The sequence below is a fragment of the Peribacillus sp. FW305-BF15 genome (genome assembly GCF_058783805.1).
The window spans coordinates 1-115,343 of the sequence record NZ_JBYSYV010000012.1; the positions used below are offsets into that span (position 1 = coordinate 1).

100 protein-coding genes and 1 pseudogene (1 of these 101 running past the window's edge) are annotated in these 115,343 nt (G+C 39.4%); 17 read left to right on the forward strand and 84 right to left on the reverse strand.

What is annotated here, in order from left to right:
* Positions 1 to 244: 244 nt before the first annotated feature.
* Positions 245 to 697: a YueI family protein gene (locus AC3WLU_RS14290; RefSeq protein WP_492597451.1), complete on the reverse strand. Its 453-nt coding sequence runs from the start codon at positions 695 to 697 to the stop codon at positions 245 to 247.
* Between the two features lie 225 nt (positions 698 to 922).
* Here AC3WLU_RS14290 and AC3WLU_RS14295 point away from each other — a divergent pair, with 225 nt between their 5' ends.
* Complete coding sequence (locus AC3WLU_RS14295) at positions 923 to 1,666, forward strand: L,D-transpeptidase family protein (RefSeq protein ID WP_239858214.1); 744 nt, start codon at positions 923 to 925, stop codon at positions 1,664 to 1,666.
* 622 nt (positions 1,667 to 2,288) lie between these two features.
* On the opposite strand, the gene AC3WLU_RS14300 is transcribed toward AC3WLU_RS14295, so the two are convergent.
* The 10 genes from AC3WLU_RS14300 to AC3WLU_RS14345 form a co-directional block, all read right to left on the reverse strand.
* Complete coding sequence (locus AC3WLU_RS14300; protein WP_255256757.1) at positions 2,289 to 2,417, reverse strand: hypothetical protein; 129 nt, start codon at positions 2,415 to 2,417, stop codon at positions 2,289 to 2,291.
* Positions 2,418 to 2,519: 102 nt separating this feature from the next.
* Positions 2,520 to 2,969, reverse strand: coding sequence for a nucleoside 2-deoxyribosyltransferase (locus AC3WLU_RS14305; RefSeq protein WP_492597497.1), 450 nt, complete (start codon positions 2,967 to 2,969; stop codon positions 2,520 to 2,522).
* 296 nt (positions 2,970 to 3,265) lie between these two features.
* Positions 3,266 to 3,586 (reverse strand): hypothetical protein, encoded by a 321-nt coding sequence (locus tag AC3WLU_RS14310; protein ID WP_053535156.1) that lies wholly within the window; start codon positions 3,584 to 3,586, stop codon positions 3,266 to 3,268.
* Positions 3,587 to 3,696: 110 nt separating this feature from the next.
* Positions 3,697 to 3,978 carry a DUF4190 domain-containing protein gene (locus tag AC3WLU_RS14315; RefSeq protein WP_492597452.1) on the reverse strand — a complete coding sequence of 94 codons (282 nt, stop codon included), beginning with the start codon at positions 3,976 to 3,978 and terminating at the stop codon, positions 3,697 to 3,699.
* Between the two features lie 441 nt (positions 3,979 to 4,419).
* Positions 4,420 to 5,070 (reverse strand): amino acid ABC transporter permease, encoded by a 651-nt coding sequence (locus AC3WLU_RS14320; protein ID WP_492597453.1) that lies wholly within the window; start codon positions 5,068 to 5,070, stop codon positions 4,420 to 4,422.
* A 14-nt stretch (positions 5,071 to 5,084) separates the two neighbouring features.
* Complete coding sequence (locus AC3WLU_RS14325; RefSeq protein WP_057277535.1) at positions 5,085 to 5,723, reverse strand: amino acid ABC transporter permease; 639 nt, start codon at positions 5,721 to 5,723, stop codon at positions 5,085 to 5,087.
* A gap of 107 nt (positions 5,724 to 5,830) precedes the next feature.
* On the reverse strand, positions 5,831 to 6,658 hold the full coding sequence (locus AC3WLU_RS14330; protein WP_427601407.1) for a transporter substrate-binding domain-containing protein: 828 nt from the start codon (positions 6,656 to 6,658) through the stop codon (positions 5,831 to 5,833).
* 22 nt (positions 6,659 to 6,680) lie between these two features.
* Entirely contained in the window at positions 6,681 to 7,409 is a 729-nt protein-coding gene (locus AC3WLU_RS14335; protein WP_057277533.1) for an amino acid ABC transporter ATP-binding protein, read from the reverse strand.
* 436 nt (positions 7,410 to 7,845) lie between these two features.
* Positions 7,846 to 8,256, reverse strand: coding sequence for a hypothetical protein (locus AC3WLU_RS14340; protein ID WP_492597454.1), 411 nt, complete (start codon positions 8,254 to 8,256; stop codon positions 7,846 to 7,848).
* A gap of 266 nt (positions 8,257 to 8,522) precedes the next feature.
* Positions 8,523 to 9,425: an AEC family transporter gene (locus AC3WLU_RS14345; protein ID WP_492597455.1), complete on the reverse strand. Its 903-nt coding sequence runs from the start codon at positions 9,423 to 9,425 to the stop codon at positions 8,523 to 8,525.
* 247 nt (positions 9,426 to 9,672) lie between these two features.
* On the opposite strand from AC3WLU_RS14345, the gene AC3WLU_RS14350 reads away from it, so the two are divergent.
* The 3 genes from AC3WLU_RS14350 to AC3WLU_RS14360 all read left to right on the forward strand — a co-directional run bounded on the left by AC3WLU_RS14350 (position 9,673) and on the right by AC3WLU_RS14360 (position 13,116).
* Positions 9,673 to 10,125, forward strand: a complete 453-nt coding sequence (locus AC3WLU_RS14350; protein WP_057277922.1) for a nucleoside deaminase — start codon at positions 9,673 to 9,675, stop codon at positions 10,123 to 10,125.
* A 24-nt stretch (positions 10,126 to 10,149) separates the two neighbouring features.
* Positions 10,150 to 11,913 (forward strand): adenine deaminase, encoded by a 1,764-nt coding sequence (gene ade, locus AC3WLU_RS14355; RefSeq protein ID WP_492597456.1) that lies wholly within the window; start codon positions 10,150 to 10,152, stop codon positions 11,911 to 11,913.
* A 144-nt stretch (positions 11,914 to 12,057) separates the two neighbouring features.
* The gene (locus tag AC3WLU_RS14360; protein ID WP_492597457.1) at positions 12,058 to 13,116 is read left to right on the forward strand and encodes a lactonase family protein; all 1,059 of its coding nucleotides are present in this window, start codon (positions 12,058 to 12,060) and stop codon (positions 13,114 to 13,116) included.
* A gap of 62 nt (positions 13,117 to 13,178) precedes the next feature.
* On the opposite strand, the gene AC3WLU_RS14365 is transcribed toward AC3WLU_RS14360, so the two are convergent.
* The 5 genes from AC3WLU_RS14365 to AC3WLU_RS14385 form a co-directional block, all read right to left on the reverse strand.
* Positions 13,179 to 13,976 (reverse strand): endonuclease I family protein, encoded by a 798-nt coding sequence (locus AC3WLU_RS14365; RefSeq protein ID WP_492597458.1) that lies wholly within the window; start codon positions 13,974 to 13,976, stop codon positions 13,179 to 13,181.
* Between the two features lie 94 nt (positions 13,977 to 14,070).
* Positions 14,071 to 14,685, reverse strand: a complete 615-nt coding sequence (locus AC3WLU_RS14370; protein ID WP_034307027.1) for an NUDIX hydrolase — start codon at positions 14,683 to 14,685, stop codon at positions 14,071 to 14,073.
* A 287-nt stretch (positions 14,686 to 14,972) separates the two neighbouring features.
* A complete protein-coding gene (locus tag AC3WLU_RS14375) occupies positions 14,973 to 16,313 on the reverse strand; it encodes an aspartate aminotransferase family protein (protein ID WP_063576123.1) in 1,341 nt (446 codons plus the stop codon).
* 71 nt (positions 16,314 to 16,384) lie between these two features.
* The gene (locus tag AC3WLU_RS14380) at positions 16,385 to 17,842 is read right to left on the reverse strand and encodes a CoA-acylating methylmalonate-semialdehyde dehydrogenase (RefSeq protein ID WP_413005041.1); all 1,458 of its coding nucleotides are present in this window, start codon (positions 17,840 to 17,842) and stop codon (positions 16,385 to 16,387) included.
* Between the two features lie 214 nt (positions 17,843 to 18,056).
* The gene (locus AC3WLU_RS14385; RefSeq protein ID WP_492597459.1) at positions 18,057 to 18,605 is read right to left on the reverse strand and encodes a GNAT family N-acetyltransferase; all 549 of its coding nucleotides are present in this window, start codon (positions 18,603 to 18,605) and stop codon (positions 18,057 to 18,059) included.
* Between the two features lie 120 nt (positions 18,606 to 18,725).
* On the opposite strand from AC3WLU_RS14385, the gene AC3WLU_RS14390 reads away from it, so the two are divergent.
* Both AC3WLU_RS14390 and AC3WLU_RS14395 read left to right on the forward strand, forming a co-directional pair.
* Positions 18,726 to 19,682, forward strand: coding sequence for a D-2-hydroxyacid dehydrogenase (locus AC3WLU_RS14390; RefSeq protein ID WP_427524780.1), 957 nt, complete (start codon positions 18,726 to 18,728; stop codon positions 19,680 to 19,682).
* Between the two features lie 184 nt (positions 19,683 to 19,866).
* Positions 19,867 to 20,067, forward strand: a complete 201-nt coding sequence (locus AC3WLU_RS14395) for a cold-shock protein (RefSeq protein ID WP_029714163.1) — start codon at positions 19,867 to 19,869, stop codon at positions 20,065 to 20,067.
* A gap of 222 nt (positions 20,068 to 20,289) precedes the next feature.
* Here AC3WLU_RS14395 and AC3WLU_RS14400 read toward each other — a convergent pair whose 3' ends face one another.
* The 9 genes from AC3WLU_RS14400 to AC3WLU_RS14440 all read right to left on the reverse strand — a co-directional run bounded on the left by AC3WLU_RS14400 (position 20,290) and on the right by AC3WLU_RS14440 (position 29,582).
* Positions 20,290 to 21,144 (reverse strand): crotonase/enoyl-CoA hydratase family protein, encoded by an 855-nt coding sequence (locus tag AC3WLU_RS14400; RefSeq protein WP_197281826.1) that lies wholly within the window; start codon positions 21,142 to 21,144, stop codon positions 20,290 to 20,292.
* Positions 21,145 to 21,349: 205 nt separating this feature from the next.
* Entirely contained in the window at positions 21,350 to 22,342 is a 993-nt protein-coding gene (locus AC3WLU_RS14405; protein WP_048679436.1) for an ABC transporter ATP-binding protein, read from the reverse strand.
* 13 nt (positions 22,343 to 22,355) lie between these two features.
* Positions 22,356 to 23,369 carry an ABC transporter ATP-binding protein gene (locus AC3WLU_RS14410; RefSeq protein WP_057277523.1) on the reverse strand — a complete coding sequence of 338 codons (1,014 nt, stop codon included), beginning with the start codon at positions 23,367 to 23,369 and terminating at the stop codon, positions 22,356 to 22,358.
* A 49-nt stretch (positions 23,370 to 23,418) separates the two neighbouring features.
* Positions 23,419 to 24,348, reverse strand: a complete 930-nt coding sequence (locus AC3WLU_RS14415; protein WP_057277522.1) for an ABC transporter permease — start codon at positions 24,346 to 24,348, stop codon at positions 23,419 to 23,421.
* Complete coding sequence (locus AC3WLU_RS14420) at positions 24,348 to 25,277, reverse strand: ABC transporter permease (RefSeq protein WP_034311122.1); 930 nt, start codon at positions 25,275 to 25,277, stop codon at positions 24,348 to 24,350. The genes AC3WLU_RS14415 and AC3WLU_RS14420 overlap by 1 nt, the downstream gene beginning before the upstream one ends.
* Before the next feature lie 133 nt (positions 25,278 to 25,410).
* The gene (locus tag AC3WLU_RS14425; RefSeq protein ID WP_413005037.1) at positions 25,411 to 27,045 is read right to left on the reverse strand and encodes a peptide ABC transporter substrate-binding protein; all 1,635 of its coding nucleotides are present in this window, start codon (positions 27,043 to 27,045) and stop codon (positions 25,411 to 25,413) included.
* Between the two features lie 685 nt (positions 27,046 to 27,730).
* On the reverse strand, positions 27,731 to 28,165 hold the full coding sequence (locus AC3WLU_RS14430; RefSeq protein ID WP_098865135.1) for a DMT family transporter: 435 nt from the start codon (positions 28,163 to 28,165) through the stop codon (positions 27,731 to 27,733).
* Positions 28,166 to 28,320: 155 nt separating this feature from the next.
* Positions 28,321 to 28,899 carry a GNAT family N-acetyltransferase gene (locus tag AC3WLU_RS14435; protein ID WP_057277520.1) on the reverse strand — a complete coding sequence of 193 codons (579 nt, stop codon included), beginning with the start codon at positions 28,897 to 28,899 and terminating at the stop codon, positions 28,321 to 28,323.
* Between the two features lie 218 nt (positions 28,900 to 29,117).
* A complete protein-coding gene (locus tag AC3WLU_RS14440; RefSeq protein WP_413005051.1) occupies positions 29,118 to 29,582 on the reverse strand; it encodes an FAD-dependent oxidoreductase in 465 nt (154 codons plus the stop codon).
* A 675-nt stretch (positions 29,583 to 30,257) separates the two neighbouring features.
* Between AC3WLU_RS14440 and AC3WLU_RS14445 the strand changes: the two genes are divergently transcribed.
* The 3 genes from AC3WLU_RS14445 (at position 30,258) to AC3WLU_RS14455 (ending at position 33,128) form a co-directional block, all read left to right on the forward strand.
* Entirely contained in the window at positions 30,258 to 30,887 is a 630-nt protein-coding gene (locus AC3WLU_RS14445; protein ID WP_098865132.1) for a CAP domain-containing protein, read from the forward strand.
* 590 nt (positions 30,888 to 31,477) lie between these two features.
* Complete coding sequence (locus AC3WLU_RS14450) at positions 31,478 to 32,359, forward strand: helix-turn-helix domain-containing protein (protein ID WP_492597460.1); 882 nt, start codon at positions 31,478 to 31,480, stop codon at positions 32,357 to 32,359.
* Positions 32,360 to 32,528: 169 nt separating this feature from the next.
* Positions 32,529 to 33,128 carry an exonuclease domain-containing protein gene (locus tag AC3WLU_RS14455; RefSeq protein ID WP_413003429.1) on the forward strand — a complete coding sequence of 200 codons (600 nt, stop codon included), beginning with the start codon at positions 32,529 to 32,531 and terminating at the stop codon, positions 33,126 to 33,128.
* Positions 33,129 to 33,668: 540 nt separating this feature from the next.
* Here the strand turns inward: AC3WLU_RS14455 and AC3WLU_RS14460 are convergent.
* From AC3WLU_RS14460 to AC3WLU_RS14495, 8 genes are all read right to left on the reverse strand, one after another.
* Positions 33,669 to 36,065 carry a YhgE/Pip family protein gene (locus AC3WLU_RS14460; RefSeq protein ID WP_492597461.1) on the reverse strand — a complete coding sequence of 799 codons (2,397 nt, stop codon included), beginning with the start codon at positions 36,063 to 36,065 and terminating at the stop codon, positions 33,669 to 33,671.
* Positions 36,066 to 36,473: 408 nt separating this feature from the next.
* Positions 36,474 to 37,472 (reverse strand): NAD(P)H-dependent flavin oxidoreductase, encoded by a 999-nt coding sequence (locus AC3WLU_RS14465; RefSeq protein WP_413003425.1) that lies wholly within the window; start codon positions 37,470 to 37,472, stop codon positions 36,474 to 36,476.
* 172 nt (positions 37,473 to 37,644) lie between these two features.
* Positions 37,645 to 38,388 (reverse strand): Cof-type HAD-IIB family hydrolase, encoded by a 744-nt coding sequence (locus tag AC3WLU_RS14470; protein ID WP_413003423.1) that lies wholly within the window; start codon positions 38,386 to 38,388, stop codon positions 37,645 to 37,647.
* Positions 38,389 to 38,554: 166 nt separating this feature from the next.
* Positions 38,555 to 39,550 (reverse strand): cation diffusion facilitator family transporter, encoded by a 996-nt coding sequence (locus AC3WLU_RS14475; protein ID WP_063576112.1) that lies wholly within the window; start codon positions 39,548 to 39,550, stop codon positions 38,555 to 38,557.
* 244 nt (positions 39,551 to 39,794) lie between these two features.
* Positions 39,795 to 40,547, reverse strand: a complete 753-nt coding sequence (locus AC3WLU_RS14480; RefSeq protein ID WP_283928596.1) for a hypothetical protein — start codon at positions 40,545 to 40,547, stop codon at positions 39,795 to 39,797.
* Positions 40,548 to 41,055: 508 nt separating this feature from the next.
* Positions 41,056 to 42,474: an amino acid permease gene (locus tag AC3WLU_RS14485; RefSeq protein ID WP_141489663.1), complete on the reverse strand. Its 1,419-nt coding sequence runs from the start codon at positions 42,472 to 42,474 to the stop codon at positions 41,056 to 41,058.
* An 802-nt stretch (positions 42,475 to 43,276) separates the two neighbouring features.
* Entirely contained in the window at positions 43,277 to 44,422 is a 1,146-nt protein-coding gene (locus AC3WLU_RS14490; RefSeq protein WP_369316683.1) for a histidine kinase N-terminal domain-containing protein, read from the reverse strand.
* Positions 44,423 to 44,664: 242 nt separating this feature from the next.
* Positions 44,665 to 46,497, reverse strand: a complete 1,833-nt coding sequence (locus tag AC3WLU_RS14495; protein ID WP_278089719.1) for a sigma-54-dependent Fis family transcriptional regulator — start codon at positions 46,495 to 46,497, stop codon at positions 44,665 to 44,667.
* Between the two features lie 502 nt (positions 46,498 to 46,999).
* Between AC3WLU_RS14495 and AC3WLU_RS14500 the strand changes: the two genes are divergently transcribed.
* A complete protein-coding gene (locus AC3WLU_RS14500; protein ID WP_278089720.1) occupies positions 47,000 to 48,481 on the forward strand; it encodes an aldehyde dehydrogenase family protein in 1,482 nt (493 codons plus the stop codon).
* 189 nt (positions 48,482 to 48,670) lie between these two features.
* On the opposite strand, the gene AC3WLU_RS14505 is transcribed toward AC3WLU_RS14500, so the two are convergent.
* The 4 genes from AC3WLU_RS14505 to AC3WLU_RS14520 form a co-directional block, all read right to left on the reverse strand.
* Positions 48,671 to 49,375, reverse strand: a complete 705-nt coding sequence (locus AC3WLU_RS14505; RefSeq protein ID WP_057277507.1) for a TerC family protein — start codon at positions 49,373 to 49,375, stop codon at positions 48,671 to 48,673.
* 323 nt (positions 49,376 to 49,698) lie between these two features.
* A complete protein-coding gene (locus AC3WLU_RS14510; protein ID WP_278089721.1) occupies positions 49,699 to 51,186 on the reverse strand; it encodes a tagaturonate reductase in 1,488 nt (495 codons plus the stop codon).
* A gap of 62 nt (positions 51,187 to 51,248) precedes the next feature.
* Positions 51,249 to 52,262, reverse strand: a complete 1,014-nt coding sequence (locus AC3WLU_RS14515) for a zinc-binding alcohol dehydrogenase family protein (protein WP_063576106.1) — start codon at positions 52,260 to 52,262, stop codon at positions 51,249 to 51,251.
* A gap of 44 nt (positions 52,263 to 52,306) precedes the next feature.
* Positions 52,307 to 53,812: a UxaA family hydrolase gene (locus AC3WLU_RS14520; RefSeq protein WP_145505445.1), complete on the reverse strand. Its 1,506-nt coding sequence runs from the start codon at positions 53,810 to 53,812 to the stop codon at positions 52,307 to 52,309.
* A 198-nt stretch (positions 53,813 to 54,010) separates the two neighbouring features.
* Between AC3WLU_RS14520 and AC3WLU_RS14525 the strand changes: the two genes are divergently transcribed.
* Complete coding sequence (locus tag AC3WLU_RS14525; RefSeq protein WP_098864371.1) at positions 54,011 to 54,880, forward strand: AraC family transcriptional regulator; 870 nt, start codon at positions 54,011 to 54,013, stop codon at positions 54,878 to 54,880.
* 69 nt (positions 54,881 to 54,949) lie between these two features.
* Here the strand turns inward: AC3WLU_RS14525 and AC3WLU_RS14530 are convergent, their stop codons facing one another.
* The 8 genes from AC3WLU_RS14530 to AC3WLU_RS14565 form a co-directional block, all read right to left on the reverse strand.
* Positions 54,950 to 56,191 (reverse strand): MFS transporter, encoded by a 1,242-nt coding sequence (locus tag AC3WLU_RS14530; protein ID WP_063576103.1) that lies wholly within the window; start codon positions 56,189 to 56,191, stop codon positions 54,950 to 54,952.
* Between the two features lie 159 nt (positions 56,192 to 56,350).
* Positions 56,351 to 57,352, reverse strand: a complete 1,002-nt coding sequence (locus AC3WLU_RS14535; RefSeq protein ID WP_492597462.1) for a LacI family DNA-binding transcriptional regulator — start codon at positions 57,350 to 57,352, stop codon at positions 56,351 to 56,353.
* Between the two features lie 159 nt (positions 57,353 to 57,511).
* Positions 57,512 to 58,348, reverse strand: a complete 837-nt coding sequence (locus tag AC3WLU_RS14540) for an SDR family oxidoreductase (protein ID WP_187049461.1) — start codon at positions 58,346 to 58,348, stop codon at positions 57,512 to 57,514.
* Complete coding sequence (gene uxuA, locus AC3WLU_RS14545) at positions 58,345 to 59,421, reverse strand: mannonate dehydratase (RefSeq protein WP_054395679.1); 1,077 nt, start codon at positions 59,419 to 59,421, stop codon at positions 58,345 to 58,347. Before uxuA ends, AC3WLU_RS14540 begins: the two co-directional genes overlap by 4 nt.
* A 12-nt stretch (positions 59,422 to 59,433) precedes the next feature.
* Positions 59,434 to 60,054: a bifunctional 2-keto-4-hydroxyglutarate aldolase/2-keto-3-deoxy-6-phosphogluconate aldolase gene (locus AC3WLU_RS14550; RefSeq protein ID WP_034307107.1), complete on the reverse strand. Its 621-nt coding sequence runs from the start codon at positions 60,052 to 60,054 to the stop codon at positions 59,434 to 59,436.
* A 15-nt stretch (positions 60,055 to 60,069) separates the two neighbouring features.
* Positions 60,070 to 61,089 (reverse strand): zinc-binding alcohol dehydrogenase family protein, encoded by a 1,020-nt coding sequence (locus tag AC3WLU_RS14555; protein ID WP_063576100.1) that lies wholly within the window; start codon positions 61,087 to 61,089, stop codon positions 60,070 to 60,072.
* 9 nt (positions 61,090 to 61,098) lie between these two features.
* Entirely contained in the window at positions 61,099 to 62,109 is a 1,011-nt protein-coding gene (allD, locus tag AC3WLU_RS14560; RefSeq protein ID WP_063576099.1) for an ureidoglycolate dehydrogenase, read from the reverse strand.
* 26 nt (positions 62,110 to 62,135) lie between these two features.
* Entirely contained in the window at positions 62,136 to 63,092 is a 957-nt protein-coding gene (locus AC3WLU_RS14565) for a sugar kinase (RefSeq protein ID WP_187049463.1), read from the reverse strand.
* Between the two features lie 384 nt (positions 63,093 to 63,476).
* On the opposite strand from AC3WLU_RS14565, the gene AC3WLU_RS14570 reads away from it, so the two are divergent.
* Entirely contained in the window at positions 63,477 to 64,394 is a 918-nt protein-coding gene (locus AC3WLU_RS14570; protein ID WP_413003402.1) for a DMT family transporter, read from the forward strand.
* Between the two features lie 345 nt (positions 64,395 to 64,739).
* On the opposite strand, the gene AC3WLU_RS14575 is transcribed toward AC3WLU_RS14570, so the two are convergent.
* The 23 genes from AC3WLU_RS14575 to AC3WLU_RS14685 form a co-directional block, all read right to left on the reverse strand.
* Complete coding sequence (locus AC3WLU_RS14575) at positions 64,740 to 65,378, reverse strand: DUF4833 domain-containing protein (RefSeq protein WP_063576096.1); 639 nt, start codon at positions 65,376 to 65,378, stop codon at positions 64,740 to 64,742.
* Positions 65,375 to 65,851: a nickel pincer cofactor biosynthesis protein LarC2 gene (gene larC2 / locus AC3WLU_RS14580; RefSeq protein WP_098864364.1), complete on the reverse strand. Its 477-nt coding sequence runs from the start codon at positions 65,849 to 65,851 to the stop codon at positions 65,375 to 65,377. The genes AC3WLU_RS14575 and larC2 overlap by 4 nt, the downstream gene beginning before the upstream one ends.
* On the reverse strand, positions 65,848 to 66,732 hold the full coding sequence (larC, locus tag AC3WLU_RS14585) for a nickel pincer cofactor biosynthesis protein LarC (protein ID WP_413003398.1): 885 nt from the start codon (positions 66,730 to 66,732) through the stop codon (positions 65,848 to 65,850). The genes larC2 and larC overlap by 4 nt, the downstream gene beginning before the upstream one ends.
* Positions 66,713 to 67,483 (reverse strand): nickel pincer cofactor biosynthesis protein LarB, encoded by a 771-nt coding sequence (gene larB / locus AC3WLU_RS14590; protein WP_048679713.1) that lies wholly within the window; start codon positions 67,481 to 67,483, stop codon positions 66,713 to 66,715. Before larB ends, larC begins: the two co-directional genes overlap by 20 nt.
* Entirely contained in the window at positions 67,480 to 68,295 is an 816-nt protein-coding gene (gene larE, locus AC3WLU_RS14595; RefSeq protein ID WP_187049466.1) for an ATP-dependent sacrificial sulfur transferase LarE, read from the reverse strand. The genes larB and larE overlap by 4 nt, the downstream gene beginning before the upstream one ends.
* 161 nt (positions 68,296 to 68,456) lie before the next feature.
* Complete coding sequence (locus tag AC3WLU_RS14600; RefSeq protein WP_098185453.1) at positions 68,457 to 69,089, reverse strand: bifunctional 4-hydroxy-2-oxoglutarate aldolase/2-dehydro-3-deoxy-phosphogluconate aldolase; 633 nt, start codon at positions 69,087 to 69,089, stop codon at positions 68,457 to 68,459.
* 13 nt (positions 69,090 to 69,102) lie between these two features.
* Positions 69,103 to 70,059, reverse strand: coding sequence for a sugar kinase (locus AC3WLU_RS14605; RefSeq protein ID WP_187049467.1), 957 nt, complete (start codon positions 70,057 to 70,059; stop codon positions 69,103 to 69,105).
* Positions 70,060 to 70,080: 21 nt separating this feature from the next.
* Complete coding sequence (locus tag AC3WLU_RS14610) at positions 70,081 to 70,944, reverse strand: fumarylacetoacetate hydrolase family protein (RefSeq protein WP_106027372.1); 864 nt, start codon at positions 70,942 to 70,944, stop codon at positions 70,081 to 70,083.
* Positions 70,945 to 70,958: 14 nt separating this feature from the next.
* Entirely contained in the window at positions 70,959 to 71,918 is a 960-nt protein-coding gene (locus AC3WLU_RS14615) for a C-terminal binding protein (protein ID WP_413003394.1), read from the reverse strand.
* 34 nt (positions 71,919 to 71,952) lie between these two features.
* Positions 71,953 to 72,900 (reverse strand): U32 family peptidase, encoded by a 948-nt coding sequence (locus tag AC3WLU_RS14620; RefSeq protein ID WP_268565280.1) that lies wholly within the window; start codon positions 72,898 to 72,900, stop codon positions 71,953 to 71,955.
* Positions 72,897 to 73,808 carry a dihydrodipicolinate synthase family protein gene (locus AC3WLU_RS14625; RefSeq protein WP_098185421.1) on the reverse strand — a complete coding sequence of 304 codons (912 nt, stop codon included), beginning with the start codon at positions 73,806 to 73,808 and terminating at the stop codon, positions 72,897 to 72,899. Before AC3WLU_RS14625 ends, AC3WLU_RS14620 begins: the two co-directional genes overlap by 4 nt.
* A gap of 17 nt (positions 73,809 to 73,825) precedes the next feature.
* Positions 73,826 to 74,974 (reverse strand): galactonate dehydratase, encoded by a 1,149-nt coding sequence (gene dgoD / locus AC3WLU_RS14630; protein WP_413003390.1) that lies wholly within the window; start codon positions 74,972 to 74,974, stop codon positions 73,826 to 73,828.
* A gap of 67 nt (positions 74,975 to 75,041) precedes the next feature.
* On the reverse strand, positions 75,042 to 76,511 hold the full coding sequence (gucD, locus tag AC3WLU_RS14635) for an alpha-ketoglutaric semialdehyde dehydrogenase GucD (RefSeq protein WP_492597463.1): 1,470 nt from the start codon (positions 76,509 to 76,511) through the stop codon (positions 75,042 to 75,044).
* A gap of 24 nt (positions 76,512 to 76,535) precedes the next feature.
* Positions 76,536 to 77,693 carry a UxaA family hydrolase gene (locus AC3WLU_RS14640; protein ID WP_063592552.1) on the reverse strand — a complete coding sequence of 386 codons (1,158 nt, stop codon included), beginning with the start codon at positions 77,691 to 77,693 and terminating at the stop codon, positions 76,536 to 76,538.
* A 4-nt stretch (positions 77,694 to 77,697) separates the two neighbouring features.
* The gene (locus AC3WLU_RS14645) at positions 77,698 to 77,997 is read right to left on the reverse strand and encodes a UxaA family hydrolase (protein ID WP_063576084.1); all 300 of its coding nucleotides are present in this window, start codon (positions 77,995 to 77,997) and stop codon (positions 77,698 to 77,700) included.
* An 11-nt stretch (positions 77,998 to 78,008) separates the two neighbouring features.
* Entirely contained in the window at positions 78,009 to 78,896 is an 888-nt protein-coding gene (locus tag AC3WLU_RS14650) for a fumarylacetoacetate hydrolase family protein (protein ID WP_034307150.1), read from the reverse strand.
* Positions 78,897 to 78,927: 31 nt separating this feature from the next.
* The gene (locus tag AC3WLU_RS14655; RefSeq protein ID WP_063593711.1) at positions 78,928 to 79,695 is read right to left on the reverse strand and encodes an IclR family transcriptional regulator; all 768 of its coding nucleotides are present in this window, start codon (positions 79,693 to 79,695) and stop codon (positions 78,928 to 78,930) included.
* Positions 79,696 to 79,756: 61 nt separating this feature from the next.
* Positions 79,757 to 81,961 (reverse strand): dihydroxy-acid dehydratase domain-containing protein, encoded by a 2,205-nt coding sequence (locus AC3WLU_RS14660; RefSeq protein WP_413003385.1) that lies wholly within the window; start codon positions 81,959 to 81,961, stop codon positions 79,757 to 79,759.
* 64 nt (positions 81,962 to 82,025) lie between these two features.
* Entirely contained in the window at positions 82,026 to 83,276 is a 1,251-nt protein-coding gene (locus tag AC3WLU_RS14665) for a nickel pincer cofactor-dependent isomerase, group 22 (RefSeq protein ID WP_187049475.1), read from the reverse strand.
* A gap of 24 nt (positions 83,277 to 83,300) precedes the next feature.
* On the reverse strand, positions 83,301 to 84,347 hold the full coding sequence (locus AC3WLU_RS14670; RefSeq protein WP_400449381.1) for a TRAP transporter substrate-binding protein: 1,047 nt from the start codon (positions 84,345 to 84,347) through the stop codon (positions 83,301 to 83,303).
* A gap of 60 nt (positions 84,348 to 84,407) precedes the next feature.
* Complete coding sequence (locus AC3WLU_RS14675) at positions 84,408 to 85,685, reverse strand: TRAP transporter large permease (protein ID WP_063576079.1); 1,278 nt, start codon at positions 85,683 to 85,685, stop codon at positions 84,408 to 84,410.
* On the reverse strand, positions 85,682 to 86,254 hold the full coding sequence (locus AC3WLU_RS14680) for a TRAP transporter small permease (RefSeq protein WP_034307155.1): 573 nt from the start codon (positions 86,252 to 86,254) through the stop codon (positions 85,682 to 85,684). Before AC3WLU_RS14680 ends, AC3WLU_RS14675 begins: the two co-directional genes overlap by 4 nt.
* Before the next feature lie 34 nt (positions 86,255 to 86,288).
* The gene (locus AC3WLU_RS14685; protein ID WP_413003382.1) at positions 86,289 to 87,317 is read right to left on the reverse strand and encodes a TRAP transporter substrate-binding protein; all 1,029 of its coding nucleotides are present in this window, start codon (positions 87,315 to 87,317) and stop codon (positions 86,289 to 86,291) included.
* Positions 87,318 to 87,900: 583 nt separating this feature from the next.
* Between AC3WLU_RS14685 and AC3WLU_RS14690 the strand changes: the two genes are divergently transcribed.
* Complete coding sequence (locus AC3WLU_RS14690; protein ID WP_492597464.1) at positions 87,901 to 89,637, forward strand: methyl-accepting chemotaxis protein; 1,737 nt, start codon at positions 87,901 to 87,903, stop codon at positions 89,635 to 89,637.
* 76 nt (positions 89,638 to 89,713) lie between these two features.
* Here AC3WLU_RS14690 and AC3WLU_RS14695 read toward each other — a convergent pair whose 3' ends face one another.
* The 10 genes from AC3WLU_RS14695 to AC3WLU_RS14740 form a co-directional block, all read right to left on the reverse strand.
* Positions 89,714 to 90,676 (reverse strand): DUF4822 domain-containing protein, encoded by a 963-nt coding sequence (locus AC3WLU_RS14695; RefSeq protein WP_278089495.1) that lies wholly within the window; start codon positions 90,674 to 90,676, stop codon positions 89,714 to 89,716.
* A gap of 83 nt (positions 90,677 to 90,759) precedes the next feature.
* Positions 90,760 to 91,461, reverse strand: a complete 702-nt coding sequence (locus AC3WLU_RS14700; RefSeq protein WP_492597465.1) for an ankyrin repeat domain-containing protein — start codon at positions 91,459 to 91,461, stop codon at positions 90,760 to 90,762.
* Positions 91,462 to 91,732: 271 nt separating this feature from the next.
* The gene (locus tag AC3WLU_RS14705; RefSeq protein WP_400449385.1) at positions 91,733 to 92,419 is read right to left on the reverse strand and encodes a response regulator transcription factor; all 687 of its coding nucleotides are present in this window, start codon (positions 92,417 to 92,419) and stop codon (positions 91,733 to 91,735) included.
* Positions 92,416 to 93,864 carry a sensor histidine kinase gene (locus AC3WLU_RS14710; protein WP_440439183.1) on the reverse strand — a complete coding sequence of 483 codons (1,449 nt, stop codon included), beginning with the start codon at positions 93,862 to 93,864 and terminating at the stop codon, positions 92,416 to 92,418. Before AC3WLU_RS14710 ends, AC3WLU_RS14705 begins: the two co-directional genes overlap by 4 nt.
* Before the next feature lie 759 nt (positions 93,865 to 94,623).
* On the reverse strand, positions 94,624 to 96,882 hold the full coding sequence (locus AC3WLU_RS14715) for a metallophosphoesterase (protein WP_492597466.1): 2,259 nt from the start codon (positions 96,880 to 96,882) through the stop codon (positions 94,624 to 94,626).
* Positions 96,883 to 97,414: 532 nt separating this feature from the next.
* Positions 97,415 to 97,849 (reverse strand): hypothetical protein, encoded by a 435-nt coding sequence (locus tag AC3WLU_RS14720; RefSeq protein ID WP_492597467.1) that lies wholly within the window; start codon positions 97,847 to 97,849, stop codon positions 97,415 to 97,417.
* A gap of 165 nt (positions 97,850 to 98,014) precedes the next feature.
* Positions 98,015 to 98,575 (reverse strand): HPP family protein, encoded by a 561-nt coding sequence (locus AC3WLU_RS14725; RefSeq protein ID WP_492597468.1) that lies wholly within the window; start codon positions 98,573 to 98,575, stop codon positions 98,015 to 98,017.
* 194 nt (positions 98,576 to 98,769) lie between these two features.
* A complete protein-coding gene (locus tag AC3WLU_RS14730) occupies positions 98,770 to 99,294 on the reverse strand; it encodes a GNAT family N-acetyltransferase (protein WP_239858253.1) in 525 nt (174 codons plus the stop codon).
* Between the two features lie 143 nt (positions 99,295 to 99,437).
* Entirely contained in the window at positions 99,438 to 100,424 is a 987-nt protein-coding gene (locus AC3WLU_RS14735) for an NAD(P)-dependent alcohol dehydrogenase (protein WP_492597469.1), read from the reverse strand.
* A 791-nt stretch (positions 100,425 to 101,215) separates the two neighbouring features.
* Entirely contained in the window at positions 101,216 to 101,554 is a 339-nt protein-coding gene (locus AC3WLU_RS14740) for a DUF1360 domain-containing protein (protein ID WP_476109298.1), read from the reverse strand.
* Positions 101,555 to 101,773: 219 nt separating this feature from the next.
* On the opposite strand from AC3WLU_RS14740, the gene AC3WLU_RS14745 reads away from it, so the two are divergent.
* Together AC3WLU_RS14745 and AC3WLU_RS14750 are read left to right on the forward strand one after the other, a co-directional pair.
* Positions 101,774 to 102,892 (forward strand): BMQ_0737 family morphogenetic spore coat protein, encoded by a 1,119-nt coding sequence (locus AC3WLU_RS14745; protein WP_492597470.1) that lies wholly within the window; start codon positions 101,774 to 101,776, stop codon positions 102,890 to 102,892.
* A gap of 314 nt (positions 102,893 to 103,206) precedes the next feature.
* On the forward strand, positions 103,207 to 103,641 hold the full coding sequence (locus AC3WLU_RS14750) for a M67 family metallopeptidase (protein WP_492597471.1): 435 nt from the start codon (positions 103,207 to 103,209) through the stop codon (positions 103,639 to 103,641).
* Between the two features lie 112 nt (positions 103,642 to 103,753).
* Here AC3WLU_RS14750 and AC3WLU_RS14755 read toward each other — a convergent pair whose 3' ends face one another.
* Positions 103,754 to 104,482, reverse strand: a complete 729-nt coding sequence (locus tag AC3WLU_RS14755) for a GT-D fold domain-containing protein (RefSeq protein WP_492597472.1) — start codon at positions 104,480 to 104,482, stop codon at positions 103,754 to 103,756.
* Between the two features lie 43 nt (positions 104,483 to 104,525).
* On the reverse strand, positions 104,526 to 105,767 hold the full coding sequence (locus tag AC3WLU_RS14760) for a hypothetical protein (RefSeq protein ID WP_492597473.1): 1,242 nt from the start codon (positions 105,765 to 105,767) through the stop codon (positions 104,526 to 104,528).
* Positions 105,768 to 106,412: 645 nt separating this feature from the next.
* Between AC3WLU_RS14760 and AC3WLU_RS14765 the strand changes: the two genes are divergently transcribed.
* Both AC3WLU_RS14765 and AC3WLU_RS14770 read left to right on the forward strand, forming a co-directional pair.
* Positions 106,413 to 111,080 (forward strand): hypothetical protein, encoded by a 4,668-nt coding sequence (locus AC3WLU_RS14765; protein ID WP_492597474.1) that lies wholly within the window; start codon positions 106,413 to 106,415, stop codon positions 111,078 to 111,080.
* A gap of 173 nt (positions 111,081 to 111,253) precedes the next feature.
* Positions 111,254 to 112,132 (forward strand): glycosyltransferase family 2 protein, encoded by an 879-nt coding sequence (locus AC3WLU_RS14770; protein WP_492597475.1) that lies wholly within the window; start codon positions 111,254 to 111,256, stop codon positions 112,130 to 112,132.
* Between the two features lie 753 nt (positions 112,133 to 112,885).
* On the opposite strand, the pseudogene AC3WLU_RS14775 reads toward AC3WLU_RS14770, so the two are convergent.
* The 4 genes and pseudogenes from AC3WLU_RS14775 to AC3WLU_RS14790 form a co-directional block, all read right to left on the reverse strand.
* Positions 112,886 to 113,458, reverse strand: a pseudogene (locus AC3WLU_RS14775) (hypothetical protein).
* Positions 113,459 to 113,470: 12 nt separating this feature from the next.
* On the reverse strand, positions 113,471 to 114,061 hold the full coding sequence (locus AC3WLU_RS14780) for a hypothetical protein (RefSeq protein ID WP_492597498.1): 591 nt from the start codon (positions 114,059 to 114,061) through the stop codon (positions 113,471 to 113,473).
* Positions 114,062 to 114,108: 47 nt separating this feature from the next.
* Positions 114,109 to 114,723: an adenylyl-sulfate kinase gene (cysC, locus tag AC3WLU_RS14785; RefSeq protein ID WP_492597476.1), complete on the reverse strand. Its 615-nt coding sequence runs from the start codon at positions 114,721 to 114,723 to the stop codon at positions 114,109 to 114,111.
* A gap of 23 nt (positions 114,724 to 114,746) precedes the next feature.
* Positions 114,747 to 115,343, reverse strand: partial view of a sulfite exporter TauE/SafE family protein gene (locus tag AC3WLU_RS14790; protein ID WP_063576057.1) — the 3' portion only. Its footprint extends 270 nt past the window's final position; the window shows 597 of its 867 coding nt (coding positions 271-867); its start codon lies off the right edge, out of view; its stop codon occupies positions 114,747 to 114,749.

Sequence of the window (115,343 nt, forward strand, 5' to 3'; positions counted from 1 at the left end):
TGTTCGGCAGAAAAATTAGCCATAAAAAACACCCCGTAAATGTTAGTTTGGTGTCTAACATTTACGGGGCAGTTCAACTCTTAAGAAAGAGAATTTGCCTACAGTTTTTTCTTTCAAAAAAAGTTCCAGTTTATTTCATAAAACCATAAAAAACCATTATGGAAAACCTATTCTTACTATCATGGTTCGAATAGTCCATCCCCTCCTTTTTTTTGTAGACAAACTAAAAACGTTGATAGTTGCATCAACGTTTTTTTAATAATTTTTTAACACAGCGTTTAAAAAAGGCTGTGAAGCTTTTCTTTTTGATGACTTGCTGGGTATGAATTTGCTTCTGTATATAAATTTCTTCTTTGTTTATGGCGTTACTTTCCGCTAACACCAGACCCAAATCGGAGTTATGATCTTTGTTTAGGACGATTTTGTAAGGAATATCATGACTCATTGCCAATTTAATATATTTTCCTAGATATTGATAGTCCATCTGACCATTTAAAAACAAATTTGAACGGGGATACTGCTTCATCATTTGCTCTATCTCCGGGTATACATTCGTTTCAAAGACTTGGCTTCTTTTTAAGACGATGACTACGCGTTCCCGTAATGTGCCCAGAAATCCCCTTCGTTCACCAGCCTTGATTTCTTTTGGACCATGGATGCCTTGTTCTAGATAGTCCTCCACCTTTAGGCGTGACAATTCTTTCCCACCTCCGCTTTCCCTTCAATAATGTATGTAATATGGCCAAAAATAGTGCCCATCATTCTTTTGATATGCATAAAAGTGAAATTGGATCTAAGTTTGACTTTTCCCATAGTTAATTAGTCTACCCTTTTTTTAATAAATTGTCACTTTAGCCTCACTTCATGCATAGGATAGTATATGTGTAAATGTAGGTTGCTTAAATGAGGGACGGGGAAAAACATGAAAAAATTAATTGTATTTGTATTGATTTTCGCCTTTAGTTTTTTGGGGTTCAGTAATACTTCAGGTGCGGCAGCAAGACAACTGATTATCATCAATAAAGCCAATAATCAGCTTGCCTATTACGAAAATGATAAATTGGTGAGGGTATTCATCGTGGCGACAGGTAAGAAAGCCTCCTACACTCCTGAAGGAAAGTTTAAAGTAGTGACAAAGATTGTGAATCGTCCCTATTATAAAGGCAACATTAGAGGCGGAGACCCAAAAAACCCTCTAGGTAAAAGATGGCTGGGGATCAATGCAAGGAATACACCAGGAAATACGTACGCAATACACGGCAATAATGATTCTTCAACAATCGGGAAATATATAAGTGCCGGTTGTATCCGTATGTATAACAATGATGTACAATGGCTTTACGATAGGGTGAGAATGAGCACTGTAGTCTTGATTGCCAGTTCGAATAAATCATTTGCCAACATAGCTGCCACAAATGGATTCAAAGTGAGCGGATCTGTGAGCCTGCCGGTAAATACAAACGCTACCCTAAAGAAAGGAAGCAGTGGCCCCCAGGTTATCGAACTGCAAAAAAGATTAACTAAACTTGGATACAGCACTAAAGGAGTAGATGGGTCATTTGGAAAAAACACCGAAACGGCCGTAAAGAAATTCCAAAAGTCCAAAAAACTTACTTCTGATGGAATCGTCGGACCAAAAACAAAAAAAGCACTAGGACTTAAATAATTTTCTCAATGATATCCACTGATTAGAGGATATCTTTTTTATATTTTAACTGTACAACCTATACATTATTACCCATATCGTCTTTAATTTTCCACCATCAGATATTGACTTTATGTTATAATTTATACATCAACGCTAATCATAATCGCACTGTCATTATATACAAGGAGGTAATACAAATGTACGATGAAATTCTAGTGAATTCCATTAAAGCAATTTTTGTTATCGGCACCATTTCAATGTTTGTGATTTTAGGATTCGTAAAAGGACGCAGGTTTTAACTTTATCCAATCGTTAAAATATCTCCCACCTGCCTGGTTTCTTGTATTATTTTCATACAGGTAATCAGGCTATTTTCTCTTTAAAAAAGGCTCTTTTCGTAAAGATTGTTGTTTTTAAAACGAAACTATTTAAGTTGATTGGAGCGGAAGTGCGAGACTCCTGCGGGAGCAGCGGGACAGGTGAGACCCCACAGGCGTTTACGCCGAGGAGGCTCACCGCCCGCCCCGCGGAAAGCGAGCATCTGGAGGGGAAATCAACCACAACTCACTACCTGGTAAATAGCAACAAAGTATGTGAAAACAGCCTAAAAAAAGCATATCCTCTATGGGCATGCTTTTCTTTACCAATTCCAATTATCCGTATTATCTAAAAGTTGATCGATGTCAAATGTATCAAGATGGAATGGAACTGACTCTTCTGCTATCGCTTCAGTGGCTAACAATAATTGGTCGATATCAATAATGGCCAAAACAGTCCTCTCCCTTTTTTAATGGTCTTTACCCTCATTTTTAATACTTTAAACAATTCGTTCAAAAGAAATTTTATTAGAGGGTCATTTTACATTTGACATTTATTTAAGAGGCAGTGAATCTTTTTCAGATCCTTCCGGAGAAAGCGTATGTATCAATTTAACCAGCTTATAAAAGGTCCCGCTGCAGATTGTTACCTCGGGCAGATTATGAAATATTGATTTTTTATTAATATGATAATTTTCTTTCTCAGGAGAATACACAATTATTTTCTTATTTAAAGATAAAGCATAGCCAAGCTCATATAGATTACCTTTTCCTGCCGTTAGGAAGATCAGCATGAAATCGGCTTCCTCTATCCCCTTTTTTTCATATTCTCCAATGTCGTCCGTTATTTGGTTTTTCTCATCATTCGCAATTAAATTCTTGTCATTCACACAAGTAAATCCTTTTGAAGTCAATTTCTTGATCAATGATTTTACTTGCTTCAAATTTTTTTCGTCTGATGCTATATAGTATTTCACACATACACCTCCAAAATATATAACTATTGATACTTTTTACCTATGTTACCTATACTATACATATTCGTTATAAAGAACGCAATATCCTTTCCCCAAAAATAAAAAATAATTAAATGGGGATTTTTTTAGCGAAACTAAAAACCATCATTCCTTTTACAGGTAATGATGGTTTTTTATATTTTATGAGTGCCACTATTATCCCCATCGACTTCAGCTTACTAAAAAAATAATAAAATAATATAATATGTACTGGTCTGACATTCCGGGTTACAAATTCAAGTAATCCAAAATAAAAACCTTGTCCTTTAACCGGCAAGGTTTTTTTATTTTTCATATGTGATATTTTCTATTTCAATTCTGAAGGGTGCAGCCTCGCATATATTAATTCCCCGATCCAGATTCACCTTTTCCATTTCGCTTGCATCCGGGATTGTTTTTTTATCGTGTATAAAATGTTCGACCATGGATTCCAACAGTTCTTGAGCACAAGCTAAGGCATCTAACCGATTCCTCCCGCTAACGGAAGAAATAATTCCTTCTCGCCTAAAATCCGGGAAACAAACTTGAACGGAAAAAGAGTCGATAATCAACGGGTGCTTTTCATAATAGAATACGGCTGGGTACTCAAAGATTTGAATGGTCAAAATATCATCCCTTCATACAATATTTAGATAATTATAATAATTATAACATGAATTTCCATTTTATATAGGTTTAAATTACTTTTCTTTGTTTGTCAAGTTAATACTTACATTCAATAGGTTGATATATCCGTATTGACTACGAAATAAAAAAACACCATGAAAATCAAAATCATGAGAACATTCAAGATTATTCCAATAATGCTGCACACTTTTCCAGCTGTCACTAAACCATTTCCAGATTCACCGGTAAGGTTCATTTCTTGTTTACTTTTCGATGCAAATATTAACCCTAAAATACCTAAAATGATGCCGATGATTGGAATAAACAGGGATAATACCCCCATGATCAATGATACAATCGGTTTGCTATTGCTTCTTTTAATTTCCGACATATTTTCCACCTTCTTTCTTCCTTTATATATACGGTTATTAAAAGCAAAAGATTCATTTTTTGTGTACTCATTCATCAATATTATTCCATTTGATTAAGTAGTCCGCTCCCTTTCCGCCGACTGTCTGCCAAGTCTCCTCGGCACAAGCGCCTGTGGGGTCTCGGCTAGCCAGTTATTCGGTTGAAGTATCATATATCTCTTCAATCCATTAAGGATTACAGTATAAAACCATGAAGGATAACCTAGTCTTAAACTCGGTTCGAATGAGTCCAGCCTACGGTTTCTTCTTAAAATATTATTCCAGTCGATTTCAGAAGTCCGCTCCTTTTCCGCCGACTGTATGGATCTTGGAGTATAAACAAGTTTTAAAATAAGGTTGAGGGTGAGACACTTCCGAATCTCCTAGACAAATAGAAAACGACTCATTTCTGAGCCGTTTTTTTAGGTGCGTTTCAATTCAAGTCTCTGGGCTATCAAAGAAAGGCTATAGTTAACTATGAAATACATGAGAGCTACCATGATCAAAATCGGTATTAAATACTTTTGACTTTGTCCATATATGATTTGACCATGATGGGTCAGTTCCGGCAAAGAGATGACAACCGCTAAAGAGGTATCCTTTAATAAAGAAATGAATTGGCTGACAATGGGAGGAACCATGCGGCGCAGCGCTTGGGGCAGAATAATATGTATCAATGCCTGTGTATAGCTCAAACCTGATGAACGGGCAGCTTCCATTTGGCCTTTATCAATGGATTTCAGTCCACTTCGAATGACTTCAGAAAGCATGGCTGACTCAAAAATTGTCAAGGCAACGATGGCTGCTGGAATGATTTCCAGTTTAATCCGTATCTCCGGCAAAGCAAAATACGTAAAAAATATGATTAATAACAGAGGTAAATTACGTACCGTTTCTACAATCAAAGCTAGTATTTGTGATAACACCGGCACTTTTGCGTATCGGATTATACCTACAAGCCCTCCAATAATGAAACTTAGAATAATGGATATAAAAGCTACCTGGAGCGTTACCCAAAATCCTTCTAATAAAAACTTAAGATTATCTGGTGTATAGGCACCTGCAAAATCCATATCTTATACCTCCCTCAATTACTCTTAGCCAGACGTTTTTCCAAATAACCAACGCCAAAGCTTAAAGGAATGGTAAGAATTAAATAAAAAGCTGCAACGAAAATGTACACATCAAACACGACAAATGTCCTTGAAGAAATCAAATCCCCGTGGTACATAAGATCGAGTCCTGCAACGACAGCCAAAATGGAAGAATTCTTTACTAAATTGATAAATTGGTTCCCTAAAGGAGGAATGACGATTTTAACGGCCTGCGGCAGTATGACGAGCCTCATGGCCTGCCCATATGTCAGACCTGATGAACGGGCAGCTTCCATTTGACCCTTAGGCACGGAGAGTATGCCTGCCCGAATTGCCTCAGCTATGAAAGATGAAGTGTAAATGGTCAAGGCTAATGTCCCTGCATATAGACCGCTTAGTTTAAGACCAAGAAAGAAGAAAAAGGTAATGATCAATAACGGTATGTTCCGAATGAACTCGACATAGGCGGTACCCAGCCAGTTTAGTGGCTTTATTGGCGCAATCCGCATGATGGCAATTAACACACCAAGAATCAAACTCGATACCAACGCGACCAAACTCGACATGATCGTATTTTTAAAGCCTAATAAATACATATCCAGATTCTCTGTTAAAATGGAGAAATCAAGCACGGCATACAACTCCTTTAACTAGTAAGGATGAGCAAAACGCTCATCCTCACAGACAAATGTTCAAATGTTATTCAAGGTCAGCTGCCCATATACATTTCCTAAAATGTTTAGTGTTTAATCCATTTATCATGGATTTCGTCGTACTTGCCTGAATCTTTAAGTGACTTAAGGGCTTTATTCAACTCTTCCACAAATTCAGAATTCCCTTTTTTTACGGCAATTCCATATGGCTCTTCGGTAAATGTACCGCCAACAAGCTCATAGCTTGGATCTTCATCTGCCATTCCATAAAGGATGGAATCATCCGTTGTCAATGCATCCCCTTGTCCGGATTTAAGTGCAGCGAACGCTTCGGAATAGTTTTCAAATTCCAGCACTTGTGCTTCAGGAGCTTTTTCACGGATATTTATGGAAGAAGTAGAGCCCTTGACAGCCAATACCTTTTTCCCTTTCAAACTATCAATACCCTTGATATCGCTGCCCTTTTTGACTAACAAAGATTGTCCCGCGTCGAAGTAAACATCAGTGAAGTCAACTTCTTTTTTACGATCTTCCGTGATTGTCATAGTTGCTACAATTGCGTCGATATCACCATTATTCAATAAGGCCATCCTAGTTTTAGAAGTCACTTCTTTAAATTCAACTTTATTCTCATCACCAAGGATTTCTGCTGCAAGAGCTTTGGCAATATCAATATCAAAGCCTTCTACCTCTCCAGTACTAGGATTCTTCAAACCGAATAGCCTTGTATCATTTTTCACCCCAAAAACGATCTTATCCTTTTCCTTCACTTGTGCTAGAACATCTTTTTCTTTGCCTTTACCTCCACCCTCTTCAGCTTTGTCGGTATCATTCCCCCCGCCGCAACCAGCTAATAAAATGACTGCCAGTAATGATAGCAAAGATAATTTTAACCATTTCTTTTTCTTCAACATGTAATTCACCCCTGTTTTTTATTTAATGATTTAATATACGGCTAAGGAATAAACGAGCCCTCTCTTCACGAGGATTGGCGTAAAACTCAGCCGGAGTTGCCTCTTCTAAAACCCTGCCTTCGTCCATGAATACGATTCGATCCGCCACTTCACGGGCAAATCCCATTTCGTGCGTAACAACCACCATCGTCATTCCTTCATGGGCAAGTGCTTTCATAACATCCAGTACCTCGCCAATCATTTCCGGATCCAAGGCTGAGGTAGGTTCATCAAAAAGCATGATTTCCGGTCCCATTGCCAAACCTCTGGCAATCGCTACCCGTTGCTGCTGTCCACCTGAAAGCTGGGAAGGAAATGAATTTGCTTTATCTCCAATCCCCACTTTGTCCAAATACTTCAGTGCAATCTTTTTTGCTTCCTCTTCGGATTGTCCCAAGACCTTCCTGGGAGCAAGCATGATATTCTCGAGCACGGTTTTATGGGGATACAAGTGAAAATGCTGGAAAACCATACCGATATTCCGACGGAGTTTGTTAATGTCCGTCTTTTTATCCGCTACATTCAAACCATTTATTGAAAGGGATCCTTCCGAAATGGTCTCTAGACGATTAATGCATCGAAGCAGTGTACTTTTTCCTGATCCGGAAGGTCCGATGACCACTACCACTTCCCCTTTCTTGATTGTTAAATTAATTTCTTTCAATACATGGAAATCGCCATAATACTTATTCACTCGGTCAAAAACTATCATAATTAGCACCCCGCCCATAATCAATCTTCGAAACTGAATATTTATAATAATCAGAATTATAAAAACGTACTATAACATTCTCTTAACTCGATTCATATCTTATGTATAATCCTTTCTTCCAATATTATTTCCCAATATTTCGATAGTGTTAGGGAAGCGACCATTTTTATTGTTATTTTAAACTAGTAATTTAAATAATATATTCAATATTCACACTTTTTATTATATATAATATTTCTTAAAATTACCATATAAACTTTAAATTGTTAAAAACGTTATCATATTTCATGATATTATTGCTATATTCCATATAAATGTTAAATTTTAACTTATTTCCCCTTGGAAAAATTCCCGCTTTTTATAAAAATCATTTATTTCCCGAAAGCTGAATACGCTTTTAATAATATAAAAAGACAGCATTTGCTGTCTTTTCGTATTATTCCATTATCGCATCTTCAAATGGTGCTGAATACAAACCCCTTGGCGCCAGCATATCCGTATCCGATTCATGAATTTCCCCATTGTGGGTATATGGACCTGCTGGAAAAAAATCAAACAAATCACTTTCCTTATGTATGATCAAGAAATAATCGTATAAATCATCCATAAGTTCCTGATGTTCATCTATTTTCATGATTTCACCACATTCATCAATTTCAAAGTTTTCATTAATCGCATCTTGAAGTTCCTCATTATTTGAATACGCGATATAAAAATCGACATCTCCGCACTCCATGCAGAGCAAGAGTTTTTCTTCCAGTGCTTCTTCAAAGGTTTTCAGGACGATTTCCTTTAGTATGGCATCAATCTTTCCAGGATTAATCAATTTAATTTTAGTCTGGAACACAAAACCCCTCCAATCAAATACTGGCATTAAAATACCAAACGCCAGTTTAATAAGCTACTCTTTAATATTAAAATGAAATTGTTGAAATCATTTTTTCATCAACACCTAAATAAAGGCCATAAGTTCATGTACCGCAATGGGTACCCAGCCCAAGATTTGGTCATCAAGGGCAATGCCTATAATTAGGCCGGATCTCGTTTATTGGATAGGAAACGTCCGATTCGTGTTTAAAATAAGTTTGCCCACATAATTAGAATCATAATCTTCTATAATACAAAGAAAAAGATGATGGGAAGCGTAATCAGGCTTAAAGATGTACTGATGAATGTAGCACTTGAAACGAATTCAGGCTCCGTATTGAATTGGAGCGCATACATTGTAGTGTTGGCCGCCGTTGGCATGGCAGCTACGATGATCATGATATGCCTGACCATTTCACCCACTGGCAAGGCAAGTGCTAACAGGAAGGCAATTGCTGGTGAAACGGCAAGTTTAAGGAGTAGCGAAACTGATAGCTTTCGATAGGCAATTTTTTTCAGGGAAATGTTGGCCAGCTGCATTCCCAGTGTAATCATGATTGTCGGGATCGCTGCGTTTGCAACAAGATTAATAGCTTCCATAACCGAATTGCTTAAAGGTATGTTCACGAACTGAAAGGCTGTTCCTGCAATAGCTCCATATACAATTGGCATTCGACATACCGCTTTAATTGCTGTATGAACTCCGTTTCCTTCAGGACTGCCCTTTGCTGCAAAATAAATGCCGATCGTGCACATCACTAACTGCTGTCCCACCATAAGGATGATTGCATAATCGAGTCCTGCGGCTCCGAATAACAGGAAAATGACGGGTGTACCGTAATTCCCGTTATTCATGAATGCCGATGCCAATATCATGCCGCTTGTTTCAGTGACTGTATAATTGCGAAAAAAAGATATAATGTAGACTACCAGTATGAGAGAAAGACAAAGTACTATCGTGAATAAGAACAGGTAAAAATAATTAATCGTAAATTCTGCGGAATAAAAAGTCCGGAACACGAGAAAAGGTGACATTAAATATAATGCCATCGTGGAAATCGATTTTGTATCAAGATTAAACTTTTTCTGACCAATGAAACCTAAAACAAATATACCGAATATCGGTAATAGAACTCCCAAAAAACCCATGCATATCACCTTCATAATTCTAATGATTTTCTTCTAACAATATCAGTTTTATAATTATTTGTAAAAATTCTTTTAAATCCTTTCGATTGCACGTCATAAATTGATTTTTCTTTATTTTCAGAAAACGATATTCTGTTTCCCCAGACATATGGTATATTGTTTATTATATTTACGTTAAAAAACGTAACATTAACACTTTTTGGTTATTAATATATGAAGGGGTGTTTTTTTAGTGGATGTAAAATTCATGGAAATGGCTGTTCGGCTTGCAAATGAAAATGTACTGGCTAAGAACGGAGGTCCTTTTGGTGCTATAATCGTAAAAGATGGCAAAGTCGTGGGCAGAGGATGTAATAATGTGACAACGGCCAACGATCCAACTGCTCACGCCGAGGTACAGGCGATTCGTGATGCATGCAGGAATCTCGACAGCTTCCAGCTTACAGATTGTGAAATTTACACTAGCTGCGAGCCATGCCCCATGTGCATCGGTGCTATTTATTGGGCACGTCCAAAAGCCATTTATTACGCATGCACTAAAGAAGACGCTGCAGTTATTGGCTTTGATGATCACTTTATCTATCAAGAACTTGCCCTGCCAATGGAAAACCGCACAATTAAAATGAAACAATTGTCTTTTAATGACCACGATTTACCATTCCGAACATGGGAAACCAATACGGAAAAAGTGAAATATTAACTGGTTTTTATGGCCAAAGGGGTTATGAATATGAAAAAAAACTTGCTTAAAAGGAGAATTGACGTTGCATCAGGAAGAACACCTGCAGATTGCGTCATTAAGAACGGGCAAATCATAGATGTATTCAATGGTGATATCTATACTGGCGACATTGCGATCGCCGATGGTTATTTTGCTGGAATTGGGCATTATGAGGGTACTTCGGAAATCGATGCTTCAGGAAAATTCGTATGCCCTTCCTTCATTGATGGCCATGTTCATATAGAATCATCAATGGTCAGGCCTTATGAACTTGCAAAAATCCTCCTTTTACATGGTGTGACCTGCATCGTTGCAGATCCTCATGAAATTGCCAATGTTTCTGGCAAAAAGGGCATGGAATATATGATTGAACAATCCGATCAACTTCCTTTTGATTTTTACTTCATGATGCCCTCTTGTGTACCTGCTACGGAGTTTGAACATTCTGGTGCTGTCTTAAGAAGTGAAGATTTAATTTCCTTTTATCAAAACCCGAGAGTGCTTGGTTTAGCCGAAGTAATGAATTTCCCTGCCGTTTCACATACAGATGAAGATATGCTGCAAAAAATATACGATGCAAACAGACTGGGCAAAAGCATCGATGGTCATGCAGCTGGATTATCCCAACAACAGCTCGATGTTTATCTAAGTGCAGGCATTAAAACAGATCATGAATGCACTACAGCGGAAGAGGCAAAAGAAAGACTGCGTAAAGGAATGTATCTTATGATCAGGGAAGGCACCGTCGCCAAAGACTTAATTAACCTGATTCCAGTTATTAATGAGAAGAACTCCCGCCGTTGTTTATTCGTCACCGATGACCGGCACCTAGATGATATAGTTTCTGAAGGAAGTATCGATCACAACGTTCGACTTTCCATAGAAACAGGTGTCCCGCCAATTACCGCCATTCAAATGGCGACCATTAATGCAGCAGAATGCTTTGGATTAAAGGAACATGGTGCAATTGCACCTGGATACAAGGCAGACTTCCTACTACTGGATGATCTTGATTCAGTCATCCTCCATTCGGTCTTCAAAGATGGAAAGCTTATGGTACAAAATAATCGATTGCTTAACTATCCAGCTGATGAGAAACAGGTTTTTACCGACGGGTTGAAGCACTCTGTTCAATTTCATGAAATAACCGGAGATGATTTCGCGATACCTTTTAAAAATGAGTTCGCTAATATTATTGAGATAACTCCAAACAGCTTGATTACAAAGCATTCGATTGAACCGGTCACACTTAATCATGATGGTCTATTTCAGTTCTCCGAACATGTTGATCATCTAAAACTTGCTGTTATTGAACGGCATCATATGACCAAACAAGTGGGCCTGGGAATCGTCAAAGGGCTCGGGTTGAAATCAGGAGCCATTGCCACGACAGTAGCCCATGATTCACATAATTTGATCATTGCCGGAACGAATGACCAGGATATGCTTCTGGCAGCTAAGGAAATCAAAAAAATTCAGGGTGGATTGACTGTAATCCAAAATGGGGAAATACTAGCTTCCCTTCCCCTTCCAATAGCTGGATTGATGAGTGAATGCAATTATATGGATGTGGTCCATTCATTGAAGCACATCGATGAAGCCTTATTGAAACTCGGTGCTAACAGGCATTTCAACCCTTTTCTTACACTTGCCTTCTTGGCGCTACCAGTCATCCCTGAAATCAAACTGACGGATCAGGGTTTATTTTCCGTTTCTGAGTTTAGGCATATACCCATCGAAGCTTCAAAGCCAGTCGATTTAAATTAACCCGCTAGGCGGGTTTTTTTCATATCTCCCAAAAAAATTCTAAAAGAAAAAGGTTCCGACTCAACATAAAATGGGAAAAGGATATATGCGCATCATCTATGTTAAAATAAAAATAAACACAATTCTTTCTTGGAGGAGATAAATATGGCAAAACATAATCAACAGAACATCATTGGATACATAGGCACTTACACAAAAGGAAACAGCGAAGGTATTTACCGATTTACTTTAGATACAGCAGAAGGAAAGCTCAGTACACCGGTACTTGCAGCAGAATTGACCGATCCGACTTATGTCGCCATCAGCCATGACAAAAAGAATCTCTACGCCATTTTAAAAGAAGCGGGCAGCGGTGGAGTTTCAGCCTATTCGATTAATGAAGATTCAGGTGAGCTTACCTTCTTAGGCAAACAACTTACACCAAATGGCTCTTCCTGCCATATAAGTGTCGACAGCAAGAAACAGGTTTTGGTCACTTCCAGTTATGGAGAAGGCGTGATTGAATCATATCCGCTTAATGACGATGCGACACCTTTGCCTGTATCATCAACTGTTCAACATGAAGGGCATGGACCGAATGAAGAACGTCAGGAAAAAGCACACACTCACTTCGCTGGTTTCACGCCGGATGAAAGGTTCATTGCTGTTGTCGACCTCGGAATAGATAAAGTAATAACCTATAAAATACATAATGGGGTTTTGGAAGAAGTAAACAGCTTATCTGTTGCTCCCGGCAGCGGACCACGGCATCTGACCTTCCACCCAAACGGTAAATTTGCGTATGTCATGGCAGAACTTGTACCAGAAGTGATTGTTTTGAGCTTCGATAGTCAAACCGGTAGTTTTTCTGAATTGCAAACGGTACGGACCGTCCCTGAAGATTTCAAGGAAAATAACCAAGGAAGCGCCATTCATATTTCTGATGACGGGCGATTCATATATGCCGCAAACCGCGGACATGATAGTATTGCCGTTTACGAAATCAATGAAGAAACAGGCAAACTGGCATTCGTGCAGCTGGTTTCCACCGAAGGACATTGGCCGCGTGATTTTTCATTGGACCCTAGCGGAAAATTTCTGATCGCTTCTAATGAACAATCAGGAAACTTGACACTATATGCCCGGAATGAACATGACGGAAAATTAACATTATTGCAAAAGGATGTTCAAGTTCCCTTCCCTGTTTGCGTAAAATTCTTATAATCCATAATAAAAGAGGATTGAAGCTTTCACTGCAGCTTCAATCCTCTTTTTTATGCCCTACTTTAATCCCAATTCTCTGCCATTTCGGGAAAATCTATATACGGGTTACGATTACCCTGCATTTCATGTATAGCGAGGTTTCTATGTTTTTCATAAGTGCTGACGGGAAAAAGCCGATGCCATTCCAAAAGCAGTGCCAGGTCGATATTGCCGCTATCGATGATTCCCTCATATCTGAGTAAAAAATACAAAGTTGCCCTCGCCACGATCCCTTTTCCGTATTCGGGCTCGAATTTACTTTCGTCTGATTTCCCGCAACCCGCTTTTATACCGGAAGCCGATCTTTCAGGGATATAATCCTCAAAATCATGATATGGATAGTTACTCCGGCTGCTATTACACGTTGGTTCACAGGCAAACAGATGATGCAAATCCCCCCTCATCGGTTCTTTTTTATCGAACCATGATTGAGGTACTACATGTTCACAATTAACGAGAATATTCTCCGAATTTGTTGATTCAATACCTCTTGACAATACTTCCAGTATACGGATATCTTCCTCAATCACTTGTGCAGGATCCATGCCTTTACCGGAATACAGACTTTTCAGCTGGCCATTTTCCTGTAAGTCCACCCATGGGTAAACATGACGATGCGGTGAGTAGTTCAGCTGGTTTTTATGGGTTGCCACAAGTAGGTCCTTCAATCCTTCCCGGTCCAAGGAACCATCTTTGTAGTATGCTAGCTTAAGTTCCTTATCTTTGGTTTCATCATAGTATTCGCGGTTTTCATTGAAGTTGACTAGTGCAGCCATTGCCATTTCCCGTTCTTTTTCAAGTACTTCAAAACTATACTTCATCCACTCATCCCCCCGCTTCTATTAAAAACCTAACTTTTACCCTAATTAAAGCTTAATAGAAATAGACCGAAAAAAAAAGGTGCTTTAGAAGGGTCTAACGAAGAATTTCAATAAAATGGGTAAGGATTTTCGCTGTCATTCCCCATATTACCCGACCATTATATAAGTAAAAATACTCTTCCATCTGTTTTGGCTGCCATTTATAATTCTCCCCGCCAACGACTAAATCATGGGGGAAGTTTGCATGCGGTTCCACTTTATATTCCACATGATAAATTTCTGGCGGTTTTTCCATGAAAAAGGAAAGCGGGACCGTAAAAATGGTTTCTACCTCAGCTGGATTAGGTATTATCCGTTGATGGTTACGAACAAATCCTGCATAAGGATAGACAATCATCCCGAATGGAGATACCAAATAATCGATCGGAAAGACGTTTTCGATATCTTCTTTTCGCAAATTAAGCTCCTCATATGTTTCCCTTAGGGCAGCAGCCTGTTCATCTTGATCCAGCTTGTCTATTTTCCCGCCCGGAAAACATATATCCCCCGGCTGCCTCCTCAGTTTGTGCGAACGCTCTTCGAAAAGAACATGAATTCCATCTTCTTTCTCTATAAGCGGTACCAATACAGCATACTTTGAAAAATTCCCACTCCCTAAAATTTCAGGGATATGTAATGTTAATTTTTTTGTTATATCTTCATTATTCATGTCCCTCACCTCTTCTGCCGGATAATATAGATATTCTATCACTACTCCTTATCATTCCATTTTCGAACATCCGCTATAACTAAGCAAGGAAAACGATTCCAAAATATCGCCTATAATTTCTATTAGATTCCTTTACCTCTTATTCTTCTTTGATCATAGACAAAAGCACCGTTCAAAGTTCCGAACGGCGCTAAAACTGACGTATCAGCCTCATTTTAAAAGCAAGTTATGTGTATCAACAGGCACATGCGTGAAATTGTTGAATATTCAGTTTCTTCATTTTATTTTCATAATTCAGCTAACGTTCGCTTTACCGTCGCTATGATGAATGCGAAATCCTCTTCAGTTATACTAAGCGGGGGAGCAAGAGTCAGGATATTATTGAAACCTGCTACTGTATCGCCATTTTTCCCTATGATCAGCCCCTTTTCTTTGCATGAAGCAATGACTTTATTGATTTTGGAAAGTTCGATCGGCTGTTTTGTCAGTTTATCTTCCACTAGTTCGATGCCTACCAACAAACCTTTCCCGCGTACATCCCCAACATTGGGATGAGATTTGATTTCTTCAAACTCTTGCAGAAAGCGTAGCCCTAACTCCTTGGACCGTTCAATTAGTTTTTCATTTTCATATATTTCAATATTCTTCAAAGCGACAGCACAGGCAGCAGGATTGCCGCCAAATGTATTTACATGCCGAAAGCGGTCATAAACGTCTGAGCCAATATACGCTTCATAAATTTCACGTTTGACGGCTGTAGCTGATAATGGCAAATAAGCGCTCGTGATTCCTTTAGCCATTGTTATGATGTCTGGTTTTACATCATAGTTCATAAATCCGAATTTCTTACCAGTTCGGCCAAACCCGCAAATGACCTCATCCGAAATGAGAAGGACACCATTTTTCTCACAAATTTCTTTGACACGTTTCATATAGCCATCGGGCGGCATCAAAATTCCGCCCCCGGTGATGATTGGTTCCATGATGACCGCAGCCACCGTTTCGCTCAGCTCCCATGTAATGGTATTTTCAATTTCCGCTGCACTTTTTTCACCGCTTTCATCCTCTGGATTTCGGTAAGAATCTGGCGGTGATACATGAAGAAACCCTGGGGCGAGAGGTTCGTATTTATATTTTCGCTGTGCCTGCCCGGTAGCTGACAGGGCTCCCATTGAATTGCCATGATAGCCGCGATAACGCGAAATGAATTTATAGCGTCCATGTTCACCCTTTTGCTGATGATACTGCCGCGCAATTTTAAAGGCCGCCTCATTGGCTTCTGAACCGCTGTTAGAGAAGAAAATCACATAATCCCCACCAAGCCATTCATTTAATTTCTCCGCTAGCTTAATAGCCGGGATGTGGCTATTCGTTAAAGGGGCATATGGAAGTTCCTTCAGCTGCTCGTAAGCTGCTTCAGCCAGTTCCGTGCGGCCATAACCGACGTTGACACACCATAAACCAGACATCCCATCCAGGAAGCGATTCCCATCAACATCCGTAATCCATGCTCCTTGCCCGTTTTTAATTACCATTGCACCAGGGGTGGGTTCAGCCCCTTTCATATGATGCCACACATATTTACCATCCATCGCTTTAAGATCCTGACCCTGTTTTTCAACCTGCATAAGCTACACTCCTCCTAAAATAATGTATAAAGGAAGGCCGACCACAAATTGCGCCGACCCCCTTTTTCCTATCAGTATCTTGCCGTTAACATTTTCTTTCTCGTGTAAAATTCCACGCCGTCTTTCCCATTGGCATGAAGGTCCCCATAAAACGAACTTTTATATCCGGAAAATGGAAAGAATGCCATTGGCGCGGGTACCCCAAGGTTAATGCCAAGCATCCCTGCATCAATTTCTTCGCGAAATTCCCGGATGGCTTTTGCACTATCCGTATAGAGGCAGGCACCATTGGCAAATTCGGATTGATTGGTCAATTCAATTGCTTCTTCAAGAGTATTAACTCGTACTATGGATAAGACAGGAGCAAAAATTTCATCACTCCATATTTTCATGTTTGTTTTTACATGATCAAATAATGTCGGTCCAACGTAATAGCCTTTTTCCTGATCGCCTTCATTCCTGCCATCACGAAGGAGGACAGCTCCTTCTTTTTCCCCGATTTCAATATATTGTTCTGTTCTTTTTTTATGAGTATCACGGATTACAGGTCCCAGGAAAACGTCCTTATCCATTCCATTTCCAATCTTGATGTTATCCGCTGCAGCCTTTAATTTCCCAACGAGCGTATCTCCCACTTCTCCCACCGCAACAACCACTGACGCAGCCATGCAGCGCTCGCCTGCAGATCCGAAAGCTGCATTCGTTATGTTCGTTACGGCATTATCCAAATCTGCATCAGGCATGACGATCGAATGATTTTTCGCACCCGATAAAGCCTGGACACGTTTTTTATAGGCAGCTGCCGTTTTGTATACATACTCTGCGACAGGCTGGGATCCCACAAATGATACCGCTTTAATGTCTTCATGTTCCAAAATCCCATTCACGACATCGTGGGCACCATGGACAATATTGACAACACCATCCGGAACACCGGCTTCTGTCAATAATTCCACGAGACGGTTGGCCAAAAGCGGTGTCCGTTCTGAAGGTTTTAAGATAAACGTATTTCCACAAGCTATTGCCAGCGGGAACATCCAACATGGCACCATCATCGGGAAATTAAACGGCGTAATCCCGGCAACGACACCCATTGGATAACGATACATGCCAGATTCAATGCCTGGGGAAATATCAGGAAGCTGACTTCCCATCATCAAGGTAGGGGCACCTGCTGCGAACTCCACGCATTCAATCCCGCGCTGAACCTCACCATATGCTTCTGTATAGCTTTTTCCGTTTTCCATAGTGACCAGCTTTGCAAGCTCATCCCAGTGTTCAATCAGTAATTGCTGGTAACGGAATAAGAAGCGAGCTCTTTTTGGAACGGCGACCTTTTTCCATTCTTTATACGCCTTTTTAGCAACCTCCACCGCTTGGTTTACATCTTCCTTTGTTGAAAGGGGTACGATTGCCAATGCTTCTCCTGTTGCCGGGTTAGGCACTTGTTCATGTTTCGAAGTTGTGGAATCAACCCATTTGCCACCGATATAATTTTTCAAGGTTTCTACTTCATTGATAACTGTCATTAAATAAACCCTCCATTTCAACACGATTTCATAGTTTCATTATATTTTTCTAAACGACTTTTTACATTAGACGTTTTGTATAGTTTTTGATTCAATATTTGCACATATTGTTTGTTTCTGGCTTTCCACCATAATCAACAACAGAAATTCACGATTTCGCAAACGATGTATATTTTTCTTATACTTTCCCTTTAATCAGCTGACTACGCGGCCATCATTTTATAATGGAATATAGCTTTAGATCTTGATGCTTCCCCTTGACGAACATTCCTTTTCTGATGATTCCCTCAAAAGACATACCAGCCTTTTGCATGACTCGCTCTGAAACTGAATTTTCAACGAAGCACCTTGCTTGTATTCGAACTAGGTTCATATTTTCGAAGCCAAAGGCGATTATCTTTTGGGCTGCCTCCGTCATCAAGCCACTCCCCCAATATTCTGGTGCAAGCACATACCCTATTTCCGCACGATGATGGTCAACCTGCCATGAAACAAAATCAATGGTACCTATCAGCTTACCGCTTTCCTTGTGTTCTATGCCCCATGGAGCGATTTTCTTACCCTCATAATTTTGAAGGATAAATCGGATAAAATCTTTTGTATCACTTAGGGAACGATGGGCTTCCCAGGTGACGTAACGGGAAACTTCATTGTTGGATGCATAAGCGAACATGTCTTCGGCATCATTCATGGTGACTTTCCTCATGATCAATCGTTTTGATTCCAGGGCAGGCAGCTGTCCATATATCTCTTTCACGTTCATGATTACACCCCATTCCATTGATTATTAGTATTATAGCAAGATTGGTAAGCAATCGCCTTCCCAATTGAAATATTATCGAAATTTACGTATAATTCAGAAAAAATATCCTGGAGGATAATTATGTCAAAAAGAAAACTCATAATAAGCCAAAATTTGAATGAAATCTTATTACAGAAGATCCAAGAATTGATTCCCGAGTGGACTGTTATCACCGGGAGATCCCCGGAAAAATGGAGAGATCATATTGCCGATGCAGAAGTCATCGCAGGCTGGAAAGCGGAAATGTCTGTATCGATTGCTGCAAGCGATGTTAAATGGATCCAGACATGGAGTGCAGGAGTGAATGCTTTACCCCTGGACAATTTAGAACAAAAGAATGTTCAGATTACAACTGCAAACGGCGTTCATGCGTATCCCATTTCAGAGACAATTTTCGCGTTAATGCTTGCCTTAACAAGAAAAGTAGATACATATATTAAGCAACAGCAGACAAGGACCTGGCATCACGCACATATGAAGCAGGAAATTCATGAAAAGACCATCGGAATCATCGGTGTCGGGAAAATCGGAAAGGAAACCGCAAAAATTGCCAAGGCTTTTGGCATGACCGTATTAGGGATGCGCCATTCCGGTAAATCAGAAGAATTCGTAGATGAGATGTTCACACAAAAACAATTGATTGATCTTCTTCCTAGGTGTGATTATATTGTCGTGACATTACCATTGACCCCAGAAACAAGGAATATGTTCGGTAAAAACGAATTCAAGTTAATGAAGCGCTCCGCATTTTTCATTAATATAGGAAGGGGAAACCTGGTCATTCAAAACGAATTGATTCAAGCGCTTAAGGACAAAGATATTGCAGGTGCTGGTCTTGATGTGTTTGAAACGGAGCCACTACCTGAGAAAAGCCCTTTATGGGAGTTGAACAACGTAATCATCACGCCGCACACATCCGGAAATACGGAATTTTACGACCAAAGGCTAATTCAGGATATTTTCATGCCGAATTTAAAGGACTATCTAAATGGTAAAACACCTTCAACAAATTTACTTGATTACAAAAAAGGGTATTAAGAATTGTTCATTTTCTGTATACATTAATAATCTTTCCTTGTTAGCTTGCAGATTCCGACATTATCTGTTATATTTAAAAAGAATTATTTTTGTTCGGGAAGATTGATAAGTGAAAAACTTTTCGTCTAATGATTGAGCAAGGGTAGTAACACAATGTGTGGATTCACACTAGGAGGCAACAACAATGGAACAAGGTAAAGTAAAATGGTTTAACGCAGAAAAAGGATTTGGCTTCATCGAACGCGAAAACGGAGACGATGTATTCGTACATTTCTCAGCTATCCAAAGCGAAGGATTCAAATCATTAGACGAAGGTCAAGAAGTTACTTTTGAAGTTGAGCAAGGTCAACGTGGACCCCAAGCTACTAACGTTCAAAAAGCATAATTTTAAATACAATATATAACGGACCCTACTTGTAGGGTCTGTTTTTTTTTGATCAAAAAAACAATCATAAAAAAACCCTATTCACAGGGAATAGGGAACATGAAACAAGTTTAGTAAATGGTAAACCTAGTATAACACACTAAGAAAAGAAACCCTAATTTATCCGAAAAGTAAAAATTATCAAGCACTTCCGAAGCCCTCGATATCGACCTTACCATTCATTCATTTCTTATCCGCTTCATATGTTCGATCCGTTCCCCACGGATAAAACGGAGGCATATCCGTGCTGCTTTTCATTTTGAAATCGGCTTTCCTTTTTTCGAGAAAAGCTTCAATTCCTTCTAGTGCATCAGCTTGTTTTCCGGTCCAATGAATCATTTTCGATTCTATTTTGTGTGATTCAACAGGATGGTTCGCACCGAGCATGGACCACATTAACTGCCTGGATAGCGTCACAGAGACGGAAGATGTATTTTCCGCAATGTCTGTCGCAATCTCCATTGCTGCAGACATCAATTCTTCTGGCTCGACGATCTTGTTTACCAGCCTTCCCTCATATGCTTCACTGGCCGTAATCATCCTGCCGGTAAAAATCCATTCGGAAGCTTTGCCCATTCCGACAAGTCTAGGCAAGAACCAGCCGCTGCATGCCTCCATCGTTATCCCCCGCCTTGCAAATACAAAACCCATCTTTGCATCTGTTGAAGCAATTCTAATGTCCATGGGCAAAGTCATTGTTATCCCGATCCCGACTGCCGCTCCATTAATGGCTGCTATCATAGGTTTCTTCATCTCAAAAATCCGTAATGACAACATTCCTCCTGCATCGCGATATTCAACCAAAGGAGTGTGATCCATAAACGTTTCTGCACCTTTTTCCAAATCCATTCCAGCACAAAAAGCATCCCCAGCGCCAGTTAATATGACGGCTCTTACGTCATCATTTTCATCCGCTTCATTAAAAGCGCGAATCATCTCCTCACACATCTTTTCATTGAAAGCATTCATTCTCTCTGGACGATTAAGAGTAACAATCATGACACGATCGACGATCTCACTAGTTATCGTGGAATACAATAACAGTCCCTCCTTCTCTCACAAATTGAAACATTCAACAGAATTTTATATTTACATATAATTACATTTTATATGTTTTAATTTCAGATTCCTAGTTTTTTATTTTGACATGCTGATAAATAATTTGATAATCGTTTCTATTCTAAAAATATTTTACATAAATGTGTAAAAAAAGACCAGTCGCAAATGCAACTGGTTTTTTTGTTTACCAATATAAATGACAAGCAACGAAATGCCCTGGTTTTTGTTCTTTCCATTCAGGTACAGCACTGGAGCATATCTCCATCGCCTTAGGGCAGCGCGTCCGAAATACACAGCCGCTCGGCGGATTGATCGGACTTGGTACATCACCTTTAAGGACGATCCTTTCCCGTTTAATAGTCGGGTCTGGTATCGGCACTGCGGATAGCAAGGCCTGTGTGTATGGGTGTAGCGGATCTTTCGTTAAAGAATCACTATCCGAAAGTTCCATCATTCTTCCAAGGTACATGACTAAAATGCGATCTGAAATATACTTGACCATCGATAAATCATGCGCGATGAATAAATAAGTCAATCCCATTTCTTTTTGCAGTTCTTTTAATAAGTTAACCACTTGGGCCTGTATCGAAACATCCAAGGCAGAGATTGGTTCATCACAAACGATGAATTTAGGATTTAATGCCAATGCCCTTGCAATTCCAATACGCTGGCGCTGACCACCACTGAATTCATGCGGAAAACGAGTGATATGTTCCGGACTTAAACCAACCAGCTTTAATAGGTCTTCCACCCGTTTTCTTCGCTCTTTACCTTTTGATATCCCATGAATGGCAAGTGGTTCCCCAATCAATTCCTCCACCTTCATCCTTGGGTTCAAGGATGCGTAAGGATCTTGGAAAATCATTTGTATTTCACGGCGGATATGTGACATTTCCCCAGGTTTGTAATCGAAAATATTTTTCCCCTGAAAAAGAACTTCTCCATCTGTCGGTTCATATAATCGAGTGATTGTACGACCTGCAGTCGACTTACCGCAACCGCTTTCCCCAACAAGACCGACAGTTTCCCCTGGATAGATTTTGAGATCCAAACCATCTACCGCTTTCAGCGATTGAGAACCGATAGGAAAATGCTTCTTCAGATTCTTTATTTCAACAAGAGGAGAATTTTCGTTGTATGTCTTTTCTTTTACGGCCTTATTTTTCAGTGAAACCATTGGTTCTCCTCCTTTATACGTTAGTCGGTGCTTGTACCTGTGCTGCCTTGGCCATCGGGTGGTGCAGCCAGCATGCGGCTGTCTGACCTTCTTCCACTACTTCAAGCTCCGGATCATGGTCTTTGCACACTTTCATTGCTGATTCACATCTTGGGTAAAATGGGCATCCTTTTGGCGGATCCAATAAATCAGGTGGTGATCCGATAATCGGAACCAACGGAGCCGTTTTTTCCATATCCAGCCTCGGCACCGTTTTAAGCAAACCTCTTGTATAAGGATGCTGCGGGTTTGAAAATATTGCCTCTACCGTACCCGTCTCCACAACCTTGCCTGCATACATGACGACTACCCGTTCACAAGTTTCCGCAACCACACCTAAATCATGAGTGATTAAAATGATGGAAGTATCCATTCTTCGTTGGATATCTTTCATCAGTTCCAAAATTTGCGCTTGTATCGTTACATCCAATGCAGTTGTAGGTTCATCGGCAATCAGTAATTTCGGTTCACAAGCAAGGGCCATCGCTATCATTGCCCTTTGGCGCATACCACCTGAAAACTCATGCGGATATTGCTGCATCCTTTTTTCCGGCTGTGGAATACCTACTAGTTTCAGTGTTTCCAACGCCCGTTCGTATGCATCATTTCGGGACATATTTTTATTATGCTTTAAAATGCCTTCCATGATCTGGCTGCCGATTTTTGTCGTTGGATTGAGCGAAGTCATCGGATCCTGGAAAATCATGCTGATTTCATTCCCGCGAATCTTCTGCATTTCCTTTTCACTCATTTTAAGAAGGTCTTTACCGCCAAAGTTTATCGACCCTTTTCCATACTCTGCCGGGGGTGTTTCCAATAATCTCATGATAGATTTCGCTGTAACACTTTTGCCGCATCCGGACTCCCCAACAATTGCAACGGCTTCCCCTTTTTTCACGCCAAAGTTCACACCGCGAACCGCTTGCACTTTACCTGCATAAGTATGGAAAGTGATTTGTAAATCGTTGACTTCTAATAGGTTCTCCATCATCGTCCCTCCTATTCTAGTAATATCAAATCATTATGTTAGGACTCATTTATTTCCGTAGTTTTGGATCTAAGGCATCCTGCAATCCGTCACCAGCCACATTGAACGCGAACATCGTTAAGGAAATCAATATTGCCGGGATTAACAGTTGATAGAAATTCCCTACCAGAATGCTTCCCAGTGCATCACTTGTCAATGTTCCCCAGCTTGCCTGAGGTGCCGGAACTCCCAGTCCCAAAAAGCTAAGTGTAGCTTCGGCAAAAATGGCAGTAGGTACAGTCAACGTTAAATTGACAAGGATCGGTCCCATTGTATTTGGAATCATGTGTTTTCTTAAAGTCCAGCTCGTATTGGCTCCAGAGATTGTAGCAGCATGGATATATTCATTCTCTTTCAGTTGTAAAACCTGGCCCCGTACCAGTCGCGCCATCGGAATCCACCCCGTAATCGACATCGCAATGATGATCGGCAGAATACCAGGTTTTAATACGACCATCATTAAGATAACCATCAATAGGTATGGAATCGCATAGATCACCTCAGCGAAACGCATCATGATATTATCCGTGCGTCCACCGCGAATGGCAGAAATCCCGCCATAAAGGACACCAATTAAAAAGTCGATAAGCGCTGCCATCAATCCAATGAACAAGGATATCCTTGCACCGTACCAAGCTCGCGTAAATAGATCCCTTCCTGATGAATCCGTTCCAAACCAATGCTCGCTATTTGGGCTAAGATTCTTTTTATCGAAATCTTGTCCATAATAAGTATATCCGTTAATGTACGGACCAAAAATCGCCATCAAGACCAAGAGGATTATAAGAATAAACCCCGTCATCGCCAGCTTATTTTCTTTAAATCGACGCCAGACGTCAGACCAATATGAAACTGTAGGTCTTGCTATTTTTTCCGCTTCCTTAAAGTTGCCGTCGGCGGGTTGGAACATATCTTCGGTTAAATGCACTTTATCTGCCATTATTTCTTCTCCCCCGTCACTTTAATTCTAGGATCAATCAACGTATAGGCTATATCAACGATGAATATCAATAAAATAAGCACCGCACTATACACAATTGTGGAACCAAGAATCACCGGGTAGTCCCTGTTGGATATTCCCTTTACGAACATATCTCCCATGCCAGGAATACCAAAAATTCGTTCAATGATGAAGCTTCCTGTCACGATATTAGCCGTAAGGATGCCCAGAACCGTGATAATCGGCAATAACGCATTCCGAATCGCATGTTTGATTATGACACCGCTCCGTTTCAATCCTTTGGCTTTTGCTGTCAAAATGTAATCCTGCCCCATTACTTCAAGCATGCTTGTCCGCATCAGTCTCGCGATGAAAGCAAGCGGCATCATGGAAAGGGCAATGGATGGTAAAATGGTATGCTGCCATGTCGCCCATGTAGCAACAGGGAATATATTCCACTTAATTGCAAAATAATTGATTAAAATAGTCGCCAGGATAAAGTTAGGAACGGAAATCCCTACGATGGCAATGATCATTGATAAATAGTCGGGCCATTTATTTCTTTTCAGTGATGCCACGACACCCAAAATGAGGCCAAAGAAGATGGCAATCACCAAGGCTTGTGCCCCTAAGTGCAAGGACACCGGAAACCCCTTCAAAATGTAATCATTCACGGAAATGGATGAGGATTTCAATGAAGGACCAAAATCAAATTGAACGACTTCCAATAAATAATTCCCATATTGGGTCAACAACGGCTTGTCCAATCCATAGTGGACTTGAAGGTTTTCATAAACAGCAGGAGGCATGGCTCCTTCTTTTGCAAATGGATTTCCCGGAATCGTATGCATTATGATGAACGTTAATGTAATAACAGCCCATAAAGTAATAATCGCCCATTTAAAACGGTTTAATGTATATCTCAACATGGTAATCACCCCAATCATCGATTTTCTAAGAAGTTGAAAACGGAAATGAATGCATGAAATATTCAAATTCGCAATTGAAAAATGGGGTATGTCCTTAATCGGACATACCTCCCATTTCACTATTATCCTTCTATTATTTTTTATCCGCGTAAATAAAGTTCGGATAAGCGTTAATTGGAGCATAAACTCCAGTAACATTCGATTTAACCATATATGGTTTAGTATAGAAGTAAACCGGAAGGATCGGCATTTCGTCAATCATGACTTTCTCTGCTTTATGCAAAGCATCCATGCGTTCTTTTGGATCCATTGTAGATTTTGCTTCTTTTAATAAATTATCATATTCTTTGTTTGACCAACCTGCATCATTATAGGCGCCGTCCGTTTCCCAAAGCATGAATGTCATCGGGTCAACATAGTCTCCAACCCATCCTGCACGGGAAATTTCAAAGTCACCAGCTTTTTCACGGTCAAGCTTAACTTGGAATTCCGCATTTTCAAGTGTCACTTCAACACCCAGGTTATCACGCCACATTCCTTGAACCGCTTCAGCAATTTTCTTGTGTGAATCTAAAGTGTTATACAAAATTGAAAACTCAGGTAATTCTTTCATGCCTTCTTCAGCAAGTCCTTCTTTTAACAATTTCTTAGCTTCTTTAACATCTTCCTTAAATAGGTTACCTGTATTTTCCTGGAAATCTCCAGATGCATCAGGAATACCCGGAGGGACTACGCCGAAAGCAGGCTTTTGTCCGCCTTGAGCAACATTTTCGGTGATTTTTTGACGCTCGATAGCCATCGAAAGCGCTTTCCTTACTTTAGCATTATTGAAAGGTTTCACTTCTGTATTAAAGTTGTAATAGTAAACGGCAAGTTCTTTGCCCATTTTGAATTCTTTATCATCAGAATTGACCATTTGACCTTGAATATCCACTGGCAGTGGATAAGCGAGGTCCAATTCGCCACTCTGATACATTTGCCATGCAGTATTTTCATCTTCAATTAGAGCAAAGTTAACCGCATCCAATTTGATTTTATCTTTATCGTAGTAATTTTCATTCTTTTCGATTTTCAGGCTTTCTTTATGTTTCCACTCCGTTAATTTGAACGGACCGTTTGAAACGTGTGTTTTTGCATCCAGAGCCCATTTTGGATTTTCTTCCTGTACCTTTTTATCGATTGGATAGAAAGTATAGAAAGAAGTCAAGTCAAGGAAATATGGTGTAGGCTGTTCCAAAGTAACGACTAATGTATGATCGTCTGTCGCTTTAACGCCTACGTCCTCTTCCTTCCCTTTCTTACTGTTGTATGCTTCCCCGCCTTTAAGATAATAAAGTTGGTAAGCATAATCAGCAGCTGTTTCCGGTTTCAAAGCATATTTCCAAGCATATTCGAAGTCATTGGCTGTAAGCGGATCTCCATTTGACCATTTCAAACCATCTTTCAATTTGAATGTCCAAGTTAATCCATCTTCACTGATTTCCCATGATTCAGCAGAACCAGGTACGATTTTGCCCTCTTCTGTTTTCTTTGTGAGTCCCTCAAACGTATGTTCAAGGATCCATGATTCATGAGTACCTTGCGCATTGGCAGGGTGAAGCGAACCAGGTTCACTTGAGTTGTTTACGTTTAATACTTTTGATCCGGATGAGTCACCCGAGCCGCCTTCTTTTTCATTCGAAGTTTCCTTCGAACCGCCGTTGCATGCCGCAAGCATAAGCATGATGGCCATAAGAAGAGCAAGCACTGAAAATTTAGACTTTTTCAAAAAATATTCCCCCTCATCTTTAATCTTTCTTAGAATATTCCCATTTAAGAGATTATCCTTCTAACACCTATTAATCTTCCGTATAGTACATATAATGATTGCGAGGAAAAGTAGAAGCATTCATTGCAGGAATTCACCAAAAACAATTAGCGAACCGTTTGCATAAATCTTAATTTCTACCTAAAAAAAGCAATTAATGCAGTTTACTAGGTATAAAATCACCTTTTTTTCACCTCGCCAAGGATACTATACCTCGAATTAAAGATGTTGAATTTTAAGTATATTACGAATAAACCAAAAAATCAATAAACCGGTGAGTACTTTTTCACAATATAGTAATTAATTGCTAATCAATTCGATCTAGATACTAGGTAAATAGAAATGATCACCTAAAAGGACTTCCGACTTCCAGGTGTTTTTACAAACCCCTCTAAATCAGTATTCATATAGGTTCTCTTGTCTATTTATTTCTCAATATTCTAATAATTCATATCAGATTGATTACTAAGACAACTTTCCTAGCAAACTATCCCCTCTCAAATAATATATTTTAGCAGAATAATGCATTACTTGATTAAAATATTTAGTTTTCTTTAATCAATCTCCAAATAATAGGCATTAACTATAGGGGAATAGAAATATTCCCCTATATGTACCCGTCGTTTCAATGAAAAGTGCCCCTTCTTCATTTATGATTAAACAAATATAATGACACGAAAAGTAAACAAATTCCTGCCACCTTTTTCGCATCCAATGGGATGCGTACGCCTCCGAATAAACCGAAATGGTCAATGACTGCCCCAATAATTATCTGGCCTGCTATAACCCCGACCAATGCCGGTGCCACTCCAATCCGAGGCACTACCAATACGATCACAATGACATAAATAGCCCCTAACAGCCCGCCTGTTAATTGCCATTTGGGTACAGACGCGATGGCAGAAATATTTCCATTTCCCGCAAACAAAACAATAAATAATAAAGCGAGAGTCCCGATTCCAAACGAAATGAAGGAAGCTTCAATGACCCCCACTTTTTTTCCTAATCCACCATTGATTTGTCCTTGTATGGCAATGGTGATTCCGCCCAGGACCGCAAGCAACGGAAATAATATCTTCACAATGATTTTGCTCCTTTTTATGTCCATCCGGACTGATTAATGAATTCGCATACCATTTTAACATGAAAAATATGTATATTGTCCTTTACTGATATAAAATCATCTGCAAATAAAAAAACTGGCACTTTGGGCCAGCTGCAATCTTCTATACCAAACTAAAATCTATATGATTCCTGAACACTTTGTTGCCTTAACTGGCAATACTCCGTACTCAACAAGGAAAATACCAGGGCATCATGGTACTGGTCACGAAGAAATAGATAACTTCTGAGGCTGCCTTCCTCTTTGAATCCAAATTTCTTCAGAAGGTTTCTGGATGCAATATTATCCTTGAAAGTTAAAGCGGCGATTCTGTTTAGTCTCAATTCCTCAAAGCAATAGCGCAATACTACGTTGACAGCTTCAGACGTAAAGTGTTTCCTCCAATATTCAGGATGGATTTCATATCCTATTTCGGTGCGTTTGTTGGCTAGGCTCAATTGATGCAGGCCAACAGTACCGATGAACTTGCCTGAATCCTTTAGAATGACCCCCCACCGCATCCCTCGTTTGTTTATATAAGCACTTTTAAACGAGTCGATTAAGCGGCGGGCATCTTCTACTAGAGTTAAACTTTCTATCCCATCATATTTGGTCACTTCATCTTTAGAGAGGATTTCAAACAGACTCTCGGCATGATGGTGACCTATTTCGATTAAATGCAGTCTTTCTGTTTCCAATTCCTTAAACCACATCGAAGAATCCCTCCCGTATATTCAGCTGTCTACTTAATTCTATTCAAGATGAAGAGATACCTGTCTTAATGGACAATACTTTTTGAAAAATGCCTTAATCCCTGATTATTTTGGGAACGGTTGACACTGTAAACCGTCACATTCCCGCCATAACCCAATAAGAAGTAGAATTAGGATGGTCAGGATACATTCCTATTGTCGGTAAACCATCATGGATCTCACAAAGCTCCCCAATAATAATCAGCCCAGATCCGATTCTCTAATTCTGGAAACAGATTGACAAGCTGCTTTATTAATTTATCTCTATTGTTCAAAATCATTGGAACCCTTTTATTCAGATAACCGGTCGATTCATCAAGACCACCAATGTTAATTCGATTGCCAGGAGTTTTTCTTGCATACAAATAAGGCCGTGCCGTTTCCCAAATCATCATATTATCATGCCATTGAACTTGACCGGCTATTTGATTTGTTGCTATGGCATATGAACTGAGAACCACTGCATTTTTATCCTTAACTTCTTTTTGGGCTTCATAACCAGTTGCGAAGATGACCGTCTGTGCATGTACCGTATGACCCGTTTCGATAAATAACTGGGTTTGATTCTCTTTTAGTATCTTTCCATTGATTTTTGTTTTTGCATAGACACGTACGCCTTTCGAAAACGAAAATTTCCGGTTAATCTCTTTTTCAGTATAATATTCAACAGGGAAATTTCGGGTTTTAAGATTCCTATATTCTCTTTAAGCTTAGAAACATCCATGGGGTTGGATGCATAGTACAAGCTTTTTCTACTCATTTGAAAACTGTAAAAGTCCAGTGTTCGCAACCGTACTTCCTTCACTAGCATCCCTTTTATCGATCAGGAAAAAAATCAGACCAGTCTCTGTCAAAAAATAGGCACAGTGTGCATAAACCGCTTCCTTCTATACAAACATCACATGGAAGGTCTTCCTCCAACATGGGATATTTTCTCGCTTCAAATGTATCTTTGCAAAACACTTTCCCTGCCTTTAAATCCATACAAGCTCCACCCTTGGGATAATTAATTAGTTTCAACCTTTTTAGTTCCATATAACTATATCGTTTTGATGTACTTGTTATTTCCCTGAAAAACATGGCCTGCAAACGTAAAATGATTCTTTTTTTCCAGAAATTCAGCATTCCAATTTATCAAATAGACCTATGATTTTCATTTACCATATAATCTGCCAAGTTATATGGACCCTTATTATGTATATTCTTATACTATCCTTTTTCCTAGTCCTATAAAGAATGAGAATGAGCTAATTTTACACAAAACTATTTTTATAGGATACTATATTACCAATCCAGATATTCTACTAGGAGGAATTAAAATGAAGAAAATCATCCTTTTATCAGCACTGTCACTATCACTTCTATCTCCAAAAGTTGCTTTGGGAGCGAATACATACGAGGTGGCAGAAGGAGATACCTTAACGAAAATCGCTTCTGAATATGATGTCAGCATTGACGAATTACTTAAATCGAACTCTGCTATAAACGATGCAAATCAAATTCGAATCGGACAAATCATAAATCTTCCCGAATCATCCATTACCACGGTTAATCGCAAAGAAAGTCAATCAGTTGAACAGCAGGTCCTTAGTTTAGTTAATGAAGAACGGGCAAAATCGGGCCTCCCTTCACTTAAAATGGATACAGCCATTTCCAACGTAGCCATTCTAAAATCTGAGGATATGCGTGATAATAATTATTTCAATCATACAAGCCCCAGTTATGGATCGCCTTTCGATATGATGAAATCCTTTGGGATCAGTTACGAGTATGCAGGGGAAAATATCGCAGCAGGTCAACCTAGTGCGGATGCTGTCATGAAATCATGGATGAACAGCCCCGGACATAAGGCGAATATCCTTAACAAGAACTATACGCACATTGGAATCGGGCATGTAACTGGAGGGAAATACGCCCACTATTGGACCCAACAATTCATTGGAAATTAAAAGCTTCAGAGGCGGCAGATTGCCGCCTCTAAGTTTGTCGACACAACTCTCCCCCGGACCATGATTATATAAGGAAACTTGGTTATCCTTCATGTATTTTTACCTATTTGGAATGAAACCCCATTAGATTGAAGAAATTTGCGACACTCCTGCCGAAAAACTGGCTAGCCGAGACCCCACAGACGCTTGCGTCGAGCAGGCTTGGCAGACAGTCGGCGGAAAAGAAGTGGATTTCTGAAATCAACTGCAACTTTTTTCAAATAAAAAACTGTAGACTAGCTCGATTTTCATCGAATTTGTCTACAGTCTGAGAGGCGGCGATTGCCGCCTCTTTTTATTTATTCTTATATTCCAAGTCTAATGATTGCTATTATCAATGATTATATACCTTTCTCACTTTATATCGAAAAGACGTAATTTCAGTTTGATCGCTTCAATAAGAAAACATTCTTCGTTATTTTTTAGTTGGTTGGATACCCAAGGAATACACGTAAAGTAGTTATACCATACTATCTTTCAATTATCTTACTGATAAAAATTAAATTATGTTAAAATAGAATTCTAGACATAGGTACAAAGGGGCAATTGTAATGAAAATAGAGGTTGGCTCTGTTATCAACGAATTACGAATAAAACAAAATCTTACAAGAGAAGAACTGACTAAGGATATATGTGAACCTAATGCCCTGACAGATTATGAAAGAAGCATCACTTCTCCAACCATTGATGAATTGGCACTTTTTGCGGATAAACTTAGAGTTGACCTGCCGTATTTCTTCACTACCAAAAATGAACCGATCTATAATTACATAGAAACCATTAAACTTTTGATTAACAAATACAAACGCACACGTAATTATGAAGCAATTTATGAAATCATTCAAAAAGAAATGGCAACTGCACCGGAAAAATCGATATCATTTTATCAATTCTTAAAATGGCATGAAGGTATCTCTTTTTTTTATTTGTACAATGACAAACAAAAGGCTATTGAATTATTGAATGAAGCTATGCAGATTACCATGGGTAAACGGGTCATTCTTCATCAACAGGAGATAGAAGTTTTAAATAGTATCGGGATCATCCATTTTAAAACGAAGAATTATGAAGAGGCCATCATCATCTTCAATGATGCACTGGAATTTATCGAGAATATTCCCCATGTGAACCAAGAAGGTACCATTATCGTGAAGATCATTCATGGATTAGCTCAAACATTGACTGAACTTCATTATTATCAAGAATCATTAAATTATACTCTTAAAGGGATCAACATTTGTAATTCGATAGAATCATTATATTTATATGCGGAACTCCATCTTTTAACTGGTAAGAATCTGGTTCATCTGCAACAACCTGAAGAAGGACTGCACTATATAAAGCAATCCAAAAACATTTTCAGTCTTCAAAAAAACGAAGAATTCGTACAAATTGCCGAACATGAAATGGAAAACATTTTGCACTGCATATGAACATGGATAAAAAAGATAGAGATTGCTTAAAAATCTCTATCTTTTTTTAGTATCGTTAGTTCACCCTTACCTTCAATATTTCAAATCCTTTAAAACGATCATAATGCTTTCAATAGCCATTCTATGTCAGCTATAATAGAAGAATGTAACCCAACTGGAGGAAAAAAAATTGACTAATAGATTAGGTTTAGTACTGGATGTAGAAACTACTGGTTTACGTCCCTCTTCAGATGAAATTATCGAACTTGCCCTTATACTCTTTACATACAGCAGTGAAACAGGGGAAATCATTAATCTTATTGATCAAGAATCATTTTTAAGGGAGCCTCTCTCCTATGGAGCAAGAAGGAATTATGATCAAGCATACAGAATTCATGGAATTCCATACAGCTCCGTAGTAGGAAAGAGTTTTCATGACGAAAAAATTAAAACCTTCATTGACCGTACCGATTCGATTTTCGCACACAATGCTTCTTTCGATAGAAGTTTTCTCTACCAAATGTATCCGGAAATCAATGATCAAAAGTGGTACTGTACGATGCGTAATGTACCTTGGAAGCAATATGGATTTGAGAATAGTAAACTCTTAACATTACTGCAGGCACATAATATCACCAACTTTCAAACACATAGGGCCATGGACGATATATCTTACCTAATGGAGCTTATGAGAAAACCAGGTCCTTCTGGCCATCCTTATTTGAAGGATGTCATTGCAAAAAATCCAATGAAGAAATATGCACCTGCCACTCAAAAGACAAGGGTATAACAGCTGTTTAAATACTTTTCACTCTTGTACAGGTTGCGCCATAGTTTTGTCACTATAATCGCTTTTTGACATCTTTCCCTTTCCTTGTGAGCAGGAAGCGCTTGGCACATATATTCAGGTTATTAATAAAAAACAGCGACTCATGACGGGTAGCTGTTTCAGTTTGTAGACAAAGGGTTTCGGAATTAAAAAATTCAGAACCCCATTTGAAATATGTTTAGAAAGCATCCTCATCACCTCAATTTTTATAATTATATTTTAAAACAATATAGACTTTAGGCAAAAGGGTACTATCTAAAAGTTAAAACAAAGTTGATTGGAGCGGAGGGTGCGAGACTCCTGCGGGAAAAGCGCGTCTAGGGGAGACCCCGCAGGCGCAAAGGCACGCCGAGGAGGCTCCCGGACCGCCCGCGGAAAGCGAGTGCCCGAAGCGGAAATCAACGTCTAAATTGTAACACCCATAAAAAAAGACAAACCCGATTTCCATCGAGTTTGTCTACAGTCTGAAACAGCGACCTAGACGGATCGCTGTTTTTTTGATCATTGTACAGTTGCTTCTTCCCGATTTTCATTCAATGTGCCGTTCATTTTCTTATACTGAAAAATAAAGTAAAGAAGTGATAAGATTAATGCCGTAACGAGGAATATCGCCAATATGGCAAGATTGTGCCACATGAAGCTATAATCTCCTGTTGAGATGACAGCACGAAAAGCATTAATGGAATAAGTCATCGGCAGGAACGGTGTGAATCCTTGCAAGAAGCCAGGTACTAATTCATTGGGGAATGTTCCGCCACTGCTGGTCAGTTGGAGAATCAAAATCAATAATGCTATGAACCGGCCTGGATTGTCAAAGGCTGAACCCAGGAACTGGATGATTGCCATGAAAGTGCAGCTAGCAAGAATGCTTACTGCAAAAAACAACGGCAGGCTCGTAACATTGATTCCAAGACCTAAAATTAAAATCGAGTCCACCAATATGGCTTGACAGATTCCGATGAGTGCCATGACACTGTATTTACTAATAAACCAGCTAAATCCACTCGCAGGTATAACAGCAGGATCTCTTAGCGGGAAAATGATCGTCAGAACGATAGCCCCGATAAATAAACTTAATGAAATTAAATACGGTGCAAAACTGGTGCCATAGTTCGGTACATTATTAATTGGTAATTTATCTACTTTAACTGGCCTTGCAAACATGTCATAAACTTCTTCATTGGATTTGATTTTGCCTGCCTCATTTGCCCCGTCATTCAATTCGTCATGTAATTCTGCAGATCCATCTGAAAGTTTGGCGATACCATCTTGTAACTTAATGGCTCCATTCGCCAGTTCTCCCATTCCGCTAGTTAGGCTGTTTGAACCCTCCTTCAATCTATCCGTTCCTGTAACCAGGCCTTCCGAACCTTCGGAAAGCTGTGAGGTTCCACTTGATAATTGCTTGGAGCCATCTTCAAGCTGATCAAGCCCGCTTACCAAGTTATTGCTGCCATCAGTTAATTGTCCAAGTCCACTCTGCGCTGAATCTATACTTTCGCCAAATGTTGTCAAACCAGACACCAATTGACCTTGGCCATTTTTCAGTTCATTCGCCCCATTGGCAAGTTTATCCTGAGCTTGCTTCAATTGCGTGAAACCGCCGCTTAATGCACTAGTGCCTTCACTTAACTGATTGGCTCCATCACTAAGGCTATTTGAGCCTTTAGCAATTTCGGTTGCACTGGCCGATAGTTTTCCCACTCCTTCAGATACTCCTTTACTACCTTCACTGATGCGTGTTAGAGAAGAAATCACTCCCTCCAAACGCGCTTTCTCTGCAGGATCATCCGTAGCTTCAGATTGTTGTTCCAATCCGGAAATAACCTCATCCAAACCTGCCGAAACTTCAGATGCCCCCGCTTTTGCTTCGTTCGATGCTGCGCTCCATTCAGACAATGAACCTGAAAGCTGGGCGGCACCAGCCGCTACACCATTTGCTCCCTCAGTTAAAGCGGGCAGCTTTTCATCTATTTGATTGAAGCCCTCTAATGACTGTTGCAATCCAGAAGCCAATTCACCAGTTCCCGCTTCAGATTTCTTGGCCCCTTGCAAAAGCTCGGATTGACCATCTTTCATTTGCCCAACACCAGAGCTGAACTGTTGTAACCCTTGATTAAGTTCCTTTGATCCTGCAGCTGCCGAACCGACCCCATTCGAAAAGGTCAATGATTTTTCAGCTAATTTTTCCAGGTTTTCATGGATTTCTACAGAACCTGAATGAAGGGAGTCAATTCCTTCATCCACTTTTTTGGAACCTTCTTTTGCTGAGATAATCCCTTCACCAAGTTCACTGGAGCCGTTTTTCACTGTATCTGTTCCGTCTTTCAATTCTCCAGCTCCATCACTGGCACTTTTGAGTCCGTCAGCCACTTCGTTCAAATTATCGAACATTGACTCCGCATAGGTTTTCGTAACCGCTGACGAAACCTCCCCTTTGATTCTCTCCGAAGCTGCATCACCTATTTTAGTGGATATATAATTAAACCCTTCATTGGACGTATAAATTAAATCAAGTTTTTTCGGATTGTCCTCCTGCAAAGTCGTTGCATTCTTCGAAAAGTTTTTCGGAATTTCTATTTTCATGTAATAATCTTGATTTTCCAGGCCTTCATTGGCTTCTTTTTGACTGACGAAATGCCAATCGAAATCCTTCTTTTCCTTTAACTCCTTGACTAAATCTTTTCCTATTGTAAGTTCCGTTTCATTGAACTCCGCACCCTCATCCAAATTGACAATGGCTACAGGCAATTGGTCCACCTTACCATATGGATCCCAAAATGCCCAAAGGAATGTGCCGCTATATAATAAAGGAATCAGTATGATCCCTATTATGGAAATGAGTATCATAGGATGTTTTAGTATGGCTAAAAATTCACCCTTTAAAGATTTTAACACGCCTACCAAGCCCTCCTATACGACGAATATGCCGTTTATTTAATCTATCTCGGTGAAAACGCATGAAAGAATGTTAAATTAAGTCATATGCTTCTGCAATGTAAATTTAACATTCTTCATTTTCACCTAAATATATATTACTTTTTAAACAACCAATAATATATGACTATATTGTCCATTTGGTCATTATCACGAAAATAATATAACATTTATCCATCTTTTTATCAATATTTTTTCACAGCGATACATCCTATATTTACTGCTTTTATCTTTAAATCCATTTAGATTGCCTTTTAAGCTGAAAATACTTTATTATGAATTAGCTCTGATATTACATGGCAAAAAAGGGTACCCATAATGGATACCCTTTTTTGCCATGTAAGCACAATTAAATAAAGCGCTTTCATATCATTTCGATATAATTCCTTTTAATTTTTCCGCCTGCCCGGTCAATTTCTTCAAGGACTCCTGATATTCTTTTTCTAATTGTCTTATGATGCCTGCAGCGGTATCTATTTTTTTAATCGCCCCCACACCATGACCCGCTGACCAAATATCACGCCACGCTTTAGATTCAGACGATTTGGACATGCTGTCAAAATCGACTTTTTCTTTTTTGGCTAATTGTTCTGGGTCCAAGCCTTCCTTCCTGATGCTCGGTTTAAGCATATTACAATTAACGCCTGAAAATGCATCGGTCAAGATGATGTCATCATGGTCAGAATCGACAAGCATTTCACGATATTCATCATTTGCCCTGCTCTCTTTCGCCACGATAAAACGTGTACCCATATATGCAAGATCCGCTCCTGCCGCCTGAGCTGCCAAGATACTGTGACCAGTACTGATCGATCCGGCGAGCAAAATGATTCCATCCCAGAATGTCCTTACGCTGTCCACGAAAGCAAAGCTATTTATCTCACCAGCATGACCGCCTGCTCCCGCAGCAACCAAGATCAATCCGTCCACACCAGACTCCGAAGCTTTTTTTGCAAAATCCACAGAGCTGACATCCGAAAAGACCAACCCGCCATAGCTATGTACGACATCCACCACATGTTTTGGTGAACCTAATGATGTAATGACGATGGGAGGCTGATGCTTTTTGACCAATTCCAACTCTTCTTCAAGCCGGCTATATGTACGGTGAACAACCATATTCATTGCCCATGGAGCGATCTTTGAGCTTGGTTCTTTATCCTTTGCTGCAATCAATGTATCGTTTATGTCACCCATCCATTGATCCAGTACCTCTATCGGCCGCGCATTCGGTGCTGGAAAAGAGCCGATCACCCCATTCAAACAGCATTCTTTCACTAACTCAGGACCGGATATTAAAAACATAGGTGCTGAGATAACTGGTAAAGTTAATTGATTCCACCACTGTTCAGGCAAACTACTTGTCATCCTTAAACCTCCCATTATTAATATATTACCAAAATATAACACTACAAGATTATCATACTTCTAAAAGACACAATTTTCAAGAAATTAATTCAGCAGCTAAAGTTTAATTGTCATGCAGCACCATTTTAATAAAAAAACTGTATATGGAATACGCCCCATATACAGTGTCGATTCAATTTGAAAGCACCCATTTCCGAATGGCCTTAGCTACACCATCTTCTTCGTTTGTCGCTGTAATCCAATCTGCTTTTTCTTTCACAATTTCTTGGGCATTTCCCATTGCCACGCCCACTTTTGCTTCAGAAATCATCGCAAGGTCATTAAGGCTGTCACCCACTGCCATTACATTTTCCATACTAATGTCGAGCAGTGAACATACGAGCTTTATCGCTTTCGCTTTATTGACGCCCATGGCATTCACTTCAATATTCGTTGGGCTTGAATTGCTTATTTCAAAGGTTCCTTTTGATGCCAGTTCATCCATGATGATTTGGCGGATGCTTGCATCATTTGTATCAAAACCGAATTTAAGCCATTGCGAATCATGGATTTTCTCAGGCATTTCAGCCCTGTAAATATTATCGCAGCTAATGGCCCAAAAATGTGTACCATGTTTTTGGCTTAATTCCCACATCCATTGTATGGATTCACTATCGACGATATTCCTTTCCACCAGTTTTCCTTGGTTATCGTAAATTTCGCTTCCGTTTACTGTAATGAGGTATGATTGAAGTTCCATTGACTTTGCAAAATCACTGCACGTCGCATAGGATCTTCCTGTGCTCAATACCACAAAAACCCCTTCATTTTCGGCTTCTTTTATCGCTCTCCGGTTTTCTTCAGATATCTCTCCAACCTTATTGAGAAGTGTTCCATCCATATCAAGTGCAACTAGCTTAATATTTTGTTTCTCCATTCTTATTCACCCTTCCATAATCCTTCATTATGTAACTAAGTCCATGATAGCTTATAATGCATACCCAAGGAAAGTACGTGATGAATTGAACAGCATTATCATTAGTGTTTTGATTTATAATCACACAATAATCCTGATCATGACATTTTGTATTCTGCCATTATTTCTACTCGCTGTCTTTTTTGATTTCATTCAATTCTTTTTTTATCTGACCTTCCCATTTTGGGATACCATCATTTTCATCAAATTCTATAATGACGTCCGTTACCCCTCTTTCCTTTAATATTTGATTAAACAGACGATCTTTAATGTCGTCCGCCTGTGCGATTGAAATATGGGGATCCAGTTCAACTTCAAGTTCAACATGAAAATCTTCCCCTTCTTTTATTACGGCCAGTTTCTGTATATCCCTTACGTCTAGATCATCCATGACCATCGCACCAATTTTTTGCCGCATTTCAATATCGGCTTCCCCAAGAGCACCAGCAGCATTGTCAAGAAAAACCCTTCCAACCACATAGAACATACCAAGACCGATCATAACGGAAGCAACTCCTTCCGCTTGGATAAAAGGCGTGAAGTTTGCTAATAATATGGCAATTATCGCAAGGACGCCGCCACCTGTCGCTACCATATCTTCCATAAATACTAATTTCGTCGCTGGTTTTGCCCTTTTTAAACCAGAAAAGCTCTTGAATATGACGGCTGCCCCTTTAGCTTCGATTCCAGTCTCATGGACCACTTCTTTCATCGCTTTAAATAATACATATGATTCCAACACAACCGCTAACGAAAGGACTGACAAGTTAATAAGGATACCAGTTGATTCTGAAGGGTGTAAAATGTGATGGAACCCTTCTTTAATCGTTTCATAAGACATGATCCCGACAACCAATACTGCCCCTAGTAATACAAGGTTAACCAAACGTCCAAAACCATCAGGGAATCGATCAGTTGGTGACTTTTTACTTAGTGCAGAACCAATGAAGACGAAAAACTGATTCGCAGCATCGCCCAAAGTATGTAAAGTTTCAGCAAACATAGCGACATTTCCTGTCATGAAATAGGCAATCCCCTTTAGCACTGCGATGATACTATTCACACAGGCAGCAATGAACGCCGATTTATTACCTTGTTTCAATAATCGAAATAATTCTTTCATATGAAAATCCCCCCTTATTTTTTTTATGAATGCATGATTATAATGTATTATCCCCAACACTGGAAAATATGAAACCACAAACGCAAAACCAATACGATTGGAGAAAGGTTATAAGTTGTATCTCCCACAAACGAATATATTCCAGTGGTGGACGCATCTATTCTAATAAGTTCATGTTGAATACGGCAAATAAAAAAAGGAGTAAGCGGCGGCTTACTCCATATCATCCAATAACTTCGAGTGTTTATCCTTCTTTTTTCACTAACTTGGATGGATTATTTACTTTATAGCGTATTTCTTTATTGTATTTTTTGTCGACCACTTTTCCATCAAATTCGATTGCGTCTCCTTCTTCGAGCTCAGCTTTTTTTAATGTCTTGCTATATCCACACCAAGCATCGCCAATAGTCAATTCAGGCTCCGTTGTCACTTTGACATTCTCCAAGAGTATGACTTCATCTTCTTCACCAGTGAAATGGTTCATTTTTGCCGTGAACTCCTTGACAGTCGCGGTGAAATGCACTTTTTCCCCAGGCAAGTCCAATTTAGGTTTTGCTGTCGTCTTTTTAGTTTTGGTTTTTGCCTTTTTTAGTTCTGCACTTGGCTGATCGGCGTTTTCCGTAATTGGTGCTTCATCCACCTGCTCAGTTTCACTTGAAACTGCGGCTGTTTCGGAAACCGGGCCACTCAACAGTTCTTTTCCGAAACTGGAGCTTTGCATTTCCTTTAAATAGGAAGGGTTAATACAGCTAAGCTTACCATTTTCAAATTGGACGACTATAGTGTCAAGTCCGTTGCCATATTGTTCATAACCTGCCAATTTGACTTTTGCTTGAAAACTTCCGCTTTTATATAATAGTTCTCTTTTAACCGAACGGGCAGTGAATAATTTCCATTCCAATCCTTTAGCGATATAGTCCGTATCATCTAAAAAAGGGATATACTCTCCTTTTGGTGCAATATAATGAATCAAACCTTCAGCTGGAGTTTCAGCCACAGTCACCACTCCTAATCTTTTCTATAGATTATATTCTAGCAAAGGATTTCAAAGTTGCAAATGAATGAGTATCATAATTGTACAGAGGGGGTGGCTGTCAAGGTTACGATTATATATAAACGCCCCCATGCAATGAATGCAATCATTTTTGGAACCAAAAATAAAGCTGCCCACTTAGGGCAGCCCAGGCTGTAGACAAACTCGATGTAAATCGAGTTTGTCTATTTTTATGGCTTGTACAATTTGGACGTTGATTGGAACGTAGGCCACTCGCTTTCCGCGGGCGGTCGGCCCTCGGCTTTCGCCTACGGGGTCTCACGTTCAAAGTGTACAACCCCCGTAAAAAAGTAAAAACATGAAGGATAACTTAGTCTTCTTTTAAAATCATAGTTTGGGTAGAGACTATTTCGAAACCCCTATAGTCGACAAGGAGCCGCCCACTAAAGGCAGTCTTTTATTAGAATAGTCAATCTTTTTTCTCTATAATCGGACAAAGCGACTACATTCCTCACCCTTCCTTAACGTGGATATTTTTTAGTTTTCCTTCTTGTTCAGCAGCAATTACGTTTTTCTTATGATAAAACAGAAAGTATGACCCAATAACTAGAATCGTGAGAAGGGTTGTAAGAAAGAATTGCAATCTCATGGAATCAATAAACGCCTGAGCAACGAATATAATAAATAAAACGGCAATGGTCGCATAGGTTAAATAAGGGAATAGCCACATTTTCACTTTGAGTGTCCCGGGATTTTCTTTTTCCGTCTTTTTCCGTAAATATAGATGAGAAAAGGCGATAAAGATATACATGATCATCGTGACCCCTCCCGAGCTGTTTGCGAGAAAAGCAAACAATTTATCAGGGGAAACAAATTTAAATGTCGTGAACACATAAGCAAAGAAAACACTTGCCATTAACGCCCAAATCGGGATTCCCCGCTTATTCACTCGGGAAAGGATTTTCGGTGCATCACCTTTTTTTGATAAAGAATATAACATACGAGAGCTAGTATATAGGCCTGAATTCAAAACAGAAAGCAATGAAGTGAAGATTACGATATTCATGATTTGACCCGCTGCCGGCAGGCCTGCCATGTCAAATACGCTGGCATAGGGGGTTTTCAGTAAATCTTCAGCACCTTGGGGGATTACGAGAACCAACACGGTCACTGAACCAACAAAGAAAAGAAGAAGACGCCATACGACACTGTTTATGGCTCTAATAATGTTTTTTTCAGGGTTTTCAGACTCTCCTGCAGCAATGGCAGCTACCTCACTTCCCGATAAAGAGAAAGTGATGAATATCACACTAAGAAGGACAGGCAGAAAACCTTTTGGTAAAAATCCTTCCGCTCCAGTTATGTTTGAAAGGCCTGGTGAATCAAATCCCGGAACCAATCCAAAAATCATGGCGGCACCAAGGAAGAGGAATATTACAATGGCAGCCACTTTCATGAAAGCTAACCAGTATTCAAATTCCCCATAAGCTTTGACTGAATAGATATTCGTAATCGTCATTAATATAGGGAAAGATAGACTGGCAGCCCATATAGGTATACCAGGAAACCAATCATGAATCATAGTTCCCAATAACGTAGTTTCAATAGCAATGATGATAACCCAGTTGAACCAGTATAACCAGCCGATCGTGTATCCGGCCCAAGGACCGAATGCTTGATGTGCATATGTTGAGAAGGATCCGCTATCAGGATTTACAACAGCCATTTCACCCAGCATACGCATTATAAGCACGATCATCAATCCTGCGATTATATACGATAAAATCGCACCAGGACCAGCTGAATCAATTATGGTTCCGCTTCCGATAAATAACCCTGCCCCAATTACCCCGCCAATAGAAATCATTGTGACATGCCTGGTCTTGAGACCATGTTTCAATTCATTTGTTTGAAGTGCCACTATTGTCACCATCCTTAAAAACTGTCAATTTAACGTTTTGTACGCAGTAAACCACTGCTCATGGGTACCCTAGTAGAAATCTTTCATTCAAAAAAACAATGTTAACAGTCCTTTACCCGTTTCATCATTCGTTTTCATGAGGCCAAATTCACAATCGTTATATGTATATTGAACAGCGTATATTCTATTAACCGGTAATGCATTTCTATTTATACTATCTCTTTACTACCATCAGCCCCTCAATGAATTACACGGAACGTACAATGGTACTTGTTGATATTTCACTTTCGCTTTTTGTTGAGTGAAGTTCTTTTTTTTAAAATAACCAGCTCTTATTCTTTCTTTCCTCTATCTTCTTTTTTTATAAAAGCACCCTCTCTCATTAAAATTTCATACCTATATAAAATAAAAGCAATATCCATGCCAAAAAAAGGATAGTTATTCAATTAGGGTTTAACGCTGTTATGGATTAAAAACGATTCATTATTGCATCATAATTGCATTTTTTGATTCATATATTAATTATTGACCCTTTTTGATTCACAATTGAATTAAAAATGACCATTTAACTGATTTCATTTTAGATTTCGACACCTTTACATACCGAAAAATAACAGAGATAAAAAGAAGATGCCAAAAACCAAATTATGATTTTGCATCTTCCAAATATATTTATTTTCTTGAGAATGATTTTATGTAATACCGGCAGATCCGAAACAGCCTTTCCCATTAATCAAAAATCTGTACATGCTTCGAAAAATATCGATATGTATACTATTTTATTTTATGAAAAGGCACTATATGATATGTATTATACCCTTTGAAGCTCATTCTGGATTTTAGGGAAATGGATGCTGAATGTGGTTAAATTTTCATTGGAGACACAATTCATATATCCATCATTACTTTCAATGATTTTTTTACATACGTATAACCCAATTCCCGTTCCTAACTCTTTCGTCGTGACAAAGGGTTCAAAAATAGATTCAATCAATTCACTTGCAATGGCCGGTCCATTATTTGAAATTCTAATTATTCTCTCATTCGCCTCGATTAAAGAGTTTATCCTCAAAATTCTTGGATGTTCCTTATCCTTTAAGGCATCAATCGAATTTATAAAAAGATTCAAGAACACTTGTTTTAACCCATCCTTGCTCGCTGTCATGACGAAGTTTGGATAAATATCTATTTCCACATTAACACTGGCATCCACAATATTTGCATAAGTCAGTTCTTGAATTTCTTCAATTAGCTTTAACACTGAAATTTCCTCTCTTTGTTCCTCATTAAAATCTGATTTAGAGGTATGGAGGAATTGGGTTATCCTGAAATTCAGCTGATTTAACTCATAATCAATGATATCCAAATACTTCAAATCCGGATTCTCCCTCTTCAGTAATTTATTGAACCCCATGATAGCTGTAAGAGGATTTCGGAATTCATGTACAAAGCTTGATGATATCTGGCCCAATACCGCTAATTTATCTTTGTGGTTTTCACTTATATAAGACTTTTTTTCCTCAATCACTTCATTTGTAAGATTCGTATATCTCGTTACTGCATGGTAGCTGAACGTATCAAAGTGCAAGTTGATGTCATTAATGAATTTCTGCATATAATTAATCGGGATATTTGCCCCAAAAAGATTTCTGATTATGATATTTCTCCCCAAATTGATATTATATAGAAAATCCCCAATGTTGATATTCGCTTCAAGACGTTCTTTTGCAACCTGGTAAGCCAATTTAATCAGCAAATCTTCAGATAGTACTTCCTTGAAAGTTTGGATCACCAGTGAGTACATTCCATAACCATTTTCTTTAATCTTTTCTTTGTAGGGATCTATTTCATTGATCTTAATAGTCTCGTTCCATTCATTTAAAAACTCAGATTCTTTTTCTTCCAAATATTGGATCAATACAAATTTATACTTCTTATGTTCAGATGACAACTTCATACTATTGACCACACATCCCCTTACGGAAATTTAGATACTATATCAATAACATCATTCTATATGAGATTTTGATTTCCTGCACTTCATTATTTATAGTAGTGAAATGTAGCTTATAAGGAGACAAGGTATGCATGTTCGCATATAGTTACTTGCAATAACAAGAACCGACCAAATCAGGTCGGGAATCTGAGAGATTTTAAAAGAAAAATTATCATACATATTTTTTATATACTAAGGAACTCTTACTTTTGAAAGTTGATTCCATATTTTTTCATTTTTCTATAAAGCGTATTTCGGCCGATGTCGAGTTGTTTCGCGGCGTTACTGATATTTCCACCTGTTCGTTCCAATGCATTTCTGATAAGCTGGGTTTCTTGTTCTTGAAAGTTTCTTGGTTCTCGATCGGCAATTGCCCCTTCCTCATTTGTAATGGAAGAAACAGGACAAAGTGCCACAAGCATGTCCCTTGTAATCGGGCCCTTATCAGCTAGGAATGCAGCCTGTCCGAGAACGTTTTGCAATTCACGGAAATTTCCTGGCCACGAATATCCCAAAATGAATGTTTTAGCTTCGACTGTCAGTTCAGTATGTTCGCTCTTATAAGGTAAATCCGCTAAAATGTATTCTGCTAAGAGCAATAAATCTTTACGACTCCTCAGATTTGGAAGTTTTAAAGATAATCCACAAAGGCGGAAAAATAAATCTGCACGGAATTCTCCAGCTTCCATTTCTTTTTGTAAGTCTTTGTTGGTGGCAGCAATGACCCTGACATCGATTGGAATGGAAGCATGTCCGCCGACACGCGTCACACATCGTTCCTGAAGCACACGGAGCAGAGACGCTTGAGCTTGAAGCGGCATGTCCCCGATTTCATCCAAAAACAGGGTTCCGCCATCTGCAGCTTCGAACTTCCCCTTATGCCCGCCGCTTTTTGCTCCAGTAAAGGCACCCTTTTCATACCCAAATAACTCACTTTCCAATAAGTTTTCTGGAATTGCGCTGCAATTAATGGCGATGAATGGCTTATCACTTCTTAAGCTATACCCATGAATGGATTGAGCGAACAGTTCTTTTCCCGTTCCGCTTTCTCCAGTGATTAGCAAGCTGATATCAAGCGCTGAAGCTCTTTTAGCAATGGATATGGTTTGATTCATTTGCGGATCATTACTTATTATATCGGTAAATTGATAACGATTGGTTGTTAATCCATCAATCAATTTCTGTTTTTTTAACCGTACGATCACGGATGATTGATGTTCCATATTTTTGCCAAGGGTTTGAACCAAGAATTCCTGGTCTTTAATGGAAACCCTCCGTTCTAAAACGAGTGGGTCAGTTCCTGATACAATATTCGATACCGGTTTTTCCAATGTGCCGATAACATCTGACGCCGCTGAATTGAGATCTGTAACTTTCCCTTCTTTATCTAGGGTAATTAACGGATCAGGGTATGAATCATATATAAAATAAAGGTTTTTCTCCCTTTTTTGTGTTTGGGACAACAAGAGTGCTTGTTTGATGCTATCAGCCACCCTCTGAACTAAGCTAATGGAAAAAGGATGATAATTCTGTTGATGACTGCTTAAGTTCAAAACACCAAGCAGGTGCCCATCAGGGTGATAAATGGGTGATGCGGCACAAGTAAGAAAATGGTTATCCTGATGAAAGTGTTGACTGCCATGAATCAATACAGGATTCCTCTCCACTATGGCTGTTCCTATTGCATTTGTTCCTTTTGATTCCTCTAGCCAATTGGCCCCTTTTCTTAAGGAAACATTATCTGCATGGCGGATGAAAGCTGGATCCCCAACTGTTTCGATGATATATCCTTCAGGAGCAGCAAGTAATAAAATGGACTCCAAACCATTAATCGAATGATAAACTTCTTCTAAAATGGGAGAAGAATGGTACAGAAGTTCCGCATATCGATCGTGGTATTCGGCCAACTCAAAAGCACCAAGCATATCTTCCTTTTCCATCATGCTTGGCTGAAGTCCCTTCGAAATGCACCGCTGCCATGATTCTTGAATAAATGCCGGTATGGTTCCTTTATCCGCGCTTATATTAACAGACATTGAATAATCCTCCCGTATGTATAATCAAGTAAATCGGCTTCTGTTTTTTATTCAATTTCATTAATGAAACTCTAAGTGATCCAAAGTTTTAGAGCATTCAGGGTTCGTTCCTTCAATTTAATTATAACAGAAAATTCAGATATCCACCAAAATGAAAACAAGCTTATGTGAACTACTAAACTTTTTTGTTCCATATTGGAACACCTGCCTGTTCCAATATGGAACAGTAAGGCACCTTCCCTTTTCCCTCCACCACCTTTTTAACTGATTTCATCGGTTTTTTGTTATGGCATCAGTCTTGCATAATTACATGTCGAGATATTGATTCCTTTTGATAAAGGGGGGAAAGAAAGAAATCAAGCAATCCAGTTTTAAAGTGATTTGATGCAAGTCTGCCAAAGGAAATTGGAAAAAAACATAATAGTATGTCTGATCCTTTTACTTAGAGCCATTGTCCAAACAAATATCGAACATATAATCCAATTGAAAAGGGGTATTATACATGGAACAAACTATTAAACTCAATCCACGTGTGCAAGAATTCTTGAAGGGCACCAAAAAGCTTTTGATAAATGGGGAATTGGTTGAAGCTGCTTCAGGAAAAACCTTTGAGACTCTCGATCCTTCAAACGGCAAGGTTTTAGCGGTTGTGAGTGAAGCGGGTCCGGAAGATGTAGATAAAGCAGTCAAAGCAGCACGTACGGCGTTCGACAAAGGTCCTTGGAAAAAAATGAGTGCATCTGAACGCAGTCGCCTCATTTATAAATTAGCGGACCTCATGGAGGAACATAAAGAGGCGTTAGCGCAATTGGATACCCTGGATAATGGCAAGCCAATTGGCGAAACCACTAATGCCGATGTCCCCCTTGCAATCGATCACTTCCGTTATTATGCGGGATGGACCACTAAGATAGTAGGACAAACAATACCTGTTGCTGGGAATTACTTCAATTATACCCGTCATGAAGCGGTTGGAGTGGTAGGTCAGATCATCCCTTGGAATTTCCCCCTACTTATGGCCGCATGGAAATTAGGCGCAGCCCTTGCCACCGGATGTACGATCGTTTTAAAACCAGCGGAGCAAACGCCGCTTTCAGCCTTATATTTAGGACAATTGGCGCTTGAAGCAGGTTTTCCTCCAGGCGTTCTCAATGTCATACCAGGATTTGGTGAAACAGCAGGGTCACCGCTTGTAGATCATCCTGATGTCGATAAAATTGCCTTTACCGGTTCAACCTCAGTAGGGAAAATGATCATGCGCCAAGCTTCGGGAACCGTGAAAAAAATCTCGTTGGAATTAGGCGGGAAATCACCTAATATCATTTTACCGGATGCAGATATGAGTAAAGCCATTCCTGGAGCTTTAATGGGCATCATGTTTAATCAAGGACAAGTTTGCTGTGCCGGTTCCCGCCTGTACATTCAAAAGAAATCCTATGATAACGTGGTAGCAGACTTAGTGTCCCATGCAAAAAACATTAAACAAGGGGCCGGTCTTGATCCATCTACCCAGATAGGGCCTTTGGTATCCAGTGAACAAATGGAAAGAGTCGGCGGTTATATTGAAAAAGGAAAGTCTGAAGGAGCTGAAGTGGTTACCGGGGGCAATTACGGACAAGGAGAGGGTTATTTTGTAACTCCTACAATATTTGCAGGCGTTGAAGACGAAATGACAATCGCTAAAGAGGAAATCTTCGGTCCTGTTGTAGCTGCGATGCCTTTTGACGATTTGGATGATGTGATAAACCGTGCAAATAACTCAGAATACGGATTGGCTGCAGGTTTATGGACACAGGATGTAAGAAAAGCCCATTATGTCGCTAATGAATTAAAGGCGGGTACAGTTTGGGTAAACTGCTATAACGCATTTGATGCAGCTTCTCCATTTGGCGGGTATAAACAAAGTGGAATCGGTCGGGAAATGGGCAGTTATGCTTTGGATAATTATACGGAAGTCAAAAGTGTCTGGATTAACTTAAACTAAAATAACAGAGTGAACGCTCCATATGCTCATTTGGCTAAGATATCATGATTGAAGTGCATGTTATCGTTTGCTAATTCGCAAAAGGACGAACCAAAGTGCGGACTTTGGTTCGTCCCTTTTCTTGTTTTGTACTTATATGGCATAGACAAAAAGAAGAGACCTTTCATCCGAAAGGTCTCTTTGTATCGATTATCCATTACGTTCGATTTGCATTTTTTCTCTGTTTGCTTTTTCTTTTTCGATATTTTTCTGTCTTGAAATCCCGGCAAACAGGATTCCAATCACCACTATCGCTTCAAATCCATATTTAATGAAGGGATTTGCAAAGTAGTCGTGCATGAAAGGTTCAGCTACGATCATTTTAGCAGCTGTCCAGCCTAGTATTCCCGCACCAATTATTATGATGAATGGGAAGCGTTCGATCAGTTTCAGGATCAAAGTGCTTCCATACATCACTACTGGAATTGATACAAGTAAACCGATCACCACTAAAATGAAATTACCATGAGAAGCACCTGCAACCGCTAGGACATTGTCCAATCCCATCAATGCATCTGCAATAATGATGGTTTTTATGGCAGCCCACATCGAGTCTGCAGGCTTCACATCATGTTCTTCTTCATCGATAAGGAGCTTATAAGCAATCCATACAAGAAGTAATCCCCCTATTAAATGCAGTCCTGGCACCTCTAATAGCCAAACAACTAGCAGCGTTGCAATGATCCTTATCACTATTGCCCCGACCGCTCCCCATATTATCACCTTTTTTTGCTGTTCTTTTGGAAGCTTTCTTGCAGCCAATCCAATAAGGATCGCATTATCACCGGCTAGAACCAAATCTATCATAATGATCGCTAAAAGTCCTGAAATGAATTCACCTGATAAAAAATCCAACACAAATTCCTCCTTTTTACAAAAATAAAGAGACCTCTGCCATAAATGGCAAAGGTCTCGCTAAGCACTAAATGAATTAGGCCAATAAAGCCGGTGGGGTTCCCACGTAATGACGACTTTATTTCAGGTTATCCCTGACGCTACTCCCCTTCACGGGAATAAAAGAATATGTAATTCTTTTAATATCTTTCCATTAGGAAACTACCAAGAAAAAATATCACTAATTCAGTATACCAAAAATACAAATAAAATAAAGAAAAAAATAATAGATAGTAATGTTATTCATGAACTTAACCTTGTTCATATCCTTTCAACGGATTATTTTAGTCGATCATCCCTTCTAGATATTGACATATTTTATTTCCTAGGCTCGGGATATCGCTCAAATCCTTCCCCCATAGATATTGATTACTTAAGGTTGCCTCTATCAATTGTCTAAGCGGGACTTCCCCCTTATCATAACGAAGCCATTGTTCCTGGAAAAATTCAATTGCCTTTATATCATCTTTAACGACATAGTCTTTACCCGCAAAGCTTTTACCAATATAACTCCCCTTCATTTCATTAACCCTATAAAATCGGATCAGGCCCGAAAAACCTCTTACGATACAGTCGGGCAGCGTGCCTTTCGCCTCATGATATTCCTCTAAGGTAGGAAGGAGACGAGCCTTGAACTTCGAAATGCTGTTCAGCGAGATATCGGCCAGGAGGTGATGTACAAAAGGATTCTTAAATCGCTCAAGAACACTTTCCCCATATTGCATCATCTCATTTTGATCAAAAGGTAATGAAGGAATTATTTCCTTTTCGATGGCATTGCTTAGAAATTGGTTGAATTCCGGATGATCGATTGCCTGTTTTACTTCTTCCAATCCAGATAAAATGCCTAAAGGAGCCAACAAGGTATGTGAACCATTAAGTATCCTTACCTTCCTCATTTGATAAGGTGTCAAATCTTTTACCCAATGCACATTCAATCCGGATTGTTGTAAAGGAAGACGTTGATCGATACAAGGGTCACCTTCAATAGCCCATAAATGGTAGGGTTCTGCCGTATTTAGCAGAGTATCCTTGTATCCCCATTCAGCAAATAGGGTGTCCGACTCATTGGCTGGAAATCCTGTAACGATACGGTCTACAAGCGAGTTTAGGAATAGGTTGTCCCGGTCCACCCACTCCATGAATGGCTTTGGTAAATCCCAATCCCTGCTATGCGTAAGAACATATTGCTTCAATGAATCACCATTTCTCTCTAAAAGCTCACATGGAAGCATGATCAGTCCCTTTTTCGCATCCCCGTTGAAATGCAGATAGCGATGATACAAAAAAGCAGTCAGCTTTCCTGGAAAAGATTCCATCGGCTTTCCTTCTTCCAAAGGAATCGGCTGGTATTTGAGTCCTGCTTCAGTCGTGTTGGAAACTACAAATTCCAATTCAGGATTTTCTGAAAGTGCTAAAAATTCCATCCATTCTTCATATGGATCAATTACCTTTGAAAAAACGGAAATGATCTCTGTATGTTCCACTTTCTTCCCTTGGTGAAAACCACGTAACATTAATGTATACAGTCCATCTTGCCGCTTCGCTTCCTCTATTTTCCCTTTCCCGGCGCGGCGGGGCTGGGTAACTGCAATGCTTCCCTTGAAATGACCTTGTTTATTACACTCATGAATCATCCAATCAAAGAAGCCCCGAAGAAAATTCCCCTCACCAATCTGCAATACTTTTATGGGGAAATCCATTTTATGTGAGGATTGGACAGCTTTTGTATCTTTACTCAAACGCTTTAGTGGACTTTTATTTATGTTCATGATCAAAGAATTCCTTTCTTATTGAAATATCCAATTCAGAGTGCGATTTAACAGCATACTGCTTATATTTCGACAATCGCCTTGATCACTTTAGCTTCAGGAGTTAACCATCCTTCAAATTGATTGATCATTTCATCCAAATGTGTGCGGTGTGTAATATACTGGCTCATATCCAACAAATCATTTTTCAGCGTATTCACGACATAATCAAAGTCATCCCTTGTTGCATTGCGGCTTCCCATCAATGTAAGCTCTTTACTGTGGAATTCAGGATCATTGAAGGAAATATCAGCTTTAACTAAACCGACATAAATCAATCTTCCGCCGTGAGCAGGATATTTAAAAGAATCCATCATTGACTTAGCATTACCTGTCGCATCAAATACCACGCTTGGCATATCTCCATTCGTCAATTGGGCCAATTTCTCCATTGGATTCTCCAAAACATTCAAAGTATAATCGGCATTTGCCCATTTGCCAGCAAACGCAAGGCGTTCATCATTTACATCCATTGCGATCACCTTCGCACCCTGTTCTTTAGCGAATGCCATGACTCCCAAGCCAATGGGACCAGCACCAATCACTAGTGCAAATTCCCCTTTATGAATAGCGGCACGCCTAACTGCGTGAGCCCCGATACTTAATGGCTCTATCATTGCGGATTGATCAAGTGTGAGACCCTCTGTTTTCACCAAATGATTATAAGGAACCGTAATCCACTCACTCATGCCGCCTTCAGCATGTACACCCAACACTTTCATATCCGTACAGCAGTTCGTTTTTCCACTTCTGCAAGCCAGGCATTCTCCACATTCCATATAGGGGATGATCGATACTTGATCCCCGACATTAAGCCCAGATTCATTTTCCGGTATGGACTCAATATAACCGGATAATTCATGGCCAAGTATTCGGGGATAGCTAAAAAAGGGTTGATTGCCTCCATAGGCATGGATATCCGTACCGCATATACCTATTCGCCGCACACGAATCAAAGCTTCCCCTGAGTTTGGTACGGGTTTTTCCGACTGTATCATCTTAAATTCAAAAGGTTGTTCACAAACGATACTTTTCACTGATTAACACTCCTTTTTTATAGCTTAATAGAAACCTTTAACTATTAGAGAATGACACCTTCTTTAAAGATGCTAATCTCCCTATATCCGAATTTTTCATTATTCGTTTTCTTTTTACCGGATGAAAGCTCAAGAATGTAATGGAATAAATCGTCCTTTAATTCATCCATCTTTTGACCTTCAATTAACCGGCCGGCATTATAATCAATCCAGTGCTTTTTACGATCGGCTAAATCCGAATTAGTGGCTATTTTTACAGTTGGCACCGGTCCGCCGAATGGTGTTCCTCTTCCCGTAGTGAATAGAACGATATGTGCGCCGGCTGCTGCCAAAGCCGTCACCGAAATCAGGTCATTTCCAGGAGAATTGATTAAATTCAAACCATGCTTCTCTACTCGTTGTCCATATGGGCTTACATCCACTACAGTGGCATGTCCCCCTTTTTGTGTACATCCAAGTGATTTTTCCTCCAGTGTACTTATGCCGCCTTCCTTGTTTCCAGGTGAAGGGTTTTCATAAATTTCTTGATCATGGCGAATGAAATACTGTTTGAAATCATTTATAAGGCCAACGATTTTCTTAAAGGTTTCTTCATCCCTCGCCCTGTTCATCAATATCGTTTCCGCTCCAAACATCTCAGGAACCTCTGTCAATATCGTGGTCCCGCCATTTTCCACAATTAAGTCGGAAACCGCACCAACCAATGGATTAGCAGTAATGCCTGAAAAACCATCGGAACCACCGCATTTCAAGCCTATTTTCAACTTTGAAACTGGTACGTTCTGGCGTACGAACCCTTCTGCATAGTCCACTAGTTCCCCCATTAAACGTAAGCCGCTCTCCAATTCATCTTGAACCTCCTGGGCTTTTAAAAATTTAATCCGACTTGGAGGAAATTCGCCTATGACTTCTTTAAATGCTTCGATTTGATTGTTCTCACACCCTAATCCTACAACTAAAACCCCTGCTGCATTTGGATGTTGAGCCAAGGCTGCCAATAGTTTCTGCGTATGGGTCAAATCATCTCCCAATTGAGAACAACCGTAGGGGTGGGAAAAGTGATGAACTCCATCGATTTGACGATCTTTAAATTGCTCACTGCCCATTTTGGCGAGAAGTTCACATGTTTTATTGATGCAGCCTACCGTATTGATGATCCAGATTTCATTCCGGATACCCACTTCACCATTTTCACGGATATATCCTTGGAAGGTATGATTTTGACTGGGTTCTTTTGTTTTTTGTCTGCTAGGTTGATAGGAGTAATCCAATATGCCATGCAAACCTGATGTCAGATTATGGGTGTGAACCCAATCTCCAATGGAGAGATCTTCTTTAGCTTTTCCGATCGAGTAGCCAAATTTGATTACGTCCTCCCCTCGCTTAACCGGATTCACTAACATTTTATGCCCTTTAGGAATGTCATCACGTGCCTTGATATGGATCATTCCCCTATCTTTTGTTTGAATCTGGAGGCTCTGTCCTTTCTGAATCCCCTCCAAGGAAATAACAACATCATCGTTCGAATGCAATTGAACAAATTTTTTCATTTTGTTCCCTCCTTATCATGAGTGAAGAAGTTCTAAAGGTAACGTCAATCCATTCCGAAAGCCCTTTCATTTTTCCCTTGAATTTTTTTAATTTTCAAATCCTCTATTAATTTTAACATCAATTTTTGAAATATTAATTGCGTATTTTGCTATAAATATACTCATTCTTGTTGTATTATACTTTCAGGAGATGAACAAATGAAAAAAATCCATAATGCATTAAATCATGATTTACTCTTCCCATTTTCTTTTGTCTATCAAGATACGAAAAGTCCCCAGAATGAATTGTCCGATCATATGCATGACCATTATGAAATTGTTTATGTTTATAACGGTAAAGGGACCTTTTTTATCGGTGATGTGTTTTATGATATGCAGCAAGGGGATGTATTCCTGATCCCGAATAATACCATTCATAGGGCTTTACCGAATAAGGACGACCCTGTTACCTCCACCATTATCTTTTTCAGTCCCACATTAATATATAAAGATATGGTTGATGATTCTTTTTCATATTTACATTTGTTTGATCTGACAAAAAAGAGTAAGAATTATAAATTATCATTGCCGCAAAAGAAACAAGTTAAGATGGAAGAACAGCTAGAACTTATCCTGCAAGAAATGAATAGCCGATCGATAGGCTCGAGGCATGGTTGTTTGCTGACCGTTCACCAGATCATACTTGATTTATACCGTATCCGGATAAATGGCAAACAAGAATTATCCGAGGGCAAGAGCTATAGTTCAGAATGGATGAAAGATATTTTAATCTATATTAATGAACATATGGATGAACCATTGACGCTGACGATACTTGCACAAAAAGCTTTGGTCAGTCCCGCACATTTTAGCAGGGTTTTTAAGGAAACGACTGGAATTGGGTTAGTCGTGTATCTAAACACGAAAAGGATCATCAAGGCAAAGGAACTTTTACTGGAAACGAATCACACCATTGCCCATATTGCCGAAATGTGTGGTTTTGAAAGCATGCCCCAATTTTATCGTACCTTTAAGAAATACAATGAAAAGACACCAGCTACATTTCGAAAAGAAAATAGGGTCCGCTAGGCATGCCTAATACAAATGAAAAAATGGAAGTGTCTTCCCTTTGGGAGACACTTCCATTCTAACAATCTATTACGCAGGCTTTACTATCGGCCGTACAAAACGGATGACCGCTAGCGATGCAACAACTGCCAATCCACCTGCAAGCAAGAATGCAACTGTGTATGTGCCTGAGGTATCGACAATGTATCCTGTTAACGTCGGTCCGATGATTCCTGCTGTATTTGCCAAGAAATGCATAAAACCTCCAACAGAACCAACATTACCAGGGTCGACGACATCGTTGACGATGGCCCAGTAAATGGCACCAGTCAAATATAGGAAGAAGACGGAAAGTGCGACAAGCGTTACTGCACTGACTGTTGTGGATACAAGTCCAGCAAAACCGATACATAACGCCGATAAGAACAAACATGTTACTAGCACTAGCTTACGTGAGAATAAAACACCTTTTTGTGCAAATTTTTTATAGAAGAAATCTGACACGAATCCACCCAAAGCTAGTCCGATGAATCCAAAAATCCAAGGAATCACTGTAATGATACTCATATTTTCTACACTTAGCCCGCGTGCATCCACCAAATAGCTTGGGAACCAAGTTAAGAAAAAGAAGAGAATGTAGTTGTAAGAAAAAAAGGCTAGAGCTGTAAATAAAACCGTTTTTTGTTTTAAATAGAAGGTGAATTTCAATTTCCCTTCCGATGTTGCCGCTACATAAGATTTTCCTGTATGCTTCTGTTCCTTTGACTCTTCTGGTTTTTCTTTAACGAACTTCCACCAGCAAATCGCCCATATAAGACCAATTACCATTATGGCAATGAAAGAAACTCTCCATCCATAAGAGATGGCAATGAATCCAACTATCGGACCTGCAATGGCGCCACCAAGCGGCGTCCCGCTATTCGTCAAACCAACGACAGATGCCCGTTGATTTGCCGGGAACCAGTTATTCACCATTTTATTGATGGTTGACGAAAGAGGGCCTTCGCCCATCCCAAACAGGATACGGATGACGATCATACTGGCAAAACCGACAGCAAGTACAAGCGCACCACTGAATAAAGACCAAACGATCATCGCCACGAAAAGCGTAAGCTTCGCTCCCCATTTATCGGACGCCATGCCTCCAAGAAAGTTAAATACAGCATAACCAACGGAAAAGCTACTAAAGATAATTCCCATCTGTGTGGCTGTTAAAGATAAATCATCTTGAATGAACGGAGCTGCAATGGACAGTGCAGATCGGTCCAGATAATTTATTACCCCTGCCAAGAACAAGAATACGATAACCATTCCTCTACCATTTGAAAACATAAAGTACCCCCCTATACATTTCTGAAAATGCAGCAGCATTTTTGGAAACGTTTCCATTTAATAACCAAGAGTAAAACCTATATGACCCAAAAACTAAATCGGTTTAGAATCCCCGTAAAAAAAGCGCTTTCTTTTTCACGGGGATTCTTACATCCTAATCTAGCAAGAATTCCTTGAAAGCAAAGTCGGTTTCAAGCGATGCACGCTTGTATCCTCTTTTCCTGTTTTATTGATTTGACTAAGCAGTAACTCAGCTGCCAAGTTGGCCATTTCAATGGCTGGCTGATTAACCGTTGTGATGGTCGGTGTATAGAAACTGGCATATGGTACATCATCGATGCCTATGACCGCTATGTCATCAGGTATATGGATTTCATGCTGTTTCATATAACGCAATACTTCATTAAGTACGATATCATTTCCTGCCAATATGGCTTGAGGCGGCTTTTCCAATTCGAAAAATTCTGAAAGCGCAAGCGGAATTTCGTCTGCATTCACGGTTTTTATATATTTAGAATTGACTGGTATCCCATGTGACGCGAGTGAATCCTTATACCCTTTGATCCGTTCGATTCGAGGGCTGATATCGCGTATTATTGAAGTGGTTATGATTGCAATGTTTTCAAAACCCTTTTCAATAAACCGATCGATCGCTAACTTGGAAGCAAGGTGATTATCGAGCATGACTGTAGCAATATTCAATTCTTGGATTGTCCTATCCATGAATACAATCGGGAATTGATCACTCTTCATCCGTCGATATAAATCAAGATTGTCCCCTGTGGGGAAAATGATGATCCCATCCACTTGTTTAGCTCTTAGCATTTCAATATAATTCTTTTCCTTTTCAGGATTGTCATCCGCATTGCATACGATAATATGGAACCCTTGTTCATAAAAGTAGTTTTCTATCGCTCTAATAACTTGCGTTGAAAACGTGTGAAGGATATTGGCAACCACTACCCCAACGGTAAAAGTGGACTTTTGTTTTAAACTGCGCGCTATTATATTAGGCTGATAGTTTAACTCTTCGATTGTTTCTTCAATTTTTTTCCTGGTTTTTTCACTCATATATTCATAGCGTTTGTTCAGGTATTGGGAAACTGTGCTTTTTGATACTTTCGCGTGATTGGCGACATCAGTAATTGTAATGGTTTTCATTTCATTCATCCCTGTCGTGTGATTTCAATATATAAGGAATATTCTATTATAATAAGTAAAGCTTTACAATCACCTTCTGATGCAGTAAAAAAGTCAATTTCCAATACCATGGAACTAATTTATCACGTTAACTTGTTTGCCTTTTTATAGGAGCTGAATTCAGACGCCGGAGTATGCCATGAAACCACCATCGACCGGTACCGTAATTCCAGTGACAAAGCCCGAGTAGGATTCATCAGCGAGCCAAAGCAACGTTCCAAGTAAGTCTTCAGGCTGCCCAAAACGCTTCATGGGTGTTGAAGTAATGATTTTATTAGACCTTGCTGTCAGACTGCCATCTTCATTAAGCAGAAGATCCCGATTTTGCTTCGTCAAAAAGAATCCTGGAGCAATGGCATTTACCCGTAAACCTGCTTCGGCAAAATGTACAGCCATCCACATCGTAAAATTATTTATCGAAGCTTTGGCCGCACTGTATGCTGGCACTTTAGTCATCGGAGCGTAGGCGCTCATGGAAGATATATTTACGATAACTGGTGCTTCCACTTGCAATAATTCTTTTCCAAAAACCTGACTTGCCAAAAATGTACCGGTGAAATTACTGGCAAAAACTTGGGAGAAACCATCCTCATCCAGATCAAAAAATGATTTTCCTTCCGCTTCTTCCCCATATTTCTCTGGAGCTGTAATGGCATCAGGATGATTGCCTCCAGCTCCATTTATTAATAGATCCACTCTTCCGAACGCTTCTATTATTTTTCCTCTTGCATTCTCCAATGAGGCTCTATCCAAAACGTCTGCTGCTATGGATATCGCAGTGCCCCCTTTTTGTTCAATGAGTTCGACCACTTCTTGCCCTTTTTCGACCGATCTGTTCAATATAGCTATCCTGACACCATGACGGGCCAATTCCACAGCCATTTTCGAACATAAAACACCGCTGCCTCCAGTGATCACTGCCACCCTATTCGATAAGTTTTCATGGATGGGAATCATGATTTCCCACCTGATTTACCAGCTTCATATGCATCCCATAATCCGAGCAAATACATGATGCCCAATGCTCGGTCATATAAACCGTAACCTGGGCGACAATCTTCACCCCAAATATGGCGGCCATGATCTGGCCTGACATAACCAGTATAATTCTGCTTATTCAATTCTTCCACGACGCCCTGTATATTGATGGATCCATCCTGGGTATGATGGGACGTTTCCACAAAGTCACCATTTTCATAAATCTTCACATTTCGAATATGGGAGAAAGGCGAACGGTTTGCATACTTTTTAGCCACTTGGACCATATCATTTTCAGGGTTTGCCCCCATCGATCCAGTACACATGGTAAATGCATTCGACGGTGAGTCCGAAATCGATATCAGTTTTTCATAGCTCGATTCACCTGTGATGATTCTTGGCAAGCCAAAAATGGACCATGGCGGATCATCCGGATGAATAGCCATTTTAATGCCGCAAGCCTCGGCAACAGGTAATATTTCTTTTAGGAATATTTCAAGATTCGCCCATAACTGCTCTTCGTCGACAGTTTTGTAAGCTTCGAATAATTCAGAAATTCGATCCATCTTTTCTGGTTCCCAACCTGGTAAAGTTAAATCGGAAGCTTCCGTCACAGTACGAATCAAATCTTGCGGTTCTAACGTATCCACTTTCGCCTTTTCATAAAATAGGGCAGTTGAGCCATCTTCCAAAGGATGGAACATTTCCGTACGAGTCCAATCAAAAATCGGCATGAAGTTATAGCAAATGACTTTCACTCCAGCTTCCGAGAGATTTCGGATCGTCTCTTTGTATTTCTCAATATATATCATGCGGTCTTCGTTACCCAATTTAATCGATTCATGGACATTTACACTTTCTACAACATCCGTGTGAAAACCAAATGATTGGATATATTCGATTTCTTCTTTAATTTCTTCCTTTTCCCATACCTCACCAACAGGTTTTTGGTGTAGTGCCCAAACAATCCCTTTCACACCAGGAATCTGTTTAATGTGCTCCAATGTAACGGTATCATTGTCTTTCCCATACCATCTAAATGTAATGTTCATCATGCACCTCCGTCATTCCGCAATCTTTTGCATATATTTTCCGCTTAATTCCACTGCTGCTTCATAGCCGCCATTTTGATAGGCTTTGTTCAAATCACTGCCGATCCCGATTGCTACCGCACCTGCATTCAGCCAGTCCTTCATGTTATCCAAATTAATTCCGCCGGTTGGCATGATTCTTACATTAGGCAGTGGACCATTAACCGACTTGATGAAAGAAGGTTCAAAATGGTTTGCCGGAAATAACTTCAAAACATCACAACCTGCTTCCATTGCCGTAGCCATTTCTTTGATCGTCATGCAACCAGGCATATAGGGAATGCCGTATCGATTACAAAGTTCGGCTACTCCATTGACAAAATAGGGACTGACGATAAAATTGGCACCAGCTAAAATCGCATGTCGAGCCGTTTCAGAATCAAGTACCGATCCTGCTCCTAAGAGTGCATCCGTATTCTGCAGTTCATTGAAAGCTTCTTCAATTCCCGGTGTTGTATAAGTCAATTCTATTGCCCGAACACCGCCTTCCACAGCTGCTTTAGACAGTTGTGCCGCTTCCTTTGCATCCTGTCCCCGGATAACAGCTACAACTTTCGTTTCCTTTATTCGATGAATGATTGAATGTTTGTCCATAAATCCTGCCCCCCTTTAATTAAAAACGATGATCGCTTTTCGAACTTGTTCGGGATGATTTTCCACAAAATTAAATGCTTCCTGGATATCATCCAGAGAAAATGTGTGGGTAATTAAACCTTCTTGTCTGATTTTTCCTTCATTTAAAAGTGTAACTACTTTTGGGAACTGATTGGTTTGCAACCTAGATCCTTTAACCGAGACTTCCTTTTTAGTGATTGGCAGTTGGGAAACTGATGCAGGCCGTTCATCAAAACCGAGTACGACAATCCGGCCCGCCGTTGATACGACATCAAAGGACAATTCAAATGTCATCGGCAAGCATACTGCATCAATGACCACGTTGGCACCTTCTCCATTCGTCCATTCTTCCACTCGTTTTTGAACATCTTCTTTTCCCGCATGGACAATGATATCAGCGCCGCTTTCTTTAGCGAATTCCAAACGTTCCTCACTTAAATCCGTGATCATCACTGATGCTCCTTGAAGCTTTGCCATCTTTAATATGCAAATCCCAATAGGCCCAGCTCCCTGGATAAGCACTGTTTCCCCTTCCTCCACTTCACCTCTCCAAACGGCCTGTGCTCCGATTGTATATGGCTCAGCCAATACTATTTCTTCCCAAGCCAACGCGGAATCCACAACATGTAATTGTTTCTCGGGAAGGACGAACCATTCTCTCATACCACCATCTTCATGTACGCCAAAAACGGACAGTTTTTCACAAACATTTTGGCGGCCTTTGCGGCAGGCGTAACACTTCCCGCAGTAACTGATGGGCTCAATAACAACATGGTCCCCAACTTTTATGCCCACGACGCCTTGTCCAATCTCCACAACTTCTCCCGCTACTTCATGCCCGACGACTCGCGGCAGCGTAGCAAGAGGATTCGTACCATGGTAAATATGCATATCCGATCCACAAATCCCGACTCTTTTTACTTTTACAAGGACATCCGTCGAGTTCGAAATCCGTGGTTTTTCCACTTCTTGTATGATAAGTTCATGAGCTTTCCGTACTTGAACCGCTTTCATTTCTCCCACCTACTTTGTAAGAAATTCATATACACTTGATGCTATCGTAATACCATGTTTCAGGTTTTTTTCTTCATTGATCTGTTCAATCTCACCCGGTACATATACGCGATCGAACCCTGGAGCAGGTTCAACCTGTTTCAGCTCTTCAATCATTTGATCCATTTGCTCTAAAAATATATCAGTATCAGTAAAGAATGAAGGATTAATTACACAAAAATAATGCCCCAGCTTCCGTTTCTTATCAAGATCGTCATACATTTTCCCAATGTGCGGGCCAAATGCCGCACCGGCCAATAATCCAGAAAACACATCTACAATTACCGATAGACCATAGCCTTTCGGGCCTCCGAAAGTGGAAAGGGAAACGACTTTATTCGGATCCGTGACTGCAGCTCCATGTTCATCGACACCCCATCCTTCAGGGATTTCCTTTCCTTCTTCGCGTGCCTGGAGAATTTTCCCCCATGCAACATTGGATGTTGCCATATCAAGAATATAGGGTTTCTTCGTTTTGGCAGGAACTCCGTAAGCGATTGGGTTGGTACCAAGAAATGATGTTTTTCCCCCGAACGGGACGACAATTTTATCGGTATGTGACATCGCGATGCCAATCAACTTTGCATCAGCGGCTTTTTGAACGAAATAACTTAGTGCTCCGCAATGGCTGCTATTAAAAACAGTCACCATGCCCACGCCATTTTCTCTCGCCATATCGATTGCATGGTCCATGGCCACGTCGCTGATCACATGCCCAAATCCATCATCTCCATCAACTACACCGGTAACGGGTCCTGTCTTTTGGAAGGAAATCTGGGCTTCGGGATTTATACCCCCTGCCTGTAAACGGTTCACATAATGCTCTGTTCGCAAAACACCATGGGAATTGACATTTCTGAGATCAGCATGAACCAATACTTCCGCAATTTTCCCGGCAGTTTCTTCATTCAAACCCACTTTGGTCAGCTGCTTTATTACTAATCGTTTTGCTTCCTCGGCTTGTATCGTTACTGTTGCCATTTTCTCTCCCCATTTCTTTCAGCCTACTATCTTTCTATTACAATCTCATTCTGTATGAAAGGCATTACTTCATCCAAATATGGTAATCCTTCATTGTCCCCTGCAACAGTGGTGACAAGAGCTCCTACACCATTTGCGAATGCCAATCTTTCATCAATTGATAAACCATTAAGGTATCCGTAAATATAACCGGCATCATAACCATCACCTGCACCAACTGTATCTACAGGTATTACAGGGAAAGCTTCTTTTTCATGCCATTCACTTTTAGTATATAGTTTTGAACCTTGTTTCCCGTCCTTAATGACAAGCTGATCAATAGCATTCACCTTCGCGAATTCAGCCAAAGATTCTTTTGAGTCAGTACCGATGATCAATCTTATTTCATCTAAACCTGTAAGCAAAATATCAACATATGGAAAAATATCATAGTAAACTGACCTTGCTTCCTCGATGGACCATAGCTTTAAGCGGATATTCGGATCAAAAGAAACAGGTATATTTTTTTGTTTTGCAATTTCCATTACCCTCTTGGCAATGTTGACATTTTTCGGATCTATAGCCAAAAATACTCCAGTAAGGTGGACTATATCAATCCCTTCAAACATCTTCTCTGTTATATCTCCAGGCTCTAAAGTTAAAATGGGAGATTGATAGCGGTAATAAAATGTCTTTCCGGAACCATCTTCCCGAATTTCTTTAAAGTTAAGAGATGTTGGATATCCATTTACATAGGCCACATCACTCATGTCCACGCCTTCCCCACGAGCGAAATTATAAATAACTTTACCGAACTCATCCTTGCCTAAACGGCTTATCCATTTTGACCGCAAGCCTAGCCTTGCACAGCCAATCGCAAAATTCAGTTCAGCGCCTCCTACTTTTCGCTCAAAACGGTTAACGAATCTTAAAGGTCCTGTCTCTTCCGGATTTAGTGTGATCATGGCGTCGCCCAGCGTTAAAACACCATATTTTGATGACAATACAGTACCTCCTTCTTGCGAACATTCACAAATGGAAACAAAAACATTTGATCATATCACTTTCATTATGCTTATTAGCTAAATCGATTTAGTTAATTACTAAACCGGTTTGGTAAATCATAAGGAAATTGTAAATGAAAACCCTATCAAAAACAATAGAAAAGTTTGATAATTTGTAATTTTATTTTTATTCCATACTTTTTCAGATGATATTTCAGCTAAATTTACGAAAAAACCATATTGTGGAAAACGAACAAGAACTGTTTCATCTTTAAATGATTGACAGTTTCAGATTTTTTTCGATCAAATTTACTCTTTGCTATTAATTTGGGAGAAAGTTGTATAATATATCAATTGTTAAATAAGTTTGAAAGGTTGTTTGGAATGAGTTTTTTGAAAATATACATCTTACTTACCGGAATAATGATTACATGGGGGTTAAATGTCTCAGTTATTAAAATTTTAGTTGCGCATACGCAGCCCGTAACGATAACATCTATGAGAATTTTTACTGCTTCCCTTATCGTCATTATTATCCTTTTCTTCTTTGGACTAATACGCCTTCCTAAAAAAAGTGAACTTTTTTACGTTTTTGGAGGAGCACTTTTGAGTGTCGTTTTTCATCATTATTTTTTAGCTGAGGGATTGACGAAGACATCCGCCTCGAATGCTGGATTGATTTTGGGCATGGGGCCAATATTGACTGTCATTTTGACCATGATTTTCTTTCGAAAAAAACCTACGTTAATCAAGCTGCTTGGCTTTATATGCGGTTCCCTGGGTGTGAGTTTTACCGTTATGGCAGGAAGCGGAGGAATTCATTCTATTAATCTTGGGGATGTGGATATTTTGCTTTCCATTCTTTCACAGGCATTGAGTTTCATCCTCATAAATAAAGCCTCAAAAACAATGGATCCACGATTATTAACCGGCTACATGATGCTGATCGGGTCTTTTATTCTTTTTGCCATCAGCTTATGGAAGGAACCAGAGGGCTTATCTTCCCTGGCAACCGCAACGCCATCCATCTGGGGAGCTTTCTTTTTCTCCGCTATTTTTGCCACCGCCCTCGGGCACATGAGCTATAATTATGCCATTGGTAAGGTAGGCGCAGCCGAATCATCCATATTTCTTAACTTAAACACCTTATTCTCTTTGTTAGGGGCAGCATTTTTCCTTAATGAAGCCCTTGTACCTGCACATTTCATCGGACTTATCTTCATTGTTTCAGGAGTATTGCTTGGCTCTGGTGCAATTGAAATATGGATTCTCCAAAGGAAAAATAAACGTTTATCTGCCTAGGAGCCGGAGCAGAACTTAGATTTCGTGACTTTCTTTGTAACATGATAACAGATCCTACGACACTGCCATTCTTATAAAAATGGCAGTGTCATGGGGTCTTATTTTTATTGTGCTTCCCTTCTTTCAACTACAAATAATTGCTGAATAATAATTGGAGATTCATATCTGTTACAATATACCCGGAAATTTGCATGAACATGTTCATTGAAGTGTTCCAGTAAAGACAAGCTTATTGTCGGTTGTGTCCTTTTCTTTCTGAGGAATCAAGCTTGGTTTGATGAACTTATATAAAAAAAAGACTGACTATTCGCTTTAGACAGTCAAATATCATGCTTATAAAATAAATCAACTAGCCCAGAGCGCAAACAAGCCTTCTGTTACACCCAATTTGTATATATAATAAATTCCGAATGCAAAACTTATAGCTCCCGCCATTTTGATGAAGATTCGGTTTAAAACGATGTCCTTCCCATTCAAAGCAAACGGTATGCCTAGAATGGTAGTAAAGCACAGCATGCCAATAATTGTCCCTGCGCCAAATATAATGATATAGATAGATCCTTCGCCAATACCGGTTACGGTCGACATCGTTAAAATGACCATTGCGGCACTGCCCGCGAGACCATGTACGAAACCAATTAAAGCAGACACCAAATAAGGACGAAATCTATCTTTCTCGTTCTTAATATCAGGGCGTGCTTTAAATAAACTTCTCGCCCCTAGCATAACAAGCATAATGCCAACGCCGAATTCCAGTGTCATGCTTAACGACTCTGGAATTTCCCCCTTCATCCAAATGAATAGCACACCTATAAGAAACAGCGTACTGGTATGGCCTATCCCCCAATACACCCCCGTTAGAGTGGAACGGGATAATTTTTTCGTGTTTCCTGCCGTCGTTGCTACGGCAATAACATGATCCGGTTCTAACGAATGCTTTATCCCCAATAGGAATCCTAATGTAAGAATCGACACCAAACTCATTTCTCTTTGACCTCCCCGAGACACTTCCAAACTTCTTCATACACCCTTTTAAGAGGTATATTGTTCTGTAAGGCAATTTTACGGCAATCTTCATATTCAGGTGCCTGCTGCAAGGTCAATCCCTCATGAATCCCCCTCTTCATCGTCACTTTTCCCCATTGTGTATGTACATGTAAAAATGATCGTTCGAGCCTGTGCACGGTAAGTGGATAGTAGCGTATCCCGAGAGTCGTCGTTTCAGCAAATAATATCTTCTTCATTTTCGAAATCACCTGCTGTGAACAAAGAAGCTGCAATAACACTCCCGGTCGATTTTTTTTCATATAGATTGGCGTATAAAATACATCATTTGCTCCTGATTCGAACAACAAATCCATTACATGCCCCAGCCATTCACCGGAAATATCATCTAGATTCACTTCCATTTTCACCATTTGTTCATCAAGATGCTCATGATCAGGCGGGCGGTTCATTGAGTCTCCCCTATGATAACTCGAAGGACGTTCGGATGATTTTCGAATGTTTTTGTGCCCGCACCATAGCCAATCGATTCGACAGTCATGGGTGGAAGCGAGCCGAAATTTCCAGCTAAAACCGCAGCGATGGCAGCACCGGTCGGCGTTGCTAATTCAGAACGAATATCGTTTGAGGCAATCGGTACCCCCTTTAATATTTCAAGAGTGGCAGGTGCAGGAACAGGATATATTCCGTGATCAATATGTATATGTCCAGATCCCGTTGGAATGGCTGATGACTGAACTGATTCAATACCTAGCTGATCGATTAAAATTGCAGCCCCGATTATATCTATTATTGAATCTACCGCCCCTACTTCATGAAAGTGTACTTTTTCCAGTGGAAGCCCGTGTATATGCCCTTCCGCTTCACCAATCTTCTTAAAAATGGCGAGTGACATGTTAGCTACCGATTCAATAAAGTTCGCCTCATTGATAGCTTCTACAATTTGTTTGTAGGTACGGCTGCCTGGATGGCTGTGAGGTACATGGCTATGGTTGTGTTCATGTCCAAGACTGTGCTCGTGTCCATGACTGTTACTGTGTCCATGTCTGTGCTCGTGTTCATGACTGTGACTGTGTCCATGACTGTGCTCGTGTTCATGGCTGTGGCTATGTTCATGTGTTTGGTCTGATTTACTGGTAAGAATGACATCAAATTTAGTACTCGTAATGCCATTTTTGACGACCTTCCCCCATGACAGATTATATTCTTCATCCATGTTCAACTTTTTTAACTCTTCTTCCATTTGTACAGGGTCTGCACCTGCATCAATCAACGCACCAATAACCATATCTCCGCTTATGCCGGAAAAGCAGTCAAAATATAAAGTCCTCATCACAATTGACCTCCTTTTTATGTACAAGCTTGTATATAATCGCTGCATTGTAGGCTGCACCAAATCCATTATCGATGTTCACCACACTTACACCAGATGCGCATGAATTGAGCATTGATAAAAGGGCCGATAAACCGTTAAAATTAGCACCGTAACCAATACTTGTCGGCACAGCAATAATTGGATTCGTGACAAGGCCTCCTAACACACTTGGAAGTGCCCCTTCCATTCCCGCGACACAAACTGATACGGTAGCACCCCTTATTTCGTCTATATTGTCAAGGAGGCGATGAAGCCCAGCAACGCCAACATCGTATATACGCCTGACAGGAATACCTAGAGTTTCGGCCGTCACGGCTGCTTCTTCAGCAACAGACAAATCTGATGTCCCGGCGCATACAATTGCAATATATGAATCAACGGATTTCGGCTTTTCTCTAACCCAAGCAAGTGTCCGTGCAATCTCGTTATACTCAAAATCACTACATTCTTTTTGTACAAATACCGCTTTTTCCCGAGAAATACGAGTCACAAGCACAGAATCATTCCTTGTCCGCAGCGATTGGACAATCGTTAAAATTTGTTCAGCTGTTTTCCCTTCCCCAAACACAATTTCGGGAAAGCCTTGTCTCCTTTTGCGATGATGATCGATTTTTACAAACCCTAAATTTTCATAGGATGCAAGTTTTCCCTTGGCTTCCGCAACTGTTAATGAACCCTTTTGAACCTGCTCCAAAATATCGTCAATCATGACATTTCTTCCTTTTTAAGCGCCATATTCATACTTCCGCTTGTATAGCCCGTGAGGTCCATTGATACATACTTATAACCAAATTGCTTCAGCCGTTTCGTGATCGCCGCATGGTATTGAAGCACTCTTGGCATATCATCGGGTTCAACTTCAATTCGGGCAGTATCCTCATGCGTCCTTACTCTTACCTGATGAATATCCAGTGATTTTATGTAAGCCTCTGATTTATCAACTTTGGTCAATTTTTCCTTCGTAATGATATCGCCATATGCTATTCGTGAGGATAGGCAAGCAAATGACGGTTTATCCCAGGTTGGCAATCCGGCTTGCTTGGACAATACTCTTATTTCTTCTTTGAATAAACCGGCTTCTAGAAGAGGTCCCCTGATTCCTTTTTCTTTAGCTGCTTTCATGCCTGGACGAAATTCGTTAGCATCATCAGCGATAACTCCATAAATAATATTATTAAATTCATATTCTTCAAGAATAGGAAGCAGGTGGTCAAATAAACTACTTTTACAAAAGTAACAGCGATTCTGATTGTTTTCTTTATATCCAGGAATGGCCAACTCCGAAGTTTGAATGACACGATGGTTGGCACCAATCCATTTTGATAGCATAATGGCTTCTTTCAACTCACTCGATGGATAGGTTTCCGAATCGGCTGTAACGGCTAACACATTATCATAACCCAGAGTATCAATAGCGACTTTTAACAAAAACGTGCTGTCCACCCCTCCTGAAAAAGCGACCACAACCGACTCCATTTTTTGAATAATATCCTGCAGATTTCTGTACTTTTCTAGTAACATATCACTTTTCCCCTTTCTGGTTTATCTGAATTTATCCACTGCCCACCAGCATTATCACACCCTTGATGGATTACAAAAAAATTGAAAAGGAGGAAATAAAGCAGTCGTACTTTCATTTCTAGCGCTTATTGAAATGATATTCATATAAGCGCTGGACGGCTTTAGCTTTTTTGTACGATAGCCGAGAATTTTTTTGCCGTTTCTGTCAGCCTGGTGTAATCTTCACCTGTAATCAATTTCGCAGGATTGATCAATGAACCGCCTACTCCCGCCGCGATGGCCCCTGCCTTAAAAAATGACGCGAGGTTGTCAAGGTTGACACCGCCAGTTGGCATAAGGGGAATATGAGGAAGCGGTCCTTTAAGATTTTTAAAGTAGCTAACACCTAGTGCATCTGCCGGGAAAACTTTGATAATGTCAGCTCCATGCTCGTAAGCAGTCAATATTTCGGTTGGTGTGAGCGCACCAGGGATGCTAATAACGCCATAGCGCTTCGCCAGTTTAATCGTTTGGACATTGACGGTTGGAGAAAAGATAAATTCAGCCCCTGCCATGATGACCGCACGGGCCGTTTCAGGATCCAATACTGTACCGGCACCCGCTATGATATCATCACCGAACTCCTCTTTCACTTTTTCAATCAAATGGCACACTTTGGGAGTTTCCACTGTTATTTCTAGCGTTCGGATGCCGCCCTCTTTCAGGGCCCGGGCGATTGGTATAATTTGATTGGGGCGTGCACCGCGGATGACGCCGACAAGCTTCCCATGTTTAAGCTCTTCAAGTTTAGTCATTTTTTCCACCTTTCTACCTCTTCACATCATCAGCGCCGCCACTCATGAACAAAGCGAGTTCGGCACGGGCCGGCAAACCCTCAACATCGCCATTTACCATCGTTGCCATTGCTCCCATGGCATTTCCACGCTTTGCAGCTTCATCTAGCGGCAGTCCATCAAGCAGTCCGGAAAGTACACCGGATGCAAAAGCATCCCCAGCACCGATGGGATCAACGACCCGTTCCACATAGAATCCAGGAACGTATGTTTTCGGTACAGACGGGGCTGAAATCAAAGAGCCTTCTTTGCCCAATTTAAGTAAAACTGTTTCGACACCGAGTTCATGAAAATGATCGGCAAATTTCTCCGGAGTATGGGAGCCGAATAAAAACTCGGCTTCGGCCACCCCAGGCATGACGATATCACTTTTCGAGGCGTACTTTGTTATGATGTGACGTGCTTCATTTTCATCACCCCATATTTTCAAGCGAATATTCGGATCGAAGACGATTTTTGTTCCGTTTTCTTTAGCAATGCGGATCGCTTTATTCAAGAGCGACTGACAAGAATTCCCTAGTGCAGGGGTGATCCCCGTAATATGGAGATAAGCGGCATCTTGGATGGCAAGATCAGATAGTAATTCAGCCGTCATTTTACTAGCTGCCGAATCTTTCCGGTAATAATAAACCCGGGTATCATTCAGCCGTCTGAATTCTTTAAAAAAGACCCCGGTAGACGCATCAGGGTCTCTCGTTACATAAGAGACATCAACGCCTTCTCCGCGAATGAACGATTGCATGGCATCGCCAAATTCATCCTCACCGAGACGGCTAATCCAGCGTGAGCTATGACCGAGTCGGCTTAACCCGATCGCGACATTGGATTCAGCACCGGCAAACTTCATCGAAAAAGATCTGGCGTGGCGAAGCGGTCCTTCTTCATTCGGGGTAAACACTGTCATCGTTTCTCCGATGGTTACAACATCCATGTCATCATCTTCTTTCTCTTGTCATGCTATTACGTGATTAGAAAGCGTACCGATCTTCTCAATGCTGACGTTCATCCGGTCACCGTTTTTCAACCAGATTTTTGGATTCCTTCCCATTCCTACTCCTGGTGGCGTGCCAGTTGCAATCAAATCACCTGGCATTAGTGTCATGGACTGTGATAAAAATGAAATGATTTTCGGAACCGTAAAAATTAGGTTGCTTGTATTTGAATCCTGCATAATTTCACCGTTTAATTCAAGCGAAATCGCTAGATTGTGAGGGTCACCCACTTCATCTTTTGTAACGATAACAGGACCAAATGGAGCAAATGTGTCCGCCGTTTTGCCTCTTGACCACTGACCGTCCTGAAATTGCAAATCTCGGGCGCTGATATCATTCATAATCGTGTAGCCAAAGACGTAGTCATCCGCCTCTTCTTCTGACACACGTTTCGCTTCTTTTCCAATGACAAAAGCAAGCTCTGCTTCAAAGTCGACCTCTGTTGAATTAATTGGGATTTCAATCGGATCATTATGACCTGTAATCGCATTCGAATATTTTGAAAAAATGACTGGCGAAGCAGGCGGCTCCATCCCCGTTTCCTTACAATGATCAAAATAGTTAAGTCCTACGCAAATGATTTTATCCGGCTTTGCGATTGGCGGCAGGATTTTCACATCTGACGTTTTGAATATTGCATCCTCATTTATCCGTTGCTCGATTAAGTGTTCAGCACGTGTGCGCAACTCGCTGCTTCGTTCTATAAATTTTTTCATGCATGCAGGAAATTCCTCTGGACAGAGAGCCGTTAAACTAATTATTTGATCATCTTGAACTAGACCGATGTGCTGTTCGGATTGTACGGAAAAAGTCGCTATTTTCATTTTTTTCCCCTTTCTTAGGTTAATGCGTATGGTGTTTTTTCCCCTTTTAAGACCTGAACGATATTTCTTGCTGCTTTTTGACGAAGTTCAACCATCGCTTCCTCAGAATACCAGGCGCTGTGAGGCGTAATGATGACATTGTCCATTGTGAGTAGCGGGCTATCGATGCTGACAGGCTCATTTTCTGTCACATCAAGTGCAGCACCTGCAATGATCCCTTTTTCAAGTGCATTGGTAAGTGCTTTTTCATCGATTATCGGTCCGCGTGCCGTGTTAATGATGACCGCGTTACTCTTCATCTGTTTAAGGCGCTCCTCATTGATCAGGTGGTATGTATCATCAATTAAGGGCACATGGATCGACAAATAATCGGCTTCGCCTATAATTTCGTCGAGATCCATTTTTTGAACCCCGACAGCAGCCATGTCTGCAGCCGATACGAAAGGGTCATAAGCAGCGGTTTTAAAGCCGAGCGGTTTCACCTTTTCAATGAAACGGCGCGGAATCCGGCCAAAGCCGAGAACCCCAACCGTTTGTTCGTTAAAACGGTGAATCGGGACACACACTTTAAAGTCCCAGTTACCTTTTTTCACTTCCTTGTTTAACAGAGTCACTTTCCGCGCCGACGAAAGTAAAAGTGCCAATGCATGATTCGATACTTCTTCCATGCCATAATCCGGTACATTGGCGACAGTTATCCCCTTTTCCTTAGCCGCATCGAGATCAATTGTATTGACGCCAACACCATAGCGGGAAATGATTTTCGTGTTTTCGAGCGACTCGATGACTCGTCTTGAGATAGGAGCATATTGATTTAAAATTGCATCCGCTTCTTTTGCATGCTCCATTACTTCCTCTTCAGTTTTGCATTGCGCTTTGATGAAATTGATATCCAGACCGCTTTCTTGAAAAATCTCTTCTTCATATTTCAAATGTTCAAATTCGTAATCCGTTAATAATATTTTAAAGGTCATTCGGGCTCCACTCCTTTATAGTAAGACCAGACATCTATTTCGCTGCTGCCTTTTCAATTTTTGCAATGCCGAGTCCTTCTGCACCGAGTTTCGATGTTATTGCTTCAGGATAGTATCGTTCGATCATTTGAATGCCAATTGCGGCACGGCGTACACGTTCTTGAGCGAGTGAGATGTTCGTACTTTCCCATTGTTTCCCTGAAGGGTATACATCAGGGTGATTACGCAGACCAAATTTAATGTATACTGGCGCCAATACACGGATAATTTCCGGTATTTCATAATAGCGAAGAAAGCCTCCAAAGGTATCAGGAACTTCAACATATAAATCAATGGGAATGTTTATTGATTGTCGGATCGCTGCAAGTTTGGACAGCGTTAATGCAGGTGGTACGTTGTAGGTATCCGCTCCGATGTCTTCCATTAATTTAACGGATACTGGATTGGCTGAACCCATTTGAACCGATACTTTAACAACAAAGTCTTCCGGAAGCTGTCCGTGTTTTTTCATTTCTTTCGTTAAAAGTAGGAGTCCTTCATCTGCAACTAACGCACCGCGAAGACCAAGTGCAGCTCCTCTTTTCAAGTCTTCCATGGCATAAACAAGCTGGTCCGATCCTTCATGGCGGATTCCCTGGGATTTACCTCCTGGCGTAAGCGGTCCCGCACTGACATCCCAAGAACCCCTGGGACCGACAAACAAACTGAGCTCCATACCGCGCTCTGCTGTCATTTCACACATTTCTTTAATTTCTTCATCCGTTTGAAGCATGATGCCGCTGCCCTGGGATATCCGGTGAATAGTCAAACCAAGCCGGTCAATTTCTTTCAATGTTTCTTTTAGGGCCGCTGGGCCTTCTACACTTGGCAGTTCAATGCGGTATTGAGCACCGTCCGGAAATGTTTTCGTTGATGTAGGAAGTTCTTTAAGATCAGTAGATGGGTAGCCTAACGTTTCGAGCAAGTCGCGTGATTCTTTCATTTTTGGACGCCTTCTTTCATATCTATATTTTTTAAGAGTGCAGCTACTTTGTCACCCAAATCAGCAGGGTATACATCGCATGGGGCACGGTGACCAGCAGCAACGTCAAACCAGCGCTGATGAACAGCTTCCTTCATGGCTGTAAAAAATGTCGGACCGTAATTGTACACATCCATCAGTTTTGAAATCACTTGATGATTTTTCTGGGCTTCAGCGAGATCTCCTTTATGATACGATTCATATAAATGTACGGATATTTCCGGGGCAAAGACCGCGCTTCCATTAATGCTTCCCGCTGCTCCAATCATTTGGGCCGGAAGCAAATGCTCGTCAAAAGCGGAGAAGACTTTGAAATCACTGCGAACTTTCTTCACTTCCGCCAGCACTTGACGAAGGTGGCCGAAATCACTGACCGTCTCTTTAATACCTGCAATGTTTGAATGATCTTCGGCTAATTTTTTAATCAGTTCGATGGATAAGTTTTGACCTGTCAAGAGCGGGATGTTATAAATGAAAACTTGCAGGTTAGTATGGTTCGCCACACTGGAAAAATGTCGGTATAATTGCTCGTCAGACAGCTTCCAGTAATATGGGTTGACTACGAGAACACCGTTCGCTCCATGCTCTTCTGCATAAGAAGTCAGTTCTTGCACCTCTTTTAATGCGGTATGCCCGACTCCGACCATAACTGGCACTCTTCCGTTAATGTACTTTAACATTTCGCGTACATATAATTTCCTTTCTTCAGTCGTAAGTGAGGAGAACTCACCTGAACTGCCCATCAACAAAATACCGTCAATATTCCGTGAGATTAATAGGTCGATATACCTTCTGTTCAACTCCAAATCCAAGTTCCCCGTTTCATCAAATAAGGTGACTACCGGTGGAATGATGCCATGAAAGTCCATTATTTTTCCTCCTTTTATTACCATTCAGCGATGCTCCCGTCCTCATTTCGCCAAATTGGATTCTTCCAATCATGTCCGGCCTCAGCTGCCTGCATCACTTTTTCCTCATCGATTTCCACACCAAGACCCGGTTTATCAGGAATGTTCACATAACCATCTTCATAGTCGAATAATTCTGGATTTTTCATATAATCGAGAATGTCCATGCCTTCGTTGTAATGAATACCAAGGCTTTGCTCCTGAATAATGAAATTCGGTGTCGTTGCGTCCAGATGAATGGATGAAGCAAGAGTCATCGGACCGAGCGGGCAGTGCGGCGCAATGGCTACATCATACGCTTCTGCCATTGCGGCAATTTTTTTCCCTTCTAAAATACCACCTGTATGAGACAGATCCGGCTGAATTATATCGACATAACCATCTTGAAGTAGCTGCTTAAAGCCCCAGCGCGTATACATTCTTTCGCCCGTCGCAATCGGACATGTGGTATGCCAGGCAATCTCACGAAGTGCTTCATTGTTTTCCGGGAGCACCGGTTCTTCAATGAACATGGGACGGTAAGGCTCCAGTTCTTTTACAATCGCTTTTGCCATCGTTTTATGAATCCTCCCATGAAAATCCACACCGATGCCAAAGTCTTTGCCAACCGCTTCCCTGATTGAAGCAACCCGTTCGATGACCGCTTCTACTTTCGAAAAGCTATCTATGTAATTCATTTCTTCTGATGCGTTCATTTTGACAGCAAGGAAGCCCTCTTTCTGTTTTTCAATTGCGGCAGCAACTACATCCACCGGTCTATCTCCTCCGACCCATGAGTAAACTTTAATTTTTTGACGTGCTTTGCCGCCGAGCATTTGGTATACAGGAATATTGAAGTATTTTCCTTTTATATCCCATAATGCCTGCTCAATGCCGGAAATGGCGCTCATTAAAATTGGGCCCCCGCGGTAAAATCCACCTCGATAAAGCGTTTGCCAGATATCTTCAATGTCGTTCGGATTTCTCCCGATCAAATAATCAGTCAGTTCGTTAACTGCTGCTTTAACAGTTTCAGCACGGCCTTCCACAACAGGCTCTCCCCATCCGGAAATGCCTTCATCCGTATCGATTTTTAAAAACAGCCAGCGGGGCGGAACTTTGTATAAAGAAATTTTTATGATTTTCATCAAGCACCTCGCAATGTTTTTTTGAAGAAAGAGAGATTTTCAAACATGGAAACCTCCCTTGCACTTGTTAAGAACCTTTAATAAAAACCGTTTTTATGGCTGTATAAAATTCTTTCGCCGCTTCACCTTGCTCTCGCGAACCCGTGCTTGATGCCTTCATGCCTCCGAATGGGGCTTGCAACTCTACGCCCGCGCTTTCTGCGTTAATGCGGACAAGACCTGCTTCAATTTCATCGATGAATTCCAAAATTGAACTAATATTTGATGTGAAGATTGATGCACTCAATCCGTACTTCGTATTATTTGCCAAGTCAATCGCTTCGACCAGATCTGTTGCTTTCATAAGCGCGATAACTGGTCCAAAAATTTCTGCCTGTGCAATCTCCATTTCGGACGTCACGTCTTCAAAAATCGCTGGTGTGATGAAAAAGCCCCTATCATAGTCTCCGCCAGTTAATATCTCCCCGCCATGTATGAGTTTTGCACCCTCCTGCTTGCCTTTTTCAATGTACTCTGTGACCGTTTTGAACTGGCTTTCGCTTGCACATGGGCCCATCCAAATACCCTCTTGAAGACCGTTGCCAACTTTAATTTCCGCTGCTGCCTTTACCAGTTTTTGTTTGAATTCATCATAGACGGACGATTCAACGACTACACGGCTTGAAGCTGTGCATTTCTGGCCGGAAGAACGAAATCCACCGCTGATGACCGCCTCGACAGCTTGGTCGATGTTTGCATCTTTCGTTACGATGACTGGATTCTTTCCACCCATTTCAAGCTGATATTTTATCCCGCGGGCTGAAGCTGATTTTGCGACGCTCTGACCGACACTTTCAGAACCGGTAAATGTGATCGCATTTAAAAGCGGATGATCGATGAGTCCTTGACCGATGACCAATCCTTTACCGGTAATAAAATTCACAACACCCTCAGGGAAGCCTGCTTTGGTAAAGCATTCCATGACTTTCGCAGCCGTAACGGCTCCCTCCGTAGCCGGTTTCCATACGATTGAGTTGCCATAAACAAGAGCTGGAGCCATTTTCCAGATGGGAATTGCAACCGGGAAGTTCCATGGCGTGATTATCCCGACAACACCTAGTGGGCTGCGTTTCGTGAACATTAGGGCATCTTTATCGGATGATGGAATAACATCGCCGTCTTTCCGCATTCCTTCCCCAGCATAGTAACGCAGGATTGCAACACCCCGTGCCGTTTCACCCTTTGCTTCAGGTAACGTTTTACCCATTTCACGAGTCATGGTTTCGGCAATTTCATCTAGATTTTCTTCCAATATATTGGCCGTTTTGAAAAGGATTTGCCCACGTGCAGACTGGCCGAGCCTGCGCCAATCCCTTTTTGCCTTATGCGCTGCGGCTACAGCTTTATTCAAGTCTTTTTCGGTTGAGCTTTGTACGTAGCCAACCGGTTCTTTGTCCGCAGGATTAATGCTTTGGATTGTATTTCCAGAAGATGCATTCACCCACTCATTATTAATGAAATTTTTATATGTTTTCGTTGCAAATGTAGTTGATATCATAGTCTTTTTAGCTCCTTTTTCGTTTTAGAATGTCGGTCCAATTCTCCATATACCAAAGTCATGCTGCTTTAATATCTCCGCTTTTGTTAGTTTCCCGTTAGAAACATGTTGAATTTCTTCCATGATGCGCCTGCCCACTTCATCAACGGTTTCTAAACCATCAACGATCGTACCAGCATTTAAATCCATATTTTCATTCATCCTGTCAAACATTGGTGTATTAGTCGAGATTTTTATGACGGGTGAAATAGGAGAACCAGTCGGCGTGCCTCTTCCGCTTGTAAAGAGAACGATTTGGGCACCGCCTGCGACCATACCCGTCAATTGCTCAATGTCATGGCCAGGCGTATCCATCCATACTAGCCCTTTTTTTGTGGGTACCTGGGCATAATCAATGACTTCTTCCAATCTGGTTGTACCTGATTTTGTCGCTGCCCCCAGGGATTTTTCTTCTAGTGAGCTGAGACCTCCCTCAATGTTTCCCGGACTTGGATTTCCGGTGCGGATGTCTACGCCCATTTGAATCGAGCGGTCTTCCATCATTTTAATAACCGCATACGCTTTTTTTGCTACCTGGTCATTTGCCGCCCTGTTTGCGATCAAATGCTCTGCACCGATGAGTTCAGTCGTTTCCGCTAATATTGCGGTTCCCCCTTGCTGAACTACCAAATCGCTAGTACGTCCGACTGCCGGGTTCGCCGATAAGCCGGAGCATGCATCCGACCCACCGCATTCTGTGCCGACAATCAGCTCGCTAAAATCACATAATTCACGTTGCACCATCGAGGCATCCTGGACCATTTTGACTGCGATTTTAGATACTTCGGCAATGGTTTGAAGAGTGCCTCCATGATCCTGGATCGATACAGTTTTCACTGGTTTACCGCATTTGGCAATTTCATCCCCAATACGGTGCGCCTGATGTGTTTCACAGCCAAGTCCGAGTACTATGACACCATATACATTTGGATTCATGCCCATCCCCGCATAGGTTCGGGCCGTTTGATCATAATCAGTGCCCACTTGCGCACAGCCATGCTGATGAATGAATGTGACGGTTCCACTCACCAATTCTGTGACACGCTGAGCTGTTTGAGTTGCACATGTTATCGTTGGCAATATCAGTACATGATTCCGTACACCGACGCGGCCATCCGGACGGCGGTAGCCCCAAAACTGCATTTTTTCATTCAGCAATTTTGTCACCCCTTCCTCTTTTGCCTTCTAAATTGTGTACATGAACATGTGCACCAATGGGAATAAAAGCTGAGGCTGCACCTATGACTTCCCCATATTTAATTATGTCTTCTCCTTGTTTGATGGCCTTGACTGCGAACTTATGTCCAAAACGGATCGGTTCAAGAATGGGTACGACAAGTTCTTCAAGGTCTGACTTCACAACTACTGATGTGTTTGCAGGGATTTCGGATAAAGCGACAGCTACACTATCCTCCCTACTTAAGTAAAGTGTTTTATACTCGCTCATTTTGTCACCCCTTAAATGGTTTGAACTGCTTTACTTTGGATAACCGGATTGTTTAATACCCCTATCCCTGGTATTTCGATTTCAATCCGGTCATCGCCTTTCAATGTAAATTCATTTGGCGGAACCACACATGTACCTGTAAGTAAAACGGATCCGTCAAATACAGTATTATCTAAGACTAAATAGTCGACGAGCTCTTCCAATTTTCGTTTCAGTTGGTTTACTTTCGCTTCACCTTCAAATACTTTTTCTTCATTTCGAAAAATCCGGCACATGATTTTAAGCTCATATGGATCTGGAACAGCCTCTTTTAACAAGATGGCCGGTCCAATGGAACAAGAGTTTTTCCAAACTTTTGCCTGTGGGAGATAAAGCGGGTTTTCACCTTCAATATCACGGCAGCTCATGTCATTACCCGCGATATATCCGAGCACCGTTCCCTTTTTATCGATGACAAGACCAAGCTCCGGCTCCGGAATTTGCCATTTTGAATCTGAACGCAAATATACCGGGTCATTCGGTCCTACAGTTCTTGCTGCAGTTGATTTAAAGAAAATCTCAGGACGCTCTGCATCATAAACTTTGTCATAGAAAGTTTGGCGGTCCAGCTTTCCTTGCGTAGCTTCGTAGTTACGTGCTTCCTTGCTTTTTTTATACGTAACGCCAGATGCCCATACTTCCGGTGCGTCGATAGGCGTTGTTAATTGAAGACCTTCCAATGGCAGCTTTTTCCCTTCAGCGACAATTTGTTTTACAATGTCAAACGGCGTTCTGTTTTCATGGCGTGCCGTTGTAATCAACGACATAAAATCAGTAAATGGAAGGTCCACCACATTGTTTTCGTTTGTCACGGCAGCAAGTTGCTTTTTGTTTTCATGTACATAGCGAATAATTCTCATTTGCTAGTTCCTCCTTAGGGCAAACCTTTTTTTATATTTTTTGATATTCATAACCGAGCTCCTGTGAAATTTTACTGCTGCATTCCTTTAAGAGACGTACATAATACTCATGTGTTTCTTCGTTTACTTTCGAAGCAGGCATCGATACACTCATTGCAGCGATTACCTTTCCTGAATAATCTCTTATCGGTACGGCAAGACAGAAAATGCCCGGTTCATTTTCTTCATTATCCATTGAATAACCATTAATGCGTGCTTTTTCGATTTCGGCTAAAAACTGTTCCTTGGATCTAATCGATTTTTCTGTCGGTCCCGTATAATCATAGCCGTCCAAGAGCAAATCCAGTTCACTATCCGTTTTGGTTGCAACAAGAGATTTGCCGACTGCACTTGTATGAATCGGAACACGACGGCCAATACGGGAATACAGGACAGTTACCCCAGTACCTTCAACTTTATCGACATAGACACCTTCCTGCCCGTCCAATATGACAAGGTGCAGCGTCAAATTCGTTGTTGCTGAAAGCCCTTCAAGATGTTTTCTTGCTACATTGCGCAAATCGAGATGGGTCACAACAACGCTTCCCCTCTCCAATAGCTTTAATCCTAGCGAGTATTTTCCATTTTCTTCGCCTTGTGAAATATAGTGATGCTCCTGTAAGGTTTTTAATAGTGAATGAACCGTACTTTTATGTAAATTCATTCTCTTACTTATCTCTGTAATAGTTAGTTCACGCTCACGCTCATCAAATAAATCCAATATTTTCAAGGCACGCTCCACCGATTGGATGATAGGCATCGTTCCTCACTCCTTTTCATTCTGTCTACCTTTATATTATCGGATTTATGACGAGCATACCTCACTTTATTTCTACTTTTTTTTCATGGAATATAATATCTTGTTCATAATCAAGTACCGCATCCTCAATGACAGCGATTGGAACAACACCATTTGCTGCATCTGTATGCCCAAACATCCTGTTGCTTGCCGCAACCATTTTCTGTCTAACTTTCATCCGCTGCTTGCGTTCAGCTGCCAATGATTGTCTTTCTTCTTTAAAATGATCCGCAAAATCATGAATAACCTTTCCAGAATGAAGTTTAGTAGAATCTACAAAATCAATTCGTCGATCACGAAGCTGAAGGTGAATTACATCCCCTGATTTAAGTAAACCTATGCCGCCACCTTCATACGCTTCCGGTGTCATATGCCCTATGGCAGCTCCATATGTGACTCCTGAATAGCGGCCGTCGCTAATGATTGTAGCGATTTTTTTCATAACACGATTTGCATTGATGTGTTGCATTGGTGTAAACATTTCCGGCATTCCGAATGCCACTGGCCCCTGCCCTGAGATAATAACCGCAATTTTCAATGTGCCGGCTTCAACCATCCTGTCAAATAATTCCCCATAGGTAGCGGTTTTTAGAAGAGACCATTCCGACTCATTGTTGTATTTAAGAGATTCTAGCAATAGATTATGTTCGAAAAGATTTTGCTCTTTTATTTTTGAAAGCAGATTTGAATCGAGCAGGCTTTTATTTGCATCATCTTCATTTTCGTAATAAAGGACAAATGCAAGCTTATCGTCGAATTGGTCAAGCTGTGGTGTCGGCATTCCGCTGATTTTTACAACGGCGCTTTCAAAGAAGTTTCCTTTTAATACATCAACACCGCTGAATCCACGTCGTGGATTGGATAAAATGACCTGATTTTTCTTAACATTAACTGCTTTTAGGCTATTTGTGATCGAAAGACGTTCTTTCCAAGTTTTTGCTGCGACAGTCGGCGCATCCTGATCCATTGGTACACCATTCTCAATAAGTTCATGAAAAAGTGTTTCCATTCCTCTGCTTTTCCCGCTACAACACTGCATCGCAAGTGAATAAATGTCCCTTCCTTCTGTCAAACTGTAATCAAATAAGTCAGGAATTGGATGTGAATGATGAATGCGGTCAAGGTCCCATAAACTGAATTTGAATCCTGCATAAAGCATGCCTGCGACAATATGCATCATTAAGTTAGTAGAACCACCCGATGCGCTGTGTATACGGATTGCATTTTTTATGTTCGCAGCGACAATGTTGGCCACGCCGTAGCGCTCTTCGTTTATCATGCCGGCAAAGCTATCAACCACCGAGTTAATCTGGCGTTGTGTTGGCGGATCGGTCAACAGCTCCACTGCTGGATGTACGAGACCCATGCCTGCCACTAAATGACGTGAACTATTCCCCGTACCATTAAAGGCACATACACCTCCCTGCCCGTCACATGTTGCGACAGCAAGTCTCATTTCAAAGTATTTATGCTGTTCCTTCGTCAATATTCCTCGTTCATAGGCCCGTTCAAACACGCCCTGGAAAGCAGTATTCGATGAACATTGCAATATATATGCCATCGTATCTCGTAAATCTACGGCTACATCGGCTGCTCCTTTGCTTTCCGCATTTTTCGCCAGAGTTTCCAATTCTTCAATTACGTCAGCTGGAATCGAACCGCCTTCCAATACGTGAGCAGGTGCGAATGTTGCGAAAAAGGGTGCTTCACCACGGTTTCGGCGAACACGATCAACATGGGCGAGTGCACTTACAACACCAAGAGGCTGCTTATCACACCCTTGAATGACGAATGCACCATGATAACTGTGAGCTTCCAGCTGGTTGACAACCATTTGTGCAACCGCGTTTCGGCTCTGGAGAGAGTAACTCATTCCTTGATTGTTTTGTGCAGTGCCATCACACATTACCGGTGTCGAGAAATGAAACGGCACGCCGCCGTTTTGCCAAATGCGGATTGCTGCCCGTGCTGACGTTTGGTAATCCATTATATGGGCCGGATGATCGGACGAACCACCGATTATTGCGATACGCGGGGCATTCCTCTCGAGCCTCATATAAATTTCTTCAAGCGTCCAATCGGGCTTCCCCCCTTCATATGTGGTGCCTAGCGTCAGCTTCGAACGGTCCAACAGACCTGCAACCGTAATAGGTTCATTTGCTTTTCCCTGCACATTATCGCGGTAAGGGTTTATTTCGTTATCAATTAGTGGATATAGGTGTGTCATTTCAGCACTCCTTTTCTGAGTTCAAATCAATTCTTTCGTTCTATGAAAATAGTAAAGAAGATTTTTAGTCCAGTGCCAAGTCTTCTGGGTCTGACAAGATCTCTATATCTTCATTCTTTAAAGCTTCTTCCATCATGCTTTCAGAAATCCAAATTTCACCGATTTCAAGCGTGTTTTTAATTCTTACGATTCTCACTTTATTCAAATCGAAGGCATTGCATGTTTTGATGGCAGCTTTTACAGCCAATTCCTGCGTATCCAAAAACATCGGGAGCTTTACTACATCTGTGACTGTGCTGGTGAGTGCATTGGCATACCCTTTTTCCCATTTTATTTCATTCATGACGGCTTTTGTCGTCATATCTGCCATGCCAATGCCATTCGCATTACCGTGAGTTTTTTCAGTAAGTCCAAGTACAACGGTCCGTTTAACGTCTGGCCCCCCGGTAGCATATGGTGTGGCGAAATTACCCGTTATGTTCGGGTCCATTCCATCCCCCGAAATGTCCTTTCCGAGTTCATTTACAATAAGTACGTCCATCGAATCGAAATGTATTTTCGGCATCAATGATTTTGCTTCAAGCAACAGTCCCGGTTCCACTACCTCCAGATCCTCCGCTGGAACTGCGACGATTTTCGCCGGTTTATCATAAGCGTTTTCAATCGACGCAAGACCAAATATGATAGGAGCTTTTGACAAGGAAACCTTAGCCATTTCAGGGACATGTTCCGCCATATACTTAAAGCTGTATGCATGTGCAGCTTCGGCTCCCTTTTGCTTTCCTAAACCGATAGTTATCATTTTCATAAGTCCGCTTTCAACCGGTCCGCGAAATGCTGTATGTGGTTTTATCCGATTAATGACTATGATTTTATCCGATTCGTAAGCAAGTTTATCAATATAGACAGGGAGGCCATTTGGCAACTCATCCAGTTTAATAACTTCCATCGATGACCTGATAGGCGCTCCAACCGCTTCTTCTGAAATACCCAGCTGAAGCAACACATCGATTTGCCCTTCCGCCGTGGCACCACCATGGCTTCCCATTGCAGGTACGATGAAAGGATTACCTCCCGCCTCCTTAACGGCAGCCACCGTTTCTCTTACTAATGTAGGAAGGTCCGCTACCCCTCTGCTTCCTACTGCAATTGCCACCCTGTCTTCTTCATTTATTCTTGATAAGACACCTGCTTCTTTTATCGCCTTCTTCACCTCACCAGCTACATCAGCGATTTGAGTTGTACGAAATTTCTGCCTCACTTGTACCATTTTCGGTAATTGGATTTCACGTAAAAGTTCAGAGATAATATCCATTTTCTTTCCTCCAAACAATTTGGATTATTTACCGCGTACTTTTTCAACTTCGCTCATCATTTCCTCTACAAGATCTGGTCCGAATTTCTTGGCATATTCGTCCGTCACTGGTTGGATGGCCTTCTTCATTTTTTCCATTTCTTCCGGTTCTACTTCATTGATTTTCATTCCTTCTTCTTTTAGATAATTAAGTGCCTTTTCATTTTCTTTTTGGTTAACTTCCCGTTGATACTTTCCAGCCTCTTGTGCGGCCTCACTCATGATTTCTTGTTCTTGTTCTGATAGGTCATCCCAGAACTTTTTACTTACAAGGAATACAAATGGTGTATAAACATGATTTGTAAGACTTAAGTATTCTTGCACTTCATTATATTTTTGCGTTTGAATTGTTGCTAGTGGATTCTCCTGACCATCAACAGTGCCTGTTTCCAGTGCAGTAAACACTTCTGAGAAAGCCATCGGCGATGGATTCGCCCCTAACTTTGAAAATGCATCTAAATGCACTTCATTTTGCATGGTACGAAGTTTAAGCCCTTTGAAATCTTCAGCCGTTTTAACAGGGTGTTTGCTGTTGGTTAAGTTTCGGAAACCATTTTCCCAGTATCCCAAACCTACTAAATCATGTTCCGGTAATTTATCCAAAAGTTTTTTTCCTACTGCACCATCAAGTACTGTATAAGCTTCTTCTTCATTATTAAAGACAAATGGGAAGTCATAAATTCCAAATTCCTTAATCATGCCAACAAGTGGTGAGGTTGAAGGAACAGTTACTTCCTGTAAGCCGCCTTGAAGAGCTTCTGTCATTTTCTGATCATCTCCGAGAGTGGCATCAAAAAAGTTTTGGACTTTCATTTTCCCGCCGCTTTTTTCTTCAACCAGTTCTTTAAATTTCTCCATTCCTTTTCCTTGTGGATGCATTTTACTATTTCCGATCCCTGCTTTGATTGTTCTTTTCTGAATACCGTCAGCTGAAGCGCTTTCATTTTGTCCGCTTCCGCAAGCGCTTAATAGTAGTAATGATGGCAGTAAAACTCCAACCGCCAAACGTTTGAAAAACTTATTCATTTTCATTTTCCTCCTATAAAATAAGATGAATACCAGCATACACACCCAAATACTTGTTTAATTCCGTTAGGAGGTAAACCATTCTAGAGGAACCAGCACTAAGGAAGGAAACAAAATCAACAAGATCAATACAATTACTTCCACGAGCAAGAAAGGCCAAATCCCCTTCATGATATCTTCCATACTGATCTTACTTATGCCGCACATGACATTTAACACGGTTCCGACTGGTGGTGTAAGTAAACCGATGGCGTTATTCAGGATAAACAGGACACCGAAGTAAACTGGGTCAATACCTGCAGCGACCACCAACGGCATCAATACAGGTGTTAGAATAAGGATTGTCGGCGTCATATCCATAGCAGTTCCAACTACGATGACCAATAGGTTTATCATTATTAATAGAAGGAATGGATGATCCATAAATGGCTCCAGCAATCCAATCACCTGACCAGGTAAATCCGCTACAGTTATCAGCCAGGAGGATACGAGAGCTGCAGCGACCAGAAACATGACAACGCTCGTCATTTTTCCTGCATGTACAAAGACCTCATACAAATCTTTCACTTTCATTTCACGATAGATTACAAGACCGACAAATATTGCATAGACTGCAGCCACCACTGCCGCTTCAGTCGGTGTAAATAAACCGAATTTCAATCCACCAATGATGATGACGGGCAGGAATAGAGCCCAAACGCCTTGGCGAAGAGAAGTAAGAATTTCTTTTGTTGAAGCTCGAGGGTTAACGGCGACTTTATCTTTTCGTGCAACAATGGCCCAGGTAACCGTTAGTCCAACCGCTAGTAATATACCAGGAACTATTCCTGCCATAAACAGCTTTGTAATGGACACTCCACTTGCGACACCGAAAATGATAAAGCCAATACTTGGCGGAATGATCGGGGCAATGATACCACCGGATGCAATCAGCCCACTTGACCGGTTCACATCATACCCTGACTTCACCATCATTGGAATTAATATAGCCCCAAGCGCTGCTGTATCGGCAACAGCAGATCCTGATAAACTTGCAAACAACACACTCGCAATGATCGCAACATAGCCAAGGCCTCCCTTGATATGACCAACCAGGTTCATTGCCATCTCAACGATACGCCGTGATAATCCGCCCCTATTCATCGCCTCTCCTGCCAGCATAAAGAACGGTATGGCCATTAGAGGGAAGTTATCAGCGCCACTGATTAAATTTTGTGCGATTATTTGACTATCAAAAATGCCAAGGAAATACATTAACACTACACTACTCACAAGTAAGGCAAAGGCAATAGGTATTCCTAGTCCCATGGCTCCCAGTAAAGATCCGACAAATACACCTATCATCCCTGTTTCTCCTCCTTGACAATTCTAATATCTGAAGCAAATTCATCAGTATGGAGAGAAATTAGTTCTTCTGACTCACTTATCATCACCAATTCTTCGTCTTTAATTTTATTGAAGAAAATTCGATACAAATTGAAGATGATCATGCTGCCCATTGACACACTCACAAGAATACCTGTCCCATATACAAATGCGAGTGGCATGCCAGTGGCCGGTGCAGTACTGTCAATGTTTATCAATGTCATTTTCCAGCTGCCATCCAAGATCAGGATAAGAACGAATAACATCATCAAATCACTAATAACTAGAACCACTTTTTTCATCTTATTCGGGAGCCGTTTGATGACCATGTCGACACCTAAGTGTTCTTTGTTTTTGAAAGCTCCGATGGCGCCGAGGAACGTCAACCAAATAAAGAGATACCTTGACATTTCTTCTGACCAAGTAATCCCTGAATTAAAGAAATAACGGAGGACCACATTACCAAACACGAGTACGACCATTATTGCTAAAGCAATTGCCATAATAATGTTTAACGAATTTTCCAAGATTCTTGATATTTTATTCACCTACATCTCCCCCTTCCTATCTAGAGCGCCTACTTCATTCTGCTTTTATTTTTCCGACGAGCTCCTCCGCCCAGTCATTTTCCTCAAAGGCCTCATCATAAACAGGTTGAGATGCTTTTAACATTTTTTCTGAAAAGTCTTTGTCAGGCGTAGTGAATTTGATTCCATTATCCTTAAGATATGCTTTGTCATCTTCATAACTTTTTTCCATCAATTCAAACTCATATGCTGCCGACTCCTTTGCTGCTTTTTGAATGATTTTTTGTTGCTCTTTTGTTAGCCCTTTATAGAATTTGCTATTGATAATGTAAATATTGGGGCTGAACATATGCTTGGATTCTAGTACATCACTTTGTACTTCATTCCACCCCGAGGATCTCAGTGTGGCTATGGGATTATCCTGAGCATCTACAACTTTTTGTTCAAGTGCGGTAAAAACTTCTGAAATAGGCAATGGGCTAACGTTTGCCCCCAATGATTCACCTAATTTTATGTAATTCGGGATGTTCGGCATTCTAAGTCGAAGTCCATCAAAATCTTTCATACTCTTAATTGGACGATTACTCGAAAACATCCTAAAACCGTTAGCACTCCATGCGAGCGGTGTCACCCCATGCTTTGGATCAAGATCTTCTGTCAATTCCTCTCCGATAGGTCCATTCAATACCTTCTTTACATGATCGTAATCCCTGAATAGGAAGGGCCATTCCGGAACACCCATTTTAGGAATGTCCGACTGCATAATTAGCCCTGGAACACCCATTTCGATCGTTCCGTTTCTGACGCCGTCATAAAATTCTTTTTCTGCACCTAATGTACTGTTCGCATAAATCCGAACCTCTAGTTCACCATTACTCTCCTTTTCAACCAATTTTTTAAACTTTTCTTTCAAAGCAATGTTTTGAGGATGATTTTCAGCAAAATAATGTGCCACTTTTATAGTTTTCTTTTCAACTCCAGATCCACTGGTTTTTTCTCCCTCACCTCCACCACATCCTGATAAAAGGAATGTCATTGCAAGAGTTAAGCTTGTGGAAAATACAAATAGCTTATTTTTTTTCAATAAAAACCCTCCCCGATTTTTTGTAAGCGTTATCATTTAAGGCTGATCTTTAAAACTACTCCTCACCATTGTATAAGCAAAAACCAAATCGTTTTATAATATAAAACTCAGTTTTTGTTTTATTGTGAGTGAGGAAAAAACACTTCACTTCTCATTACGTTTCACAAGTTGATTCACTTTTTAAGCCATTACCTTAATAAAATTAACGATTAATTTGTTCTATAATATAAAACTCAGTTTTCGAATTTTATATCTTACGTTGATTATAAGCTCCCATTTTTATTAATGTCAAACCATTTTTTGAATTTTATAACAATTTAACAATTTAACAAATTCTCCATTTCTCTAATTAATATTTAAGTTGAGATTTTTAGAAACAAAAAGGGAAAGATAAAAGTCGTTTTTTTCTATATTAGAATATTTATAGGATGGAAAATCAATATGAACCCCTCTTACAACAGATTGAAATCTGAAGGATAAAAACTCCACCCGAGGGTTTTAAAAAGGACTCATTAAATAAATTTAATTATTACCGATATATAACACATGGTAAATATATAACACGGGGAAGGAATAAACAAAGATGAATAAACTCAGTACGAAAATAGGTTTTGTTCTTTTAACAGGCATGATCATTACATTAATTGGAAGTTTATTATTAATGTATAAAAGTACAAATGATACGGTTGAGAAAACAATCGCTATGAGCAGCTTAGACATAGCAAGCAACATCTCTCAAGGAATAAATCCAACATCTTATGCTGATTTTTTAAGTAATCAATCCGAAACCTCTACATATTGGGAAATACGCGAGCAGTTAGACGATTATAGACAAAAAACTGGAGCATTATATGTATATACATTGGGAATTGACGAAAATAGCGAAAAAGTCCATATTCTTATAGACGGAATGGGTAAGGGAAATAATAAAGCATCTCCCATTTTAACACCCACAACTGCAACTTCATTTCAGGATGTAGAAAGCGTCATGAAGGGAAAGGCTTCAACTACTTCCATCGTTCATGATCCTGAATATGGTGACTATTTATCCGTTTTCGTTCCCATAAAGAATGGTAACGAGGTCATTGGAATTCTAGGGGTGGATATCGATGCCAGCAAAGTCGATGCTACGGCCAGCAAGGTTCTGGGTGGCATCCTGCCCCTGATGATAATAATCAATGTAATCTTAATGGCGATCGTGGTAGGTGCACTAATATGGTTCTTGACTAAAAAGTTAACACCGCTTCTCAAGGTCAGCTTGGCTGCAAAGGAAATCTCAAATGGGGATTTATTAACAGCCAATAAACTGATTAGCAACATAAGGGTTAAGGGAAACGACGAAATCAAGGTTTTAGTGAAATCCTTTGAAGAAATGATCACCAATACAACTAGGATCGTCAATTCCATGAAAAGCTCATCATTCCAGATAATGGAATCATCAAGTGATATCGAATACAAAATCAAAGAAATGGATACTTCCACACAGTATATCGTCAATGGGATTCAGCAAGTTGCAGGAGCTGCGGAAGTACAATTGCACAGAAGTGAAGAATCATCGAGGGTCATCGAGGAAATGACCATAGGTATACAAAGAATTGCCGAAGCTTCTTCTGAAGTCAGCGAACAGACAAATCATGTTTCAACTAGGATGTCCATTGGAAATCAGGATATAAATGAACTCTCAAATCAAATTCTGCAAGTAAAAGATGTGATGCTGCAAACAAGTTCAAGAATAAAGAATTTGGACGATCAAGCAAATGAGATTGTGAATATTGTACATGTAATTACAGGAATTGCCGAGCAAACAAACCTGCTATCACTAAATGCGGCAATTGAAGCTGCTAGAGCCGGTGAACAAGGTAAAGGTTTTGCGGTGGTATCGAACGAGGTACGGAAATTGGCAGTGGGCACAAAGGAATCTGCAATCCATATTCAAGAGTCCCTGCTTCATTTTAAATCCATCATAAATGAATCAGTGAAAATGATGGAAACTGGAACTAATGAGGTAGAAGAAGGGACAAAATTTGTGCTGAATACTAGAGAAACTTTTAAACAGACTATAAAATCTTTTGAGCATGTTAGTGATCAGATTCAAGAAATATCAGCCATTACAGAGCAGATGGCAGCAAGTTCTCAGGAAATTAATGCTTCGATAGAAGATTTTGCAGGGTTGACAAGGGAAACGGCAGTGACTTCAAAGCAAGTGGCACAATCAACCGATCAACAAGCCAAATCCATGGAGGACATTTCCTTCTCCACCTCCTCAATGGTTAAGCTCGCTAATGACCTGGAAACATCTGTTGAACGGTTTAACGCTTAAACATCTCTAACCACCACTCTATTACTATATCAAGAAAGGGATTTTGCATGAATAGCAAAATCCCTTTCTTACTATTTTACTTAGTTGATTTTAGTTTCAAATCACCTTCATAAGGTATATGTTCCACTGTTATCGTTATATCTTTTCCCTCTTTATCTTTACCGATTCGTTTATAAGTGAATTTATTTTCATTAAGCTCTGTAATTTCAAGAACTGCGCCATATTTATTTTCCCCTAGTGAAACATGTGCTCTTATCTTATTTCCGTGAACAACATCGTAATAGCCGTAATCACCACGGCTTTCACCGGTTTTAGCATCAAAAAATTCATACTTATTTGTTTTATCATCATATTTTGCAAGACCTAAATAATTCGTGTTATAGCTTGATACATCATTTCCCTTTTCATCCAATGCCACTGTTCCTTGCCATGGGGTGCTTGATAAAATTTTATCTCCATCAACATCTGTTTCTACGTCCCCTGTGTAAGTTTCCAAATTTTTGTCTGGATCTGTAAAGGAAAGTTCTGTTTCCGTATAAGGAATATGATCAACAAACACCTCTACGTCATTACCATTAGCATCTTTACCCATTCTTTTATAAGTAAACATATCCTTATTCAGTTCTGTTATTTCAACAACGGCCTGGTAACCCATCGATTCTGAAATTAGCACTCGCATCTTCCCATTGGTAATAAAGAAAGTTCCCTTATCACCACGACTTTCTTTTGTATTTTTATCAAAAAATTCATATCTGGATGTTTCATCGTCATATTTTGCGAGACCAATAAAGTTAGCATTCTCCTTTGTTAAGTCATTATTATTCTTATCATAAACTTTTGTACCTTGCCAATTCGTGCCACTAAGAATTTTAGTCAATTCCTGGCCTGCTGTTAACTTATTTTCTTGTTTACTTTCTTTGGCAGTTTGTTCCTGCTTCTGTGCATTATGACTGTCTTGTGCGTTTGTGTTATTACATCCTGTTAGGGCCAATGTTAATCCAAGTAGTATAGATGATGAAATTTTTGCTTTTTTGTTCATTTTTTCGTCTCCTCATAACTTATTGTGATTCTAATTAACTAGCGGTGCAATTGACATTACAAAATGAAAGTATAGCAATCTGGTTATTTTGCTCCTGCTGTTAATAAAATTTGTTCAATCTCTTTAAATCCTTTTTCGCGGGCATGTTGTAAAGGAGTCACATTATTATTATCAGGAATGTTGACACCTGCACCATGATCTATTAACAATTGCACTGTTCGCTGCTGTTTTCCATCACCATCATTCAAAATGATAGCTTCTAGCAAAGCTGTCCAACCGAGATCATTTACATGATTCACATCAATATCAGTTTTAGTTAGGAGTTCTTTAATAACCTCTACATATCCATGTTCCGAAGCAGGGATTAAAGCCGTTCCTCCATAACGGTTGGTTATGGATGGGTCGGCACCTGCTTCAATCGTAAGTTTAACTATATCTAGATAACCTTCAGCACCGGCATACAAGAAGGGGCTATTTTTCATTTCATCCTGAATGTTGACGTCTGCACCTGCTTCAATAAGGATTTTTGCAGACTCTGCATCGTTGTTATAAGTCGCAATCATAGTGGCGGTTCGCCCTGCCGAGTCCTGTGTATTAATATCTGCACCTTCCTCAATCAAACTCCTTATTCTTTCCGTTTCTTTTCGTGCTACTGCTTGAATCAGTAATTCATTCATTCCCTTTCCTGACTCCTTTTGCTGATTATTTGGCTCTCTTTCGCTATCTAAGGCACACCCTTGAAGGATGAATAGGCATCCGATGACAATCGTTAGCCGTCTCCACATGAAACACACCATCCTTTCATCTGCCCAAATCGAATTTCCGTCATCTTGATGCACCAAAATGACTTGTGCTATAAATGTGTTTGAGGTTGCATGAGTATTTTTCTCCCTTTTATTTTTTAGTTCTTTTCTCAATCCGTCTCCATAATATTAGTGCTTAATCTTAAACTCCCTCTAAACAATTTCTTAAAAAATGATTAACTTATTCATAAAGTTTCTTAAGGTTTTATAAAAAAATCCCGTCACCTTCGTGACGGGTCATAAAATATACTATTTAAACATTAAAGCGATACCCTGCTCCCCAAACAGTTTCCAAAAATTTAGGATGTGCAGGATTTCTTTCAATTTTTTCACGTAGTTTCCTGATATGGACAGTGACAGTCGAAACATCCGCAGCCGATTCCAATCCCCAAATATTTTCATAGAGCTGCTCTTTACTTAATACTTGATTAGGATGCATGACAAAAAACACTAAAGTATCGAATTCCTTTGTTGTAAACGGGACCACCTCCCCGTTTATGTGAACCCTGCGTGCTGACTTATCTATTGAAATTCCATGAACATAGATTGAATTAGATTTGGGGTGACTTCCTGATAAACGTTCATAACGCGCTAAGTGCGCTTTCACTCTTGCAACTAGTTCACTTGGACTAAAGGGCTTTGTAATATAATCATCCGCTCCTAGTCCAAGCCCCCGAATTTTATCAATATCTTCCTTTTTCGCAGATACAAGCAAAATCGGGATATTTTTGACAGCACGTATTTGTTTGCATATCTCAAAGCCATTTAACCCCGGAAGCATGATGTCCAAAATGATTAAATGATAATTTCCTTGAAGGGCCTGTTGGAGACCTGCATCACCAGAATGTTGAATATCGACACTAAAATCACTAATTTCCAAATAGTCCCTTTGCAATTCAGCAATACTGACTTCGTCTTCAATAAGTAATATCTTTTTCACATTTCCTCACCTTTCTTTATGGAAAAGAAAACACTTGTACCTTTTCCTATCTCACTGGTCGCCCAGATATCTCCTCCATGCTCGTCGATAATTTTTTTTGCGATCGCAAGTCCTAAACCACTTCCACCTGTCAGGGAATTCCTAGATTGCTCAGCCCGATAAAAGCGGTTAAAAATATAAGGCAAAGCGGAAGATTCTATTCCATAACCATTATCTGTTACTTGTACAACTACATCATATAGTCCTTCATGTAGAGAAATGGAAATGTGTTTTTCATCTTTATTCATATACTTTACACAATTGCTGATTAGGTTGGCCAATACGCGTTTCAGTTTCTCTCTATCCGCTGACACGTATATCGGTTTATACATCTGTTGAAGTTCAATTTGGATTCCTTGTTGAAGTAAATCCAGTTGAAGCTCTTCTACGTAGTCTTTCAAATATTTATCCATTCTGATCGTTTCAAAAGTGAATAGTTCCTTTTTTAAATCCAACTTTGAAAATAAAAACAATTCATCTATCAATGAATCCATATCCCTTGCTTTCAGGTATACCGTCGATAAATACTTATCCATTTTCTGCGGGGTGTTTGCTACCCCGTCTTTTATCCCCTCAACATAACCCATAATCGAAGTGATGGGTGTCTTCAAATCATGAGAAATATTGGAAAGAAGTTCTTTGCGATTTTCCTCATACTGAAGCTGGAGGTTTATGGACTCTTTTAACTTTTTTCTCATTTCCTCAAATTCCCTATTCAATTGTCCGATTTCATCATTCGAAGTCGCTTTGATTTCAAAGTTTAAATCTCCTGATTTTATCCGCTCCGCTCCCTCTTTAAGTATTGAGATAGGTTTGATGATGCTTCTTGAAACTAAATAATTTAAAAGTCCAATAATCATTACAAACAATAATAACAATAGGAAGAATAAAATGGGAAATGACTCCCGAATCAGCTCGGCATAGGAACTTGCCTTTCTCATGACAAAAATGCTTCCTTCACTTTTATCCGAAAAATAAAAATCAAACTTCACATAAGTGAAAAAAGAGTCTTTCATTTTGATTGTGTCCCGTGTATTGATGTTCGTTTCTTCGAACATGGGAAGTGATTGAACCAAGCCTAGCTTATCAAGTGCGGGGGACGCATACTCAATGTCATTAACTTTTCTAACGACAATCTCAATATCTCCATGTTCAAGCTTCTTCAGCTGCTCTTCGTTCAGAAGCTGTTCAGGGTTATTTTTTGCCAAAAGCTTTAAATCGAGAAACACACTTTCTTCTGCTGCAGTCAAAGGTTTTTGGAGATAAGAGTTTTTATATAGATGCTCTATTGATTTTACATCACCTGTTATTGCAAAAATAAGTAAAAATCCAGCTGCTAAAAATAAAGTGATGGAAATAAGAATTACGCCAACATAGGACAACAGAAACCTCATTTTAATTGACAAATATTTTTCACCCCGTATCGATCTCTCGTTTACTTTTTTATAGAAGAGTTCACCGTTTATCTGCTGTTCCTGCATTTCCATGAATAATTTTCTTAGAACTTTAAAAAAGATATCACACAAATCTTAAAATTTTCTAAAATACTTGGAAAAAATCCTATTCTATTTTACATCTATATTTTTTTATTTGAAAAACTACATGCTAAAATCCGCTTCCTTACCGCCTACTGTCTGTCAAACCTCCCCGCCGCAAACATCTAGCGGGGTATCGAATAGACAATTATTAGGCAGGGGTGATCCATATTTTCTTCAATCCATTGGGTTTTCAGTATTAAACAATTAAAAATCATACTGTATAACCAAGTCTTTATTTAGTGTACCTGTGGTTTTTTAATTTATGAAAGTTTCAGATGATTTCCGAAATCAGCGCCTTTTCGCCGACTGTTTATCAAGCTTCCTCGACGCAAGCATCTAGCCGGGTCCCGGCTAAGCTTATTTTTTGTTAAAAATTTTTTTAAACACCTTTTATAATAATGATATTATTTATAAATTATCCAAGAATTATATATAGATGCACTTCAGTATTTTCATTAAAAATACGAAATTAATTAGGCGAAACTTTATTAAGCAAACGGAAAAGATCATGAAGGTTTATTAGTTTACTATTTGTCCCGAGTTTGTAAGACATAGAAAAAAGCGAACTTCCCCTTAAGGAAAGTCCGCTTTTTATATATTTCAAGAAAAGTTCACCTGTTCTTCTTATTAATTTGGCAAGATGATCATTTGGTCATCCAATCTAATATCGTCAATCGACCAAAACCAATTATTTTTCGCATTATGCATTCTCCATTGTAATTTCATAGAAGATGCATCTTCAGGAACCTTAATCGATTTAACTTCATACTTATTCAAAACATGTCCATTTTTATTATCCGAAGCTGCTTTATTGTCATAAACGAGAACTTGTTGTTTTTCCCCATTATCAAAGACAGCAGTTACTTCAGCTGTTTGTGTTCCTTCTTGTTTATAGTGAGAAGCAAATCCTACGTATAGATCTTTTGCACCCTCAACTTTTACAGAAGGGGAAGTTAATGTACTATCAAAAAAGCCTTTTGATGCTGGTGAACCGTTATCATCCCATTCATCAGGATCCGCTACTGCTATAACACCTTGTCCAAGTTCAAATTTGCTACGATCTTGGTCTTCCGCTTTTGTCCAAAATTCCTTTGTTGTGAAGCTCCACCCTTGCCACTCCTCTGTACCAGCTGGCATATTCGAGCTATTTGTAACCGACCAGCCGTTAGGAGTTGTATGGCTCCAACCTAGAATGGAACTTGGAATGTTTTCATTCACTGCTGGCTTTAATGCAGAGTCCAATTGGTCAAAACTTTCTCCAAGCATCATGTTGACGAATATATTTATATTCTTGGAGCCAATTATTTGGCCTCCCTCGTAAGCAGTAATCGTGAATTGTGAAGAACCGGAACTTTCTTTACTAGGTATTGCTTTTATTGGCAAATTCTTTTCTTCAGATCCTGAAAGCTCATATTCAAGTTCATTGTGCTCCACACTCCACCCTTCAGGTGCATCAACTTTAATTTTTCCTTTTACACTATCATTTCCAAAGTTTTTCATCTTCACTTGTAGTGTAGTCAATTCACCTGTCGTTACCAATGATGGAGAAGCTTGTGCAGAGACCATTTCCAGTGCTTTTGTCTGACCATCAGCCAGTAACACCTTTCTACTGCTATTGTTAAATGAATCCAGTGCTTGTACCTTAATTTCATAATCTGTTCCTGGCTTAAGTCCGGTTACAGGGAACTCTAAATTCTTTGGCACAGGATCAAGATAGAATTCAGAAAATGCGGTGAAATCTGCGTCTAGCTCCCCTGATTCCTTGTTTTTGGCCGTTATGTGATAAGAATGTACGAGCACGTTATCTTTCGCCTGGGGAAATGTCACATTAAAACTTCTTAGTTTCGATTTTTCTTTTACAATCGAAGCCTTGTCTTTACCTGTAAAAGACGGTGACAACTGATCTCGGTCGTCTGTATATTTAAATTTATTTTTTTTAGAAGGATTTTTTATTACCCATGGTTTTCCTGTCCAATCGTCTTTATGAAAGTCACGTTTTTTAATGATAACTTCATTATTATATACTTCTACAATCATTCCTTGACTAATATCCCGATATCCTTCTGGATGATACCCTTGAAGTTTACCCGGTTCTAATTCCAAATAACTCACAGAAGACGTGCCAACAGACGTAAAGTCTTTTTGATGAATCGTTCTCGGGTCCTCAAGTGGATAATGAGAATGGCCTGAAAATGTAATAACTTGTGGATGCTTTTTTAACGTATCATATAAAAGTTCTTTGTTTTCCTGAGTCCCCCACAAGTCACTTCCATATACAGTGTCTTTAATGTGTTGATGAAGAAAAACAAAGATTGGTTGGTCCGGATTCTCTTTTTCTGCTGCAGCTAACTTTTCACCTAGCCAGTTAATTTGATTAACAGAATATAAACCATGCGTATTACCATTTTCGGGACTTAACGTAATAAAATCATATCCATTTACTTTTTTATGATAGTAAAGGGAATCCATTCCTGATTTCTCGAGAAAACGATCTTGTGCTTGTTCAACGGAAAGTCCATTCCAATAATCATGGTTTCCCATTGTAAACATGGATTGGACATCAGCTTGTTTCTTCTCATTATAAATGGAGAAGAACTTATCATATTCAGTAGCGTATCCATAGTCCGTTAAATCCCCAACGACCACAAAAGCATCCTGTTTAGGCGCAGCTTTGTTTAATTGATCCATGGCTGTTCTAAACTTGTTCATATCAGCAGTTGATCCATCATCAATATGTACATCACTGATTACAGGAAAAACGAGCTCCGGTTTCCGTTTATTTTCTGAATTTGAAGATTCCGAGAATGCTTGTACACTTGATAAAGAAGTTGTTACTCCTACCGTTACAACTGTCAACATTGCAGCAATTTTATTTTTCGCTTTCAAAATCAATTCCTCCTATTTATCGTTTAGCCACTTACATTATGTAATCATTTTGAAAATAGACAAATATCCTCCTCATTTTTAAATTTTTGGGTATTAACAATTAAAATACTACCTTTGCATTATTAATAAAATATAAGAACAATGTAATTTATATATTAATAAATCAAAAAAAGGCCTATGGCCAGTATTCGTTCCATTAATGATTTAAAACAAAAATGACTCTAGGCAAAAGTGTTCTATCTAAAAGGTAAGACAAAGTTGATTGGAGCGGGTGTACGGGACTCCTGCGGGAAAAGCGCGTCTAGGGGAGACCCCGCAGGCGAAAGCCGAGGAGGCTCCCCGACCGCCCGCGGAAAGCGAGTGCCCTACGTTCCAATCAACCTCCAAATTGTACAAGCCATAAAAATAGACAAACTCGATTTTCATCGAGTTTGTCTACAGTCTGAGGCATTCGGAAAGAATTCCGAATGCCTTTTATGAATTTAATCGCATACCATGCTTTTTGAATCAGCGAAAATACGATTGCAGGTAACTACTTAGTTTGAACCAAGACAATTTCGTCAATGATCGGAATCTCCCTTTTTAATAAAGATAAGAAAGTGTCTTCAATTATATTGTCGATTTCACAAACCGTTATGGCAGCACCATTGATTTTGGAACGTTCATTGGCCATACGTGCTATATTGATCCCTTTTTGATAAAGAATATCCGATAATTCTGCAATAACCCCTTTTTGATCGGAATGACGAATCACAAGTGTTGGCCGTTCTCCTGAAAATTTAAATGGATATTCATCGAATTCCTGAACCTCGACTTCTCCCCGGATTACGAAAAGAATTTTAATTCCTAAATGGATATGCTGAGAGTGACGGCGAATATTTTGCAAACTGATTTGATAAGAATCTTCTATTATGTTCCAGACATGAACATTCACCTTTTTTACTGGGATTTTACCACTGCCCATCAAGCTTTAGTAAATCATTATCATACGTTACTTTTATGTAATAAGATGGTAAGTAAGGTTTTTAACTCTTAGAGTAAAAAAAAGCAGCTCCCCGCTTATTGAATTAAGGCAGTTAGAACAATAAGGGATGAGCCAAAACAGTCACATAAAAGCATGTGATATAAATTTTCATAACCAGTGTTTTGGATATTGTCTTGTTTGAAATAAATTATTATAAATCATCGATATAAAAACTAATAATAAAGTGCCAATTACAATTGAAGTCAGGAATCCCCAACCAGCTTGAGAATTGATCGAAACAAGGGCACTAGCTGCTGCGGGCGGGTGAATAGTTTTTGTAAAAGTCATTATAATTAATACAATGGCCAATACGAGACCGATAATGAATAAGCTTTTACCAAAGATGCTCCAAATGATAAGAGCTATTGTTGTAGAGATAATATGTCCTCCAATAACATTACGGGGTTGTGACAAGAGACTTTTATGCGCACCAAAAACAATGACACAGCTCGCCCCAAGAGGAGCTAATGCCATCGGATACCCTAAATAGACAGCTATAAAACTAATAATGATTATAGCAATGAGCCCACCCATAGCTGAAACAAAGGAATCGATATAATCAATTCTATCCTTTTCCCTAGCTTCACCCTTCATTTTCTTTAAATATGCTGTTAGAGCTATGTTTTGTTGATTGCTCCAACTTTTTTCAACACCTTTTTCGAATTCCATAATTTCTATTTTCCTCACGTTTTCTAAGTAATCGACAAGTCGACAGGTTTTTTATATATTGTTATCTTACAGGAAAACAATGAATTTTTAAATATATATCTGAATATTCATTTATTGATTCCCGTAAAACAGTTATCATCCCCCACTTTTTTGTCTGTGAACCTTTCAATATTCATTGGCATACCATTAAGGATTTACAGTAAAAGAGAGTATAGATTAGTATCAAATGAAACATCATTTTGGTACATATAATTTCTTAATATCCCTTCCTTTTTGAAACCTAAATTAATCAACAATTTGTTGGATGCTTTATTTTCAATAAAAACAATTGCTCCAATACGCGTTAATTCAAGCTCTTTAAAACCATAAGAAATCACTTTACTGACAGCTTCTGTTGCATAACCGTTACCCCAATATTTTGGGAAAAGTGCATAGCTCAGTTCTGCTCTTTTATGTTCATGAGACCATTCTTGAAATCCAATCGTTCCAATAATGCCCTCCTTTCCTTTCCATTCAATTCCCCATTTAATTCCATGTTTTTCTTCGTAACTCTTTGAAAAATTCCTAATGATTTGCTTCACCTGATCTGTATTTGTTAATGGAGTTTGCCCATAATATCTTAATACATCTGGATTGGAAAAACATTTTAATAGATCTGCTGCATCACCTTCAACCAATTCTCTCAAGACCAACCGCTTTGTTTCTAAAATCGGAAACATTTTTCCACTCCCTTTGCTATAATTAGATCTATATCGTACCAGCGACGCACCTCAATAACACCCGTACCCAATACTTCCTAAACCGGCTGCCTTATAATTAAGAACACACTCTTATCTTTTTAAGGGCTTCGTTGTTTCACCCATCAGGATTCCCCATTATGTTCCATAGTTATTACGACATTTCCCTTCTTGTGTCCTTTCTCTACATACCTATGGGCTTGAACTAATTCTTCAACCGCATAACATCTGTCAATGATCACTTTTAACTTCCCTGCTTCAACAAGCTCCTTGAGGAAGTTTAGAGCTTCGGGAGTTTCTGATGAATTTTGACTCAATATCAGCTTCTTGCCGGTTGTCAATTTAGTCCATAGCATTCGAACACCTGGTACCGGTACTGTGACATTTAGATAGGTTCCGTCCTTCTTCAACGATTTCATACAAGCTGAAAACGGACTCTTGTTTACCGCTTCAAAGATAACATCATAGGTCCCACCACCTCTGGAAAAATCCTCTGAAGTGTAATCGATGACCTTATCGGCTCCAAGGGATTTTACCAATTCTACATTCGCGGTACTGCAAACCCCTGTAACTTTTGCTCCGAAATACTTGGCAATTTGTACTGCATAACTTCCTACACTCCCTGAAGCACCATAGACAAGAACCTTTTGACCACTCTGAACGTTAGCTTTTCTAAGATAAAACAATGCTGTACGTGCCCCGATTGGAATGGCTGCGGCTTCCTCAAAAGATATATTATTAGGTTTTATGGAAACGGGCCCGTCTTCACGCAAGCACTTATACTCGGCATAAGCACCATAGCCCACTTGGGAAGCTGCAAAAATCTGGTCACCTGCTTTAAACAGCTTGACATCTTTGCCCACTGACTCAACTTCTCCAGATAACTCCAAGCCCAATATGGTCTTCTTGGGACGTCTTAATCCCATAATAATCCGAGCTGGCAGCCAAACAGAGAGGGGAACTGTAAAGCTCCGTGACCGAATATCCCCCATTGTTACCGTTGCCGCTTTTACTTTTATCAGTATTTCATTCTCCTTAGGATCCGGTTTTTCTACCTCTTTCAAATGAAGAACGTCAGGGGGACCGTACTTGGTGTACACGATTGCTTTCATTAATCCTCCTCCATTTCGTTATATTCACTTAAAATCTACTAACCTTCAATAACTGTACTTGAACTATCCTGCTCCATTCGTTGAATAAAGAATACCGAATTGTCGAAATGGAAAATTGATAATTCCGGATACATACTCTCCAAAAGCTATCAACTTTTGAATAATCTCTTTAAACGCGTTCACATTAGCTTACTCGCCTTCATTTATCTTCATGCCTCTAATAAGAACTCAGCCACCTTAGGTCGAGTTAACTAAAAAGTCGCGATAAGTACCTCCCTGAGCATTTCCTGGCTTAATCCCATACATATTAATCTATCTTCATCTTTTGTATGGGGAGTTCTAACATTTTTTGCAGGAGAAACTGTGTTCTAAGAATATGGTTTTATTCCTATTTTCAGCGGATCGAACTGGCTAAAGATTTCTTCGGCATCATATGCCTAATAATCGGCTCACCCCCATAATCTCGACTTACATGTATTTAATGAAGTTTTACTCCAATTTATATTTATATTTCCATTTCAATTCCTATTATTATAAGAAAAAATCCATTCGTACCGAATGGATTTTAATCAATCGCTTGCTCCCTGATGCTTAAAATTAAAATGTAATGGCCCTCGTACTTGCTATCAATCTACAACAGTTTTGGATAGATTTTGATCTAAAACCCAAGAATATATAAGCCTCTCTGTCCATTAAGCATTTATATGATGTTCAGCATATACTATTAGTCTGAATATCGATACATAAAGTTCATTATGCTTTTAATTGTCTTACCCTAAACGATTATACTTTCATGATTTAGATTCAATAAAAGCAGCAGCTCCCGCAACAGCAAAGACCAATAGGAGTGGAAAAGCGGCAGGTAAATAATAATAAATAAGTACAGTAATGACGGAACACCAAAACCCTACACACCAATAACAACTTAAAAGCGAACCAATGAAATAACGAAGTCCCGATCCTTTTATTTCAATGATTTCCTCCAGTTGTCCAGAGGCATTTTCTTGGATGGTGGCAGTCAAGAACGGTTTTCTGATGAATGAAGTAATTTCGTCAAATACAATTAAATGTGTTAACCGGAAGGTAGCCAATATTAAAATAAAAAAATCAAGCCATTCAATAGCCAACACCTATTCACCTCCTAATCGTTCTTTTTCTATTTTATGAGATGAATTTTGATAATATAAATATACATTTATAAATTCATGATAATTTATTAGCCCATTTTCTAAGAAAAATGTACCCATAAAAAGATATCCCCATAGTATGTTAATGTGTTCAAAACCTGATACTGAAGGGAAAGATGTTTGATGAAAAAAAGGAACGTCAAATCTATTCAGGGCCGACAAGTGGTACCGAACCCCATCGGACCTGAATGTATTCGTGTTACAAAAGTATATGACTGGGTTGTTCTAACAAATCGTGATCGCAATAAAGTTCAAATACCTGAGGAATGTTTTGCAGCAATTGAAGATGCACGTCATGAAGGTAACACTATAACAGCTACTTGTTCGGAAGTAGCTGGTACACGAAGCTGTGATTTTATCGGAGCCACTCCAGCTAACATTCCTAGTGTCCCGGGTGCCCAAATTGTTTCCCTTGCCTTCCATGTCCATATACGCGTTATATTCTTTTGCAATGGAGCACCACTGCCAGGGTGTAATTTCGTAGTACCTGTTAGTTTCATGGATGAAGTAATCCTATGTTTCCCAGAGGGAACAGAAATCAACTGTAATATTTTCGATGTTCAATGTACAGTTGTTTTAAATCAAATGCTTGGTGATATGGTTGTACTTGATGTGACCATGTGTAAAGATGTTCAAGTTGAGGCTGAGGTTAAGCTAGAAGTCGAGGCTAAGTTCTGTGGACCGCGTCCAGTTATTCCAATTGAAGAAGAAGGCTTCGTGTGCCCAACACCACGATTCCCTCAACAATGCCCAACCTTCTTCCCGACATTGAACTGCGACTGCCAAGGTTCAGCAGAATTCGATGGAGTAGCATCCATCATTGTATTGGAAGACGGTCTAGGTGGTCCAACAACAGGAAACTTAGATTTTACTGCCCTGGTTTGTGACCAATGTAACCTTGCCGGTAGCAGGATTCAAGTTACCTTCATCGATACATTAGGACCTACGCCTACTCCTACTCCAACAGGAACCCCAGGTGCTGATATTGAACAAAGCTTCACGTTTACAGCCAATGACTTTGCTCAGCCTACATGTATTACAGATCCTGTTACTGGATTAGTAACTGGGCTTACTGCAACTGGTACCGGTGTTATAACACCAGCCGGAGGCGTACCGGAAAATGCGACATTCACACTAACTCTAACTGATGCTGATCCTTTAGCAGATGCTGCTACACTTTTAATAACTGGTGCAACTACAAACGTCACTATCGCTCTGACAGAAGGAGCTAACTCTGGATTAGAGGTTGAAGTAGGAGATTGCGATCGTTTCCCTGTATAATACTAAAAACCCGAGGGATATTAATCTCTCGGTTTTTTTTGTAAAGTAAGTCTAATTCCATCATTTACTTCAACACTTAATAAATGTATCCCCCATTTTAGGCCACCCATTTATTAATTATTAGGTTACATATAGATTCATGTTTTCATATTTATAGAGCATACCTATAAAAGGAGAGAAAAAAATGGCATCTGATAAGCTAAGACGTAAAGTAAGAAGAAAATTAGGAATGCCTAACCCGCAGCCCGCTCAACAACATCAACAATTCACTCCCTCAGCCCTCCAGGTTCGGCCAGTACGGGCAAAAGGTTGTTGTGGAAAAAACAAATGATCAAGGTGTAATATCCGGTACTTTTCACATGACCAATCATGTTAGGCAAAAATTGATTTCTCATTGTAAACGAGAACTTCCTTATGAAGCCTGTGGACTGCTTTCAGGGGGAAATGGGATTGCAGAAACAATTTGGCCAATGGAAAATGTAAATAGGAGCTCCTTTTCCTTCTCGATGGATTTAGATCAAATTCGTCATGTATTTGAACTTATCGATAGGAGGAACGAAGATTTTATCGGTATCTACCATTCCCACCCAACAGATAGTGCTTATCCGTCAGAAGGAGATATTACTTTAAATAACTACCCTGAGGTAGGTCACCTTATTATTTCGTTTGCAAACTCGACCCCTGATTTAAAATGTTTCCAACTAACAGGAAAAAAAGTCTTTCCGATACAATTAAAATTCGTAAACTGAATTTAGTGAATAAGATACTCGCACCTCTTCCTTTATGAATTCAAGGTTGAATTTGCGAGTATTATTTTTTCTTTATTTCCCTACAATGTTAAATTAATTTTTGTTTTCCAATTTAGGAAAACTGATCATTCCACTTTTTTACTAAGTCGGAAAGTTTATATTCTTCTCCATCAAGAATCATATCAAGGGCATGCCCGAAATCAATGGCAACCTTCTGGGTCAATTTTGCAATTCTTGGAGCTAAAATGGTTGCCGGGATCCCAGCGGAAATTAATGCTATTTCCCACTCCTGATTAGACTGGAGCTCATTTTGTACTCTAATTAACTCGTCATACCCATCTAAACCTATACTGCCAGTAATTTGTATGCCTTGTTCTCTAAAAACGATTTCTGCTTCTTTTGAACGGCGTCCAACAAGAAATACCTTCTTATTACTCAGCCATGGCCATAATGTCCCCTCGTCCAAGAGGCTCTGCATGATCCAAGCACAACAAGCTTTCGTAGGCATGAACTTCAGTTGTTCAAGTACAGTTCGAGTTTGTTTTGCCCAAGGATCCAGCCGCCAAGGAGCTATCAAACCAGCAATATCGGCATCCCGCAATGACCGGACCAATTCCCTCCTGATTATCTCAGGTGCATGTGATACTCCCGCATAAGATTCATACCGTTTAAATTCCTGTACAAGTAATCCATTAGCTGGATAGCTTAAATAGCTTATTTCACCGATTCCAAAACGAGCAAGAGAAAAGCCTCTATTCTGTTTGATCGCTTGGTCCAATAATTTTATCACTTTCCTATTATCTAATAAGTATTTCTCAAAGTGATAATTTCCTTCAATCACCCCACTCCCACCCCCGGTTTCCTATGCCATTAAATCTATCACCTTATCGTTTCTTCGTTAATAATAAGGAAATTTGATTACTTGAACTGATTTCCAGATCTTGTTCTTTAAAAAATACAAAAGCCTCTACACGAATATTGCTGTTTTCTTCAGGTTGAAGGACGCTTATTTGTAAGTTAGTTAAAGATTCTGTTTGCCTAGGGTTTATATGTTTAGATTGAATTGGACATATCCAGGTTTCACCCTTCTCCATTTCTTCAAACCATTCCTCATTCATATATTGCCACCCTTTTGTTTCTTCATTTTTCATGACACCCAAAGTTTCGGCAACATTGGGCGGCAATATTTGCCCAGATATTTTTATACTTTCTGAAGGGCTGGAACGCAGACAGATAACTGGATTCCGCAAAACCTCCGTACCTATATTTTTAATATGAAGATTTCCAATAAGCTTGATTTTGTTACGTTCTTCAAGTTCTTCAATAAAAATATGATAATCTAAAAACACTTCTGCTTCTTTTCTTTTAGTAATAGTTGGTTTCTTTAATAAAAACTTTTTCTTTTCTGGTAAACTTTTTTCTTTTTGCATGGCAGGCTCTAAATTTATCCCAGTTTTTTCAGAATGAATAAACATGTTTGAGAAAATTTCAATTGGAACTAATGACAAAACAGATAATGGTGAGCTTTCGTGAAATCTAGCCAATATTCCTATAGTTATGGACATCGCATATTTCTCACCAAGTTTCCCCCAAAAATCTTCATCCGTAAAAACAGGATACATAATCTGTATATTAATAAAAGGGTTATTTGCGTTTCTGACTACCTCATTAGATTTAAATTTTGTTCCAGTCCTTTTACATTCATATTGAAAAATATCCAATAACTTTTTATTAGCAGATTTCGAATTATGAACTAATTCAAGAATGGGCTCTTTTATTCCTGGAATTTCAAAGAGTGAAAAGTATACATGAAAATCAGCCCTTTCTGATTCATTCTTTTCATCCATAATAATCACCTTTGCCCCGCATGCAGATAGGAATGTTTGAATATACTCCAACACCTTCCTTTCTAGAAAGTGCTTTCTAAAGGTGTTATATTTAACATCATAGTCGGATGAAATGACAATCCTTTTACCATGCAATGCAGAACATAATTGTACTTTCTGATTTTCAGTATCTGGCTGCACTTCAAAACCCAATTCCCTAAAAAGATAAGTAAATGCCGGGAGAGACTCATAGGGGATGGTTCCTGCCCCCTTATCTCCCACTTCTACTTTAATGTCCATTTATGTATCCCCCTTTTTGTTAATCCTGGTAGCAGCTTTACTATTTAATAGGATTAATTAATACCGTACGGCTCTTTTCCCACAACCCTTATATCACCCAATATTTATAATATGTAAGAGGAATGAAGAAATGATAAAGAATACACTCGGCAAACTCTAATTCCTTGTGTAAGTTTGTGTATACCATATTAAAAGGAAATGTAGTGCCTCCATCCATGTAAATGAATTTTATGAGGGGAATCAAAAGGTGATAAATATAATCACCTTTTTGAAATACGGTACATATAACTATTATGGAATCATTTATAAAGGGATCAATATTTGATTAAAACCAGTCACATGAATATTGAAAAATTGAAATCAAAGATTTTTCGGTCAAGATGATCATTTTATGAGGAGGAATTTTCTTTTGTTTACCATTACCCCTACAATGATTTGGATGTCGCAGTGTTCCTAATCATGAAGCAACACCAACACTCTGACGAACGGTACTCCACACCCATAAAAATCTTGATAAACATCTCCGCATAGGAACTTCTTGGTCATTTACAGTCGCTCAATCTCAACCTGTCTAATTGATTCCTTATTAGTAATGGCTGGAGATTGCGCCTGTTCACACGTGATCAAAAATAAGGAGTGGTTATTTTGTACACAGATGATGAAAAAGCCAATGAAATTCAAAAAAGCAAATTGAATAAAATAACTCCAGTTCAACTTCAGCAAATGATCATTCATCTTAGATCTGAACTTTCCCTATACAAATCAAAAGTTAATGAATACGAAGTCGATTATAGTAAAAAGAAAATAAGAAAACTAATAAAACACAATGAAGAAATGGTAAATGAACAAAGAACATATCAAGAACTAATCAATCGGAAGGAACATGAAAGAAAGAGTGCAGAAACCAAAGTTCAGAAATTGGAAGAAGAAATTAAGAAATATAAGGCTGAACTACAGTACTTTAAAGAAACCAAAATAAACGACGAAAAGAAAAATAACGACATAAAAACTCTTGAAGATAAGAATAAATTATTACAAAGTGAAATTGCTTCTCTTCAAAAGAAAGTTAAAGATTATGAGTCTGCTCAAAAACATTATGTTAAAAATGAGGAAAATAAAAGCCACGATGGTTTTCAAAAAATGGCGGATGGGCTTACAGAGGTGAAATCCCTTCTTGCTCCAGTCAATAAAAAAATAACTAACTTAGATGTACAAAGCATAAATTTAGAGATTGAGAAATTAGTTGAGAAAGTTATGTTTTATTTTCACGAGCAAAATATTTTCAAAAATGAAATTCAAGAGTTAAGAGGAACCATTCAATCTCTCAACGAAAAAGAAATGAATTATAAAAATGAAATGAATCAGCTTACTAAAACCATTGATCTTTTATACGATCAAGAAAAGCAATATAAAGTGGAGATGAATCATTTAGAAAAAGCACTTTCAGATAAGGAAGAGCATCATAAAAAAGATATAAAAAAATATAAGAAAGAAATTGATCATTACATTTCAAAGATTAGCCACCTATCCGAACAGGAAAGTCAATTTAAGGTGGACATTGCTAATTTAGAACAGATGATTTCCGATCTAAAGGAAAAAGAGTCCTACCATCAACAAGAAATCCATCAGTTAAATCAAACCATTAGCGATGCTTCCCAACAAGAAATTAAATATAAAACGGAGATTGAAAATTTAGAGAAATCGATGATTGAACTTACTGAAAAGGAAGCGCAGCTGAAACAAGTTATCGAAAACTTTAAACTTGAAATTGAAAATTATACCCAAATGATTGGCCATCTATCCGAACAGGAAAGTCAATTTAAGGTGGACATTGCTAATTTAGAACAGCTGATTTCCGATCTAAAGGAAAAAGAGTCCTACCATCAACAAGAAATCCATCAGTTAAATCAAACGATTAGAGATGCTTCCCAACAAGAAATTAAATATAAAACAGAGATTGAAAATTTAGAGAAATCGATGATTGAACTTACTGAAAAGGAAGCGCAGCAGAAACAAGTTATCGAAAACTTTAAACTTGAAATTGAAAATTATACCCAAATGATTGGCCATCTATCCGAACAGGAAAGTCAATTTAAGGTGGACATTGCTAATTTAGAACAGCTGATTTCCGATCTAAAGGAAAAAGAGTCCTACCATCAACAAGAAATCCATCAGTTAAATCAAACGATTAGCGATGCTTCCCAACAAGAAATTAAATATAAAACAGAGATTGAAAATTTAGAGAAATCGATGATTGAGCTTACTGAAAAGGAAGCGCAGCAGAAACAAGATATCGAAAACTTTAAAATTAAAATTGAAAATTATACGCAAACAATCGACCGCCTATCCGAACAGGAAAGTCAATATAAAGTGAATATTGAGAAATTGGAACAGCTGATTTCCGAACTAAAGGAAAAAGAAAACGACCATCAACAAGAAATCGCGCAGTTGAATGAAACGATTAGCGTTGTAACCCAACAAGAAAATAAATATAAAGCGGAGATTGATAATTTAGAGACATCCATGATCGAACTTTCCGAAAAGGAAGAGCAGCAGAAACAAGTTATCGAAAACTTTAAACATGAAAATGAAAATTATACTCAAATGATCGATCAACTATCGGAGCAGCAAAATAAATATAAGGTGGACATTGCTAATTTAGAACAGCTGATTTCCGATCTAAAGGAAAAAGAGTCCTACCATCAACAAGAAATCCATCAGTTAAATCAAACGATTAGCGATGCTTCCCAACAAAAAAATAAATATAAAGCGGAGATTGAAAATTTAGAGACATCCATGATCGAACTTTCTGAAAAGGAAAATCATCATATACAAGTTATCGAAAACTTTAAACATGACATTGAAAATTATACGCAAACGATCGACCGCCTATCCGAACAGGAAAGTCAATATAAAGTGAATATCGAGAAATTGGAACAGCTGATTTCCGAACTAAAGGAAAAAGAAAACGACCATCAACAAGAAATCGATCAGTTAAAGGAAACGATTAGCATTGTAACCCAACAAGAAAATAAATATAAAGCCGAAATTGAAAATTTAGAGAAATCTATGTTCGAACTTTCCAAAAAGGAAGAGCAGCAGACACAAGTTATTGAAAACTTTAAACGTGAAAATGAAAATTATACTCAAATGATCGATCAACTATCGGAACAGCAAAATATATATAAGGTGGACATTACAAATTTAGAACAGATGATTTCCGATTTAAAGGATAAGGAGTACTACCATCAACAAGAAATCGATCAGTTAAATCAATCGATTAGCGTTGTCCCCCAACAAGATAATAAATATAAAGCGGAGATTGAAAGCTTAGAAAAAGCCATGATCGAACTTTCCGAAAAGGAAAATCATCATCTTCAAGTTATCGAAAACTTTAAACAGGAAATGGAAAAATATAATCAAACGATCGACCACCTATCCGAACAGGAAAGTCATTACAAAGTGAACATTGAGAATTTGGAACAGATGATTTCCGACCTAAAAGAAAAAGAGAACTACCATCAACAAGAAATCGATCAGTTAAATCAAACGATTGCTCTTGTTTCGGAGCAAGAAAATAAATATAAAGTGGAGATTGAACGTTTAGAAAAAGCCATGATCGAACTTTCCGAAAAAGAAGAAAAACAGACACAAGTTATCGACAACCTTAAACATGAAATTGGAAATTATTCCCAAATGATCGGCCAACTATCGGAACAGGAAAGTCAATATAAGGTGGATATTGCGAATTTAGAACAGATGATTATAGATTTAAAGGAAAAAGAGAACTATCATCAACAAGAAATCGATCAGTTAAATCAAACGATTAGCGTTGTATCCCAACAAGAAAATAAATATAAAGTGGAGATTGAAAGATTAGAAAAAGCCATGATTGAACTTTCCGAAAAGGAAAATCATCATATACAAGTTATCGACAACTTTAAACATGAAATTAAAAATTATACTCAAACGATCGACCTCCTATCCAAACAGGAAAATAAATATAAAGCCGAGATTGATAACCTAGGGCAAATGATTATTGATTTTAAGGAAAATGAAGATAACCATCAACAAGAAATCGAACAGTTAAATCAATCGATTGCTCTTTTTTCTGGGCAAGAAAATAAGTATAAAGCGGAAATTGATAACCTGGAGCAAATGCTTATTAAATTTAAGAAAAATGAAGATAACCATCAACAAGAAATCGAGCAGTTAAATCAAACGATTGCTCTAGTTTCGGAGCAAGAAAATAAATATAAAGCCGAGATTGATAATTTAGAACAGACGATTATGAATTTAAAGGAAAATGAAAATCAACATCAAATAGAAATCGATGAGTTAAATCAATCGATTGCTCTTGTTTCGGAGCAAGAAAATAAATATAAAACCGAGATTGATAATTTAGAACAGACGATTATCAATCTAAAGGAAAATGAAAATCATCGTCAACAGGAAATCGATCAGTTAAATCAAACGATCGCTTTTGTTTCGGAGCAAGAAAATAAATATAAAGCCGAAATTGAAAACCTAGAGCAAATGATAATAAATTTTAAGGAAAATGAAAATCAACATCAACAAGAAATCGATCATTTGAATCAAACGATTGCTCTTGTTTCTAAGCAGGAAATTAAATATAAAACGGAGATTGATAATTTAGAAAAGACGATTATCAATTTAAAGGAAAATGAAAGCCAACATCAACAGGAAATTAAGAACTTAACCAGTTCCATAATAGATTTAAAAGATAAAGAAATTAATTATTTACAAAAAATAGAAAATATAAACAAAACGGTAAATGATCAAAAAGCAAAAGAAATACATGATAAAGATGAACGAACAAAATATATTAAACAACGAGAAAAAAATCATTTGCAAGCAACAGGAAAAATGGAAAGACCTTTTAATAATAATGGAATACAACAGCAAGTTGGAAATACTCGTGTTAATATGGGAAATTTCTATTCGCCTAATAGCAAAGAAGTAATTAATCAACCAAGTGCGTTTCGATTCTCGAATGAAACAAACCAACAAAAAAATACAACCCAAAAATTTAATATGCAAACATCAAATTGTCAAATATCCTCTCCCCTAAATAAACCGAGTTACACGGAATTTGATCAAACTCAACAAAATTATAATTCCGGGATCATGTCATCCTATCAAAAAAAGGATTACCCAGAAACTAAATTTAACAAAACTAATACAGATTCATTTTCATTAGATATGTTTTATAAAAATCATCCTTTATATAATTTACATTCCGGAGCGCAAAAAACAGCGATAGATCCTTTTAAGAATTTTAGGAGGCATTAATAATAATAACCATTATTTTGAGTATATGTACCCTCACTTTAACTCATTGAACTACAAACCTTAAAATCAATTTCAACCGAAGATCAAGGATTGTGATAATCCCCCTCTTAACATCAATTTCACAGTCCTTGATGTTTTCATAATAATTCGTTACAAAAGGAGAGAAAAATGAAGTGAAAACCCATCCTTTAATTTCAATAATTTTCCCAGCCAAAAATGAAGGGGAAAATGTGAAAAACACTCTCGATTCATTATTTTCAGTTAATACAGATTATTCCTTCGAAGTGATTATTATAAACGATGGATCATCAGATGATTGCTGTGATTTTCTTACTACCTATAATTACGCAAACCAGGTTAAGCTCTTTGAAACAGATGGCATTGGAGCTGCCAGTGCACGAAATTTAGGAGCAGCAAAAGCTTCTGGAGAATTCCTGATTTTTTGCGACGCCCATTTACAGTTTGAAGATTTATGGATCGATCATATTGTAGAACCCCTGCTTACAGGAAAATCTGATGCAGTAACCCCAGCAATCGCTTCGTTTGGCAATTCCGATTTCATTGGCTATGGTCAGACCTTAAAGTCAAACCTCAGAATTAAATGGAACGCTAAACAAAATGGCCTCTTTGAAACTGCCGTATTACCCGGAGGATGTTTTATTATCTCAAAAAAAGTGTTTGAAGATGTCGGCGGATTTGAAACGGGATTTAAAACTTGGGGACATGAAGATGTTGAGCTTTCTATTAAGCTATGGCTGTTTGGATTTCGCTGCCACGCCCTGCCTAATGTTAAAATAATCCACTTGTTTAGAAAAGCTCACCCTTATGAAGTTAGCTATGATGAAGTTTATTATAATTTATTAAGGATGGCCTACTCTCATTTTAATACTCACCGCATCCAGAAGTGCAAAAAACTCATGATATATGTAAAAGCAAACCCGATTGAATCCCAAGTACTCCTTGATGGAGTTAAAAAGCAGCGACGGGCTTACTTTCAAAAACGAAAATATGATGATGATTGGTACTTTGCCAAATTCAAAATAGATTTCTAGATTTTACTGATCACCCTTTCGAGTCATGTCGTTTTATTTATTTCTTTATAAATTAATAAAATGATGAAAGGTGAGAATGTAAATGACAGAGCTATTTACTAATATTTATAAGAAAAACAGGTGGAGAAATTCTGAGTCCGTATCTAGATCAGGTTCACCACTTACTCAAACCAAAGCACTCATTCAGGAATTACCAAGCATAATAAAACAACTTCAGATAAAAAAATGATAGATGCACCATGTGGTGATTTTAATTGGATAAAGGAAATATACAAATATTGGGATTGATATCGTCGATGAGATAATTAAAAGAAATAAAAAAAACCTCGATTAAACAATGTACAGTTTTTTTATATGGGACATTACAAAAGATCGTCAACTACAATCTCGACTCTAAAAAATCACTAGCTTTATGGGATTAGGATATCATCAATTTTTAAAATATATATCTACTTCCACTTGCGCATGATATTATCCCCTTATTTAGACTGTGTAAAAAGTCCAGAACGAAAATGGATGTTATACTACTATTGGATGGATCTTATGCCAAAAAGGGGATACATATCAATTTTCCAAGAAATTAAAGGTACAGGTTGTACAAATTTATTTGTATAATGAGGGTAACCAATGGATTGGTGCGGAAATAGTAAAATACAGACGGCTTTTCAGACTTGCTGGATAAAGCACTGTACCAAACAAAGGCTTAATCCCTCCTCGTATGATACTCGATAGGATAGTAGTTGTGCCTTTTGGTTAGCCTTCCCCTTTTTGCTTCATGCCCTTAATAAGTACTTCTGCCACCTCTGGGCGAGAAAATTCCGGTGGTGGAGTAATACCCTCATGCAGCATTTCCCGTACTTTCGTTCCACTTAAAATGAACCTATCGTCAGCAGAATGAGGGCATGTCTTCAACGAAGCCATATTCAAAGATTTTCCACAGTAAAAGCTATGTTCAAAAAAACAATGGTTTAATACCTATTTCTTTAGGTTCAAACTGGCTGAAAATTTCTTGCGCATCATACGTTCCATAATATTTTCCTACCCAGCATGATCACGGCCGACAATAAAGTGTGTACAACCATAATTCTTTCGAACAAGCGCATGAAAGACCGCTTCCCTTGGACCTGCATAACGCATAGCGGCTGTGTAAATTGCAAGACGGACCCGGTCCAATGGATAGTAATATTTTAATAAAATTTGATTGCTTTCCATCCGGACATCAGCTGGTATATCATCCTTTTTCGTTTCACCTACTAGTGGATTCAACAGAAGTCCATCAACCGTTTCTAATGCCGTTTTTTGCAAGTATTCATGTGCCCGATGCACTGGATTAATAGTTTAAAAACCGACCACAGTACTCCAACCTAAGGCGTTGAACATTTTTCTAGTTTCGTTTGGACTCATATAAAATTCTTCAAACGGTTTATGTGAGGGCCTATTCACTAAAAAAATGGACCCAGCAATATAGATTTCCCCTTGCTCAAATAGTTTTTTCACCCCAGGATGATTATCGTCCATTGTTTTATAAACTAGTTTAGCTTCCTCCATTTTATCGTATTCAAACATTTCTTCTACCTGAATGACCCCGCACAGCTCTCCCTCATCACTATATAGAGCCACTTCATCCCCCACATTAATACTTTCGCCTCTTCCTTTGTTACAGGAAGAGTAACCGGAAGCGTCCATAGTAATCCGTTTGCCAGATGCACTATATTTTAATACGCTCTGGTAATCTTTTTCCCCCATAAATCCAATAAGCGGACTAAACCCATTTGAAATCATTTCCATATCCGAAATAATCCATTTTGAGATAGTAAGGGGCGAAAGGGATTTGCACTTTTCCAAATATTCTTCTCGATCAATTCCTGCTAATTCACGATTAATCAACTTGCCTCCATGTGGTTCAATGATGGTTCTTTGAACATTTATATATTACACCTCGATCATTTGTACGTTCCATTGTCACCTTTTCAGGCTTAAATATTGCCATCGCCTAAGTGATCATTAACTTTTAAGAAGTTCATGATCTGCCGCGCACATTCTTCAATAGAATATTGACTTGTTTCAATAATGATTTCAGGGATTACCGGTTCTTCATAAGGGGCTGAAATCCCTGTGAATTGTGTAATTTCCCCAATTCTAGCTTTCTTATATAGCCCTTTGGGATCTCGTTTCTCACAGGCTTCTAAAGGACATTTGACATATATCTCAAGAAATTCACCCTGTTTCACCTTTTTTCTGACAGCTTCCCGGTCACTAATATAAGGAGAAATAAACGTGGCTAATACCACAATACCGCTATCCACAAAAATTTTGGCAACTTCTCCGATTCGGCGTATATTTTCCTTGCGATCTTCAGAACTAAAACCAAGATCTTCATTTAATCCATTCCGTAAATTATCTCCATCCAATATATATGTCGAGATCCCCTTCTCATGGAGTTTTCCTTCGACCATATTCGCTATGGTTGACTTCCCTGAACCTGATAAACCTGTAAACCAAAGAATCAAGCTTTTATGTCCATGTAAAGCTTGCCTATGTTCTTTCGTAATAGAAAATGAATGATGATGGATGTGCTCATCTTGACCCATAGAATCTCCCCTTTATTCTTAAGTTATGGAACAGGATTTTTGTTATTTCGGATGACATGGACTAAAGAAATTATCCAGCCAATTAATATGAGCATATAAATAACGAGAGACCAATGATCAAGAAACGTCCAAGTGTTAATCAACGTACGTGCATTGGTTAAAATAATAAATCCCCCTACAAGGACACCCAATAAATAAGATGGCAATTTTGTAACGATCCAGGCAGCGATGGGTGCTGCTATTATTCCCCCTGCCATAAGTGCAATGACCCAAAACCAGTTCACATCCTGCCAGCCTAATGCAATAAGAAACCCTAACGTGGCAGAAACAGCAATAGCAAATTCACTCGTATCGACCGTACCCACCACTTTTCTAGCAGGAACACCTTTTTGGGATAAAAGGACTGGAGTTGTAATCGGGCCCCATCCTCCCCCACCGGTTGCATCTGCAAATCCGGCTATTAACCCCAAAACGATTGATTTTTTTCTTGATATATTAATTGATTTCATTTCAGTTCTTGTGTTGGATATAATTAAAAAACGAAAAAGTACATATACGCCAAGGATTAACAAAAAAATCGAAATATAAGGTTTTACTGCATTTCCTGGTAAATTACTCAA

Bases quoted from the DNA above. Each gene is read 5' to 3' on its own strand.
- AC3WLU_RS14295 (WP_239858214.1), top strand. From the start codon at position 923: ATGAAAAAATTAATTGTATTTGTATTGATTTTCGCCTTTAGTTTTTTG.
- AC3WLU_RS14315 (WP_492597452.1), bottom strand. From the start codon at position 3,978: ATGTCGGAAATTAAAAGAAGCAATAGCAAACCGATTGTATCATTGATC.
- AC3WLU_RS14320 (WP_492597453.1), bottom strand. From the start codon at position 5,070: ATGGATTTTGCAGGTGCCTATACACCAGATAATCTTAAGTTTTTATTA.
- AC3WLU_RS14330 (WP_427601407.1), bottom strand. From the start codon at position 6,658: ATGTTGAAGAAAAAGAAATGGTTAAAATTATCTTTGCTATCATTACTG.
- AC3WLU_RS14335 (WP_057277533.1), bottom strand. From the start codon at position 7,409: ATGATAGTTTTTGACCGAGTGAATAAGTATTATGGCGATTTCCATGTA.
- AC3WLU_RS14345 (WP_492597455.1), bottom strand. From the start codon at position 9,425: ATGGGTTTTTTGGGAGTTCTATTACCGATATTCGGTATATTTGTTTTA.
- AC3WLU_RS14350 (WP_057277922.1), top strand. From the start codon at position 9,673: ATGGAAATGGCTGTTCGGCTTGCAAATGAAAATGTACTGGCTAAGAAC.
- ade (WP_492597456.1), top strand. From the start codon at position 10,150: ATGAATATGAAAAAAAACTTGCTTAAAAGGAGAATTGACGTTGCATCA.
- AC3WLU_RS14360 (WP_492597457.1), top strand. From the start codon at position 12,058: ATGGCAAAACATAATCAACAGAACATCATTGGATACATAGGCACTTAC.
- AC3WLU_RS14365 (WP_492597458.1), bottom strand. From the start codon at position 13,976: ATGAAGTATAGTTTTGAAGTACTTGAAAAAGAACGGGAAATGGCAATG.
- AC3WLU_RS14370 (WP_034307027.1), bottom strand. From the start codon at position 14,685: ATGAATAATGAAGATATAACAAAAAAATTAACATTACATATCCCTGAA.
- AC3WLU_RS14375 (WP_063576123.1), bottom strand. From the start codon at position 16,313: ATGCAGGTTGAAAAACAGGGTCAGGATCTTAAAGCGATGGATGGTAAA.
- AC3WLU_RS14380 (WP_413005041.1), bottom strand. From the start codon at position 17,842: ATGACAGTTATCAATGAAGTAGAAACCTTGAAAAATTATATCGGTGGC.
- AC3WLU_RS14385 (WP_492597459.1), bottom strand. From the start codon at position 18,605: ATGAACGTGAAAGAGATATATGGACAGCTGCCTGCCCTGGAATCAAAA.
- AC3WLU_RS14390 (WP_427524780.1), top strand. From the start codon at position 18,726: ATGTCAAAAAGAAAACTCATAATAAGCCAAAATTTGAATGAAATCTTA.
- AC3WLU_RS14395 (WP_029714163.1), top strand. From the start codon at position 19,867: ATGGAACAAGGTAAAGTAAAATGGTTTAACGCAGAAAAAGGATTTGGC.
- AC3WLU_RS14405 (WP_048679436.1), bottom strand. From the start codon at position 22,342: ATGGTTTCACTGAAAAATAAGGCCGTAAAAGAAAAGACATACAACGAA.
- AC3WLU_RS14410 (WP_057277523.1), bottom strand. From the start codon at position 23,369: ATGGAGAACCTATTAGAAGTCAACGATTTACAAATCACTTTCCATACT.
- AC3WLU_RS14415 (WP_057277522.1), bottom strand. From the start codon at position 24,348: ATGGCAGATAAAGTGCATTTAACCGAAGATATGTTCCAACCCGCCGAC.
- AC3WLU_RS14420 (WP_034311122.1), bottom strand. From the start codon at position 25,277: ATGTTGAGATATACATTAAACCGTTTTAAATGGGCGATTATTACTTTA.
- AC3WLU_RS14435 (WP_057277520.1), bottom strand. From the start codon at position 28,899: ATGTGGTTTAAGGAATTGGAAACAGAAAGACTGCATTTAATCGAAATA.
- AC3WLU_RS14445 (WP_098865132.1), top strand. From the start codon at position 30,258: ATGAAGAAAATCATCCTTTTATCAGCACTGTCACTATCACTTCTATCT.
- AC3WLU_RS14450 (WP_492597460.1), top strand. From the start codon at position 31,478: ATGAAAATAGAGGTTGGCTCTGTTATCAACGAATTACGAATAAAACAA.
- AC3WLU_RS14465 (WP_413003425.1), bottom strand. From the start codon at position 37,472: ATGACAAGTAGTTTGCCTGAACAGTGGTGGAATCAATTAACTTTACCA.
- AC3WLU_RS14470 (WP_413003423.1), bottom strand. From the start codon at position 38,388: ATGGAGAAACAAAATATTAAGCTAGTTGCACTTGATATGGATGGAACA.
- AC3WLU_RS14475 (WP_063576112.1), bottom strand. From the start codon at position 39,550: ATGAAAGAATTATTTCGATTATTGAAACAAGGTAATAAATCGGCGTTC.
- AC3WLU_RS14490 (WP_369316683.1), bottom strand. From the start codon at position 44,422: ATGAAGTTGTCATCTGAACATAAGAAGTATAAATTTGTATTGATCCAA.
- AC3WLU_RS14495 (WP_278089719.1), bottom strand. From the start codon at position 46,497: ATGTCTGTTAATATAAGCGCGGATAAAGGAACCATACCGGCATTTATT.
- AC3WLU_RS14500 (WP_278089720.1), top strand. From the start codon at position 47,000: ATGGAACAAACTATTAAACTCAATCCACGTGTGCAAGAATTCTTGAAG.
- AC3WLU_RS14510 (WP_278089721.1), bottom strand. From the start codon at position 51,186: ATGAACATAAATAAAAGTCCACTAAAGCGTTTGAGTAAAGATACAAAA.
- AC3WLU_RS14520 (WP_145505445.1), bottom strand. From the start codon at position 53,812: ATGAAAAAATTTGTTCAATTGCATTCGAACGATGATGTTGTTATTTCC.
- AC3WLU_RS14525 (WP_098864371.1), top strand. From the start codon at position 54,011: ATGAAAAAAATCCATAATGCATTAAATCATGATTTACTCTTCCCATTT.
- AC3WLU_RS14530 (WP_063576103.1), bottom strand. From the start codon at position 56,191: ATGTTTTCAAATGGTAGAGGAATGGTTATCGTATTCTTGTTCTTGGCA.
- AC3WLU_RS14535 (WP_492597462.1), bottom strand. From the start codon at position 57,352: ATGAAAACCATTACAATTACTGATGTCGCCAATCACGCGAAAGTATCA.
- AC3WLU_RS14540 (WP_187049461.1), bottom strand. From the start codon at position 58,348: ATGATTCCCATCCATGAAAACTTATCGAATAGGGTGGCAGTGATCACT.
- uxuA (WP_054395679.1), bottom strand. From the start codon at position 59,421: ATGAACATTACATTTAGATGGTATGGGAAAGACAATGATACCGTTACA.
- AC3WLU_RS14550 (WP_034307107.1), bottom strand. From the start codon at position 60,054: ATGGACAAACATTCAATCATTCATCGAATAAAGGAAACGAAAGTTGTA.
- AC3WLU_RS14555 (WP_063576100.1), bottom strand. From the start codon at position 61,089: ATGAAAGCGGTTCAAGTACGGAAAGCTCATGAACTTATCATACAAGAA.
- allD (WP_063576099.1), bottom strand. From the start codon at position 62,109: ATGGCAACAGTAACGATACAAGCCGAGGAAGCAAAACGATTAGTAATA.
- AC3WLU_RS14570 (WP_413003402.1), top strand. From the start codon at position 63,477: ATGAGTTTTTTGAAAATATACATCTTACTTACCGGAATAATGATTACA.
- AC3WLU_RS14575 (WP_063576096.1), bottom strand. From the start codon at position 65,378: ATGAGTTTGGTGTCGATTCTTACATTAGGATTCCTATTGGGGATAAAG.
- larC2 (WP_098864364.1), bottom strand. From the start codon at position 65,851: ATGAACCGCCCGCCTGATCATGAGCATCTTGATGAACAAATGGTGAAA.
- larC (WP_413003398.1), bottom strand. From the start codon at position 66,732: ATGAGGACTTTATATTTTGACTGCTTTTCCGGCATAAGCGGAGATATG.
- larB (WP_048679713.1), bottom strand. From the start codon at position 67,483: ATGATTGACGATATTTTGGAGCAGGTTCAAAAGGGTTCATTAACAGTT.
- larE (WP_187049466.1), bottom strand. From the start codon at position 68,295: ATGTTACTAGAAAAGTACAGAAATCTGCAGGATATTATTCAAAAAATG.
- AC3WLU_RS14600 (WP_098185453.1), bottom strand. From the start codon at position 69,089: ATGACTAAACTTGAAGAGCTTAAACATGGGAAGCTTGTCGGCGTCATC.
- AC3WLU_RS14605 (WP_187049467.1), bottom strand. From the start codon at position 70,059: ATGGATGTTGTAACCATCGGAGAAACGATGACAGTGTTTACCCCGAAT.
- AC3WLU_RS14610 (WP_106027372.1), bottom strand. From the start codon at position 70,944: ATGAAAATAGCGACTTTTTCCGTACAATCCGAACAGCACATCGGTCTA.
- AC3WLU_RS14615 (WP_413003394.1), bottom strand. From the start codon at position 71,918: ATGACCTTTAAAATATTATTAACGGATTACGAATTTGAACATTTGAAA.
- AC3WLU_RS14620 (WP_268565280.1), bottom strand. From the start codon at position 72,900: ATGAAAGAATCACGCGACTTGCTCGAAACGTTAGGCTACCCATCTACT.
- AC3WLU_RS14625 (WP_098185421.1), bottom strand. From the start codon at position 73,808: ATGGACTTTCATGGCATCATTCCACCGGTAGTCACCTTATTTGATGAA.
- dgoD (WP_413003390.1), bottom strand. From the start codon at position 74,974: ATGAAAATCATAAAAATTTCTTTATACAAAGTTCCGCCCCGCTGGCTG.
- gucD (WP_492597463.1), bottom strand. From the start codon at position 76,511: ATGATATCAACTACATTTGCAACGAAAACATATAAAAATTTCATTAAT.
- AC3WLU_RS14640 (WP_063592552.1), bottom strand. From the start codon at position 77,693: ATGCAGTTTTGGGGCTACCGCCGTCCGGATGGCCGCGTCGGTGTACGG.
- AC3WLU_RS14645 (WP_063576084.1), bottom strand. From the start codon at position 77,997: ATGAGCGAGTATAAAACACTTTACTTAAGTAGGGAGGATAGTGTAGCT.
- AC3WLU_RS14650 (WP_034307150.1), bottom strand. From the start codon at position 78,896: ATGAGAATTATTCGCTATGTACATGAAAACAAAAAGCAACTTGCTGCC.
- AC3WLU_RS14655 (WP_063593711.1), bottom strand. From the start codon at position 79,695: ATGCCTATCATCCAATCGGTGGAGCGTGCCTTGAAAATATTGGATTTA.
- AC3WLU_RS14660 (WP_413003385.1), bottom strand. From the start codon at position 81,961: ATGACACACCTATATCCACTAATTGATAACGAAATAAACCCTTACCGC.
- AC3WLU_RS14665 (WP_187049475.1), bottom strand. From the start codon at position 83,276: ATGGATATTATCTCTGAACTTTTACGTGAAATCCAATTACCGAAAATG.
- AC3WLU_RS14670 (WP_400449381.1), bottom strand. From the start codon at position 84,347: ATGAAAATGAATAAGTTTTTCAAACGTTTGGCGGTTGGAGTTTTACTG.
- AC3WLU_RS14675 (WP_063576079.1), bottom strand. From the start codon at position 85,685: ATGATAGGTGTATTTGTCGGATCTTTACTGGGAGCCATGGGACTAGGA.
- AC3WLU_RS14690 (WP_492597464.1), top strand. From the start codon at position 87,901: ATGAATAAACTCAGTACGAAAATAGGTTTTGTTCTTTTAACAGGCATG.
- AC3WLU_RS14695 (WP_278089495.1), bottom strand. From the start codon at position 90,676: ATGAACAAAAAAGCAAAAATTTCATCATCTATACTACTTGGATTAACA.
- AC3WLU_RS14700 (WP_492597465.1), bottom strand. From the start codon at position 91,461: ATGTGGAGACGGCTAACGATTGTCATCGGATGCCTATTCATCCTTCAA.
- AC3WLU_RS14725 (WP_492597468.1), bottom strand. From the start codon at position 98,575: ATGGAATTCGAAAAAGGTGTTGAAAAAAGTTGGAGCAATCAACAAAAC.
- AC3WLU_RS14730 (WP_239858253.1), bottom strand. From the start codon at position 99,294: ATGTTTCCGATTTTAGAAACAAAGCGGTTGGTCTTGAGAGAATTGGTT.
- AC3WLU_RS14735 (WP_492597469.1), bottom strand. From the start codon at position 100,424: ATGAAAGCAATCGTGTACACCAAGTACGGTCCCCCTGACGTTCTTCAT.
- AC3WLU_RS14760 (WP_492597473.1), bottom strand. From the start codon at position 105,767: ATGGACATTAAAGTAGAAGTGGGAGATAAGGGGGCAGGAACCATCCCC.
- cysC (WP_492597476.1), bottom strand. From the start codon at position 114,723: ATGGGTCAAGATGAGCACATCCATCATCATTCATTTTCTATTACGAAA.